The 115,343-nt window shown below is 61.9% G+C and carries 94 protein-coding genes, 2 pseudogenes and 2 riboswitches (2 of these 98 cut by a window edge); of the genes and pseudogenes, 42 read left to right on the top strand and 54 right to left on the bottom strand.

The window, feature by feature from the left end:
• Positions 1-1,997: the 5' portion of a cobaltochelatase subunit CobN gene (cobN, locus tag ACAX43_RS26285; protein ID WP_370711322.1), read on the bottom strand. 1,804 nt of this gene lie to the left of the window's left edge; 1,997 of the gene's 3,801 nt are visible here — the first part of the coding sequence; its start codon is at positions 1,995-1,997; its stop codon lies off the left edge, out of view.
• Between the two features lie 6 nt (positions 1,998-2,003).
• Positions 2,004-3,104 (bottom strand): cobalamin biosynthesis protein CobW, encoded by a 1,101-nt coding sequence (cobW, locus tag ACAX43_RS26280; protein ID WP_370711321.1) that lies wholly within the window; start codon positions 3,102-3,104, stop codon positions 2,004-2,006.
• Between the two features lie 189 nt (positions 3,105-3,293).
• A riboswitch (cobalamin riboswitch) is annotated at positions 3,294-3,574 on the bottom strand.
• A 92-nt stretch (positions 3,575-3,666) separates the two neighbouring features.
• A riboswitch (cobalamin riboswitch) is annotated at positions 3,667-3,894 on the top strand.
• Between the two features lie 224 nt (positions 3,895-4,118).
• Here cobW and cobA point away from each other — a divergent pair.
• From cobA to ACAX43_RS26245, 7 genes are all read left to right on the top strand, one after another.
• Positions 4,119-4,940, top strand: a complete 822-nt coding sequence (cobA, locus tag ACAX43_RS26275; protein ID WP_370711320.1) for a uroporphyrinogen-III C-methyltransferase — start codon at positions 4,119-4,121, stop codon at positions 4,938-4,940.
• Positions 4,937-5,422 (top strand): cobalamin biosynthesis protein, encoded by a 486-nt coding sequence (locus tag ACAX43_RS26270; protein ID WP_370711319.1) that lies wholly within the window; start codon positions 4,937-4,939, stop codon positions 5,420-5,422. Before cobA ends, ACAX43_RS26270 begins: the two co-directional genes overlap by 4 nt.
• Positions 5,419-6,021, top strand: coding sequence for a cob(I)yrinic acid a,c-diamide adenosyltransferase (gene cobO, locus ACAX43_RS26265; RefSeq protein ID WP_370711318.1), 603 nt, complete (start codon positions 5,419-5,421; stop codon positions 6,019-6,021). The genes ACAX43_RS26270 and cobO overlap by 4 nt, the downstream gene beginning before the upstream one ends.
• Positions 6,022-6,024: 3 nt before the next feature.
• Positions 6,025-7,350: a cobyrinate a,c-diamide synthase gene (locus ACAX43_RS26260; protein WP_370711317.1), complete on the top strand. Its 1,326-nt coding sequence runs from the start codon at positions 6,025-6,027 to the stop codon at positions 7,348-7,350.
• Complete coding sequence (bluB, locus tag ACAX43_RS26255) at positions 7,334-7,993, top strand: 5,6-dimethylbenzimidazole synthase (protein WP_370711316.1); 660 nt, start codon at positions 7,334-7,336, stop codon at positions 7,991-7,993. Before ACAX43_RS26260 ends, bluB begins: the two co-directional genes overlap by 17 nt.
• 164 nt (positions 7,994-8,157) lie before the next feature.
• Entirely contained in the window at positions 8,158-8,472 is a 315-nt protein-coding gene (locus tag ACAX43_RS26250) for a type II toxin-antitoxin system HicA family toxin (protein ID WP_370711315.1), read from the top strand.
• The gene (locus tag ACAX43_RS26245; RefSeq protein ID WP_370711314.1) at positions 8,469-8,804 is read left to right on the top strand and encodes a type II toxin-antitoxin system HicB family antitoxin; all 336 of its coding nucleotides are present in this window, start codon (positions 8,469-8,471) and stop codon (positions 8,802-8,804) included. Before ACAX43_RS26250 ends, ACAX43_RS26245 begins: the two co-directional genes overlap by 4 nt.
• Before the next feature lie 47 nt (positions 8,805-8,851).
• Here ACAX43_RS26245 and ACAX43_RS26240 read toward each other — a convergent pair whose 3' ends face one another.
• Positions 8,852-12,313, bottom strand: coding sequence for an SNF2-related protein (locus tag ACAX43_RS26240; protein WP_370711313.1), 3,462 nt, complete (start codon positions 12,311-12,313; stop codon positions 8,852-8,854).
• Positions 12,314-12,583: 270 nt separating this feature from the next.
• Positions 12,584-13,417, bottom strand: coding sequence for a DeoR/GlpR family DNA-binding transcription regulator (locus tag ACAX43_RS26235; RefSeq protein WP_370711312.1), 834 nt, complete (start codon positions 13,415-13,417; stop codon positions 12,584-12,586).
• Positions 13,418-13,699: 282 nt separating this feature from the next.
• Here ACAX43_RS26235 and ACAX43_RS26230 point away from each other — a divergent pair, with 282 nt between their 5' ends.
• Entirely contained in the window at positions 13,700-16,195 is a 2,496-nt protein-coding gene (locus ACAX43_RS26230) for an FAD-dependent oxidoreductase (protein ID WP_370711311.1), read from the top strand.
• A gap of 105 nt (positions 16,196-16,300) precedes the next feature.
• Here ACAX43_RS26230 and ACAX43_RS26225 read toward each other — a convergent pair whose 3' ends face one another.
• From ACAX43_RS26225 to ACAX43_RS26215, 3 genes are all read right to left on the bottom strand, one after another.
• Complete coding sequence (locus ACAX43_RS26225; RefSeq protein ID WP_370711310.1) at positions 16,301-16,570, bottom strand: DUF4148 domain-containing protein; 270 nt, start codon at positions 16,568-16,570, stop codon at positions 16,301-16,303.
• 230 nt (positions 16,571-16,800) lie between these two features.
• Positions 16,801-17,832, bottom strand: a complete 1,032-nt coding sequence (locus tag ACAX43_RS26220; RefSeq protein ID WP_370711309.1) for a lipase secretion chaperone — start codon at positions 17,830-17,832, stop codon at positions 16,801-16,803.
• A gap of 12 nt (positions 17,833-17,844) precedes the next feature.
• Positions 17,845-18,921, bottom strand: a complete 1,077-nt coding sequence (locus ACAX43_RS26215; protein WP_370711308.1) for a triacylglycerol lipase — start codon at positions 18,919-18,921, stop codon at positions 17,845-17,847.
• A gap of 226 nt (positions 18,922-19,147) precedes the next feature.
• On the opposite strand from ACAX43_RS26215, the pseudogene ACAX43_RS26210 reads away from it, so the two are divergent.
• Positions 19,148-19,342, top strand: a pseudogene (locus tag ACAX43_RS26210) (anti-sigma factor); the annotation flags it as partial.
• Positions 19,343-19,370: 28 nt separating this feature from the next.
• On the opposite strand, the pseudogene ACAX43_RS26205 reads toward ACAX43_RS26210, so the two are convergent.
• Both ACAX43_RS26205 and ACAX43_RS26200 read right to left on the bottom strand, forming a co-directional pair.
• Positions 19,371-19,568 (bottom strand): annotated as a pseudogene (locus tag ACAX43_RS26205) (lipase secretion chaperone); the annotation flags it as partial.
• Positions 19,569-19,821: 253 nt separating this feature from the next.
• The gene (locus ACAX43_RS26200) at positions 19,822-20,724 is read right to left on the bottom strand and encodes a helix-turn-helix domain-containing protein (protein WP_370711307.1); all 903 of its coding nucleotides are present in this window, start codon (positions 20,722-20,724) and stop codon (positions 19,822-19,824) included.
• 208 nt (positions 20,725-20,932) lie between these two features.
• Here ACAX43_RS26200 and ACAX43_RS26195 point away from each other — a divergent pair, with 208 nt between their 5' ends.
• Positions 20,933-21,838 carry an NAD(P)H-binding protein gene (locus tag ACAX43_RS26195; RefSeq protein WP_370711306.1) on the top strand — a complete coding sequence of 302 codons (906 nt, stop codon included), beginning with the start codon at positions 20,933-20,935 and terminating at the stop codon, positions 21,836-21,838.
• Between the two features lie 366 nt (positions 21,839-22,204).
• Here ACAX43_RS26195 and ACAX43_RS26190 read toward each other — a convergent pair whose 3' ends face one another.
• Both ACAX43_RS26190 and ACAX43_RS26185 read right to left on the bottom strand, forming a co-directional pair.
• Complete coding sequence (locus ACAX43_RS26190) at positions 22,205-24,349, bottom strand: response regulator (RefSeq protein ID WP_370711305.1); 2,145 nt, start codon at positions 24,347-24,349, stop codon at positions 22,205-22,207.
• Between the two features lie 9 nt (positions 24,350-24,358).
• Complete coding sequence (locus tag ACAX43_RS26185) at positions 24,359-30,415, bottom strand: HAMP domain-containing protein (protein ID WP_370711304.1); 6,057 nt, start codon at positions 30,413-30,415, stop codon at positions 24,359-24,361.
• A 407-nt stretch (positions 30,416-30,822) separates the two neighbouring features.
• On the opposite strand from ACAX43_RS26185, the gene ACAX43_RS26180 reads away from it, so the two are divergent.
• Both ACAX43_RS26180 and ACAX43_RS26175 read left to right on the top strand, forming a co-directional pair.
• The gene (locus ACAX43_RS26180; RefSeq protein WP_370711338.1) at positions 30,823-31,524 is read left to right on the top strand and encodes a glutathione S-transferase family protein; all 702 of its coding nucleotides are present in this window, start codon (positions 30,823-30,825) and stop codon (positions 31,522-31,524) included.
• 44 nt (positions 31,525-31,568) lie between these two features.
• Positions 31,569-32,258 carry a haloacid dehalogenase type II gene (locus tag ACAX43_RS26175; RefSeq protein ID WP_370711303.1) on the top strand — a complete coding sequence of 230 codons (690 nt, stop codon included), beginning with the start codon at positions 31,569-31,571 and terminating at the stop codon, positions 32,256-32,258.
• 226 nt (positions 32,259-32,484) lie between these two features.
• On the opposite strand, the gene ribA is transcribed toward ACAX43_RS26175, so the two are convergent.
• Complete coding sequence (gene ribA / locus ACAX43_RS26170) at positions 32,485-33,135, bottom strand: GTP cyclohydrolase II (RefSeq protein ID WP_370711337.1); 651 nt, start codon at positions 33,133-33,135, stop codon at positions 32,485-32,487.
• A 270-nt stretch (positions 33,136-33,405) separates the two neighbouring features.
• Between ribA and ACAX43_RS26165 the strand changes: the two genes are divergently transcribed.
• Positions 33,406-33,849 (top strand): CBS domain-containing protein, encoded by a 444-nt coding sequence (locus ACAX43_RS26165; protein WP_370711302.1) that lies wholly within the window; start codon positions 33,406-33,408, stop codon positions 33,847-33,849.
• Positions 33,850-34,177: 328 nt separating this feature from the next.
• On the opposite strand, the gene ACAX43_RS26160 is transcribed toward ACAX43_RS26165, so the two are convergent.
• Positions 34,178-34,522, bottom strand: coding sequence for a DUF4148 domain-containing protein (locus tag ACAX43_RS26160; RefSeq protein ID WP_370711301.1), 345 nt, complete (start codon positions 34,520-34,522; stop codon positions 34,178-34,180).
• Between the two features lie 273 nt (positions 34,523-34,795).
• Entirely contained in the window at positions 34,796-35,443 is a 648-nt protein-coding gene (locus ACAX43_RS26155) for a DNA-3-methyladenine glycosylase (RefSeq protein WP_370711300.1), read from the bottom strand.
• 382 nt (positions 35,444-35,825) lie between these two features.
• Between ACAX43_RS26155 and ACAX43_RS26150 the strand changes: the two genes are divergently transcribed.
• A complete protein-coding gene (locus ACAX43_RS26150; RefSeq protein ID WP_370711299.1) occupies positions 35,826-36,188 on the top strand; it encodes a BON domain-containing protein in 363 nt (120 codons plus the stop codon).
• Positions 36,189-36,611: 423 nt separating this feature from the next.
• Positions 36,612-37,694, top strand: a complete 1,083-nt coding sequence (locus ACAX43_RS26145; protein WP_370711298.1) for a calcium:proton antiporter — start codon at positions 36,612-36,614, stop codon at positions 37,692-37,694.
• 16 nt (positions 37,695-37,710) lie between these two features.
• Here ACAX43_RS26145 and ACAX43_RS26140 read toward each other — a convergent pair whose 3' ends face one another.
• Positions 37,711-38,604, bottom strand: a complete 894-nt coding sequence (locus ACAX43_RS26140; RefSeq protein ID WP_370711297.1) for a LysR substrate-binding domain-containing protein — start codon at positions 38,602-38,604, stop codon at positions 37,711-37,713.
• A 549-nt stretch (positions 38,605-39,153) separates the two neighbouring features.
• Between ACAX43_RS26140 and ACAX43_RS26135 the strand changes: the two genes are divergently transcribed.
• The 8 genes from ACAX43_RS26135 (at position 39,154) to ACAX43_RS26100 (ending at position 46,221) form a co-directional block, all read left to right on the top strand.
• Entirely contained in the window at positions 39,154-40,248 is a 1,095-nt protein-coding gene (locus ACAX43_RS26135) for a PotD/PotF family extracellular solute-binding protein (RefSeq protein ID WP_370711296.1), read from the top strand.
• Positions 40,249-40,253: 5 nt separating this feature from the next.
• On the top strand, positions 40,254-41,228 hold the full coding sequence (locus tag ACAX43_RS26130) for an ABC transporter permease (protein ID WP_370711336.1): 975 nt from the start codon (positions 40,254-40,256) through the stop codon (positions 41,226-41,228).
• Complete coding sequence (locus ACAX43_RS26125) at positions 41,225-42,106, top strand: ABC transporter permease (protein ID WP_370711295.1); 882 nt, start codon at positions 41,225-41,227, stop codon at positions 42,104-42,106. Before ACAX43_RS26130 ends, ACAX43_RS26125 begins: the two co-directional genes overlap by 4 nt.
• Positions 42,107-42,143: 37 nt before the next feature.
• Positions 42,144-43,214, top strand: coding sequence for an ABC transporter ATP-binding protein (locus ACAX43_RS26120; protein WP_370711294.1), 1,071 nt, complete (start codon positions 42,144-42,146; stop codon positions 43,212-43,214).
• A 43-nt stretch (positions 43,215-43,257) separates the two neighbouring features.
• Positions 43,258-44,082 carry a transporter substrate-binding domain-containing protein gene (locus tag ACAX43_RS26115; protein WP_370711293.1) on the top strand — a complete coding sequence of 275 codons (825 nt, stop codon included), beginning with the start codon at positions 43,258-43,260 and terminating at the stop codon, positions 44,080-44,082.
• A 95-nt stretch (positions 44,083-44,177) separates the two neighbouring features.
• A complete protein-coding gene (locus tag ACAX43_RS26110) occupies positions 44,178-44,924 on the top strand; it encodes an amino acid ABC transporter permease (protein ID WP_370711292.1) in 747 nt (248 codons plus the stop codon).
• Between the two features lie 2 nt (positions 44,925-44,926).
• Entirely contained in the window at positions 44,927-45,583 is a 657-nt protein-coding gene (locus tag ACAX43_RS26105) for an amino acid ABC transporter permease (protein WP_370711291.1), read from the top strand.
• 236 nt (positions 45,584-45,819) lie between these two features.
• Positions 45,820-46,221 carry a hypothetical protein gene (locus ACAX43_RS26100; protein WP_370711290.1) on the top strand — a complete coding sequence of 134 codons (402 nt, stop codon included), beginning with the start codon at positions 45,820-45,822 and terminating at the stop codon, positions 46,219-46,221.
• A gap of 512 nt (positions 46,222-46,733) precedes the next feature.
• Here ACAX43_RS26100 and ACAX43_RS26095 read toward each other — a convergent pair.
• The 5 genes from ACAX43_RS26095 to ACAX43_RS26075 form a co-directional block, all read right to left on the bottom strand.
• Complete coding sequence (locus ACAX43_RS26095; protein WP_370711289.1) at positions 46,734-47,675, bottom strand: peptidoglycan DD-metalloendopeptidase family protein; 942 nt, start codon at positions 47,673-47,675, stop codon at positions 46,734-46,736.
• Between the two features lie 650 nt (positions 47,676-48,325).
• Entirely contained in the window at positions 48,326-48,742 is a 417-nt protein-coding gene (locus tag ACAX43_RS26090) for a hypothetical protein (protein ID WP_370711288.1), read from the bottom strand.
• Positions 48,743-48,987: 245 nt separating this feature from the next.
• Positions 48,988-50,358 carry a c-type cytochrome gene (locus ACAX43_RS26085; RefSeq protein WP_370711287.1) on the bottom strand — a complete coding sequence of 457 codons (1,371 nt, stop codon included), beginning with the start codon at positions 50,356-50,358 and terminating at the stop codon, positions 48,988-48,990.
• Positions 50,355-51,119: a (2Fe-2S)-binding protein gene (locus tag ACAX43_RS26080; protein WP_370711286.1), complete on the bottom strand. Its 765-nt coding sequence runs from the start codon at positions 51,117-51,119 to the stop codon at positions 50,355-50,357. Before ACAX43_RS26080 ends, ACAX43_RS26085 begins: the two co-directional genes overlap by 4 nt.
• On the bottom strand, positions 51,116-53,944 hold the full coding sequence (locus tag ACAX43_RS26075) for a xanthine dehydrogenase family protein molybdopterin-binding subunit (RefSeq protein WP_370711285.1): 2,829 nt from the start codon (positions 53,942-53,944) through the stop codon (positions 51,116-51,118). The genes ACAX43_RS26080 and ACAX43_RS26075 overlap by 4 nt, the downstream gene beginning before the upstream one ends.
• 733 nt (positions 53,945-54,677) lie before the next feature.
• Between ACAX43_RS26075 and ACAX43_RS26070 the strand changes: the two genes are divergently transcribed.
• Positions 54,678-54,977 (top strand): hypothetical protein, encoded by a 300-nt coding sequence (locus ACAX43_RS26070; RefSeq protein WP_370711284.1) that lies wholly within the window; start codon positions 54,678-54,680, stop codon positions 54,975-54,977.
• 54 nt (positions 54,978-55,031) lie between these two features.
• Here ACAX43_RS26070 and ACAX43_RS26065 read toward each other — a convergent pair whose 3' ends face one another.
• Entirely contained in the window at positions 55,032-56,192 is a 1,161-nt protein-coding gene (locus ACAX43_RS26065) for a porin (RefSeq protein ID WP_370711283.1), read from the bottom strand.
• A 539-nt stretch (positions 56,193-56,731) separates the two neighbouring features.
• Between ACAX43_RS26065 and ACAX43_RS26060 the strand changes: the two genes are divergently transcribed.
• Both ACAX43_RS26060 and ACAX43_RS26055 read left to right on the top strand, forming a co-directional pair.
• Positions 56,732-57,841: an OpgC domain-containing protein gene (locus ACAX43_RS26060; RefSeq protein WP_370711282.1), complete on the top strand. Its 1,110-nt coding sequence runs from the start codon at positions 56,732-56,734 to the stop codon at positions 57,839-57,841.
• A 147-nt stretch (positions 57,842-57,988) separates the two neighbouring features.
• Positions 57,989-58,849: an alpha/beta hydrolase gene (locus tag ACAX43_RS26055; protein WP_370711281.1), complete on the top strand. Its 861-nt coding sequence runs from the start codon at positions 57,989-57,991 to the stop codon at positions 58,847-58,849.
• Between the two features lie 45 nt (positions 58,850-58,894).
• Here ACAX43_RS26055 and ACAX43_RS26050 read toward each other — a convergent pair whose 3' ends face one another.
• Entirely contained in the window at positions 58,895-59,977 is a 1,083-nt protein-coding gene (locus tag ACAX43_RS26050; RefSeq protein WP_370711280.1) for an AI-2E family transporter, read from the bottom strand.
• Between the two features lie 343 nt (positions 59,978-60,320).
• On the opposite strand from ACAX43_RS26050, the gene ACAX43_RS26045 reads away from it, so the two are divergent.
• Entirely contained in the window at positions 60,321-60,611 is a 291-nt protein-coding gene (locus ACAX43_RS26045) for a DUF3331 domain-containing protein (RefSeq protein WP_370711279.1), read from the top strand.
• Between the two features lie 170 nt (positions 60,612-60,781).
• Positions 60,782-63,343 (top strand): adenosylcobalamin-dependent ribonucleoside-diphosphate reductase, encoded by a 2,562-nt coding sequence (locus ACAX43_RS26040; protein WP_370711278.1) that lies wholly within the window; start codon positions 60,782-60,784, stop codon positions 63,341-63,343.
• Positions 63,344-63,461: 118 nt separating this feature from the next.
• Here the strand turns inward: ACAX43_RS26040 and ACAX43_RS26035 are convergent, their stop codons facing one another.
• From ACAX43_RS26035 to ACAX43_RS26010, 6 genes are all read right to left on the bottom strand, one after another.
• On the bottom strand, positions 63,462-64,412 hold the full coding sequence (locus ACAX43_RS26035; protein WP_370711277.1) for a dimethyl sulfoxide reductase anchor subunit family protein: 951 nt from the start codon (positions 64,410-64,412) through the stop codon (positions 63,462-63,464).
• Positions 64,413-64,423: 11 nt separating this feature from the next.
• The gene (locus tag ACAX43_RS26030) at positions 64,424-65,170 is read right to left on the bottom strand and encodes a 4Fe-4S dicluster domain-containing protein (RefSeq protein WP_370711276.1); all 747 of its coding nucleotides are present in this window, start codon (positions 65,168-65,170) and stop codon (positions 64,424-64,426) included.
• A gap of 124 nt (positions 65,171-65,294) precedes the next feature.
• Positions 65,295-68,213 carry a molybdopterin-dependent oxidoreductase gene (locus ACAX43_RS26025; protein ID WP_370711275.1) on the bottom strand — a complete coding sequence of 973 codons (2,919 nt, stop codon included), beginning with the start codon at positions 68,211-68,213 and terminating at the stop codon, positions 65,295-65,297.
• 127 nt (positions 68,214-68,340) lie between these two features.
• Complete coding sequence (locus tag ACAX43_RS26020) at positions 68,341-69,336, bottom strand: Ldh family oxidoreductase (protein ID WP_370711274.1); 996 nt, start codon at positions 69,334-69,336, stop codon at positions 68,341-68,343.
• A gap of 150 nt (positions 69,337-69,486) precedes the next feature.
• Positions 69,487-70,662 (bottom strand): UxaA family hydrolase, encoded by a 1,176-nt coding sequence (locus tag ACAX43_RS26015; RefSeq protein WP_370711273.1) that lies wholly within the window; start codon positions 70,660-70,662, stop codon positions 69,487-69,489.
• Positions 70,663-70,742: 80 nt separating this feature from the next.
• Entirely contained in the window at positions 70,743-71,087 is a 345-nt protein-coding gene (locus ACAX43_RS26010; RefSeq protein ID WP_370711272.1) for a UxaA family hydrolase, read from the bottom strand.
• 577 nt (positions 71,088-71,664) lie between these two features.
• Between ACAX43_RS26010 and ACAX43_RS26005 the strand changes: the two genes are divergently transcribed.
• The 4 genes from ACAX43_RS26005 to ACAX43_RS25990 are packed head-to-tail and all read left to right on the top strand — an operon-like array spanning position 71,665 to position 75,318.
• The gene (locus ACAX43_RS26005; protein WP_370711271.1) at positions 71,665-72,684 is read left to right on the top strand and encodes an ABC transporter substrate-binding protein; all 1,020 of its coding nucleotides are present in this window, start codon (positions 71,665-71,667) and stop codon (positions 72,682-72,684) included.
• A gap of 1 nt (position 72,685) precedes the next feature.
• Positions 72,686-73,483, top strand: a complete 798-nt coding sequence (locus ACAX43_RS26000; protein ID WP_370711270.1) for an ABC transporter ATP-binding protein — start codon at positions 72,686-72,688, stop codon at positions 73,481-73,483.
• Entirely contained in the window at positions 73,476-74,381 is a 906-nt protein-coding gene (locus tag ACAX43_RS25995; protein WP_370711269.1) for an ABC transporter permease, read from the top strand. Before ACAX43_RS26000 ends, ACAX43_RS25995 begins: the two co-directional genes overlap by 8 nt.
• Positions 74,382-74,400: 19 nt before the next feature.
• Positions 74,401-75,318, top strand: a complete 918-nt coding sequence (locus ACAX43_RS25990; protein WP_370711268.1) for a LysR substrate-binding domain-containing protein — start codon at positions 74,401-74,403, stop codon at positions 75,316-75,318.
• Here the strand turns inward: ACAX43_RS25990 and ACAX43_RS25985 are convergent.
• Genes ACAX43_RS25985 through ACAX43_RS25960 form a run of 6 tightly spaced genes read right to left on the bottom strand, consistent with a single transcriptional unit; the run spans position 75,249 to position 80,029 of the window.
• Positions 75,249-76,985 (bottom strand): L-aspartate oxidase, encoded by a 1,737-nt coding sequence (locus tag ACAX43_RS25985; protein WP_370711267.1) that lies wholly within the window; start codon positions 76,983-76,985, stop codon positions 75,249-75,251. The two genes, ACAX43_RS25990 and ACAX43_RS25985, sit on opposite strands and share 70 nt — an antisense overlap.
• Positions 76,986-77,008: 23 nt before the next feature.
• The gene (locus tag ACAX43_RS25980) at positions 77,009-77,644 is read right to left on the bottom strand and encodes a fumarate hydratase C-terminal domain-containing protein (RefSeq protein WP_370711266.1); all 636 of its coding nucleotides are present in this window, start codon (positions 77,642-77,644) and stop codon (positions 77,009-77,011) included.
• The gene (locus tag ACAX43_RS25975) at positions 77,634-78,539 is read right to left on the bottom strand and encodes a fumarate hydratase (RefSeq protein WP_370711265.1); all 906 of its coding nucleotides are present in this window, start codon (positions 78,537-78,539) and stop codon (positions 77,634-77,636) included. Before ACAX43_RS25975 ends, ACAX43_RS25980 begins: the two co-directional genes overlap by 11 nt.
• A 22-nt stretch (positions 78,540-78,561) precedes the next feature.
• Positions 78,562-78,957: a succinate dehydrogenase, cytochrome b556 subunit gene (gene sdhC, locus ACAX43_RS25970; RefSeq protein WP_370711264.1), complete on the bottom strand. Its 396-nt coding sequence runs from the start codon at positions 78,955-78,957 to the stop codon at positions 78,562-78,564.
• A complete protein-coding gene (locus ACAX43_RS25965; protein WP_370711263.1) occupies positions 78,954-79,298 on the bottom strand; it encodes a succinate dehydrogenase in 345 nt (114 codons plus the stop codon). Before ACAX43_RS25965 ends, sdhC begins: the two co-directional genes overlap by 4 nt.
• Positions 79,295-80,029, bottom strand: a complete 735-nt coding sequence (locus tag ACAX43_RS25960; protein WP_370711262.1) for a succinate dehydrogenase/fumarate reductase iron-sulfur subunit — start codon at positions 80,027-80,029, stop codon at positions 79,295-79,297. Before ACAX43_RS25960 ends, ACAX43_RS25965 begins: the two co-directional genes overlap by 4 nt.
• A 288-nt stretch (positions 80,030-80,317) precedes the next feature.
• On the opposite strand from ACAX43_RS25960, the gene ACAX43_RS25955 reads away from it, so the two are divergent.
• Positions 80,318-81,076: a GntR family transcriptional regulator gene (locus ACAX43_RS25955; protein WP_370711335.1), complete on the top strand. Its 759-nt coding sequence runs from the start codon at positions 80,318-80,320 to the stop codon at positions 81,074-81,076.
• 188 nt (positions 81,077-81,264) lie between these two features.
• Positions 81,265-82,770 carry a diguanylate cyclase domain-containing protein gene (locus ACAX43_RS25950; RefSeq protein ID WP_370711261.1) on the top strand — a complete coding sequence of 502 codons (1,506 nt, stop codon included), beginning with the start codon at positions 81,265-81,267 and terminating at the stop codon, positions 82,768-82,770.
• A gap of 88 nt (positions 82,771-82,858) precedes the next feature.
• Here the strand turns inward: ACAX43_RS25950 and ACAX43_RS25945 are convergent, their stop codons facing one another.
• The 5 genes from ACAX43_RS25945 to ACAX43_RS25925 all read right to left on the bottom strand — a co-directional run bounded on the left by ACAX43_RS25945 (position 82,859) and on the right by ACAX43_RS25925 (position 87,690).
• Positions 82,859-83,161, bottom strand: coding sequence for a putative quinol monooxygenase (locus ACAX43_RS25945; RefSeq protein ID WP_370711260.1), 303 nt, complete (start codon positions 83,159-83,161; stop codon positions 82,859-82,861).
• A 173-nt stretch (positions 83,162-83,334) separates the two neighbouring features.
• Positions 83,335-83,658 (bottom strand): hypothetical protein, encoded by a 324-nt coding sequence (locus tag ACAX43_RS25940; RefSeq protein WP_370711259.1) that lies wholly within the window; start codon positions 83,656-83,658, stop codon positions 83,335-83,337.
• Between the two features lie 159 nt (positions 83,659-83,817).
• A complete protein-coding gene (locus ACAX43_RS25935) occupies positions 83,818-85,053 on the bottom strand; it encodes a porin (RefSeq protein WP_370711258.1) in 1,236 nt (411 codons plus the stop codon).
• Positions 85,050-86,297, bottom strand: a complete 1,248-nt coding sequence (locus tag ACAX43_RS25930) for an MFS transporter (RefSeq protein WP_370711257.1) — start codon at positions 86,295-86,297, stop codon at positions 85,050-85,052. Before ACAX43_RS25930 ends, ACAX43_RS25935 begins: the two co-directional genes overlap by 4 nt.
• A 52-nt stretch (positions 86,298-86,349) precedes the next feature.
• On the bottom strand, positions 86,350-87,690 hold the full coding sequence (locus ACAX43_RS25925; RefSeq protein ID WP_370711256.1) for a hypothetical protein: 1,341 nt from the start codon (positions 87,688-87,690) through the stop codon (positions 86,350-86,352).
• 365 nt (positions 87,691-88,055) lie between these two features.
• Between ACAX43_RS25925 and ACAX43_RS25920 the strand changes: the two genes are divergently transcribed.
• Together ACAX43_RS25920 and ACAX43_RS25915 are read left to right on the top strand one after the other, a co-directional pair.
• Positions 88,056-88,778, top strand: coding sequence for an autoinducer binding domain-containing protein (locus ACAX43_RS25920; RefSeq protein WP_370711255.1), 723 nt, complete (start codon positions 88,056-88,058; stop codon positions 88,776-88,778).
• Between the two features lie 14 nt (positions 88,779-88,792).
• The gene (locus tag ACAX43_RS25915) at positions 88,793-89,359 is read left to right on the top strand and encodes an acyl-homoserine-lactone synthase (RefSeq protein WP_370711254.1); all 567 of its coding nucleotides are present in this window, start codon (positions 88,793-88,795) and stop codon (positions 89,357-89,359) included.
• A gap of 73 nt (positions 89,360-89,432) precedes the next feature.
• Here the strand turns inward: ACAX43_RS25915 and ACAX43_RS25910 are convergent, their stop codons facing one another.
• Both ACAX43_RS25910 and ACAX43_RS25905 read right to left on the bottom strand, forming a co-directional pair.
• Positions 89,433-90,833, bottom strand: a complete 1,401-nt coding sequence (locus ACAX43_RS25910; protein ID WP_370711253.1) for a heavy metal sensor histidine kinase — start codon at positions 90,831-90,833, stop codon at positions 89,433-89,435.
• Positions 90,830-91,501: a heavy metal response regulator transcription factor gene (locus tag ACAX43_RS25905; protein WP_370711252.1), complete on the bottom strand. Its 672-nt coding sequence runs from the start codon at positions 91,499-91,501 to the stop codon at positions 90,830-90,832. The genes ACAX43_RS25910 and ACAX43_RS25905 overlap by 4 nt, the downstream gene beginning before the upstream one ends.
• A gap of 185 nt (positions 91,502-91,686) precedes the next feature.
• Here ACAX43_RS25905 and ACAX43_RS25900 point away from each other — a divergent pair, with 185 nt between their 5' ends.
• From ACAX43_RS25900 to ACAX43_RS25890, 3 genes are all read left to right on the top strand, one after another.
• The gene (locus tag ACAX43_RS25900; RefSeq protein WP_370711251.1) at positions 91,687-92,316 is read left to right on the top strand and encodes a hypothetical protein; all 630 of its coding nucleotides are present in this window, start codon (positions 91,687-91,689) and stop codon (positions 92,314-92,316) included.
• A gap of 84 nt (positions 92,317-92,400) precedes the next feature.
• Entirely contained in the window at positions 92,401-93,033 is a 633-nt protein-coding gene (locus tag ACAX43_RS25895) for a cytochrome b/b6 domain-containing protein (protein ID WP_370711250.1), read from the top strand.
• Positions 93,034-93,071: 38 nt separating this feature from the next.
• Positions 93,072-93,812: a molybdopterin-dependent oxidoreductase gene (locus ACAX43_RS25890; RefSeq protein ID WP_370711334.1), complete on the top strand. Its 741-nt coding sequence runs from the start codon at positions 93,072-93,074 to the stop codon at positions 93,810-93,812.
• A 21-nt stretch (positions 93,813-93,833) separates the two neighbouring features.
• Here the strand turns inward: ACAX43_RS25890 and ACAX43_RS25885 are convergent, their stop codons facing one another.
• The gene (locus tag ACAX43_RS25885) at positions 93,834-94,802 is read right to left on the bottom strand and encodes an AraC family transcriptional regulator N-terminal domain-containing protein (RefSeq protein WP_370711249.1); all 969 of its coding nucleotides are present in this window, start codon (positions 94,800-94,802) and stop codon (positions 93,834-93,836) included.
• 315 nt (positions 94,803-95,117) lie between these two features.
• Between ACAX43_RS25885 and ACAX43_RS25880 the strand changes: the two genes are divergently transcribed.
• Entirely contained in the window at positions 95,118-96,170 is a 1,053-nt protein-coding gene (locus ACAX43_RS25880; protein ID WP_370711248.1) for an NAD(P)-dependent alcohol dehydrogenase, read from the top strand.
• Positions 96,171-96,997: 827 nt separating this feature from the next.
• Entirely contained in the window at positions 96,998-97,969 is a 972-nt protein-coding gene (locus ACAX43_RS25875) for a LysR family transcriptional regulator (RefSeq protein WP_370711247.1), read from the top strand.
• Positions 97,970-98,000: 31 nt separating this feature from the next.
• On the opposite strand, the gene narI is transcribed toward ACAX43_RS25875, so the two are convergent.
• The 12 genes from narI to ACAX43_RS25815 form a co-directional block, all read right to left on the bottom strand.
• Positions 98,001-98,726, bottom strand: a complete 726-nt coding sequence (gene narI / locus ACAX43_RS25870) for a respiratory nitrate reductase subunit gamma (RefSeq protein WP_370711246.1) — start codon at positions 98,724-98,726, stop codon at positions 98,001-98,003.
• Positions 98,723-99,442 (bottom strand): nitrate reductase molybdenum cofactor assembly chaperone, encoded by a 720-nt coding sequence (gene narJ, locus ACAX43_RS25865; RefSeq protein ID WP_370711245.1) that lies wholly within the window; start codon positions 99,440-99,442, stop codon positions 98,723-98,725. Before narJ ends, narI begins: the two co-directional genes overlap by 4 nt.
• A gap of 11 nt (positions 99,443-99,453) precedes the next feature.
• Positions 99,454-100,977, bottom strand: coding sequence for a nitrate reductase subunit beta (narH, locus tag ACAX43_RS25860; RefSeq protein ID WP_370711244.1), 1,524 nt, complete (start codon positions 100,975-100,977; stop codon positions 99,454-99,456).
• Entirely contained in the window at positions 100,974-104,756 is a 3,783-nt protein-coding gene (locus tag ACAX43_RS25855) for a nitrate reductase subunit alpha (RefSeq protein ID WP_370711243.1), read from the bottom strand. Before ACAX43_RS25855 ends, narH begins: the two co-directional genes overlap by 4 nt.
• 37 nt (positions 104,757-104,793) lie before the next feature.
• The gene (locus ACAX43_RS25850) at positions 104,794-106,227 is read right to left on the bottom strand and encodes a NarK family nitrate/nitrite MFS transporter (RefSeq protein WP_370711242.1); all 1,434 of its coding nucleotides are present in this window, start codon (positions 106,225-106,227) and stop codon (positions 104,794-104,796) included.
• Positions 106,224-107,564 carry a nitrate/nitrite transporter gene (locus ACAX43_RS25845; protein WP_370711241.1) on the bottom strand — a complete coding sequence of 447 codons (1,341 nt, stop codon included), beginning with the start codon at positions 107,562-107,564 and terminating at the stop codon, positions 106,224-106,226. Before ACAX43_RS25845 ends, ACAX43_RS25850 begins: the two co-directional genes overlap by 4 nt.
• 154 nt (positions 107,565-107,718) lie before the next feature.
• The gene (locus ACAX43_RS25840; protein WP_370711333.1) at positions 107,719-108,444 is read right to left on the bottom strand and encodes a response regulator; all 726 of its coding nucleotides are present in this window, start codon (positions 108,442-108,444) and stop codon (positions 107,719-107,721) included.
• Positions 108,445-108,471: 27 nt separating this feature from the next.
• Positions 108,472-110,388 (bottom strand): type IV pili methyl-accepting chemotaxis transducer N-terminal domain-containing protein, encoded by a 1,917-nt coding sequence (locus ACAX43_RS25835; RefSeq protein WP_370711240.1) that lies wholly within the window; start codon positions 110,386-110,388, stop codon positions 108,472-108,474.
• Between the two features lie 205 nt (positions 110,389-110,593).
• Entirely contained in the window at positions 110,594-112,075 is a 1,482-nt protein-coding gene (zwf, locus tag ACAX43_RS25830) for a glucose-6-phosphate dehydrogenase (RefSeq protein WP_370711239.1), read from the bottom strand.
• 205 nt (positions 112,076-112,280) lie between these two features.
• Positions 112,281-113,216 (bottom strand): bifunctional Delta(1)-pyrroline-2-carboxylate/Delta(1)-piperideine-2-carboxylate reductase, encoded by a 936-nt coding sequence (lhpI, locus tag ACAX43_RS25825; protein WP_370711238.1) that lies wholly within the window; start codon positions 113,214-113,216, stop codon positions 112,281-112,283.
• 40 nt (positions 113,217-113,256) lie between these two features.
• A complete protein-coding gene (gene lhpH / locus ACAX43_RS25820; protein ID WP_370711237.1) occupies positions 113,257-114,264 on the bottom strand; it encodes a trans-3-hydroxy-L-proline dehydratase in 1,008 nt (335 codons plus the stop codon).
• 344 nt (positions 114,265-114,608) lie between these two features.
• The gene (locus ACAX43_RS25815; RefSeq protein WP_370711236.1) at positions 114,609-114,860 is read right to left on the bottom strand and encodes a hypothetical protein; all 252 of its coding nucleotides are present in this window, start codon (positions 114,858-114,860) and stop codon (positions 114,609-114,611) included.
• 345 nt (positions 114,861-115,205) lie between these two features.
• Between ACAX43_RS25815 and ACAX43_RS25810 the strand changes: the two genes are divergently transcribed.
• A protein-coding gene (locus tag ACAX43_RS25810) for a helix-turn-helix domain-containing protein (RefSeq protein ID WP_370711235.1) crosses the window boundary here: on the top strand, positions 115,206-115,343 show its 5' portion. Its footprint extends 117 nt past the window's final position; only the first 138 of its 255 coding nucleotides appear in the window; its start codon is at positions 115,206-115,208; the stop codon falls past the right edge of the window.

The raw sequence follows: 115,343 nt of genomic DNA, 5'->3' as shown, positions 1-115,343 counted from the left end.
TCAAGACTCAGCTCTTCATGCAGCTTATGTTCGACGATGGTCGCGAGAATCGTGCGCCTCAACAGCTTCGAGCGGCGCGGATCGACCATTAGCGCTTCATAGTATTCGTCGACCTGGCGCTCGAGATCCTGCAACGGTCCGTAACTCTCGGCGCGCGTGAGCGGCGGCATCAGGTGGTCGATGATGACGGCCTGCGCGCGACGCTTCGCCTGACTGCCTTCGCCTGGATCATTGACGATGAACGGATACAGATGCGGCATCGGCCCAAGAATCAGATCGGGCCAGCAGGCGTCGCTCAACGCGACGCTCTTGCCCGGCAGCCATTCAAGATTGCCATGCTTGCCGACATGCACGACCGCGTCGATGCCGAACGGGTGACGCAGCCAGAAATAGAAAGCCAGATACGCATGCGGCGGCACGAGATCGGCGTCGTGATAGCTCGCGTAGTCGCCCTGCTCGCGCGAACGTGACGGCTGAATCCCGACGAACGCATGCCCGCAGCGCCAGCCTGCGATCATGAACCGGCCACGCCGCAACGTCGGATCCTGTTCGGGCGCCCCCCAGCGTGCGTTCAGCGCATTGCGCGCTTCAGCGGGCAACGCGTTGAAGTACAAAAGATAATCGTCGAGCGCGAGGCTTTGCAGCGCGGGCCGCAAATCACGCACGACCGGATCGTTCGTCACGCCCTCAGTCAGCTTCTTTAACAGCGCATCGCCGTCGACGGGCAACTCGCCTAACCGATACCCTTCGTCGCCCAGCATCGACAGAATGCCGACCACCGAGGCCGGCGTATCGAGCCCCACTCCATTGCCGATGCGCCCTTCGCTCATCGGATAGTTGGCGAGAATCAGCGCAACTTTCTTGTCCGCGTTATCGAGCGTGCGCAGACGGCACCAGCGGCGGCTCAGTTCGGCAAGAAAGCCGACACGTTCGAGGTCCGGCTGATAACGGACCACATCGACTTCGGTGTGGGGACAACGATAGGCGAGCCCTTTGAAACTGATGGCCCGCGTGATGATGCGGCCGTCCACTTCCGGCAGCGCGATATGCATGGCGATATCGCGCGAGTTGAGGCCTTGATTGTCCTTGAGCCAGTCCTCGCGATTGCCGCCGCTCAGGATCACCTGCATCACCGGCGCGTCGCCGGCGAGCGCAATCGGCTCGGGGTCGTCGATGGCTGACGCGGCGAATGCGGTCGTGTTCAGCACCAGCGCGACATCATGTTGCGCGCACAACTGCTGCACGACTTCGCGGCTCATCGCATCTTTCAGCGAGGTAATCGCGATCGGCAGCGGATTCAGGCCTTGCGTGCCGAGCGCATCGATAAGGGCGTCGAACACGGCGGTATTGGCCGCTTGCAGATGCGCCTTGTAAAACAGAATCGCGGCGACTGGCGCGTCCGTGCGCCAACGCGCCTGCCAGTCGGCAATCGTCGGCGTATCGCGTTCGGGATGGTAGAGCGTAGCGGCAGGCAACGCGCGCGGCGGCGCCGGCTCGCGCCCCCAGCCGAGCTCGCGGTGGGCGATGCAGCGCAGGAACGCCTCGGCATTCTGCGGACCGCCCTCGCGTAGATAGCGCCATAACTGATGACACAGATCCGCGTCGGCGGTGCTACGTGCAAGCAGGTTCGGATCTTCCTGCAGATCGCCGGAGAACATCGCGAGCGTCTGCTGCTTGCGCTCGGCGAGCGCAACCACCTGTTCGATCCCGTAAGGCCAATACGCCTCGCCACCAAGATGATCGACCACCACGACACGCGCATGCTGCAACACGTCTTCGACATAAAAATCGACCGAAGCCGGCTGCCGCAAATACGTGACGTTCGCGAGCCGCACGCTCGGAAAGCCTTCCCCCAGCCGAGGAAACACGCTGGCGAGCAGCGACAGCGTGGTATCGGCCGAGCTGAGCACCACGATATCGGCGGGCTGCTGATCGATACGGATCACGCCTTGCGTATCGTCGACAAAGCCGCCCGGCGTAGTGCGCAGCAGATGCATGACCGGTTACGCCTGTTGCGGCTGGGCGCGCGGAACTGCGGCCAATGCGGCTTCGAAGGCGTGCTGCAGAACGGCTTGATCCAGGTCTTCACCGATCAGCACGAAACGGCTTTGCTGTCCCTCACCGGCTTCACCGGCTTGCCAACGGCGATCGAAGTAACTATCGAAACGACGGCCCACGCCCTGGATCACCAGACGCATTGCCGCGCCCGGCAACGCCGCGAAACCTTTGACACGGTAAATCGTGTTCGTCTCGACCAGCCCTTGCAACGCGGCGATCGCCGCTTCGCGCGACGAAACATTCGCGTGGACGACCACCGAATCGAATTCGTCATGGTGATGATCGGCGTCGTCAGCCGAACCATGGTGATCGTGGCGCAGGTGAATCGTTTCTTCAGAAGCTGCTTCGAGGCCCAGCAAGGTATGCAGATCGAGCTGACCCCTCTGCGCGCGCACGATCTTCACTTGCGGCGGAATTTCCTCGCGGATGGTGGCCTCGACTGAAGCTTGATGCGATTCGTCGAGCAAATCGGTTTTGTTCAGAATCACCAGATCAGCCGCAGACAATTGATCTTCGAACAGTTCGTGCAACGGCGATTCGTGATCGAGATTCGGATCGGCTTTGCGTTGCGCATCCACGGCAAGTGGATTGTCGGCGAACTGGCCACTCGCCACGGCGGGACCGTCCACCACGGTGACTACCGCGTCGACGGTAAAGCTATTCTTGATCTGCGGCCAGTTGAACGCCTGCACCAGCGGCTTCGGCAACGCGAGACCCGAGGTTTCGATCAGCACGTGATCGATCTGCTCGCGGCGCTCCACCAGTTTTTCCATCACCGGGAAAAATTCTTCCTGCACGGTACAGCAGAGGCAGCCGTTCGCGAGTTCATACAGTTGGCCTTCAGTCTCGACGCCGTTTTCATCGCAGCCGATCCCGCAACCCTTGAGGATTTCCCCGTCGATGCCGAGTTCACCGAACTCGTTGACGATCACCGCGATGCGCTTGCCGCCCGCATGCTGAAGAATGTGCCGCAACAGTGTGGTCTTGCCGCTGCCGAGAAAGCCCGTGACGATGGTGACGGGGATCTTGCGCATTTGAGTTTGCATCGTGAGGTCCATCCGTAGGAGTTGCACGTGCACGCCGGCGCGTTTGTCTGTATCGGTCAAGCCAACGGGGCTGATGCCCTGAAAGCACGGACGATAACAAAACACGGGGATGAACAACGGCGTTACCCAGGCAACAGAAAAACAGAAAACGCGAATGAGATCATGAACGCAGCGCCGCATCCCCGCGGCGTTCGTTCTTCGTATTCTGGCCGGTATCCGGGCTGGCGAAAGCGCCGCTTCCCCTTCCCGAGCGAGTGGTTTCTCGCCCAGTGGGTATATGCCTACGCGGCCTTGCGCGTGGACATCGAAGCCGGCTCCGCGGCGCCAGGCAATCAACCTGGAACCGCTTTTCGCTTACCGTTGCGGGGGCAGCACAGGTTGACCCTATCCATGGCAGGCGGGCACCCTGTTTCCCGTTTAACTGCATGCGCACGAGCGCGCACACGAGCACCAAAGTGCGTGCGAGTGTAGGCCCGCGGCCCCGCGCCGTCAAGAAAACGCGGGCCTCGGCAGCGGGCCTCGGCAGGGCCTTTCCGCAGTGCCGGCGCCGCCTGTGGTGTGCTATCGTATGCGCGCGTTTGGTGCCCGCACATGCGTTCGCATGTGCAGTTAAACGGGAAACAGGCCGCGCTCGCTGCGCTCAACCTGTGCTGTCCCCGCAACGGTAAGCGACCTGCGGTGCTTTCGCATCGCGCATGCGTTTTTGATGCCACTGTCTGAGGAATCCGACGGGAAGGCAAAACGCATGAGGCCGCCAGCCCGGATACCGGCCAGACGCGGAGGCGGCGAACGTCACGCTGCCGGCCGCCGGAATCCGCGAGGGACGGATGTGAAGGCGCTGAAGCACGACGTGGCGCCGCTGTTTGCGTTTCCCTATGGGAAACGCGCGAGTGGCGTTTATCGTCGTGCGTAATTCTCGTAGCACCGCATGACCTCGATTTCCGCCATCTGGAGCGCATTGCCGCTCCGCCTTTTCCCGCTTGTCACGACATGGCGCACGCCATGCATGCCGCAATGAGCCGCGCCTGGCTGATCGGCGCCGGCCCCGGCGACGTCGAACTGATGACCCTCAAGGCGATTCGCGCCTTGGCGCAAGCCGACGTGGTGCTGGTCGACGATCTGGTGAACCCCGACGTACTGCAGTTCGCGCGCGCCGACGCGCTGGTCGTGTACGTCGGCAAACGGGGTGGGCATCCGTCGACGCCGCAGGCCGGCATCGTCGCGCAGATGCTCGAACACGTGCAGGCCGGGCGCAGCGTCGCGCGTTTGAAAGGCGGCGATCCGTTCGTGTTTGGCCGCGGCGGCGAAGAACAGCAGGCGCTGCATGCAGCGGGCATCGAGGTGGACGTGATCAACGGCATCACGGCGGGGATCGGGGCGCCCGCGGCGATCGGCATTCCGGTCACGCATCGCGATCACACGCAAGGCGTGGTGTTCGTCACGGGCCACGGCGCCGGCAGCGGCGAGCCGGACTGGGCCGCACTCGTCGCCACGCGCATGACGCTGGTGATTTATATGGGCATGCGGCGGCTGAACGATATCGCCGGCGCGTTGCTCGCGGCCGGCATGAGCGCCGACACGCCGTGTGCCGCGATTGAATCCGCGACTCGTCCTGAGCAACGGCACGTGCTCGCGCGACTCGGCGCGTTCGCGGAAGCGGTCTCACGCGCCCGACTCGGCTCCCCGGCGATCGTGGTGATCGGCGGAGTGGCGTCGCTGGCACTCGCGCGGGCCGCTGCGAATACTGGTGAGGCTGGCGCGGTGGGAGGGGCGCAAGCGGCTAACTCGGCGGCGGCGGACGCTTCTGATGCTTCGGACGCTTCGGACGAGCCATGAAAACGCTGACCGTGGGCATCGGCTGTCGCTTGCACAGTTCTGTCGAGCAGATCGAAGCCGCTGTGCGCGCCGCGCTCGGCGCGTATGCATTCAACGCAATCAGCACGATTGCCTCGGTCGACACCAAAGCTCACGAAGCAGGTTTGCTCGAATTCTGCGCACGTCACGCGTTGCCGCTGAAACTGTTCAGCCGCGAGCGGATTGCGGCGACGCCCGTGGACGACCCGTCCGCGGCCGCTCGTGAATATCTCGGCGTAGACGGCGTCTGCGAGCCGTGCGCCTTACTCGCCGCGGCGACCGAATCCGACGCAGCCGACGCACCCGGTGCGGCCCATGCGTCAGTCGCGTTCGAAACGCCCAATGCACGGCTACTCGTGCGCAAAACCGTACACAACGGCGTCACAGTCGCGATCGCATCGACGACTGCTTCACCCGCCCACGAACATACAAACAACGATACCCAAAAACAGGACCTTCCATGAAGACCGACCCCGAATCGCATCAACGCATGACCGAGCGCCGGCGCGAAGGTCACGAGAAAAAGCAGGCCGGCGCCACCGTTGAAAAAGGACTTCTGATCGTCAACACCGGCACCGGCAAAGGCAAGACCACCGCAGCCTTCGGCATGGCTGTGCGCGTGCTTGGGCACGGTATGCGCCTCGGCGTCGTGCAATTCATCAAAGGCGCGCTGCATACCTCGGAGCGCGACTTCCTCGGTGCGATCGCCAATTGCGACTTCGTCACGATGGGTGACGGCTACACCTGGAACACGCAGAATCGCGACGCCGACATCGCCACCGCGCGCAAAGGCTGGACCGAAGCACGCCGGATGATCGAAAGCGGCGACTATCAGATGGTGATCCTCGACGAACTGAACACGGTGCTGAAGTACGAATACCTGCCGCTCGACGAAGTGCTGTCGGTGCTGAACGCGCGGGCTGAAATGCTGCACGTGGTGGTGACCGGCCGCCACGCGCCGGACGCGTTGATCGAAGCCGCCGACCTCGTCACCGAAATGCGCATCGTCAAGCATCCGTATCGCGAGCAGGGCGTGAAAGCACAGCGCGGCGTGGAGTTCTGAACCATGTCCGCGTCCCCAAAGGGGATTTCCTTCGCGGCGTGCCCCGCCCTGTTCATTAGCGCGCCGGCTTCGGGTCAAGGCAAGACCACGATCACAGCCGGCCTCGCGCGCTATCACCGGCGGCTGGGGCGGCGTGTGCGCGTGTTCAAGACCGGCCCAGACTTCCTCGACCCGATGATTCTGGCACGCGCCAGTGGCGCGCCGGTGTTGTCGCTCGATTTGTGGATGGTGGGCGAAGCGGCCTGCCGCAATCTGCTGGCGCAAGCGGCGGCCGAAGCGGATCTGATCCTGATCGAAGGCGTGATGGGCCTGTTCGACGGCACGCCGAGCAGCGCCGATCTGGCAACCACGTTCGGGGTGTCGGTACTCGCTGTGATTTCAGCGAAAGCGATGGCGCAGACCTTCGGCGCGATCGCCTTCGGCCTTGCGCAATTCAGGCCGCAAGTGCCGTTTTACGGTGTGCTCGCCAATCGCGTCGGCTCTGCGAGGCACGCGCAAATGCTCGAAGAGGCGCTGCCGCCGGATCTGCGCTGGTGCGGATACATCACAGGCAACGACGAAATCGAATTGCCCGATCGCCACCTCGGCCTGCATCAAGCAGCAGAGATCGAAGACCTGGAAATGCGCCTGGATCGCGCCGCCGATGCACTCGCACAAACCGCGCTGACTGAATTGCCGCCGCGGGTGGAATTCGGCGAGCCTGAGCCACAAACGCTCCCGCACCTTCTCGAAGGCAAGACAATCGCGATCGCGCGCGACGCCGCGTTCTCGTTCATCTACCCGGCCAACGTCACGCTTCTAGAAGCACTCGGCGCGCACATCGAATACTTCTCGCCGCTCGCTGACGATGCACTTCCGGCGCACACGCACGCCCTGTACCTTCCGGGCGGCTATCCCGAACTGCACGCTGCAACGCTCGCAAGCAACACGCGCAGTGCCGCGACGATCCGAGCGCACGCGGCTGCGGGCAAACCGATTGTCGCCGAATGCGGCGGCATGCTTTACCTGCTCGACCAACTCACCGACACGAGCGGCACCAGCACACCCATGCTCGGGCTGCTGCCCGGCCATGCGACGATGCAAACGCGCTTCACCGCGCTCGGCATGCAACAGATCGACAGCCCGCACGGTCCAATGACCGGTCACACCTTTCACTATTCGAAACTGACGACGCCGCTCACGCCGCTGCGTTCCGCCACCCGGCCACACGGCGGCGCTCCTGGCGAAAACGTGTTCCGCAGCGGCTCGATCGTGGCCACTTATATGCACGCTTATTGGCCCTCCAACCCGGCCTTCACGGCCGCCCTGCTCCATGGCGAAGCCTTTTAACGACTCCGAGCGCGAGGCCGTCTACCGCGCGATTTACGAACGACGCGACATGCGCCACTTCGTGCGCGAGGCGGTCGACCCCGCCGTGTTGCAGCGCCTGCTCGACGCGGCGCATCACGCGCCTAGCGTCGGCTTCATGCAGCCGTGGCGCATCGCGCGCATCACCGACCCCGTTTTGCGCACGGCCTTGCACGCGACAGTCGAAAGCGAACGCCTCGCCACCGCCGATGCCCTCGGCAAGCGGCGCGAAGAGTTCATGAAGCTGAAAGTGGAAGGCATGCTGGAATGCGGCGAACTGCTGGTGATGGCGCTGATGGACGGCCGCGAGCGGCACATCTTCGGGCGCCGCACTTTGCCGGAGATGGACCTTGCGTCCGTGGCGTGCGCGATCCAGAACATGTGGCTGGCCGCACGAGCGGAAGGTTTGGGAATGGGCTGGGTGTCGCTATTCGACGTCGACGCGGTCCGTAAGCTACTGCATATGCCCGAGGGCGCGCGACCGGTGGCGATTCTGTGTCTCGGCCACGTCGATCAGTTTTACAGCGAGCCGATGCTGGAGACCGAGCGCTGGGCGAGCCGCATGCCGCTCGCCGATTGCGTGTTCGAAAACCGCTGGCCGGAAGGCGACAACACGCCGGAATAGCGCGAGCGCTTTAAGGCTAAGCATTATTAGATCGTTTGGGTTGATATTAAAGATTGGCGGATTGGCGGGGAACTCTGCGCTTTCGGGGACGCGTCAGAGAGGGACCGACGACGAGCAAAGTGATCGGCAACGAGTATCGCGGCGAGGGTTAAACAGCCTGCGCGATGCCTCGATCACTGACAGCGCGCGCCCTTCCAATGCTATCAATTTATGCTATCATTCCAATGAAATCAAAACACCTCAGCACGCTCCACGCCGTATTCAAGAGGCCCACTCAGGGCGGCATCGTATTCGCTGACATTGAAGCGTTGATCCTGGCCCTTGGCGCAGACGTGCGAGAGGGCGCCGGGTCTCGGGTGGCTTTCGAGTTACACGGCAGCCGCAGATATCTGCATCAACCGCATCCTGGCAAAGAGGCGCGGAAATATCAGGTGGAAGAATTGCGTGCGTGGTTTACCGAACTTGGAGTCGAACCGTGATGAATTCGATGACGTACAAAGGCTATTTCGCGCGAGTTGAATTCGATCCGCGCGAGAACATTTTTGTCGGGCGTGTGCTCGGCGTTTCGGATCGGATCAGTTTCCACGGGGAAACCGTGACCGAATTGACCGATGACTTTCATCAGGCGGTCGATCACTACCTGGAAGACTGCGCGAAAACCGGACGCGATCCGCAAAAGCCCGCGTCCGGCAAACTGATGCTGCGCATTCGCCCCGAAGTGCACGCCGCGGTCGGTATCGCAGCGGCCGCTGCTGGCAAGAGTATCAATCAGTGGGTTGACGAAGTGCTGGCGCACGCAGCGCACGCCTGAAACGGCGTCGCCAACACACCCCATACGCTCCGAAGAAGGCGCCCCCTTCATCGGCCGCCTTCAATCTCCGGCATCGGTGCGAATAGCGCATCGAGGTCGTCGTCCGAGAACTTGGCGGCGCCGGCGGCGTCTTCGGAGAGAATGCTGTCGGCGAGGCCCGCCTTCTGCTCCTGCAACGCCACGATCTTCTCTTCGATGCTGCCCGCGGCAATCAGCTTGTAGACGAATACCGGCTTGTCCTGCCCCAACCGGTGCGCCCGGTCGGTCGCCTGATTCTCGGCGGCGGGGTTCCACCACGGGTCGTAGTGAATCACCGTGTCGGCGGCGGTCAGGTTCAGGCCCACGCCGCCTGCTTTCAGGCTGATCAGGAACAGCGGCACCTCGCCTTGCTGGAAACGCTCGACCGGCGTGATGCGGTCCGCCGTGTCGCCGGTCAGGATTACGTAGGGAATCGCCGCTTCCTGGAGCGCCTCGGCGATCAGCGACAACATGCCGGTGAACTGCGAGAACAGCAGCACGCGCCGTCCTTCCTCGATCAATTCAGGCAGCATCGACAACAGCAAATCGAGCTTGGCCGAGCGCGTGGCGCGCGCGCCCTTCTCGGCTTTTTCAGTTTTGTCGCGCTTCTCGCTCGGTTCGCCCACTTCCATGGCGGCCTTGACTTTGCGCACGAGACGCGGATCGCAGCAGACCTGGCGCAGCTTCAGCAAGGCATCCAGCACGATGATGTGGCTGCGCGCGAGACCTTGCGCGCTGACCGCCGCGCGCACTTTCTCCTGCATCGACGTACGCACCGTTTCGTATAGATCGCGCTGTGCGCCTTCAAGATCGACCGAGCACACGATGGTGGTCTTGGCCGGCAACTCCTTCGCAACCTCGTCCTTACGGCGGCGCAGCATGAACGGCCGGATGCGGCGCGCCAGCAACGCGCGCCGCACGCCGTCGCCGTTCTTCTCGATCGGATTGCGCCAGCGTTTGGTGAAGTCTTTCTGGCTGCCGAGAAAGCCCGGCAGCAGAAAATCGAATTGCGACCACAGCTCGCCAAGGTGATTCTCCAGCGGCGTTCCCGTCAAACACAGCCGGTGCCGCGCGTGCAACCCGCGGATCGCCTGCGCGGCTTTGGTGCTGGCGTTCTTGACGTACTGCGCCTCATCGAGAATCAGCAAGTGATAGTCATGCTCGGCGAGCACCTTCTGATCGCGCCACAGCAGCGCGTAAGTCGTCAGAATCAGTTCGTGCTCGCCGATCTGCTCGAAACGCTCCTTGCGCTGCGGGCCGTTTAGCACCAGCACTTTCAGTTCGGGCGCGAAGCGGCGCGCTTCCTCGCGCCAGTTGTGCACGAGCGTGGTCGGCACGACGATCAGCGCGGGACGGTCGAGCCGCCCAGCTTCTTTCTCTGCGAGGATATGCGCAAGGGTCTGCACGGTTTTGCCGAGACCCATGTCGTCGGCGAGCACGCCGGCCAGATCGTGTTCGCGCAGAAACTGCATCCAGTTCAGGCCCTGCTGCTGATACACGCGCAGTTCGGCCCGCAGACCACGCGGCACCGGCACCTCGTGCAAGCCCGGGCCGGCTTGCAGACGCTGCGCCAGTTGGCGGATCGAGTCTTCACCCTTGAATTGCCAGCGGCCCGTGCTGTTCAGCGCTTCCAGACGGCCAGCATCGACCGAAGGCACACGCAGCGGCGCGCCCTCGGCTAACGAGCCGCCCAGCGCGTCGAACAGGTCGACCAGTACGCGCACCACCGGCTTCAGGCGGTCGGCGCGCAATCGCAGACGCTTGTTTTCTTCTGTCTTCAGCTCGATCCGCTCGTCGTCGGCGATGGCTTCCAGCGCGCCGCTCAACCAGCGCTTGTCACGCCGGAACAGATCGGCGAGCAGCGGCTCGAGCCGCACGTTGCGCTCGCCGATCCGGATGCCCATCTCCAGATCGAACCAGCCGTCGCCGGCCTGATGCGCGGTGCCGTCGATCGCGTCGATCTCGATGACGTTGTAGCGGAACTCCGGCGCCATTGTCACGCGCCAGCCTTTGCTCACGAGATCCGGCACGGCGTCGCTCACGAAGGCGGACCACGCGTCCGCATCGGGCAGGCCGAGCATCGTGTCGGGCAGCAGCCGTGACGCGTAGACGCGGCTGGTCGGCACTTTCTGCAGCCCGGTCTTGCGCAGTTCGAGAAGGCGTTTTTTCTCGGCATCATAGCGACGGCGGATATGGATCACGTCACCGCCCGGCATCGGCACGAGTGTGACGCTGCTATCGACATTGATGCTGACGCCGTCGTAATCGAAACTGACGCCGGCCAGCTCGACCGCCTCGGACTTGCGCAGCCCCGCCTTGGCCGTAGACGGCAGCGCATGGCTGTTGAGCGTGAGCACCGGCACGGGTTCGACGTCGATGACGCGAATCGCGGAGGCGTCGTGCGTGGGCGGCAGCGGCAGGTCCGGCGCGATCTCGCGCAGCACCGACGCAACCAGCGGCGCTTCGGCGAGCGAAATCGGCGGCATGGCGAGGTAGTCGGGCAACTGCTGAAACGGCAACGACGACTCGACGATGCCCGCTTCGTTCGCGACGCCGTCCACATACCAGATCGGCTCGGTGGGCAGCACCATGGTGGCGTGCGGCTCGGTGCACAGCACGGGCCGCAAGCGCTCGTCAGCCAGCGGCTCCCATTCGATCCGCCCGGGCCGGTCGGCGCCGCGCGACAGCGGGGTCGGCCCCGCCCGACCGCGCGCCGGTTTGAACTCAAAGAACAGGCGCCCCGTGGCGATCAGCTTTTGCAGCATCTCCGCGCCGCTTGTGCCGCGCAGAATGAACTGGCCGAAATCCTCGCGGGAGCGGCCGAGCCACAGGCCGCGCAGGATCGACAGATCTTCGTCGGAGACGAACTTTGGTTGCTTGAGCAGGGCCGCTTCCACATTGCCCCAAGGCTCGTCGACATCGAAAATCGTGCCGTCCGGATGGCACCGCGCCCGGTACAACACGACCTCGTGGCGCATGTGGAAGTGGGACCAGTTCAGCAGATAGGCTAGCGTCTGAGTGCGTGCCGAGGCCGCCTTCTGGGCGACCGCATCGGCGGCCTCGGCGCGCGCGCGAAAACGCTCGAGCCAACTGACCAGTTCGGGGCGCACGCCGGCGGACGGCTGCGCCGTTGTTCCCGACGCCGTGCGCGGATAGCCGGTGGACGCGTGCCCATCCACGTCGATGTCGACGTTGGTGATGTGGTCCATCTCGTCGTGATACTCGAGCTCGGCGAGCAGCAGCGCGGCGACATGCTTGCAGTTGCGGCCGACCGGGCAACTGCAGTCCCCCTGCGCCCAAGGGGCACCGCCATCGGTGCGAAATCGCACCCGGGTGTGGTATGGAAGGACTTGCGTGCCTTGCACATAGCCGCTGAGCGTATCGCCGTGCCATTTCACGTTCGTGACGGCGCCGACCGAACGCGCCTTCGCGACGGTGTGGTCACCGAGCCATTCCGCAATCCGTTCCCGATCAAAGAAAACTGACGACATCAGGGTTCATCCATATTCGAAGCCGGCGGCGCCAACCGCGCGGAATCGACGCGGCAGGCGGCGTAGCGCGCCTGCCGGCGCAGTTTCTGTCCAGCGTAGAGTGCCGGTGCTAACCGGCCATTTTACGCGTTGGACGCAATGGGCTGTGGCGGTGCCATTAAAGGCGGCGCAACGGACGGGATGCTTGACCGGGTTTGACTGGACTGGGCGTGCGCAGCCGATCGGCGGCCGGCATGGGCGCACACGGCGCTGATCTGCGGTGCGGCTTTCTTAGAGCGCAGAGCCGATCGTCAAGCCGGCTGCGCTATCGTTTTCGGCATCCGGCTCGGCGCCGCCGCGCGCAGGCGCGCCGACACTGACTTCCAGGCCGGCTGCCGCGAACACTTGAGCGAGCGCGGGTGCGGGCGCTTCGTCGGTGACCAGCAGATCGATGGCGTTCGGGCCGAAAGCGTGTACCAGCGCGCTATGGCCGAATTTCGCATGATCCGCCGCGACCACGCGCTGCTCAGCCTGCGCGAAGGCCGCGAGCGAAAACGCGACGTCGGCGGGCAACGCGTCCATGAAACGGCCTTGCATATCGATTGCGGTGACCGAGGCGATCGCATAGCGCACGTGGAACTGTCGCAGAAAGGCGAGCACGCTGTCGCCGAAAGCGGCAGCGTCGTCGGCGCGCAGCTCGCCGCCGGCGATGAACACGCGGTTCCCGTTACGCGGCGCCAACAGTCGAGCCACTTCGATGGAATTGGTCACCACCGTGAGCCGCGAGCGCGCCGCGAGCGCCTGCGCGATATGCAGACAGGTCGTACCGCCCTCGAGGATCAGCGAATCGCCGTCCCGGACCAATTCGCTGACGCGCGCGCCGATCGCCTGCTTGCCCTCACGGCTCGCCACCATGCGCCGCTGGAACGGCGGCTCGTCGAGACGCGCCGGCAGCATGATGCCCCCGTGCACCTTGATGAGCAGGCCGTCGGCGATCAACGGCTTGATGTTGCGGCGGATGGTCTCGTCGGAAACGTCGAAGCGGCCGGCGAGATCGGTGATCGTGCAGGTGCGCTGCTCGCGGACGAGCCGCAGAATTTCGGCTTGGCGTTGGGTGGAGAACATAAGGCGTTGAGCGATGGCGGACAGACACAGTCTAGCAAAAGGCACATTCATGCGAGGAAAATACCCACACATTACCAACCGAAACCACATCGCATCGGCAACCAGTGAGCCATTCAAGAAAACTTGCTGCAATGCAATCCGAGCAGACGCCCGGAAGACGTAAATAGCGTTTCAGTGTGACCCACGAATGACACAAGCGCCATCGCAACAGAACCAATCGCTCGTTGCGTTCTGTGTTTTTTTGCGGCAAGCTACGGACAATCAATCAACATATTTCCACATATGTCCACATCGATTCCCAGCCACGCCCGCGTCGTTATCATTGGTGGCGGCATCATTGGCTGCTCGGTTGCCTATCACCTTACTAAACTGGGTTGGACCGATGTGGTTCTGCTCGAACAGGGCCAGCTGTCGTGCGGCACGACCTGGCACGCGGCCGGCCTCGTCGGCCAATTGCGCGCTCAGGAAAGCATGACCCGGCTGATCCGCTATTCGACCGCGCTCTACGCCGAACTTGAAGCCGACACCGGTCTTGCGACCGGCTGGAAGCAATGCGGCTCGCTCTCGGTGGCCCGCACGGCCGAGCGGATGACACAACTCAAACGCACCGCCGCCGTCGCGCGCGCCTACGGCGTGGCGTGCGACGTGATCACTCCACAGGAAGCCGGCGATCTATGGCCGGTGATGCGCACCGACGATTTGCTCGGCGCCGTCTGGCTGCCCGGCGACGGCCGGGCGAACCCCACCGACCTGACTCAGGCCCTCGCCCGCGGCGCCCGCAGGCGCGGCGCCCGCATCGTCGAAAACACCCGCGTGACAGCGATCCACACGCGCATCGCGCAAGACGGCAAGGCGAACGGCGCACGCGAAGTCCGCGGCCTCGCGTGGCGCAACAAGGACGGCGAAGAAGGCACGATCGGCGCGGACGTCGTCGTGAATTGCGCGGGCCAGTGGGCCAAGGCCGTAGGCCGCCTGTGCGGCGTGACCGTGCCGCTGCATTCGGCCGAGCACTACTACATCGTCACCGAGCGGATCGCCGGCGTACATCCGGACCTGCCGGTGATGCGCGATCCGGATGGCTTCATCTACTTCAAGGAAGAAGTGGGCGGCCTCGTAATGGGCGGCTTCGAGCCGAACGCGAAGCCGTGGGGCATGAACGGCATCCCCGAGAATTTCGAATTCCAGCTGCTGCCCGACGACTGGGATCAGTTCGAAATCCTGATGGAAAATGCGCTGCAACGCGTGCCCGCACTTGAAACCGCCCAGGTGCGGCAGTTCTACAACGGCCCGGAGTCGTTCACGCCGGACAACAACTTCATGCTCGGCGAGGCGCCGGAATTGCGGCGCTTTTTCGTCGGCGCGGGGTTCAATTCGATGGGGATCGCGTCGGCGGGCGGCGCCGGCATGGCGCTCGCCGAATGGATCGTCGCGGGTGAACCCACAATGGACCTGTGGCCGGTGGACATCCGCCGCTTTGCGCGCTTTAACGGCAACGACACGTGGCTGCATGATCGCGTGAAAGAAACGCTCGGCCTGCATTACGCGATGCCGTGGCCGAATCGCGAACTCGACAGCGCGCGGCCGTTTCGCCGCTCTCCGCTGTATTCGCTGCTGCGCGACGACGGCGCCTGTTTCGGCAGCAAGATGGGCTGGGAACGCGCGAATTTTTTCGCACCGGCTCCCGAACAAGCCCAGATCGACTACGCGTTCGGCCAGCAGAACTGGCTGCCGTGGAGTGGCGCCGAACATCGCGCGTGCCGCGAAGGCGTCGCGCTGTTCGACATGACTTCGTTCTCCAAATTTCTCATCAAAGGACGTGACGCGGAAAGCGTGCTGCAAGGCATCGTCGCCAACGATGTGGCCGTACCGCCGGGCACCACGGTCTACACCGGCATGCTTAACGAGCGCGGCACTTACGAATCGGACTTCACGCTGACCCGCCTCGCCGACGACCAATACCTGCTCGTCACCGGCACCGCGCAAACCACGCGCGATTTCGATACGATCGAAAAAGCCATTCCGCACGACAAGCACTGCACCCTGGTCGACGTCACCGGCCAATACGCCGTGCTCGCCGTGATGGGCCCGCGCTCGCGCGAGCTGCTGCAAAGCGTGTCGAAAACGGACTGGAGCAATGAGGCGTTCGCGTTCGGCCAGAGCCGCGAGGTCGACGTCGGCTACGCGACGCTGCGCGCCACCCGGCTTACCTACGTGGGCGAACTCGGCTGGGAGCTTTACGTGCCGGTCGAATTCGCGCTCAGCGTGTACGAAACGCTGCACGAAGTGGGCAAGGTGTTGGGTCTCGTCAATGCAGGCTATTACGCGATCGATTCGCTGCGTATCGAAAAGGGCTATCGTGCGTGGGGCCGCGAACTCACACCGGACACGAATCCGTTCGAAGCGGGCCTCTCATTCGCGTGCAAGCTCGATAAGGACATCCCCTTCCGCGGCCGCGATGCGTTGCTGAAGTTGCGCGCCGAACCGCTGCGCCGCCGCATGGTGGTGCTCACCGCCGACGGCGCCGCCGATTGCATGCTCTGGGGCGGCGAAGCCATTCTGCGCGACGGCAAGCCGGTCGGCTTCGTCAGTTCGGCGGCATTCGGACACACACTCGGTTGTCCGGTGGCAATGGGTTATGTGAACAATCCAGACGGCGTGGCGGATGCTGCATATCTGAACAACGGACAATACACAATCGATGTCGCCGGCGTTCTGCTGCCGGCTACGGTGCATCTGAAGGCCCCTTATGATCCGCGTTCGGAACGGGTGAAACGTTAACGCTCGCCTCGCGGTGCACTCATCGTCCAATACGCGACACGTCGATCCATTCCCCTCAATATCCGGCGTGGCTCCGTTCTGCGTGCACGCCGGATATCGATACTTTCAATTGGCGCTGCCGGCCGGCGTGCTGCCGCTCACGACGCGGCTCGCGGCGGCCGCTTGTGCTGCGAGTGCTTCCTTGTGGCGCTCGACCTGCTGGGCGAACACGGGATTCACATCGGGATACGAAGCATCGGTGACGTAGTTAAGGCCGTTCTGTTGTGCTTCGATCAATTCCTGGTATACCTGAGCACGTGTCTTTCCTTCTGCGAAAGCGTTCGACGAAGCGGCAAGAACGACGAGGGACAATGCGGAAAAAGTGATCTTCTTCATGATGAACTCCGGTGAGTTTTGTGCGGGTTTGCATGAGGAAGAACCACGGCTTCGCGGCTTTTATTCCTGTGTTTTTGCTTCAGAAAAAACATCTTGCAAACGCGGAATAAGGCGGCGTGCGAACCGGCTTGCTCATCGTTCAATGGGATTGTGGTGACGTTGCACAGTTTTCTGCTAAATCGCCGACGCGAACCGACGAGTCCGTGCCAAACCGCACCACGATCGATGTTTCAGTTGGCTGAACCGCTGTCGCGATCGAGCGACGCGGCGCGCATGGCGTCGCTCGTGTTCGTGAAGAACTGCTGGCGCAGTTGTGCGATCTGGGCTTCGCGCTGCTGTGGCGGCAAATCCTGTTGGTCGATTTGTGCGCGCTCGTTCGAGTAGTCCGTATATCGGGCCTGCCAGGCGTTGTCGGCTTGCTGCATTTGCACGACGCGTTCCGCAGCCTCGGGGCCAAGTGTCTGCGTGATCTGTGCACGCATCGTATCGAGCGAACCGCCCTGCTTTTGGGCCTGATCGATCGATTCGAGCGCCATCTGTTGCTGGCGTACGCGCTCGTGAGTCGCGCGTGTTTCCGGTGGAAGTGCCGCGTCGAGTGCAGCAAGACGGGTCGCTTTTTGTTCGCTGTTCAGCGAGCTATCCGACACGATACGCAAGCGCTCCAAATCGGCGCGTTGCTGCTGCGACTCCGTGCCGAAAAACGGCTCCTGCCATTCGCCCAACAGACTCACAGCCAGCGCATCGCGCTGATCGACGTAGCGTTGCAGCGCGTCGAGATCAGCTTTTTCACCCGCGGCGGCTACGGTTTGTGGCAATCGGTCGAGCACTGCTCGATATTCTGTGTAACGTTGCCAGGCGGACAGCGCTTCGCCAGCGGCTGCGGTGCCATCGAGTTGCGCGGCGATCTGACGCCGCACTAATGCGTCGAGCGTCGCAGCGGAGACTTCGTTTTGTGTCGTCAGGAAATAATCGAAGAAGTCGCGCACGGATGCTGTATGGGCCAAATGGCCGCGTCCATCGATTGGCAGTCGTGGCGCAGATGTGCCAGCGAGCGACGCGGGTAACACGGTGACCAGCCGCTCGCGTGCATCGATGCGGTCGCTTACGGCAACTGACGATTGCGGGTTACCCGCAACCGTCAATTTGGACGATTGTTCAGTCGACGGAGTCAAGGTGACCCAAAGCACACCTCCGACCGATACCGTGCCGATCAAGGCAACTGTGAGCCGCTTGCCGCCCGTGTCAGCGCGTCGCCCGTTCATAAGCGGCATCGCTTAGACACCTGCGGTCTTGAGCCGATTCGCGTGCATGCGCATGACCGCCACCGGATCCTCGGCCCTGGCTCCCCGAATGCCGAGCAATTGATTGATCTCATCGAAGTGGTTCCATTTGTAGCTGGCGCTAAGCACGGTGCCGAACTTCGCGCTGCAGACTGATACCATTCCGTCGTTCTGCCCGGACCCACGACTCAACATGATTGAACCGGTGCTGTGCAACACGGACGTGGATGCGTCGAGCGTTTTCGCCACGTCGATCAGGGCGACACTTGTGTCGGCGGAGCCCGCGGTGCCGAGCACGGTCGCCGGCTGAATGGCGCTACCGGTCCACGAATACAGCAGTTGAGTATTACCGTTGACAGTTTGGGTCGCCGCGCCCCCTTGGCATGAGCCCGATGCGCCGAGTCCTGGACTCGGATAACGGGTGTTGAAGTCCGCGCTGTACGATTTCGTCAAAGCCCGCAGCCCGGCAACCGCATCTTGCTGCGAGCTCATATTTGCGAGCGTACCCATCGCATTCGCCAATGACGCAATGATCGGTACTGACAGGCCCGTCGGATCTTTTTTCAGCAATTCATCGACAAAATCAGCAACCTCGGAACCCCGATGCGGTGCGCCGATGGTCGTCACCGAAGCAACCAACCCAGGCGCCACCGCCGCCACGTAGCGCACGGTCAAGCCGCCTTGGCTATAACCGATCAAATTGACCTTCTGCGCACCAGTCGCAGCTTGCACTTGCTTCACATAGGCCAACAATTGTTCGCCCCGGCCGTTCGCGCCGTCGTCGCCATGAAAGCCTGACACGTTCGCCGAATAAACTGTCGCGCCATGCCGCCGGAGGTCAGCCGGCATGCGATAAAAGTAATCAAGACCGTTAAGCTTGTCGCTGCCGCCAAACCCATGCACGAGGATAATCGGGAAGCGGGTCGCCGCATAATCGTCGATTTTTGCCGCAAATGAAGCGGCAACGGAGGGCGGAACGCTGGACGGCATAGCCACCGTCAAGAAAACGGCAAGTGTTGTGTTTGCGAACGCTGCTGAAACCATGCCGCGAGACCTCTTCGATGTCTGCATGTCACACCTTCGTCAGTAAAATTACAAATAAATTACGATACGAGAGATCGTCGAGCAATACCTTTTAGCGTGAAAAACGTGCGCCGCGTTGACGCACGCGAGCCAGAGCGACAGTGCGTCTGACGGCGACGTACGATCAAACACCTGCAAATTTCAATCGATTCGTCTGGTTGGGTCGCACCTTCGAACCGCAAACGAAGCCGCGTTTCGCTCGGCTCCAGCGACACATGGCGCAATGATGACGCTGTGCATTTCGCATCGTCAGGTGAACCCGAATATCACCGCGTTCAAGCTTATGAGGACGGCCCGGTAAACGTGTTCTCTTGGGTGGTATGCGGTGTCATGCAGGATCGATCGCAAGGTGCCGTTGCCACTGTCGCGTGATGTGTATTCGCAGTTGACGGGCGCGGCGCCGGATTGAGATGTCGCGCCCCGTCGCGATAGCGGGTTCAGTTTGTTGGACCGTTGCCGCGATCGAGCGACGCGGCGCGTTGCTGCGCCCGCAAATCCTGTTTGTCGATCTGCGCGCGCTAGCTTGAGTAGTCCGCATAGCAGGCTTGCCGGGCGTCGTCGGCCTGTTGCATCTGCACGACGCGTTGCGCCGCTTCAGGCCCGAGCGTCTGCGTCATCTGCGCACGCATCGTATCGAGCTACTCAACCCTTCCTGACGATTAGCTAAGATCATGACCATCGAACTGAATCCCTCGAAACAGTGCGACGACGATGCCATGTCATTTGTCGTGCAGGCAATGTAGAGCGCCGACGAAGATGGGCTGAAGGCATTGCACAGCGCGCTGATAAGATCCCGACTTCCAGCGGATGACGGACTATGTCAGTGAATGCCTGGACGAGGCCCCACAAGCCAGCGAGATGCGACGTCTGTTGCTCGCTACATGATGGCTAGTCGCGCGCGGCGCCAATGGAAATCACTTGTCCGCCTGCTTTCGCAATGTCCCGCGGCGTAACCCCCAGCAACCGCCCCACCCAATGCGCCATATGACTCTGATGCGCAAAGCCCGTCTCCAGCGCAATCTGACTCGCGCTCAGCCTGCCTTGAAGCAATAACCCCCTCGCCCGCTCCACTCGCCGCTGCACTACATACTGATGCACGGGCATACCAAGCGTTTCGCGAAACAGCGCCTTGAAATGCGGCACGCTCAACCCGGCATGCGCAGCGAGTTCGCCAAGCGTAAGGCGCTGATCCAGATGTGCTTCGATAAAATCGATCACCCGCGTGGCGGTCTTCGGTGCAAGCGTGCGGCGCTTCTGGTCGATGTCGAGCATTGGCGCGCCGCCGATCAGCCGCACCACCATCGCCGTACACAGGCTCTCGGCGTAAAGGGGATCGGACGCATCGTCGGCTTCGAGTTCGGCACGTAACGCCCAGGCCAGATGCTGAAAGCGCGGATCGCGCATCTGGAACTGCGGGCGCAGCCGCGCTTCGCTCGACTTCAACGCCAACTGTTCGACAGTCCTCTGCGCGAAGTCCTCGCCGATCCACACGCTGAAAATCGTACAGGCGGATTCATCGGTCCACTGTCCATCGACTCCCGCGGGAATCACATCGGCATCGCCATGCGCCTGAATCCGCGAGTAGCGACGCTCGTTGCACATGCAACGCGCCTTGACCGGCGCGCCCACATGCACACCCACGCGATGATGCTTGAGCGCCGCAATCCGGTGCAGTCCGGCCGACACATTGACCAGCTCCGCGCCGAAGCCCTGCCAGCCAAGTGCCTTACTGGAGCGCAATGCAATGCGGGAACCACTGTGCGGCTGCGGTATCGGTGTCACGGCGTTCATGGCATCCCCTCGTAGATGGCGGCCAACGTGTCCTGCATTGTGCGATGTTTTTCACTGCTTCGCTTGGCGCTCGCAGCCTCCACTCGCATGCGAGCGTCGCCACCAGGAAAACAATCATCCGAATCTGCGCACGACGATCCGTGCCTGTGCGTTTCCTGCTCCGCGCGTCCCTATGATGGCGAGACACTCATCCGAAAAGGAGCCCACCGTGTTTGTGATTTTTGGAGCAGCAGGCAATGTAGGCAGAGTGAGCGCCGCGGCATTGCGCCGGGCGGGCCGGGAAGTGCGCGCGGTTGTCCGCAACGACCGGCAAGGCCAAGTGTTAGCCGAGATCGGCTGTGACATCGCCATCGCCGATCTACTCGACCCGGCTGCGGTCGCGCGGGCTATCGACGGCGGGTACGCGGTGCAGGTGCTTTGTCCGGTGCCGTATGGCGACGCCGATCCCGCCGCCACGATGCGGCGCATGATCGACGTAAGCGCCGACGCCTTACGCGCCAACCCGCCGCAACGCGTGCTCGCGCTCTCCGACTACGGCGCGGAACACGCGAACGGCACGGGCATCACGACGCTATTCCACTACCTCGAAATGCAACTCGCGCCCGTTGCCTCGCAGTTGACGTTTCTACGCGCCGCGGAACACATGCACAACTGGGTTCGCGTGCTGCCGATCGCGCTCGCCACGGGCGTGCTGCCGAGCCTGCATCATCCGGTAAGCAAGCTGTTTCCGACGGTCGCCGCACAGGACGTCGGGCTGCTGGCCGCCGAACTGCTGCTCGACGACAAACCGGCGAAGGTATCGCCCCGTGTGGTGAGTATTGAAGGTGAAGCGCGCGTCAGTGCGTTAGACGTCGCACGCACGCTCGGCGAATTGGCGCACCGTCAGATCACGGCGCACGAAGTGCCGCGTGGCGAATGGGCTGCCATGCTCCAGAGCGCGGGACTCGGCGAGAACCACGCGCGCCTCATCACAGACCTGTATGACGCACACAATGCAGGCGGCATCGACGTCGAAACGGAGATCAGCGAGCGGCGTTTCGGCGCAACTGCGCTAGCGGACGTGTTTGCGTCGATCCTGCCGCGCGTCACGGCAGCTGCCGCGACGGCACGCTAAACGACGCTTGCCATAGGGGAACCAACATGCATCCCTGCCCTTTGCTGCGCGCATCGAGGTGCGCGACGACACGATTTACATTCACGTCGACACCGATACGCGCCGTGATCTACGAACGCTTCTTCAGAAGCGACTATTGCGTCCTCGCCGGTAAATCGCCGTGGTTTTCATGCTGTCGATCCGCGGCCGGACGATCTCGCGATCAAAACGTTGTCCATCGACGAGAATGTCCAGGCTAATACACCTCGCTTCGCCCAGCGGCGACGGGCACGAAGCGAATGATCACCTTCATCGCTCGCCTCCGCAGGAAGGGAACGCTTCAATGTGGCACTGGACCCGGCTACCCCAAGGTTTTTGACGCTCCCGCTATCTTGTCGCTATCCCATCGGAGCCGTGCCGACGTTCCGTTGCGGCGATCGCGTCGAGCAGCGCGGAAGTGTCTGCCGGCTTAACAAGATATTGATCGACGCCAGCTTCGAACGCGCGCCGAATTTGATCTTCCTGTCCATAGCCGCTGAGCGCGATGATCAAACATTCGCTGCACCCTGAGTCCTGCCTTAAGCAGCGGGCGACCTCGTAGCCACTCATACCCGGCAAGCCGATATCGAGCACGACGACATCCGGTCGCATCTCAGCTGCCATGCGCAAGGCTGACTCACCATCCGCGGCGCATCTGACAATGTATCCGTAGATGTTCAGCAGCGCTTCCAGACTTTCCGAGGAAGCCGCGAGGTCGTCCACGATCAGCACCCGAATCGCCTGCTTTCTGTTCAGGTGCACGACCGGGGCGAGCGCAGTGGTGTGGCGCTCGGCCATGGCGCCCGGCAAACGAATTGCAAACGCCGCTCCTTTGCCGAGCCCGTCGCTCCGGCACTCGACCCGTCCACCGTGAAGCTCGGTGAGATGGCGCACGAGGGTCAAACCGATACCAAGCCCCCCCTGAGGCCGATGCAACGAGGTGTCGGCCTGCGCGAACAGCTCAAATATATGCGGCATGAAAGCCGGATCGATGCCTTGCCCGTCGTCGGCGACAGTGATCGACGCGATGCCGTCTGAAAACCGGGTGGAAAGCGAAATATGACCGCCTTGCGGCGTGAACTTGGAAGCGTTGTTCAGCAGATTGGACACAATCTGTGCGAGCCGCACTACGTCACCGTTGACCGCCGTGTCTACCGCTCCCTCGTCACAGGTGAGGTGTTGCGCACGCCGGATCAGGTGCGGCCGGCTGGTTTCCACCGCGCGGCCGATCACTACGGACAATGGCACGAGCTCCTTTCGCAACGTGACCGCTCCCCTCGCGATCCGCGAGACGTCCAGCAGGTCTTCGACGATCCGCACCATATGCTCGACCTGGGTTGCGACGATCTCGCCCGCCCAGCGAAGCACCTCGGCATCTCCTGGCGTGGCACTACGCAATACCGCAGCGGCATTGGCAATCGGCGCAAGCGGATTGCGCAACTCGTGAGCGAGCATCGCGAGGAATTCGTTCTTGCGGCGATCGCCGTCGCGGATCGCCGAGAACAGCATCGCATTCTCGATCGCAATCGCTGCGCGGCTCACAAATTCCCTGCTGAGCATAATCTGCTCGTCCGACATGCCCTGCCCGTACGAGCAAAGTAAAATTACCCCCTTCTGGTTGGCAGTCAGCAATGGGAATGCGCTGACGCGCTGGATGCCTCCGTTCGCCGTGCCCGCGACGGTCTCCGTCAGGAAGTCGTCTACTGGCTTGCTGTCATTCTCCGCACGCTCGCGCAGTAGCTGGTCGACAAAGCGACTCACCAGAGGAAACGCCACCGAGAGGGTCCGCGACTCGAAACCAGCGAGATCGGGGGCGTTGGTTCGATCTCGCCTGGCCGATCGGGATGTGATGTCCGTCGGTACATCGCCGGTTCCCATCACGGCAACGAAGGCGATGTCCGCCAGTTCGGTCGAAGCGAGCTCGACGATATGCTGCAAGGTGGTGCCGACTTCAAGCGAACGGGTCAGCACGTGGCTTGCATTGGCGAGGAAGTCGGCACGTTGCCGCGCGCGCTCGGCTACCACCCTGTTGGCTTCGGCCAGCAGGAACGCTTCGCGCTCCGCCGCCCGCGCGAGCAGCTCGACGTTCATACGGTACATTTCGACGAAGACCCGGACCTTCGAGCGCAGGATCTCGGGGACCACGGGCGACGAAATGTAGTCCACCGCGCCGAGCGAATAGCCGCGCTTCATCTCCGCCTCGTCCACATAGGCGGTCACGAAGATAATGGGCGTCCTGGCCGTACGACGATATGAACGCAACAAGGAGGCGGTTTCGAACCCGTCCATGCCGGGCATGTTCACGTCGAGCAGGATCACCGCGAAACTTTGTTCGAGCACCGCTTTCAGTGCTTCGCGCCCGGACGCGACCGTGATCACATTTTCCTGAAGTTCCTCGAGCACTGTTCGCATGACCAGGTGCTGCTCCCGCATGTCGTCAACCACCAGAATATTGACGGGCTGCCGCGGGGTCGGGACGGAGATGTCCATCATCGGAGCCTCTTATCCATGCAGCCACGCGTGAAGCACCGCAAGCAGGTCTTCCCGGTTGACCGGCTTCGAAAGGTAGTCCCACGCTCCAGCTTCGATGCAGCGCTCGCGGTCGCCTTTCATCGCTTTCGCCGTTACCGCGATGATCGGAAGAGTGCGCCCGACCGGCCGCTTGCGGATTTCCTTCGTGGTTGTGAGTCCGTCCATCTCCGGCATCATGATGTCCATCAACACGATATCGATCTCGGGGTCGCTCTCGACCAGTCTTATCGCATCGTGGCCGTTGTCCGCCCACACATAGTGCATGCCATGATCTTCCAGGACGGTAGCTAGCGCGAAGATATTGCGCATGTCGTCATCGACGATCAATGCCTTGCGGCCCGCGAGGTCCGCGTCCGACCGGTGCAGACCGTCGATGAGTTCGCGCGCTTCGTTCCGCAGCAGCGTGGGGTCGAGGTGCAGCAACGCTACGGTCGAGTCGAGCAGACGGCTGAGATTCGAGGCCGTGAAGCTCACGAACCGGTCGCCGCAGCGAGCGAACGGTGCAGGCGAATCCGTCTGAGGCGCGTATACGATCAGTGGTAGCGGTGAAAACTCGTTGCGGTGCGCGAGCGCCGCTTCAATCTCGCGGGAATGCTCCTCCAGCATCGCGGATGAAAGGACGACCCCACACGGGTGGCGCTCGGCGAGTGCGCTAATCAGCGCTTCATGCGTGGGAGCCATCTCCAACGCGACGCGATCGCTCGACAACAATTGGGACAACTGCTCGCGCTCGGGACCTTCGGGCAGCGCAACCAGAATTCTGCGCGGCATAGCCTCGACGTACGCTGCGATCGACCGCAACGCCTCGTCGAGCACCTCGCGCGACCGGATCGGCTTGGGCAGAAAAGCGAAGGCGCCGGCTCGCAGGGCGCGATCGCGCGATTCGTCGGTCGAGATGACGCAAATCGGCAGATGTCTCGTCGCCATATCGTGCTTCAGGCGCGCGAGTACCCGCCAGCCGTCCATGTCAGGCAGGAACAGATCGAGCGTGATGATGTCGGGCTTGAACTGGTTGGCCAGCGTCGATGCCGGCGCGCCGAGTGGCGTGACGAGTCCCTTGAAGCCCTGTTCGCGCGCCGCATCGAGCAGAAAGTGCGCGAAGGCCAGATCGTTTTCAACGATCAACAGAACTTTGTCGCCGGGCTTGATGCTCAGGCGATCGTCTTTAGGCGTCGCAATCAGTTCACCTGTCCCGCCGATCAGCGAACTGACGAACTCATCGGCTGCCAGCGTGTCGGCTTCATGCGCGGCGGTTCGGGTCGCCGACGGTTCGGCAGCGATTGCCTCCGCGTCGCTATCCTCGCCTGTCACAGCGAACGTACGACGCGCTGCCCGACCCGCTTCTCCCGACAGTGGGAGATACAGCGTGAAAGTGCTCCCTTTATTGGGTGAACTGACGAGACGAATTTCTCCGCCCAGCAACTTGGACAACTCCCGACTGATGGCAAGACCGAGGCCTGTCCCGCCATATTTTCGACTCGTGCTGCCATCGGCCTGCTGAAATGCCTCGAAGATGATCTGCTGCTTGTCAGTCGAAATGCCGATGCCCGTATCCGACACCGAGAACGCGATGACGTCCTGGGCCCGATTGAGCGCCTCGTTATCGTAGCTCCAGCCACCGGACGCCTCCTCGATCGACAGCGTCACGAGCCCGTGATGCGTGAATTTGAAAGCATTCGACAGCAGGTTCTTCAGGATCTGCTGCAGCCGCTTGAGGTCTGTGCGGATCGACGCCGGCAGGCGTGCCTCGGCATGCACGACAAATTCGACACCGCGTGCTTCCGCAACGTGTCTGAAAGTGCGCTCCACGTAGGGTGTGAGGTCCGCAAGCTGATGTTCGGCGAAATCCATCACGACGGTGCCCGATTCAATTTTCGACAGGTCGAGGATGTCGTTGATCAGCATGAGCAGGTCATTGCCGGACGAGTGAATCGTTTTGGAGAACTCTATCTGCTTGCCCGACAGGTTGCCTTCGGGGTTTCGGCAGAGCTGGTCGGAAAGAATCAGCAGACTGTTGAGCGGCGTGCGCAGCTCGTGCGACATGTTCGCAAGAAATTCCGACTTGTACTTCGAGGTGAGCGCGAGTTGCTTGGCTTTTTCTTCAAGCGCCTGTCTTGCCTGCTCAACCTCCGTATTCTTGCGCTCCACTTCCTGATTCTGGTGCGCGAGCAGCCGCGCTTTTTCCTGCAACTCCTGATTGGTCTGCTGCAACTCTTCCTGACGGCTTTGCAGTTCGTGCGCCAGTGATTGCGACTGCTTGAGCAGGTCCTCCGTTCGCGTGTTGGCCTCGATCGTATTGATGACAATGCCGATGCTTTCGGTCAGCTGATCCAGGAAGGCCTGATGCGTGGGGTTGAACCGTTCGACCGACGCGAGCTCGATGACACCCTTGACCTGTCCTTCGAATACGATCGGCAAAACAAGTACGTTGTGCGGGACGACGCTGATCAGCCCTGACGTGATGCGAAAATTGTCGGACCCCGAGGGCTCGAGCAAAATCTTGCGGCGCTCGACCGCGCATTGCCCGAGCAGCCCTTCACCGAGCTGCACGCGCTTACCGTGAGACGGGCGCCCGGTCGATGCGTAGCTCGCCATCAGGCGCAGCGACGACGAATCGGATGTTGCGTCCAGCACGAAAAATTCTGCCTGCTGCACCCCGACCACGGGCGCGAGCTCGGAAAGAATGAGCTGGCCTACCGCCACGAGATCTTTCTGCCCCTGGAGCATGCGGCTGAATTTGGCGAGATTCGTCTTGAGCCAGTCCTGCTCGGTGTTGACCTGCGTCGTATCCTTCAGGTTACGGATCATCTCGTTGATCGTATCCTTCAGAGCCGCGACTTCGCCCAGCGCCTCGACCGTGATCGATCGCGTCAGGTCGCCCTGGGTCACGGCTGTTGCTACCTCTGCAATGGCCCGTACCTGCGTCGTCAGATTGGCCGCAAGCTGGTTGACGTTCTCGGTCAGCCCTTTCCACGTACCGGAAGCGCCCGGCACCTTCGCCTGTCCGCCGAGCTTGCCCTCCACGCCGACCTCCCGCGCCACGGTCGTAACCTGGTCAGCGAACGTCGCCAGCGTGTCGGTCATGCTGTTGATCGTGTCCGCGAGCGCTGCGATCTCTCCTTTCGCCTCAACCGTCAGCTTGCGCGCGAGATCGCCGTTCGCGACGGCCGTCACCACCTTCGCGATGCCGCGCACCTGGCTTGTCAGGTTGCCGGCCATGAAGTTGACGTTGTCGGTCAGGTCCTTCCACGTGCCCGCTACGCCCTGCACGTCCGCCTGGCCGCCAAGCTTGCCTTCCGTGCCGACCTCGCGGGCCACACGCGTGACCTCGGACGCGAACGATCGCAACTGATCGACCATCGTGTTGATGGTGTTTTTCAGTTCGAGAATCTCGCCCTTCACGTCGACCGTGATTTTCTTCGACAGGTCGCCCGCGGCGACCGCCTTCGTCACGTCGGCGATGTTGCGCACCTGGCTGGTCAGGTTGCCCGCCATGAAATTGACGTTGTCGGTCAGGTCTTTCCACGTGCCGGCCACGCCCTGCACATCGGCCTGCCCGCCCAGCTTGCCCAGCGTCCCGACCTCGCGCGCGACGCGGGTCACCTCCGACGCAAACGAACTTAACTGATCGACCATCGTGTTGATGGTGTTCTTCAGCTCAAGGATCTCGCCCTTGACGTCGACCGTAATTTTCTTCGAAAGGTCGCCGGCCGCGACGGCCTTCGTCACGTCAGCGATGTTGCGGACCTGGCTCGTCAGATTGCCCGCCATGAAATTAACGTTGTCGGTCAAATCTTTCCACGTACCGGCCACCCCTTGCACATCGGCCTGACCACCGAGTTTTCCTTCGGTGCCCACCTCGCGGGCCACTCGCGTCACCTCGGAAGCGAACGAGCGAAGCTGGTCGACCATCGTGTTGATCGTGTTCTTCAGTTCGAGAATTTCACCCTTTACATCCACCGTGATCTTTTTGGAAAGGTCGCCCGCAGCTACCGCGGTCGTGACGTCGGCGATATTGCGCACCTGTGCAGTCAGGTTACTGCCCATCGAATTGACGGAGTCGGTCAGATCCTTCCAGGTGCCGGCCACGCCCTGCACGTCCGCCTGGCCGCCGAGTTTGCCTTCCGTACCCACTTCGCGCGCCACCCGCGTCACTTCCGATGCGAACGAACTCAGCTGGTCCACCATGGTATTGATTGTGTTCTTGAGTTCGAGAATTTCACCCTTCACGTCGACGGTGATCTTCTTCGACAGATCGCCGGCGGCCACTGCGGTCGTCACGGCGGCAATGTTACGTACCTGAGCCGTGAGGTTGCTGCCCATCGAATTGACGGAGTCGGTCAGATCCTTCCAGGTGCCGGCCACGCCCTGAACGTCAGCCTGCCCGCCGAGCTTGCCCTCCGTACCCACTTCGCGCGCCACCCGCGTCACTTCAGACGCGAACGAGCGCAACTGGTCCACCATCGTGTTGATGGTGTTCTTCAACTCAAGGATTTCGCCCTTGACGTCGACGGTGATCTTTTTGGACAGATCGCCCGCCGCAACGGCGGTCGTGACGTCCGCGATGTTGCGCACCTGCGCCGTAAGGTTGCTGCCCATCGAGTTGACCGAGTCGGTGAGGTCCTTCCAGGTGCCGGCCACGCCCTGCACCTCCGCCTGGCCGCCGAGTTTGCCTTCCGTGCCCACTTCCCGCGCCACCCGCGTCACTTCGGACGCAAAGGAGCGCAACTGGTCCACCATCGTATTGATCGTGGCCTTGAGTTCGAGAATTTCGCCCTTAACGTCGACAGTGATCTTTTTGGACAGGTCGCCCGCTGCAACGGCCTTGGTGACTTCGGCAATATTGCGCACCTGGCTCGTGAGATTACCCGCCATGAAGTTCACGTTGTCGGTCAGGTCTTTCCAGGTGCCGGCGACCCCCTGGACATCCGCCTGGCCGCCAAGCTTCCCTTCCGTGCCCACTTCGCGCGCCACCCGCGTCACTTCGGATGCAAAGGAGCGCAACTGGTCCACCATCGTGTTGATGGTGTTCTTGAGTTCGAGAATTTCGCCTTTGACGTCCACCGTGATTTTCTTGGACAGGTCACCGGCCGCCACCGCCTTCGTCACCTCCGCGATGTTGCGAACCTGGCTCGTGAGATTGCCTGCCATCGAATTGACCGAATCGGTCAGATCCTTCCAGGTGCCGGCCACGCCTTGCACGTCTGCCTGCCCGCCGAGCTTGCCTTCCGTGCCTACCTCACGAGCGACCCGCGTGACCTCCGCGGCAAAGGTGCCGAGCTGCTCGACCATCGTGTTGATCGTCTTCGCCGTGCGCAGGAACTCGCCTTGGAGCGCCCGGCCTTCGGCCTCGAGCGCCATGCTCTTGGACAGGTCCCCTTGCGCTACCGCGCCGATTACGCGCGCGACTTCGCTGGTCGGGTGGACAAGGTCTGCAATCAGGGAATTGACCGCCTCAATCGACTCACCCCAGAACCCACGCGCATACGGCAATGCCGCACGCTCCTTCAGACGCCCCTCCTTGCCGACAACCCTGCTCAACCGGCCCAGTTCTTCAGACATCCTGACGTTCTGCTCGACCACTTCGTTGAACACATGGGCAAGCTGACCGCGCATTCCTGTCCAGTCCGGCGGCAGCGATGCAATCTCGCCCTTTTGCAAGGCGGTCAACGCCGTAAGGATTGCCTTCGTGCAGGCGTGGGCTGCTTTCGTACTCTCGAACACGCCGTTGATATGCGAAGCGTTGTCGAGCCACACGCCGGCAAGCGTCTCCGTATTGACCGCAGCCTGTGAGCCATCACCGGGCTGCCCGGAAAGCTGCTGCGCCACGCGACCCACGTCGTGCGAAATGCGCCCGGTTTGGGCGGCCAGCGCGTTGAATTCCGCGGCGACGTTTGCCAGATCGCCGGACCAGCTATCCGGGAGCCGAAACGAGGTGTCACCACGGCGCAGAGCGCTCAGAGCGCTGACAACAAGGGCGTATTGTTCGCCGGATTGATGTGATGATTCGGTCGCTACACTGTCCATGCATTCCTCAACCGTCGTTAATTAGGCAACTTTTATTTAGGCATGCGTTCGAGTGATTGCCACGGCGGCTATCTTATCGCTTTCCGCCCCCTTGGGCGCCGTGAAATTCGGCCAAGAAGCTGGAAACGCCTGGAGGACGGGCAGGCCGCCAAGGTCGGGAATATTCGTTGCCGAAGTAGCGGTCCATCCTTATGTGCATGCAGTCGTAGGCGGGCGCTGGCACTCAATCCACCGGGAGTTTCGAATGAGAGTGCTACGCTCGCATGGCAAACACGACATTTTTCGCTGCGATACGGTCCCGACCCGATCATCGAAGATGGACGCGACGCGATCGTCAAGGTCTGTGTAAATGGGTTAAATTAGCACCCTTCGTTCACGCCTCACTTTCACCACAGAGGAAAGTTCCCGTGCTCCAATTTTTCTATCACCCGTCTCCCAATCCTGCGAAAGTCGCCCTGTTTCTGGAGGAGACAGAACTTCCCTACCAGATGGTACCCATTGATACCCGCAAGGGCGAGCAGCATACGGACGCGTTCAAGGCGATCAACCCAAACGCCAAGACGCCCGCGCTGGTAGACGGCGATGCAGTGATCTTCGACAGCAACGCGATCCTGATGTATCTCGCCGAAAAGACTGGTCGGTTTCTTCCCGACGACACACCGGTCGCACGCGGGGAAATGTATTCGTGGCTGATGTTCGTGGCGACCGGGATCGGCCCATACTCGGGACAGGCGGTGCATTTCAAGCATTTCGCGCCGGAGCCCAAGGCCTACGCGGTTAATCGATACAACTTCGAGGCCTGGCGTCATTGGGGCATCGTCGATGAGCGCCTCGCCAAGCGCCGTTACATGCTTGGCGACCGGTATACGCTCGTAGACATGGCGATCTGGGGCTGGGCTCGCGTCGCGCCGTTCGTGCTGGGCGAAACCGCGTGGGAGAAATTGCCCAACGTCAAGCGTCTGTTCGACGAGATCAACGCGCGTCCGGCCGCTCAGCGGGCCGAGGCACTCAAGACGCAGCACGTATTCAAGAGCGAGATGGATGACGCGGCCCGCAAAGTGATGTTCCCGCAAAATGCCCAACTCGGCATTGGCACTTCGGGAAACTGACATGCTCGGCCTCCAGCCCAGCACCACAACTCAAGGAGCCGATCATGGAGGCAGTTGCCAAGCGTGGACGCACGCTCGTTTTTGACGTCAATGAAACGTTGCTCGACATAGAAGTTCTCAATCCCTTCTTCGAACGCGTGTTTGGGGATGGGCAAATCATGCGGCAATGGTTTGCCGAATTGATTGTCTATTCAGAGGCTCTAACGCTGAGCGGGGATTACACGCAGTTCGGCACGCTCGCTACGGCCGTTTTGCAGATGGTCGCAAGGGTGAGGCAGGTTGAATTGAAGGAGAGTGACATCGCGGAGTTCAAGTCGACGATGGGAAAAATGCCGCCACACCGTGAGGTGCCCGAAGCGCTGGAGAAGTTGGCGAGTGCCGGGTTCCGCATGGTGACGCTGACAAACTCCTCAGGCGAAGCCGGCAAGGAGTCACTCGTTCAGGCTGGACTGTACGGCTTTTTCGAGCACACGTTCTCCGTCGACGAAGTCGGGAAGTTCAAACCTGCGAGAGAGGTCTACGCTCACGTCGCGCGGACGTTGAATGCCGAGCCGTCCGGACTACGTCTGATTGCCGCACACACTTGGGACACGCTCGGCGCGCTCGCAGCTGGCTATAGCGCAGCCTTGGTCGCAAGGCCCGGCAATGCCCAGCTCGCCGTTGGCCCCCAGCCCGATATCGTGGAGCCCGACTTGCTGCAGACCGCAAGACGCATAGTCGACGTCGACCGCTGATTTGAGCGCATCTGGCGTATTTTCGGGCATTTTTGGTACGCTGGTCCAAAATTGTTGTTGAGGAGTGTACGGCAGGCTCGACGGCGTTCGGCCGTGACGAAGCGGTGAATCGTGCTATCGGTTCATTCTGCGGTAGCGGTTCGACCACGACCGTTCATGACGGCCTGTTGATATCGCGCGGTTGAACGCCTCAGCCTGCAACGCAAGCACAGGTCCGAGGTTTGCGCTACTCGTTCTCGTCGAAGTAATGCCCGAACTTCAACTGCTTGGTGCGGATATAGCGCTCGTTTTCCTCGCGCATCGGAATCGCCAGCGCAACCCGCTCGCAAACCGGAATGCCGTGCTTCGACAGCGTATCGAATTTCTCCGGATTGTTGCTCATCAGACGCACCGAGGTGACCTTCAGCGTGCGCAGAATGCCCGCCGCCGAATCGTATTCGCGCGAATCGTCGGGCAAGCCGAGATCGAGATTGGCCTCGACGGTGTCGCGGCCCTGCTCCTGCAGTGCATACGCGCGGATCTTGTTCGACAGGCCGATGCCGCGCCCTTCGTGGCCGCGCAGGTACAGCAACACGCCGCAGCCTTCGGCCGCGATATAGCGCAGCGCCAGATCGAGCTGCTCGCCGCAATCGCAGCGATACGAGCCGAGCACGTCGCCCGTCAGGCACTCGGAGTGCAGGCGCGTCAATACGGACGACTTGTTTGCGACATCGCCCATCACGAGCGCGAGATGTTCGGCGCCGCTTTCGGCCACGCGAAACACGTAGGAGGTGAACGTGCCGTAGCGCGTGGGGAGCGTGGCGGTGGCGTCGAGGACGACGCACTCGCCGCTGATTGCGCCGTCTGCTGCTTGCGACGGATCGTGAGACGTGAGCATAGCGTTGGACAAGGGTGCTGACATGAACCCGATCAAACCGGGGATAAGGTACGGACTCGGAGTTTACCGCTAATCGGCACGACGCACCCGGATGTCCATGCGCCGCGCAAGGAAGCCCTGCGTCGGCGCACCGGTTTCCAAGCTCAACGTGCCGCGCGCCAAAGGTATTTCCGATGTACTGACGCTGCGCGTCACGCCTATACTGGAATGGCCTGTCCCTCACGACAGCGCGCCGCCTCGGCGTGCTGCACTGCGAAACGGAGCCGCTCCATGACAAGCGTTGCACAACTTCTTAAAACGAAACCGAACAACACCACCGTCTACACGGTCGGGGCCGACGATTCCGTCTACGAGGCGATCAAGCTGATGGCCGAAAAAGGCATCGGCGCACTGGTCGTGACGGACGGCGACAGCATCGCCGGGATCATTACGGAGCGCGACTATGCGCGCAAAGTCGTATTGATGGACCGCTCTTCGAAAGCGACGCCGGTGCGCGACATCATGAGCAAAGCCGTGCGCTTCGTCCGTCCAGACCAGACTACCGAAGATTGCATGGCCCTGATGACCGAGCGGCGCATGCGTCACTTGCCGGTGATCGAGAACGACAGACTGGTGGGAATGGTGTCGATCGGCGACCTGGTGAAGAACATCATCGCTGAACAGCAGTTCACCATTCAGCAACTCGAGTTCTATATCCACGGCGAACGGCCCTGACGCTCGCCACCCCGCTCGCCACCGAAACTGGACGCAAAAAAAGCCCAATCCTTTAAAAAAATGGGTTGGGCGAAGCTACCTTGCGGCAGCGGAGGTTCCGTGAATTCTGGGCCGCGCTTTGCACGGCGCTGCGGATTCATTCGTCACGCGGCGCATTCCGCGGTGACGGTAAAACACAATGTTCTTCAATGCGCGCCGCATAGGGCGCGCACTTCCTTAGCCACATCAAACTGCTGACTGCTCGCCGATTGCAGAACGTGCGCTCAGATGATCACGCACGCCCCGCTTCGGATCGACTGCCGGCCAGACCCGCCGGCTATCGTCGATATTAGTTGCCGAAATAAACCGACTTCGCGCCGGACATCGGCTGTACAAGGCCGCCCGACTGCGACGAACCGCTCACCGCGCCACCGTAGCCACTGGTATCCGCGACCGGTTCCTGCGTCTGCGCAATAGCCGGGTTTTGCGCCTGCACGCGGCTTTCGGCGGCCTGGATGTCAGACGGATAGGTCGGGTCGTTGGTAACGGACGGGTTGTAACCTGCTTGTTCCACCTGAATCAATTGGTTGCGGACTTCTGCGCGGGTCAAGGGCTGCTGGTTCGATTGAGCGAACGATGCGACCGGTGCGGCGAGAATGGCTGCAATGGCGACTGCCTTGATGATCGATTTCATGATGACTACCTCCAGACCTGGTTTTTTTGCTTCGCTTGCCACCCCATGTGAGAAGCGATTGGTTTCAGTCTAGTCACCAGATTGCCAAGGGAAAACCCTTAATTACGAGATACATAATTGTTCAAATCGCAATAGTGTGTCGAAATTTCTGTTTGTATATATCGATACGGTAGCTTTGACGTAATAATTGTAGGGATCGTAACCCTTTGTGTCTGACGTTTCGAAATACGTCCGCCTTGAGTCAATTTTTGCCGCACCGCCCGCCGCCGGTGGTCAAATTTGCGTGTTTGTCGACATGCCGGAATACGGCGCCAGCAGCAATTTTCGGGGTCCGCTGACGAACGCGCTGCCGGGTTCGAAAAACCGCAGCGGTCGATGCATCTCACGCGACAAACCGATGCGCGTCGTCACGCCAATCGGCACGTCCCCCTTCTCGATCACGCCGATCCACAGGTCGCGCCCCGCGCAAAGATCGCGGCCGTCGAACGACTGACCGATACCTAAGGCCGCGGTGAGCCGGCCGGGACCGCGCGCGAGGTCGCGCAGCGGCACACCGGGCCGCCGCGCCTCCATCAAAGGCAGCCCTTCCAGCGGCTCGATCGCGCGCAACAGAATTCCGGCGCCGACCTCCTGCGCTTCGGCAGACATGTTGAGCATGTATGAAAGCCCGTAGGTCAGCCGCACATAAGCGTGGCCGCGGGCGAGAAACATCGAGCCGTTATAGGGGCGGCGCCCAGGAAACGCGTGGCTGGTTGAATCACCGACCGGATACGCCTCGGTTTCGACAATCCGGCCACTGATGCGGCCTTCGGGTAGATCGCGCACGAGATATTTGCCGACCATGAAGCGCGCCAGTTCGACCGTGTCGAGCGGTAAATTGTCGCGAAGCAATGGGAGAATAGGCAGCGGCTGATTCGGCATGCGGTTCCGACTTGCGTTGACGCGCGAGGCGCGGGGTTCCTGGGATGCACAGCAAACACTGCACCAGCCGTGTCGCCCGCGCCGCGCCAGGCGATGGAGCGCCATCGGACTGTTTCATCGGCCCATTCGTTGTACCAACACCTCATTTCCGGGCGGCGGCGCATTCACCATGGCACTAATTGGAGTATCGTGTGTTTCCGGCCTGCAGCACAGCCTTTGCTGGCATGCGTGTGCTTAAGCGCGCCCGATCAGCCTACAGATAGCAAGAAGTTGCACGACCCGCAGCAACGTTCCATTCAGATTTGATCCCGAAGTACCCGCTGGTGCAGTACACCGGCCCCATCCGGGGGTCGTCGTATTCATGACAACAGGAGAGAGTTGAATGAAAGCATTCCAGACAATCAAGATGGTCGGCGGCGCGCTGATCGTTCTGGCGTCCCTCAATGCCTATGCGCAAAGCAGCGATGCGGCAGCAGCGCCCGCAGCGGCCGCATCGTCGGCACCTGGCACCAAGCAGGCCAAGGCAGCCAACCGCGCGTTGGGCCACAAGGTTCGTAGCGCGCTGTCGAAGACCAAGGGCCTGAGCGTGGCCAATATCACCGTACGCGCGCGTGGCGGCGCCGTGACGCTGGCGGGCACGGTGCCCGAGCAGTCGCAAGTCGATTTGGCAACTCAAGCCGCGCAAGGCGTGCCCGGCGTGACGTCAGTGAAGAACGCGCTGACGGTTCGTTCGATCGGACAGTAATCGGTCGTCAAACAGTTGTAGCGTCGCACCCGGGCGCAACGCTTCGTCACGAGGCGGCGCGTCCGGATCGAACCATCCGGTTCCTGTTGGCGCAGCTAATACCTCGGACCTCGGCGGTTCCAGGTTCTCCACACGATGGCGTTCCACCATCGAAATTACTCCGTATTTTTCGCGCAATCGTGTGCGACGCCATCCTTCAGATGTAGAACAGGGGTCGGTTGTCTTACCGTCTTCGCAGTTGCGTCGCGCAATGTGTCCAACCGACTGACAAACCGGGTCCGTTGCGAACTATCCTTTATAATTTAAAGCGTTAGAGCATGTTGTTGACACGATGCATGAGCATGCTCGCTCGCTCCAAGCCTCGCCGACGCTTCGCAGCGCCTGTCGCGTCGGTCAAATACCAGCAACAAAAGGAAGCCCTGTATGACCACGCCCGCGACCATTTTGCCCCGCTGGACCATTGCCGCGCCCTTCGTCGCCTGGATCGTGCTGGGCGTGGCGTATGCCATGCCTGGCAACGGGCTGTTGCTCGCCCTGGTGGGCGTAGCGCTGTGCGCAGCAGTCTTCACGGCGGTACATCATGCGGAAGTGGTCGCGCATCGCGTCGGCGAGCCGTTCGGTACGCTGGTGCTGGCCGTGGCCGTCACGGTCATCGAGGTCGCGCTGATCGTGTCGGTGATGCTGACGTCCGGTCCCGAGAAGGCGGGCCTTGCGCGGGACACCGTATTCGCCGCGGTGATGATCGTCTGCAATGGGATCGTGGGGATTTGCCTGCTGGTGGGCGGCATCCGGCACCGCGAGCAGGACTTTCAGAGTCGTGGCGCAGCGGCGTCGCTGGCGGTGCTCGCGTCGTTGTCCGTGTTGACGCTGGTCATGCCGAACTACACAACAACCAGCGCCGGCCCGATTTTGTCGTCGTCGCAACTGGCGTTCGCGGGGATTTCGTCGCTGGTGCTGTATGGAGTGTTCGTGTTCGTCCAGACCGTGCGGCATCGCGATTACTTTCTTGCCGGCGTCCCCGACGAAGACGTCCATGCCGCCCCGCCGAGTGTCGGCGCCGCGCTGGCGAGCGGCGGCTTGCTGGTGGTGTGCCTGGTCGCGGTCGTGTTGCTGGCGAAGGTGCTCTCGCCGGTGGTCGAAACCGCGGTGAAGAATGCGGGCGCGCCGCCGGCGGTGGTCGGCATCGTCATTGCCGCGCTGGTCCTGCTGCCCGAAGGACTCGCCGCCGTGCGCGCGGCGCGCGCCGACCGCCTGCAAAACAGCCTGAATCTCGCGCTCGGCTCGGCGCTTGCCAGTATCGGCCTGACTATTCCCACCGTCGCGGCCGTGTTTTTGTGGACCGCTCAGCCGCTCGTGCTTGGTATCGACGGCAAGGAAACCGTGCTGCTGGTTCTCACGCTGCTGGTCGGCACCCTGACTCTCAGCTCCGGACGCACGACGATTCTGCAAGGCGCCGTGCACTTGTCGCTGTTCGCGGCGTACCTGTTTCTGTCGTTCGCGCCTTAAGGCCCTCGCTCACGGCCTACTCTTCCCAGTGCTCCGCGATCCAGTCGCGAAACAGATTCAGCTTCTGCTGATGCGCGACTGAATCCGGATAGACGAAGTAATAGCGCCAGCCGGTTTTGAGCACCGTATCGAACGGTCGCACGAGGCGCTTGGCTGCGACGTCTTCGTCGATCAGCGCAAGGTCGCTAATCGCGACGCCGAAACCCTGCAATGCGGCGTTGGTCGCCATGTCGAGTGTGTCGAAGCTCGGGCCGTGCTCGGCATCGATAGCCTGTGCATTCGCGGCATCCCCCTCGATCACTTTCGCGAGCCACATCTTCCAGTCGCGATGATCGCGGGTTGGATGCAGCAGCGTGTGGCGCGCCAGATCCGCAACCTCGTCCAGCGGCTTGTCTTTCAGCAGATCGGGCGCGCACACCGGCGTCAGCCGCTCCTCGAACAACGGCACCGCCTGCACGTCAACCCCCGGCGACGAGCCGTAGATGATCGCCGCGTCGAACGGCTCGATCTGGAAGTCGACGTCGTGTTGCCAGGTCGTGGTGATCTGCACATGCAGATCGGGATACTCGGCCTGGAAGCGCATGATCTTCGGCAGCATCCAGCGCATCACGCAGGTCGGCACCTTCAGCGCGAGATCGGTACGTTGGCGCGTGAGTCGCAGCGAAATCTCTTCGATGCGTGCAAAGCTCTCCTTCACGGCCGGCAGCAGCAATTCCCCTTCGGCAGTCAGCGTCAAACCCTTCGCATGGCGCTTGAAGAGCGGAAATTTGTAGTAGTCCTCGAGCGCGATGATTTGCCGGCTGACCGCGCCTTGTGTCAGGCACAGATGGTCAGCGGCGCGCGTGAAGCTGCGATGCCGCGCGACGGTTTCGAAAATCTGCAGCGCATTGAGCGGCGGGAGACGTCGCATCGGGTAGTCCGGTCGGGAATCAGGAAATGTCATTGCGAGGGCGTGCGGTGTTGTATGCCATTACGCCCCCGGACCCCACAGGATACGCGATCAGCATTTTTGGCACGAGGTGGCGGCACGCCAACGCGCATGCATTCTTCTCATGGCGCAGCCACGAATTGCATGCTGAATCTTATGGCGTGCACCGACGCTGGGCACACCTTGTCCGAAACCGCACCAGAACCGAGCTTTCCTCATACCTCGCCGCCAAGGCCGGTCGACGGAAAATCATGGACGTTAACCCGCATGCGCCACTGCCCCGGCGCTCCCGCTGAACTGAGCGATACCCGCACGGCTAATTGCGCCGAGTCATCCGCATGAGATTACCTCATGCCCTCCATGCGCATATTTCGTTTGTTGGAGGATTTTGACAAACCTAGAGTGCATCGACACGCAATGCATCTGGCAATGCGTGGCGGGTAGCGCAAACGAGCAGCGCGAATGGGCGATGCAACGGCAGCGGTCACAGCGATATCACCAGGCAACAGGCGTTCAACACAGGAGACCGCCATGCAAGAGATCAAACGGGGTAGAAGGCAGGCCATCAAGACGATCGGCGCGGCGCTCGCGGCGTCCACGTTGCCGATGCCGTTCATCAATCTGAGAGCGCAGGAACACAACTTCTCCGGCAAGACGCTGCGCTTGCTGACCTGGTCGGACGACACCGGCGCGGCCGCCTTGCGCAATATCGCCGCCACCTTCATGGCGAAGACCGGCGCGAAAGTGATCGCCGATCGCGCCGACGGCACCTCCGGCATGGTCGCCAAGGTCAAGGCCGCAGGCGATCGTCCTACTTACGACGTCATCACGCTGGCGGGTGTCGGCGCGGCGGGTCTCGGCGACGCGGGTCTGCTGATGAAACCCGATCTCGACAAGCTGCCGAACCTGAAGGACGTCGCGGCGCAATATCGTACCGGTGCGAACGGCTTCGGCGTCGGTTATCTGCTGTGGTCGGATGGCTTGATCTACAACACGTCGACGGTCAAGACGGCGCCCACCACGTACGAAGCACTGTGGGACCCGAAGTACGCTGGGCGCCTCTTTCTGCCGCCGCCGGAATGGGCTGAAGCGGTGGACCTCGCGATCATCGCCGCGAAGATGAACGGCGGCTCGCAACAGAACATCGAACCCGGTTTCAAGAAGCTCATGCAGTTGAAAGACCACGTGATGACGCTGGGCGAAAACCCGAACCAGGTTGCCGACCTGTTCCGCACCGGTTCGCTCGATATCGGCGGCATTTATTCGCCGGCCTTTTTCCCGGACCAGATCCGCAAGCCCGAATACAAAATGGGCGTGACGTATGGCATGAAGGAAGGCTTCGCCACGCAGCTGATGTTCACGGTGATCCCGAAGTCGCATCCGGCCGACAGCGATCTGATCCACGCCTTCATCAACCATTCGCTCGACGCCGGCGTGCAAGGCCGCATGGCTGCCGACGTGCTGAACGGCCCGGTCAATTCGAAAGCGGTGATTCCCGCCGGGAGCCGCGCGTTCGTGCCGAGCCCGCAGCAGATCGCCGAGAAAGCGATCCTGCATGACGACAAGGCGCTGGCCGTCGTGCAGCCGGCGTGGATCAAGCGCTACACCGAAATTTTCTCGGCATGACCACGATGCTCGCGCGCTTTTCGCGGCGTGCCGCCTCTGCGTCAGATGCGGCGTCGGATAATGCGCCGGGCGCCGCTTCCGGCTCGCCCGGCGCGGCTTCCGGCGCACCGGACGGACAGGCGGAGACAGCGCTCGCGAAAGCGCGTCCCTGGCTTCTGCTCGCACCGATCCTGCTATTCCTCGCGATACTCGGCGCGGCAGCGCTTGTCGTGCTGCGCATGAGCTTCGGCACGCAAGGCAATGAATGGCGCGGCTTCACGCTGCAAAACTACGCAGACCTTCTCGACGGTTATTTTCTGAAGTCGTTGTGGCTCACGTTGAAGCTCGCGTTCCAAAGCATGATCTGCGCGGTGCTGCTGGCCATTCCTGTTGCACTGGCGATGGCGCGCACCAAATCGCGGCTCGCGCGGCGACTGTTGCTGGCGGGCGTGCTGCTGCCGTTGCTTGTCAACCTGTTGCTGCAAGGCTATGGCTGGCTGATCATTCTCGGGCCGGCCGGTTTGCTCAACCACGCGCTGCTCGGAAGCGGCCTCGTCGACCGCCCGGTGATGTGGCTGTATCGCGAACATGGCGTGTTGCTCGGGTTGATTCAGACAGCGTTTCCGCTCGCCGTCCTGCCGTTGTCGAGTGCAATGCGCGCGGTGTCGAGTTCGTATGAAGAGGCCGCGGCCACGCTCGGCGCGACGCGTTGGCAAACGCTGCGTCAGGTGTTGCTGCCGCTGGCGATGCCGGGCCTGGTGTCCGGCGCACTGCTGGTGTTCGCCTACAACGCCAGCGCATTCGCGGTGCCCTTGTTGCTCGGCGGACGCCGTGTGCCGATGCTTGCCGTCCTGGTCCACGACCAGGTCGCGCCTTTGCTCAACTGGCCGGCGGCATCCGCATCGGGCGTCGTGTTGATGATCGCCACGCTCACCGTGATGGCGCTTTCGCAGCGCCTCGTGCGCCGTACGCAACATCTCGCCGAGGAGCCTCACGCATGAGCACGCCGATTCAACCTTCACGCCTGACGCGCCTGCCGCGTTTGCCCGGCCTGCCGATCAGCATGCCCGGCCAGCTCGGCAAGTCCACCGCCCTGCTTGCCGCCATCGTGCTGTTTCTCGCCGCGCTGCCGATCCTGACGATGATCACCATGTCGTTCAGCGCGGCGGACACGCTCGAATTTCCGCCGCACGCCTACGGCCTGCATTGGTACCGCGCGGCATGGCACAGCTTCGTCTCGCCGGACGCGAGCGACTCGCTCTCAATGGGCGCCGCGCTCAGCACGAGCCTGATCGTCGCGCTGTCGACGATGGTGATCGCCACCCTCGTCTCCGTGCCCGCCGCTTACGCACTGAGTCGCTATCGTTTTCGCGGCAAGCCCGCGGTCGAACAACTGGTGACGTTGCCGCTCGTCTATCCGCTGGTGATGCTTGGCTTATCGCTGCTGCTGGTGTTCAACCTGCTGCCGATCGAACTCGGCGTATTCCGCCTGATCATCGCGCATGTGATTCTGGCGCTGCCGTTCACGGTGAAAAATTGCGCGGCGTCGGTGGCGTCGATCGGCCCCGAGTTCGAGGAAGCGGCCTGCGTGATGGGCGCGAGCCCGAGCCGCGCGCTGATCGACGTGATCCTGCCGCTCATGCGCCCAGGTATTCTCGCCGGCATGCTGTTCGCGTTCATCGTCTCGTTCAACGAATTCACAGTGACGTTCTTCCTGTACGGCATCGACACGATGACGCTGCCGGTGTGGCTCTATAGCCGCACGGTGTCGTCGCTCGACCCGACCGTGTTCTGTTTTGCCGTATTCATCGTCGCGATCGACTTCGCGCTGATCTGGCTGCTTGAAAAGCTGATCGGCGATGAAGGCGTGGCCCTTTGATTCGCGCTGCAATGAAGCCTTTTTGCTGGAGCATTCGATGACCCATCTGACCTTGCAGGCCGTGACCAAGCGCTTCAACGCGGCCCATGCCGTCGACAGCGTCGATCTGAGCGTGCCCGACGGCAAGCTGGTGTGCTTTCTCGGGCCGTCCGGCTGCGGCAAGACCACGCTGCTGCGGATGATCGCCGGACTGGAAACGCCGAGCGCGGGCAGTATCCATTTCGCCGGGCGCGACATCACGCGTCTGCCCGCCAACCAGCGCGACTTCGGCATGGTGTTTCAGTCGCTCGCGCTGTTTCCGCATATGACGGTCGCGCAAAACGTCGCGTATCCGCTGAAACTGCGCAAGACCGCGAAAGATGCGCAAGCGCGCCGCGTCGCCGAATTGCTGGAGTTGATCCAGTTGCCGCATATGGCGAACCGGCCCGTTACGCAACTCTCCGGTGGCCAGCGGCAGCGCGTGGCGATTGCCCGCGCGATCGCGTCGCAACCGAAACTGCTTTTGCTCGACGAACCGCTCTCCGCGCTCGACGCCAAGCTGCGCGAAGCGATGCAGGTCGAAATCCGTCTGCTGCAACAGCGCCTCGGCATCACCACGATCATGGTCACGCACGACCAGCGTGAAGCGATGACGATGGCCGACGAGATCGTCGTCATGGAGAGAGGCCGGATTGCGCAAGTCGGCAAACCACTCGATATTTATCGCGATCCGGTCAGCGAATTCGTCGCCGACTTCATCGGGCTCGGCAATATCCTGCCGGTCACTTACGACGGCGCCGGTGGCGTGAACCTGCCGGGCGGCCGGCGCATTGCCGTTGCGCAACCGCCGCGCGTGCCGGAGTCCAACAGCGATATCCGTCTGCTGATCCGGCCGGAGGATGTGTGCGTCAAATCGGCGTCCGATGCAGGGCCGAACCGGCTCGCAGGCACGGTCACTTTTATCCGCGACGTGGGGGCGTCGCTCGAAGCAACCATCGATTGCGCCGGCTTCACGCTGACCGCCGCGACCACGCCTCGGGAAACGCCGGGACTCACACTCGGCATGCCGGTGCTCGCGGAGTTGCCCCCGCACGCGTGCAAACTGATCGCCGCCCGCGCGGCGCATTGAAAGAACCCATTCCAATACCGAGTTTTCGACAGAGGAAAAGACCATGAATCAGCCCCAAGTTGCTCAATCGAACGCGCGCCGCGTCTTCGCCATCCTTGCCGCTACGCTGGCTTTTACCGGCCTCGGCGCGCTGTGTGCGTTTTCGCCTACGGCGCATGCCGATGCGCTCGACAACATCGCCAAATCCGGCACGGTACGCATCGGCGTATTCGAGGACTATCCGCCGTTCGGTTCGATCGGCCCGGACATGAAGCCGATGGGCTACGACATCGACGTCGCCAATCTGATCGGCAAGTCGCTCAACGCGAAGGTCGAACTCGTGCAGGTAACAGGCGACAACCGCATGGCCTACCTCGCCGACCACAAGGCTGACATGCTGCTTTCAGTCGGCCAGACGCCGGAACGCGAAAAGGTAATCGACTTCTCGCAGCCTTACGCGCCCTACTACCTCGCGGTGTTCGGGCCGAAAACGCTGCCCGTGAAGAACGCCGCCGACCTCGCCGGCAAGTCGATCTCGGTTGCACGCGGCACACTGGAAGACCTGAGCGTCAGCAAGATCGCGCCGCCCAGCGCGACCATCAAACGTTTCGACGATCCTAACGGCGCTATTTCAGCGTTTCTTTCTGGTCAGGCACAGTTGATGGTAGTGGGCAACGACGTCGGCGCAACCATTCTCGCGCGTCATCCGGCGAACGATCCGGAGCAAAAGTTTTCGCTGTTCAGCTCGCCGGATCACGTCGGCTTGAACAAGAACGAAGCGCGTCTGAAGCAGAAAGTCGACGACACGATCGCCAAGGCCCGCAAGGACGGCACGATGAATGCGATTTCGCAGAAATGGCTGCGTGCGCCGCTGCCGGCCAACCTCTGAACCTTTATTGCGCGGACTGACAGGCCAGTCCCCATGGGGACTTCCTTCGGGGCGTCCGGGCCGGAGTTCGACCTCACGATGAGCGCCACCACGCCATGACCTATGCGTTCGATTTCAGCGGCTTCGGCCTTTATGCGGGGCTGCTCGCGCGCGGCGTCGCCGTCACGCTGGGGCTCACCGCCGTGTCCACTGTGCTTGGCGGTCTCGTCGGGATTGGCGGCGCGAGCATCGCGGTGGCCGGGCCGAAGTGGGCGCGCGGGGTGGTCGCGACCTATGTCGAACTGATCCGCAACACGCCGTTCATCGTGCAGCTGTTCTTTATCTTCTTCGGCTTGCCGAGTCTCGGCATTCATATCGACGAAGTGCAAGCAGCGATTCTGGCGATGACCGTCAATCTCGGCGCCTACGCGATCGAGATCGTGCGCGCCGGCATCGATTCGATTCCGCGCGGCCAGGTGCAAGCCGCGCAAGCGCTCGGCCTGCATGGGCGGCAAGTGTTTCGCTATGTCGTATTACCTCAGGCGATCGCCAATGTATTTCCCGCACTGCTGAGCCAGGTGCTGATCGTGATGCTTGGTTCGGCGGTGGTCTCACAGATCTCGGTGCCCGATCTGACCTATGCGGCCAACTTCATCCAGTCGCGCAACTTCCGCTCGTTCGAGAGCTATCTGATCATCACCGCCACGTATCTGGTGTTGTCGATTCTGTTGCGCCAATTGTTGAACCGGTTTGGCCGCGGACTGTTCGCCGGCCGCGCAGCGCGAGGCGCCGGCAACGCACCGCGTCGCTGGCGCACTCGCCTGATGTGGCGCGGCGTCCGCACGCTGCCGACGGAGCGCTGATCATGATCGAATTCACGCTGTGGGACATCGCCCGCAATCTGTTGCTCGCCGCCCGTTGGACGGTGCTGTTGTCGTTGATCGCTTTTGTGGGCGGGGGGATCGTCGGGCTGATCCTGCTCGCGATGCGCGTGTCGCCTTTGCCGTGGCTACGGCGGATCGTCGTCGTGTACGTGGAAGTGTTTCAGGGCACGCCTTTGCTGATGCAACTATTTTTGGCGTTCTTCGGGCTGCCGTTGCTAGGCGTCGATGTGTCGCCCTGGGCCGCGGCAGCCGTCACGCTGACGCTCTATACCAGCGCGTATCTGGTCGATATCTGGCGCGGCTGCGTGGAAGCCGTGCCGCGCGGTCAATGGGCCGCGGGGGCGAGTCTCGGCATGACGTTCAGCCAGCAACTCCGTTATATCGTGTGGCCGCAGGCGCTGAAAATCGCCGTTGCGCCGACGGTCGGTTTTCTCGTGCAGGTGGTGAAAAGCACCGCGCTGGCGTCGATCATCGGCTTCACGGAGTTGACCAAGACCGGCACGATGATCACCAACGCTGCCTTCCGGCCGTTCCCAATCTACGGCATGGTCGCGATGATTTACTTCGCGATGTGCTTCCCGTTGACGTGGTATGCGCGGGTGCTCGAGAAACGGCAGAAGGTCGGGCAGCACCGTTGACCCGGGCTAGCCGCACAACCGCAAAGGCCCTGCCGCCGCGTATCCCGCAACTGAAACGAGATTAAAATCAATGCGCTACCATCGGCCCATGGCCTGCGCCGGCGTGCTTCGCGTGATCACATCATTCTTATCGATGCATAGTCGAGCGATTTTGTTAGCATGGATCTGACGTGAACCCGATCGGTTGACCCGATCGCCCGGCTTGATCCGGCATGACTATCCGAAGGAGCGGCAAAATGAACGACCAGCAATGCACTCAATTCCTCTCGGAGATTCGCAGACCGCTCCTCGCGCTGCATAAGTCGATTCTCGATCACGAGCGCGCATCGTACGAAAAGGAATTCGGCCCAGTGACGCCGGCAGCCTTCCTGCAGGTGCTCATCAATGGTTCGGGGTTCCGCTGGCTCACACCGCTCTCCACCGTCATTGCGAACGTCGACGAGATTCTCGACGATAAGGAAGCCGAGGCCGAAGACCGGCTCGCCGCAGCCGAAGCGGTCACGGGTCTCTTTTCTCCCGATCAACCGAACAACGCATTCCTGCCGCGCTACTTGCCGCTGCTGCAAGCCGATCCTGCGATCCTGCACCACCACGGTCAGGTCTCGCAACTGCTGCGCGGCGCTGAAGCGCAGAAGTAGCCGGTGGGTTGCGTGGCCTGCTCACCGGTGTGGGTTGAACGTCGTCTTTATAGTCGAACGCGGCGGGACGTCATGCCCGCAGTAGCCTTCGGCTCCCGAATTCGCTCACCATTGCACAGCACGCGTTCCGGTCGATCACCTATCGTCAGGTTGAATACCGGAACGACGCGTCCTCGACGATTACCAGGCATTTCGAATACAGCCGATTGAACGGCACCTTATTTCAAGGTGATTTACGCTCGATTCGTAATAGTGCGCGGTGCCTGCGCCGCTCGTCTTTCATACGAACGATGCCGTGAGTGAGATTCTTTTGAATTTGCCTGGTTTTGCTGAATAAATCAAAGGTGAGCTTCTGCGGGAGGCTCGACAAGGACGCTGCGAAAAGCCGGCGAACACGCTTTGCGCAGCCCTGCCAAGGTAAGCAGACTTTTCTGTGCAAAGCAGCGGCCCCAGCGAAATACTTGCCGGGGTCGCTGCTTCTGAAGAGGTTGCGAGAATCGTCGGCTCAATGCCTAGCCGCGACCTTGAGGCAAATACGGCATGGGATCGATCGGCTTGCCGTCGCGACGCAACTCGAAGCCCACCGAGACACGCGAGTTATTTTCGTCGCCCATTTCAGCGATCTGCTGCCCTTGCCGCACGATGTCGCCGATTTTGACCAGCAGCTTACGGTTATGCGAGTAGGCGGTCAGAAAGTCTTTGTTGTGCTGGACGATGATCAGACTGCCGTACCCGTTCAATCCCGTGCCGGCGTACATCACTTTGCCGTCGGCCGCGGCCCGCACTGGATCGCCCGCCTTGCCGCCGATCTCGATACCGCGCGTTTCGCCCGGCTGGAAAGCTTCGACTACGCTGCCGCCCGCAGGCCATGCCAGCGAAACGCCATTTGCATGCCGCCTGGTTTGCTGCGCGACTTCGCGCGCCTCTGCAGCGCCGGGCGTGGATGACTGCGCAGTGGCCTGTGTCGTTGCCTGCCTGGCTGCTGCCGCATTCACCGACGAAGGCTGCGTCGCGAGCGGAACAGCAGGCGCGGACGCCGCCGCAGCTTTGGCCGCGTTGACCGCCCGCACCGTTTCCGGCGAGGCGACATGCAACACCTGTCCCAACTTCAACCGCGAAGAGGCCTTGAGACCATTCCACGCTTGCAACTGCCTGACACTGCAATGATGATGTTGCGCGATGCGCACCAATGTGTCGCCACGCTTGACTCGATACACCAACGGGGGCGCCTTTTCGAGCGGCGTGCCGTCGTCGGCGCCGGGCTCGAGCGACGCGCCTGCTACTGCGCCTGCTACTGCGCCAGCGGCTGCCGCCGTCGGCACACCGGACGCAGCGGATGCCGTGCCGGTCTGCATGCCCTGCTGCCCCACATTCGCACAACCGCTGACCGCGAGGGCGACCCACACGCCCGCCAGACTGGCCATCATTGTTTTGTCGAAACGCTTTCCCGACATGTTCGACTCCTGCCTTCTTATTGGCGGACCAGGTGCCACCCTGTCGCAGGAGATGCCCGCGCTGGTACGACGCGCTGCCTTTCCTCGCGACACGGCGAAGCCACCGCGTGCGGCTCACCCGTGCCTTGCCGTCTAACCCAAGCCCTTCGCCTTCATCACCGGCGGGACAACCCCAAGCGGGCTGCCCGGCAGTTCGCACGCCGCCGGTCTTCCGCGAAAAGGGCCGGATTGCCGATTAAAATTCCAGCGGAATTGTAAAGTGCGTTGTGCAGAAAACGCCCCGTCTCACACATTCTGATACAAACCTTACCCGCGGTATTGCCGATGCCGCCGCCATGTCATGTGGACAGCAGCGAAGGCATCTTGATTGTCCGCGGGCCGTTGTAAGTCCGGTCATCGCAGGAGCGGCCGACCACGAGTGCCCTACTGCTGGTTACGCGCATGCGCAGGCGTCCGTCAGACGCTTCCACACACAACGTCGCAAAACGCGGAAACAGCTGCGCCGCTACGACTGGACGACAACGTTTGCTTTATCGGCAGAACGCCGCGAAAACTTGAATCGTCGGTCGCCGCAAAAGTAGGTGTGGAGGAAGAATGCGTCGGTGAGCGGACAGGCGGCCGCCCATCCGGCCCGAAGCAACCGGCTTGCGCTAGCTGTAGTACTGACCTTGATACAGCACGTAACCGACGGGATGATGCGTAAAGTGCAGCACCGGAAGAACGGGGTTGTCGTTGTCGGCTGTTGGATAGGCACTGGCTTCGGGAATGTATTCGCCTTGGGCCTCAATCGGCTGTCCGACCTGCAGCCCAGGGATTTCCTGCGTCAGCCCTTCACTATCGCCAAAGCGTACAGCGACGAATACGTCGGTACCGACCAGGTTCTGTGTGCCGCCTTCGAACTTCACGACCTTGTCGATCTTGATGACGAATTGCTGATGATTGGCGCCATGGTGATTGTCCGGACTGGCGAACACCTTGCTGATCGTGCCTTGCACACAGGCCAGCGGCGCGCCCAACGAATGGGCGAAACGGTGATGAAACAGGATCTGTGTCGCGCGATTGCTCATGAAGTCTCCGTGAAGGGAATCCGTTTGGTCTACGGCGAAAACGTAGGGCGCGCCGCCAGGCGGCAACGACGCGATACCATTTGAGCAGGCCATTGCGCGCGAGTTCATTGCGCGCCGATTCCCGGAGACACCATGAAAAAAACCGGCGCCTTGAATGAACGGGCACCGGTTTCTTCTCACCTCACGCTTAACGTTGACGCTTAGCGCCTGACATTCAGTGTTAGGCGTTCAATGCATGGCAGCGGTCAACGCAACGCTTTCACCGCGTCGGCCGTCACGTCGGCCGACTGGCCACCCCACGTTGCACGCAGATAATTCGCGAGCTGCGCGAGTTCCGTGTCGCTGAGTTGCGTGGCGAAGCCAGGCATGTCCTGCATCCGTTCGAGGCCCGGAAAATCCTGCGCGCCGATGCCGTCGAGCATCGCCACGATCAGGTTGTGCGCATCGCTTTGACGCAGCGTCGAGTTGGCATGCATCGGCACCGCGACGTGCGGCTTGCCCTCACCGCCGCGCCCGTGACAGCCGGCACACACAGCGAGATACACATTGCGCCCCGCCTCGAGTTGCGCGGCATCGGCGGAGACCGATTGCAACGGTTGCGGCGGCGGTGGCTGGTCGCCGAGCAGATACGTCGACATCGCGCGCAGATCGTCATGCGTCATGTACTGGCTGCTCAGATGCACCACTGGATACATCTCGCCGAAGGCCGAGCCTTGCGGCGCGATACCCGTGGCGAAGAACGCCTGCAGGTCCACAGCCGTCCAGCCACGCGCCGCCAAACCCTGCGGCGTGATGTCGGGTGCGGCGATCCGGCCGAGCGCCGCGCCTGTCAGCGGTTTCGCACTGTCGAGTTGGCCGAACTTGCCGCGCGGCGTGTGGCATTCGGCGCAGTGGCCGAGCGCGCTCGCCAGATAGCGCCCGCGATTCCACTCCGCCGACGCCCCGAAGGAAGTCCCCTTGGGGGACGCCCCGAAGGAAGTCCCCTTGGGGGACGCCCCGAAGGAAGTCCCCTTGGGGGACGCCCCGAAGGAAGTCCCCTTGGGGGATAGTCCCTTCGACGCATCTGGCAATGTGTCGCTCAGGAACATCCAGTTCCAGAAGCGCACGCCGAAACGCATGTTGAACGGGAACGACAGCTCGGGCCCGTGGTTCGCCACCGCAGCGGGCTTCTGCGCCATCAGATACGCGTAGATCGCGTCGCTGTCCGCACGCGACATCTGGCGGTACGACGTGTACGGCATTGCCGGATACAGTTGCCCCTTAGGCGTGACGCCGTCGTGCAGCGCCTTGTACAGATCATCCGCGGTCCAGTTGCCGATACCGTGGTTCTTGTCAGGCGTAATGTTGGTGCCGTAGAAGGTGCCGAACGGCGAAGCCAGTTTCACGCCGCCGGCGAACGGTGCACCATCTGCCGTTGTGTGGCAGGCGGCGCAGTCGGCGGCTTTGACGAGGTAACGGCCGCGCGCAAGCGGATCGGCGGCGGTGGACTGCGGCCCCATTGCGGCAGCGGCGGAAAGCGCGGCGGCGGAGTCGTCATGCTTGCCGCAAGCGCTCAGCACAACCGCCGTGCCGACCAGCAAGAGCGCGCGGCGCAGAATCATCGAGCGGCTCATCATGCGCCGTCCTTTACGAGGCCGGGCGTGGTCATCACGACTTCCTTGACGGCTTCGTAGTAGCGCACGTAGCCCGTGCACCGGCAAATGTGATCGTTCAGCGCTTCAGTGATGGTTTGCTCGACCTGGTCTTTGGCAATCGGCTGACGCTTCAGACGCTCGATCAGCACGGTCGCCGCATTGACGAAACCCGGCGTGCAGTAGCCACACTGAAAACTGAAATGCTCGAGAAACTTCTGCTGGATCGGCGACAGTTCGACGACCTCGCCCGCTTCGTTGCGCTTCGCGTGGCCTTCGACGGTGCGGATGGTTTTGCCGTGGAAGAAATTCGCACCGGTGATACAGGTCCGCACTTCTTCGCTGGTGCCGTCCGGCTTGTCGACGATCACCACGCACGCATGGCAGAGGCCCTGCCCGCAGCCAAGGCGCGAGCCGGTCAGGTGCAGGTACTCGTGCAGAAAGTCGATCATCATCAGTCCGGCGGGCACCTCGGTCGGGCCGACGATCTCGCCGTTCACCTTGATCGACACCGGCAACGTACGGAAATGCGTCAACGGACGCTCGACCACAGCCGCGGCCGGCGCGCTGGCGGAAGCGCCGGAAGCGCCGGAAGCGCCGGAAGCGCCGGAAGCAGTATTAGCGGCAGCAGTGCCGGAGACACTGGACGAACCGGAAACAGCGGAGACCGCGCCTGAAGCAGCAACAGCGCTGGCGACGCCAGCGCTACTCGCGGCGCTAGCGGGAGTTTGAGTGGGGGCCGTCATGCGAGCACCTCCTGAATACGTTGCGGGGTGACCGGCAGGTCGGTAAAGCGATGTCCGATCGCGTGCGCGATACCGTTCACGATGGCGCCGACCACCGGAATCATCACCACCTCGGCGATGCCCTTCGGCGGATCGGTTTCGGTGAACGGCGGCAGCACTTCGCCGGTCTGGGTCCAGACGGCGACGTCAGTCGCGCGCGGCAAGTGGTAACGGTTGAAGTTCCACGTGCCGTTGCCGGGACCGTCTTCGTAAAGCGGCAAATACTCGTGCAATGCGTGGCCGATGCCCATTGCGAGACCGCCTTGCAACTGACCCGACACGAGTTGCGGCGAGAGCTGATTGCCGCATTCCATGATCGAGTGATGCGCGAGCAGGTCCACCTTGCCGCTTGCTTCGTGCACCGACAGCTCGACCAGGGTGCCGACTGCGCTGTAGTACGTCACAGCCGCGTTGTTGCGTTGAACCGGCGGAATGAACACGCGCTGCCGGTCCAGTACGCGGTAATGATTCGGCGTGGTTTGCAGTTTCTTTTTATCGGCCGAAGCGTTGTCGCCATATCGAAGCGCGAGCCCATCGAGCGGCAAGCGCTCGACGTTGCCGTCGATCTGGAAGTCCGCTTCGGTCCATTGCCAGCGATTGAATACGTGCACGGTCGCACCGGTTACCAATCCCAACTCGTGCGCCTTCTTCGCGAGCTGTTCGAACGGCAGTGCTTCAAGTCCAGCAGCAGACAGCTTGCCGTCGACCCAGCGCGCGTCCTCGATCCGCACCGCCAGCGGCGCGGCTTGACCACCGCCGCCACCCTGGCTCCAGATCGCCATCGCCGCCGGCCACAAGCCGTGCGCGAAGACGACGCGTGCCGCTTCGCGCGTGCTGTGCGTGAAGTAGAAGGCGGAGTTCGTCGCGCTCGACGGTGACGCATAGCCTGGCGACCAGCGCGGGTTCGCCGCGAGCTTGTCCTGGTCCGCTTGCGACATCATGTACGGATCGCCGCTCGTGACAACCGGCAGATCCGGCCAATCGGTAATCGCGACATGCACGTCGGTGGCCGGCTTGCCGAGCCACTTTGCGACCGCGATCGCCTGCGAGGTCGAGACGCCCGTGCCGATTTCGGCAGCCGTGTGTTGCAGGCTGATCTTGCCGTCGGCGCTGAACTCGACCTTCGCGAATGAGGTTTCCGCGCCGGTGCCGAAGTCTTTCTGCACACAGGCAAAGCCGACGCCATAGCGCTTGCCCGGATGAGCGGCTTCGAATTCGGCTTTACGCTTCGCGCGATTCACCCACAGCGGATGAACCTTCGCCTTCTGCAACACATCGTCGGCGCGAATCGCACCCGCCGGCACCGCGCCCTGCGTGTTCTTCATACCCGAACGCAGCGCGTTTTTCAGGCGGAAGTCGATCGGATCGACATTGAGCTGCGCGGCGATTTCGTCGACCATCATTTCGGTCGCGGCCATGCTCTGCAGCGTGCCATAGCCGCGTGCCGAGCCCGCGTCGATCGCGCGCGAAGCAACGGCAACCGCCGAGAGATCGTTCTTCGGAAAGTAGTAGATCGATTGCGCAGCCGTCGCGCCGACCATCGCCACCGACGGCGAAAAGTTGCAACGCCCGCCACCGTTCGCTTCCATCTCGGCCTTGAACGATTGCAACAGACCCGTATTCCTATCGACCGCGATCCGGTAGTTCATCTTGAACGCATGGCGCTTCAACGACGTCTGGAACTGCTCGTAGCGATCGTTCGCGAGACGCACCGGGCGGCCGTCCGCATACATCGCGCAGACGAGACCGTAGAACGGCACGTTGAAGTGGTCCTTCGAACCGTAGCCGACCGTGTAGCACGGGTGCATAAACAGGTTCTTCACCGGGAACGCGCACTTCGCGACCATGCCGACCGCGCTCTCGACAACCTCGGACGGCGCCTGGGTCGGCACGACCATGTGCAGCGATTGCGTCGCCGCGTCGTACCAGCAGTTCGCGTTGTCGGGTTCGAGCGCGGCCGTGTCGATCGACTGCGTGTTGTACTCGCGGTCCATCACGAGCCAGTCCGCCGGCGGATGATCCAGTTCCTGCTGGATCTGGCCGGCATGGAACATGCCCTGCTCGTCGAGCTTGCCGTGTTCGACGCCGTCCGGCCACACCGGCCGGTGCTTCCTCATCATGCTCGGGAACACGGGCGCATCTTTCAGACTGGAGAACGTGTCGTCGTCGTAAGGCGTCTTGCCGCCGACGCGCACGAAGCGGAACGTGCCCCACGGATCGCGTTCGAGCGGCCCGGCTTGCGCGCCGTAGCGGATGATCTGATCCTGGAACTTCAGTTTGTCTTTCGCGAAGCGAAAGCGCGCGAAGTCGTGATAGATCAGGATTGCGACGGCCTGGCCGAGATACGCGGGCGTCTTGCCCGGCGGCAGCAGCATGTCGTCGCCGTAGAAGGCCGGGAAGATCAGGCCGTCGCGCGTCAGATCGGCGGCGGTGACCACGCGGTCCGGCTTCAGTTCATCGCCGAGCAGCGTCAGGTCGAAGCCCTCATAGGTGCGGTCGGCTTGCGTCGTGCGCAGGATGAAGGCGTGCGCCTGCTGTTGCGGCCAGTGCGGCATGTCGGCGGCGCGGATGTCGCGCGCGAACACTTTCGAGCCGGTCACTTTGGCAATACCGTCAATGCGGAATTTCGCCTGGCCGTTCGCCGCATCCCACTGAACCGGCGTCAGAATTTTTTCTTCGAACAACGCAGCGAATGCGCGGCTGCCCATCGGCGCGATATACACCGACACACCCGCCAGCACGCTGGCCTTCAGAAAACTACGACGCGAAAGGTCGAGTTTCCCCATGGACTTCTCCTTTAGTGAACACAGCGGCAACCTCGCGGCAGGACGAACGCGGAACACAGCCCGCCTCGACGCGGCCGCATGCTGGCTTGCACACGGCGAATCGACGCGGCACGGCTGTCACCACGAGGGAGGTGTTCGAACCGCGGGCGCTTGCTTGCGCCCGGGCGTACCGGCGACGTGCAGCGGCCATCACTTCGGCTGCCGCAGTCGATCTGATTTACCTTGAACTACCGTAAGTTGCCCTTTTCTTGCCCTACGGAGGGCAAGGGCCGGGATTATCGCGCTGATTCGCCGCAGGGTGCGTCATTTTTTGTCAGCTATCTCGTAAATAACGGATTGAGTATGAAAACGTGTTGCGATAGTTTTTTGTCAGCGCTTCTGTGATCGTGATGCCCCATGCTTCGAACGGCGCGGCCTGTGGCGAGCGTAGGTGATTTCGCGAAATGTGGCCGCCGCCCTGCCGCTGCTACGGCAGTTCTTTCAACGGCGTCGCCGTGAGCCACGCATTTGGGACTGATCCCACCCGAGCTTGGGAAAGGGACGATATGTTGAAGAACGTCAAAAAAATATCCTTACGGGTCCCGTCAAAGTCTGCCTGCTTCGCAGTTAAAGCGTCGCGAATCTTTAAACGGGAAAACCATTTCCGTCAGTATATTTTTTAATTCGTCAGCTTGATAAAGCCGGCGAATGATTTGAGGTTTAAGTGGATTCTCTTAATTCAGCGAACAGATTCATGGGTGGATTATTTTTCGGCGCCCTGATCGCTGCAGTTGTCATGGTGCTGCTGTGCAATGCCGGTGAATTTTCGCCGTTTCTGGCGAAGTTGCACGCTTTGGAACAGATCGTCGTCACGGCACTTGTTTCCCTCGTCATCGTCGATGCGAAGCCATTGGCCTATAAAACCGTCTGGCGCGAGCGCCGCTGCAGTTTTGTACTCGATGAAGATCTGAGCGCCACCATTCGCGGCCGAACCTTTGGGATTCCGGCAGGCGTGTTAATTGGGATTCTGATTCAGAATTACGTAATGAATTGAGATTCAAAAAAACATCTCGATATTTCCCATCCGCTCGCAAAGCGGCCAGGCGGCCTAGAACTTATGCCGTATCGCCGCGCGCACCACGACCTGCTTCGACGTCGATGACGGCGCCTGGGTGCCAGGCGTGAAGGCATCGTCCAGAATCGAATAGGTGGCGTCGCCGGTCACCTGCTGATATTCGCCCTGTATGTAGACGTCGGTGCGCTTGGACAGGTTGTAGTCCGCCATCAAGCCGAACGAGTGAATTCTCGGCTTCACGCCGCCGCTCGAGGCGTCGTAAGTTTCCATTGTGTACACGTACTGCGCGCCGACGAACAGCATCGGCGAAATCTGATATTTGCCGTTCACCTCGAAGTTCTGATACTTCAGCGAGTTCAACAACACACCGGGCGGCACGAGCGGCGTCACGCCAAGGTAGCCGTTGCCGGTCGGGTCCAGATAGTTCGAGTTGGTGTACACGAAGCCGGCAGTAGCCGGGCCGAAGGTATAGGTGATGCCGCCGCCGAACACGCGCATGCGGGCAGCGATAAAGCTGGCGTCGTTCGCGGTGATCGCGCCATTTGCGCCGTTACCGGGGTTGTCGGCCTGCAGATATGCTGCGGCCACCAGCAAACCGCCATACGTGTACTGGCCGCCAAAGCTGTACGCGCGATTGTTCGCGAAGCCGGTGTCGTTGCTGAAGCTGTAGACGCCGCCGAACTGGAAGCCTGAAATCGACGGGCTGGTGTACTTGACGCTGTTGTCGAGGCGGAATGAGTTGTCGGTGTTGTCGTTATCGTACGGGTGCGAGAACAGGTAACCGGCCCAGTTGCCGTTGGCCGTTGTCTGCGCCAGATAGTCGACCACCGAGTCGTACTGGCGGCCGAACGTCACTGCGCCGTACTGCTCCGCACTCAAGCCGACAAAAGCCTGGCGGCCGAACATCCGGCCGCCTTGGTTGAGCCGCCCGGAATTCACGTCGAAGCCGTTTTCCACCTGGAAGATCGCTTTCAGGCCCCCGCCCAGTCCCTCGGCGCCCTTCAAGCCCCAACGGCTGCCTTGTGCATAGCCGCTTGCCAGTTCATAAACATGGCCGCGGCCGACATTGTTGGTGTAGTTGATGCCTTCATCGAGGACACCGTACAGCGTCACACTGGTCTGGGCGAAAGCAGGCGCGGCAAATGTGGCGGACACGGCGGTGGACACAGCCAGCGCGAACACTTGCTTGTTCATAAAGATCTCCCAGAACTCAAGTAATGGGACAGCTCGATCCGACCGCATTCTTGTGACGCTTCTAGAGGCGTTTATCGACTCCCCCGCGCGTTCAGAAATCCTCACACGCCGTTGCGCTGCCGTCCATCGGGTGTCGCGCCCATATCTCAAAACGTTGCGAAATCTCCACTGGGTGCGAAAGCCCTCTTCTTTCGCGACGCATATTCAGGTACGCAGTCCATGCGCTGGGCGGCTTGAGTCCGGCCGGCGGATGGACCGCGGGAGCCGCCCGTTCTGTAGCGGCTTTTCTTTGCCATGGCAAGAAATATAATCGAAAGCTTTTGCGGCGCCGCAGCGGAACTCCCCGCCGTCAAACGAGTCACTTTTAACTGCCCGCTGCAATCATGCCTCGTATGGCCGGTTGAAAGCGGCGACGCGGGTTGCGCATCCGCGGGGCGGTCAGCCGCAGCAGCATCGAATCCCATTTCAAAAAGCCTTGTGAGACGCCTGCCGCGCTGGACTAGCGCGCCGTCGCACGGGGCTGCTTTTGGCGTCACACAATGCAAAAGTCGCAATCCCGTTTGATCGAGCTTGATTTTTTCCGCGGGCTGGTTCTCCTGATCATCGTCGTCGACCATATCGGCGGCAGCATTCTGTCGCGCGTCACGCTGCATGCCTATGCGCTGTGCGATGCCGCCGAAGTCTTCGTGTTCCTCGGCGGCTTCGCCACCGCTACGGCCTACGCAGCGCTTACGGAACGACGTAACGAGGCGACCGCGCGCGGCCGCTTCCTGCGGCGCTCACTCGAGATTTATCGCGCGTTCCTCATCACCGCCGGTCTGATGCTGCTGGTCAGCGCGATACTGACCGCGTTCGGCATCGACGGGCCGAATCTCGCCACCACCGATCTCGACGATCTGATGGACGCTCCCATGGCCGCCCTGCGCGACATTCTGCTGTTCCGCCGTCAGCCGTATCTCGCCTCGGTGTTGCCGATGTACGCGTTCTTCGCGCTGCTGGTGCCGATGATCCTGCCACTCGCGCGCAGCAAGCCATGGCTGCTGCTGGCCGGCAGCATCGCGCTGTGGGCAGGCGCACCCGCTATCAGCACCTACCTGCCCGCCGCGCCGGACACGCACTGGGATTTCAACCCATTCGCCTGGCAACTGCTGTTCGTACTCGGCGTGCTGGTACGGTGCCAGCCGGTCTATCAACGGGTCAGCGCACACCGTCTCGGCAGGCTGGTCAGCCTGCTGGCGTTCGCCGTGGTGGCTGCGGCGGCCTACTACAAGCTTTTTATCGAACGCGAGCCGCTCGATGGCAGCCTCAAGCAAAACCTCTCCTACCTGCGCGCCGTCAATTTCCTCGCGGTCGCATGGCTCGTCGCGAAGCTGATTCAGCTGGGCTGGGCGAGGAAGCTCGCTCAATGGATGCCGTGGATCGGCCTGATCGGCCGCAAAGGGTTGCTGTGCTTTATCGCCGGCACGGTGATTTCACTAATCGTCGACTCGGTGCTGTATGCGGCGACCGACGGCTATCTGAACTATCCGCTCGGGCTGCTGGCGGATTCATTCGCGGTGAGTGCACTGTTCGCCGTCGCGAAAGCGACGGCGCCCCTCAAGCGGCTGGTGACCCGCGTCAGCAGCTTGCGCCTCGGAACCTCGCCCTGATGCATGCGCGTGCGCGCGTTCGCCACGTTGCCGCTTGCAGGTGGTTGCTTGCCATGTGCCAATCGCCGCTTCCTGCGCGTCAATTTCCACCGCCGATCCTGATAGCATGACGGTCGCGCGCGCTGCGCGGCAGCCTCTGACTCTGACATGCGTCTATTCCTACATTCCGCACTTCTAGCGCTATGCGCCGCCGTCGGCGCGCCGACGCTCGCCAGCACCGTCATCAGCCGAAGCTTCCATTCCGAAGCGCTCGGCCGCGACTGGACCTACACGATCTATCTGCCCACCGGCTATCGCCACGACGCTGCACGCATTCCGGTGCTCTATCTCCTGCACGGCAACAACGGCGACGCCAATGACTGGCTCACGCAGGGCCATCTGCAAACCACCGCCGACGCGCTGATCGAGCGCCAGGAGATGCCGCCGGTTGCGATCGTGATGCCGCAGGGCGGCACGGATTGGTACGTCGATCGCAAGGAGAAGATTGAGACAGCCTTCTTCGACGATCTGCTGCCTGAGATCGAGACGCGCTACGCGGTCGCGACGCAGCGCGGCGGGCGGATGATCGGCGGCGTGTCGATGGGCGGTTTCGGCGCGTTGCGCTATGCCATGACGCAGCCCGAGCTGTTTTGTGGCGCGTTGCTGCTAAGCCCCGCGATCTATGCGAATGAGCCGCCGCTCGCTTCGGCTGCGCGCCGTGTCGGCGTGTTCGGCGACCGGCAGTTCGATCTGCACGTCTGGCATGCGCTCAACTATCCGGCGCAATGGGAGCGGTACATGAGCCGGCCATATCGCCTGCCGATGTTCATCGCCGCCGGCGACGACGACCTCGCGATCCAGGCCGATGCCTCGACGCTTTACACGTATCTTCGGTTGGCGGGAAATCCGGCGGCGCTGCGTATCATCGACGGCGGCCATACGTGGGATGTCTGGAGTGCGCTGCTGCCCGCCGCGCTGAAGTACACGGTGGGCTGCGTCAAACAGCCGGCGCGCGATCAGGAAAAATAAGCCGGCGAATCAGCAGTCCTGATTGCGCTTGCAATTTGCGTGCAACTATTGCACGAGATCGGTCCACAGCACCATCAGCACGGTCATGAGCGCGGGGCCGATAAAGAGTCCAAGCAGACCGAACGTCTCCGCACCGCCCAGAATGCCGAACAGCACCAGCAGGAACGGCAAGCGCGTCGAGTTGCCGATCAACACCGGCCGCACGAAATGTTCGGCGACGAACACGACGACCGAACCGAACACGGCAAGCCCGACGGCCCCGGCAACCGAGCCTTGCGAGAACAGCCACAAGGCCGCGAGGCCGAACGTGATCGGCGCGCAGAACGGCAGCATCGCAGCGATCGCCGTGACGAACGCGAGCAGCGCGATGTGCGGCAAGCCCGTCACGAAATAGGCGACGCCCATCAACACGCCCTCGCCTAACCCGACTACCACGAGCCCCGACACCGTGCCGCGTACGGCCGCGGCCATGCGCTCGAGAAGCTGCGCGCCGTCTTCGCCGAAGCCGCGCCGCACGCCTTTGATCAACGAACTGGACAGCCGCGGCCCCGCCTGAAAGATCACGAACAGCGTGACCAGCATGAACGCGAACACCATCACGGCGTGCGCCGCCCGCGCGCCGAAGTGGCGGCCGAGCGTCATCACCGTGGTGCTGTGCAACCCTTTCATCGCTGCCGAGTCGCGCAGCGGCTGAGCCAGATTGGCCTGCCACCAGGCTGAAATCTGTTGCACGCCGAACGGCAAACGCTCGACCATGCTCGGCATCGGAATGCCGTTTTCCTGCACAGTCTTGAACCACTCGTTCAGGTCGTGCGCCTCGCGCAGTGCCTGTTCGATGCCGATACCGACCGGCAGCACCACCAGCAACGCAATCGCGAGCGTCAGCACGGCGGCGATCAGCGTCGTGCGGCCAGTGAGCCAACGGCTGCCCTCCACTTTTTGCAACAGCGGCCACAGAGCGATCGCAATGACGCTGGCCCAGGCCACCACCGCAATGAAATCGTGCACGACCCACAACGCCAGCAGCACCAGTAAGGTGTACAGCACGAGTGACGCCGCCTTCTGCTTTTTGAGGCGATCAGGGGGTGTCGGCGGTTCAGGCGAAGCTACGGGGGGAAGTGAACTCATGTCTGCGCTTATGGTTTTGTGGAGGTGTGCGCGAGCCGGCCGGGAAAATGCAAACCCTCTACACTTTCATTACACGGTCGCTCATCGATAACCACATCTTAAAGGAAGCGCCGTCGCCCTTTTGCAGACGGCCTTCTCGTCGCACTCCGAACAACAGTGCGTTGCAAAAATCCGCGCTATCGTCGATTCATCTTGCATGGGGTCCGCAAAGCCCCGTCGTTTCGGGTAAGCGTGAATGTCAAGTTTCATTGTTGCTGTTTCGAGAACAGTGTTTCAACTGCGACACAATGGCTATACGGCGCGCGGGGGACTACATTCGGCAGACCATAATACGGAGCCGACGATGACGACCTTACAGTCCATCCCCCTTGACGGAACCAATGGCGTACGCATCGAAATTCTCGAACGCTCCGACACGACGCTGGTGATCCGCTGGGTCGAACCCGGGCGCTGCCACTATGGCGAGCAGAGATGGCGGCGGAGGTCGGCGCATACGTCGGGGACCTGCGCGGTGTCGCGGCGCAAGATTCGCCGCGGCGATGCGGTGTTCAAGCCCGCTGAGCGGCCGGCGCCTTCCAATGCGTCCGCGATGATCTGTGCCGAGGTGCTGGGCGCGCTTGCTACCGAAGCATAATCCCGCCATCACAGGTAAAAAAACTCTCCCAATTGCGGCCCTTCGCCACGTGCGCTAAGGTGGTCCTCATTGCGTTAAGTCACCCTGCCCGCCCAGCGCGCGGCGGGTATAGTGACCCGCAATCCCACCCACTGCGCCGCGCCTCTTGCGACGCCGTTAGAGGCCATACCATGGCAGAAGACACACCGGACGCTCGCGCCGCAGCGACGTCCCCCGTCCAATTAGTTGCACCGCAACAATTCTCGCTCGACGTCCTGCTCGAGAAATACGCGAAAGGCGACGAGCAATCAGCCGACGACGTGTTCAAACGCGTCGCCCATGGCATCGCCCAAGCCGAGCCGGAAGCGCTGCGAGAAAAAGTAGAAGCGCTGTTTGTCGACAATCTGCGGCACGGCGCGCTTGGCGCCGGCCGCATCATGAGCGCGGCAGGCACAGGCATCGCCGCCACGCTCATCAATTGTTTCGTGCAACCGGTCGGCGACGCGATTCAAGGTGTGGACGAGCAAGGCCTCCCCGGCATCTACGTGGCGCTGCTGCAAGCGGCCGAAACAATGCGTCGCGGCGGGGGTGTCGGCTACAACTTCTCCGCGATCCGGCCTAAAGGCGCGCGCGTTCACACCACCAGTTCATCGGCGTCCGGACCGTGCAGTTATATGGACGTATTCGATGCGTCGTGCCGAACCGTCGAAAGCGCGGGCTCGCGGCGCGGCGCGCAGATGGCGGTGCTCGACTGCGATCACCCCGACCTGCTCGAGTTCATCGAGGCCAAACATTCGAAAGGCCGCTGGAACAACTTCAATGTGTCGGTCGGCGTCACCGACGCGTTCATGCGCGCCGTCGAGGAAGATCAACCCTGGCAGCTCGTCCATCGCGCCGACCCCTCGCCGGCGTTGCGCGCCGCCGGCGACGTGCGGCAGCGCGAAGACGGCCTGTGGGTCTACAGCGAACGGCCCGCACGCGAGATCTGGGAGCGCATCATGCGCTCCACTTACGATGTCGCCGAACCGGGCATCGTGTTCATTTCGCGCATGAACGAGGACAACAATCTGCGTGCGGTCGAAACCATCCGCGCCACCAATCCGTGCGGCGAACAACCGTTGCCGGCCTATGGCTGCTGCAATCTTGGGCCCTTGAACCTCACGCGTTTCGTGCTCGATCTGTTCGCGCAAACGAAAGGCCGCAAATCTTCGTTCGATTGGGAGGGCCTCGCGAGGCGCACCCGCACTCAGGTGCGCTTTCTCGACGACGTGCTCGACGTCACCCTATGGCCGCTGCAACAGCAGTACGACGAATCGCGCGCCAAGCGGCGCATCGGCGTCGGCTTTACCGGGCTCGGCGATACGCTGGTGATGCTCGGCTTGCGCTATAACGCGCAGGAAGGCCGCGACTTCGCGGTGCGGATCGCCCGGCTGATGCGCGACGAAGCCTATCGGGCGTCGGTGGAACTGGCGCGCGAACGCGGCGCGTTCGAGTTGTTCGACGCCGGGCGCTATCTGGAACCGGGCACCTTCGCGTCGCGCCTGCCCGACGACATCAAGGAAGCGATTCGCCGCGACGGCATCCGCAACAGCCATTTGCTGTCGATCGCGCCGACCGGCACGGTCAGCCTCGCTTTCGCCGACAACGCGTCGAACGGTATCGAACCGGCCTTCTCGTGGACCTACACGCGCATGAAGGTGATGGCCGACGGCGGCCGCGAATCGTTCGATGTCGAAGACTACGCGTATCGCCTCTACCGCGAACTCGGCGGCGATGTCAAAAACCTGCCGGACTATTTCGTCAGCGCGCTGGAGATGTCCGCGCGCGACCATCTCGACATGATGGCTGCCGTGCAGCCCTATGTGGATACGTCTATCTCGAAGACGGTCAACGTACCGGCGGACTATCCGTTCGAGGCGTTCGAAAGCCTCTACTTCGACGCGTGGAAAGGCGGCCTGAAGGGTCTCGCCACGTACCGCCCGAATGAAACCCTCGGCGCCGTGCTGAGCGTGAGCCCGCCACCAGCGGACGACACGCTGGCCGAGACCGATCAGGATCCGTTGCGCATCGCAATCGACCATCGGCCGAGGGGCGAGTTGCCGGCGATCATCGAAAAAGTCGAGTACCTCACGCAAGCCGGCAAGAAGTCCTTGTACGTGGCGGTGTCGTTCATCGAAGTGACGGGACGGCTCGGCGGCGAAGACGTCACCATCGAGCGCCCCATCGAGTTCTTCATTCCCACCGGTCAGCGCGACGAATCGCAGCAATGGATCACGGCGACGATGCGTTCGCTCTCGCTTGCGGCACGCGGCGGTTTTGTCGCGCGCAACTTGCAGGATATGCGCAAGGTGTCGTGGGATCGCGGGCAGGTGCGGCTCGGCGAGGTGCAACGTCTCGACGGACATCGCACGCCGCGCTGGCACGATTCAGAAGTGGCGGCGCTCGCCTTTGCGATCCAGCAGATTTTGCATCGGCGCGGTTTTCTCGACGCCGAAGGCAATCAGGTGCCGTCACGCATGCTGGCACGTTTGCCGCGTGGGCAGATGAAGGCCGAGACGGCTTTGCCGGCGGATTTCGGCATTCGTCCGCATCCTGGCGAAGCTGATGAGACAGCCCTGATGCAACCCGGCGGCGTGCAAGGCCTGCATACCATGCTCGGACGCAAATGCGGCTCGTGCGGTGCGAATGCGGTGATCCGTAAGGACGGCTGCGACTTCTGTACTGCATGTGGTGAAGTCGGAGCGTGCGGGTAAGTTGCAACAGAGCATCAAAGAGCAACTGTGCGCGATCTGGTGCGCGGGTGAGCGCTTAAGCTCACCCGCGCACCAGCATCGCCTTATTCGAACTGGCCGCCGGTGCAAAACCCGTCCATCAGGCCACTCGCGCGTAATACAGATTCTGCGGATGCTTCGCTTCGGCAAAAAAGAACCACCGCTCCGCAACCAGACCCGCGTACTGCACGAGACAGGCAGCCGCCAGTAAAGTGAGCGAGACGCCGATTGAATGCAGGCTTGCGCCCAGCACCATCAACACGACAGGCGCCACAAACGCGGCCGCGAGGAATCCCCATTTGATCCCGCGCAGGGTCCCCGCCGATTTGCCGTGAAAGAACTCACGCAGATTGAACGCGCCGGCGGTAAAGCCACGCGAGACCTGCACGAGCTTGGGGTTTCTGATGCCGGTTGCGCTCTGCACGGTGGACTTCGGCCGCAATCTTGCATTGCGCACGAGCGATGCCGAACGGCTCGCACAGCCCGCGAGCGTCAACACGCATGCGCAGATCGCGAGACCCGCCGTCAGCGCGGGCGCGAACCACGCGGTCATGGCCGTCGTCAGCGTGAACCCGGAGGCGCAGCCGAGCAGCACGAAGTTGACCAGCGTAAGCGGTGTGGCCCATTCCTGTAGAAAACGCAGGCATGCGTAGATCATCGCCGAGCAAACGAACAACGCGGCGCTCGCCAGCACACCAAGCATGCCTATGCCGAGCGACCACGGCGAACCGAACCAGTGCGCGACACCGTAGAAAAACGCGCAAGCAAGAAACGCCGGCAGACATAGACATTCGCGCGACAGCCACGAGGTTCGCCACATCGCGACAGCGCGCCATGCGCGTTCCGGATGCCCGAGATGGAAGAACGAGGCGATCAGTCCGAGGCCGCCCAATAACACCGACACGCCCGCGCCGGTGACATAGAGCGCATCCGCAGGGGCCACGACGAGTCCCAGATGCGCAGCCGTCTCCACGCCGACGAGCGCGATCAGCAGGCCCTGCGCCGCGCCGCTCAGCGTAGTGAGAAAAACCACCGAAAAAGCCGGATTCATCGCGAGGTCCTTTAGATACGCGTCGCCATCGACGCAAGATGCAGTTCACCGCGCTCGAGTTGCGCGTCGCGCGATTCGGGCGACGCCAGGGCTGTACCCGTGTCTTTACACGAGCAGGCGCCGCTGCCGCAACCGGATGCCGGCGTGGTGACGCGCGGCAAGTAGTGGTTCGCCGGCTTGGTGTTCCACTCGGGCATCAACTGATAGCCGCCGCGTTCCTCGATCGCTTTCGACACCACCGACTCCGGATCGTGAATATCGCCGAACAGCCGCGCGGAGGTCGGGCACGCGAGCACGCACGCCGGTTGCCTGTCGCGCTCGGAGAGGTTTTCATCATTGATACGATCGACGCATAACGTGCACTTGGTCATCTCCTTGCGCGCTTCGTCGAGTTCGCGCGCACCGTACGGACAGGCCCATGCACAATATTTGCAACCGATGCACTTGTCGAAATCGACCAGCACCAGGCCGTCTTCCTTGCGCTTGTAGCTCGCGCCGGTCGGACAGACCGGCACGCACGGCGGATCCTCGCAGTGCAAACACGACTTCGGAAAGTGGATCGTCTCCGCGTTGGGATAGCTGCCTGCTTCGAAGCTCTGCACGCGATTGAAGAACGTGCCGGACGGATCGGCGTCGTACGGATTCAGATCCGCGAGACTGCCCGACTCACCCGACGTATTCCACTCCTTGCAACTCGTGACGCAAGCCTGGCATCCCACGCATACGTTCAGGTCGATCACCAACGCCATCTGAGTCATCAATCGCTCCTTGCTGCTTTCCTTGCGTGACTTGTGCGCTAGCTATCTGCTACTGGTGCGCTACTTGTCCGCTACCTGCGCGCCGCGCGTGCTGCTTGTTCACTGCTCGCGCGCGACACGTCTCCTACTTGCGCCCGGCCCCTCGCAGCCGCGCCGCGAATTCGCCGCGCCCCGCGAAATAGGTCTGCACGATTCGCGATATCACGCCGTTCGAGCCCGGCAACGCAGGCATGGCGTCGAACTGCGGCAGCGTGTGACGCGCGTCCGCTTCGGCCGGATAGATGCGCACGCGCACGTCGTACCACCCGGCCTGGCCTGTCACCGGATCCGAGTTCGAGAAGCGCGCGGCCGTTTCGTCGCGACCGGGCAACTCGTCGGTAATGAGGTGATTGAGCAGGAAGCCGCGCTGCGATTCGTTTGCGTTCGCACCGAGGTTCCACGCGCCCGACGCCTTGCCGATCGCGTTCCACGTCCAGACCGTCCCCGGTTCCACCGTTTCGCTGAAGCGCGCCATACAGCGCACGCGGCCCCATGGGGACTCCGCATAGATCCAGCTGCCGTCGGCGATACCGTTCTCGGCAGCCATCAGCGGATTCATGTAGAGATAGTTCTCGCCATGAATCTGCCGCAGCCACGCGTTTTGCGAGTCCCACGAGTGATACATCGCCATGGGCCGCTGCGTCACGGCAGCGAGCGGAAAACGCGCGAGATCGGTGGAATCGCTTTCGAGCGGTGCATACCAGAACGGCAGCGGATCGAAATACTTTTCAACCCGCGCCCGCAGATGCTCGGGCGGCTGCCTGCCGCTCGTGCGGCCCTGCGCGGCGAGCCTGAACTTCTGCATGACGTCCGAGTAAAGCTGAATCAGAATCGGCTCTTTGAATTTACGGAAGCCTTTTTCCACCGCCCAGTCGAGATACGGCCCGTTGCAGTTGCGCATGTACTGGAACGTCTCGGGCAACCGGTAATGGAACACGCAATTGTTCTTTGCATACTGTTCCCACTGCTGCGGATTCGGCTCGCCCACCAGCGCCTTGTCGCCGTCCTTGCCGCGCCAGCCGATCAGGAAGCCGACGCCGGAATCGGGCGCCGTGGTGTGATTGATAATGAAGTCGGGATAGTCGCGAAAGCGCCGGGTGCCTTCGGCTGTCGTGAAGGCCGGAAACTTCAGCCGCGAGGCGAGTTCGATCAGGACGTCCTGGAACGGCTTGCACTCGCCCGTCGGCGGCACGACCGGTACCCGCACCGAATCGATCGGACCATCGAATTCGGAGATCGGCCGGTCGAGCATCGACATCACGTCGTGCCGTTCGAGATAGGTCGTGTCCGGCAGGATGAGATCGGCGAACGCCGTCATCTCCGACTGGAACGCATCGCACACCACGAGAAACGGGATCTTGTACTCACCGTTGGCGTGCTTGTCGACGAGCATCTCGCGCACCTTCATCGTATTCATCGACGAATTCCACGCCATGTTGGCCATGAAAATCATCAATGTGTCGATGGGATACGGATCGCCACGCCACGCATTGGTGATCACGCTGTGCATCAGGCCGTGCACGGCGAGCGGATATTCCCAGGAGAAGGCCTTATCGATTCGAACCGGGCCGCCGTTTTCGTCGATGAACAGATCTTCGGGCGCAGCGGGCCAGCCGAGCGGTCCGGTTGCAAGCGGCGTGTTCGGCTTGACGGCGTCAGGGCTGTTCGGCGGTTTCGCCGACGGCGGCACGGCGCGCGGAAACGGCGACTTATGACGAAAGCCGCCCGGACGGTCGATCGTGCCGAGCATCGACATCAACACCGCAAGGGCGCGAATCGACTGGAAGCCATTGGAATGGGCGGCCAGCCCGCGCATCGCATGAAACGCGACCGGGTTGCCGGTGACGGTCTCGTGCGTCTCGCCCCACGCGTCGGTCCAGCGGATCGGCAGCGTGATCCGGTGGTCGCGGCTGGTCTGGATCATTTCACCGGCGAGGCGACGGATCGTGTCAGCCGCGATGCCTGTAATGGCAGCGGCCCACTCGGGCGTGCAATCGGCCACCCGTTCGCGGAGCAAGGCGAACGACGGCGTGACCGGCGTGCCGTCGTCGAGCGTATAACGTCCGTCGAGCGCGGGCGTCACGCCGGGCGCGTGATGCGGCACCGCGCGCGCGGCTTCCGCGTCCCACCAGAGATGATTCTGCGGAAACAGCGGATTGCCGGCCGGCCGGTCCGGGTCACGCACGAACAGGCCGAAGTTTTCGCTGGCTTCGTCGAGATCGACAAGCTCCGCCGCGTTCGTATAGCGGCGCACGAACTCGTGATCCCAGGCGTCAGCCGCGATCAGTTCGTGCAGAAACGCCATGAACAACGCACCGTCGGTCCCGGGCTTGATGGGCACCCATTCGTCGGCAATCGCTGCATAGCCGGTGCGGATCGGATTGATCGCGATGAAGCGTCCGCCCGCGCGCTTGAACTTCGAAATGGCGATCTTGAGCGGATTCGAATGATGATCTTCCGCCGTGCCGATCATGAAGAACAGCTTGGCACTGTCGAGATCCGGGCCACCGAACTCCCAGAACGAGCCGCCGATCGTATAGATCATGCCGGCTGCCATATTGGCCGAGCAAAAGCCGCCATGCGCCGCATAATTAGGCGTGCCGAACTGTTTGGCGAAGAGACCGGTGAGCGCCTGCATCTGGTCGCGGCCGGTAAACAGCGCGAATTTTTTCGGATCGGTGGCGCGAAGGTGGGCGAGGCGCTTTTCGAGCAGATCGAATACAACGTCCCACGACACCGGTTCGAACTGCGCACTGCCCCGCTCCGCACCTGCCTTGCGCATCAACGGCTGGGTCAGGCGCGCGGGCGAGTACTGCTTCATGATGCCCGAGGCACCCTTTGCGCAGATCACGCCCTGGTTGAGCGGATGCTCCGGGTTGCCGTCTATGTAACGCACCTCCCCTTCGCGCAAATGCACGCGAATGCCACAGCGGCAGGCACACATGTAGCACGTGGTCGTCTTGACCTCGAGCCGTTCGTCCTGCGTCCGGGCCTGGTGTTCCATGCGGGATCTCCGTCGCTGCTCCGGCTGTGTCGAAGCGGTGTTGATTCGATATCGACCATCCTATTCGCCGCGGGCCCACAAGGGAAATCACGATTTGTGAGAGAAACTATCCGCTGCGCTGATGGTTTCAGTTTCCCTTCAATTGCGCGATCAGCGCGTCCGGAATCTCGACGCCTTCATCTTGTGCCGCGTCCGCGAGACGTTCTCGCCGGTAGCCGGGAAGCCGCACGTCGTCATCCATCAGCATCATCTCGATCAACGCTTCCACGCGCGACAGATAGGTCTCGTCGCCGGTCAACGCGCCGGGGTCGATCGCCCAGAAAAGATGGCCGATGCGCGAGCGCTCGCCCTCTTCCGTCAGAAACGACCCCGCTTCGTAGCCGAAATTCGCCCCCGTCAACGCGGCCGCCAGCAACTCGACGATCAACGCGAGCATCGCCCCCTTGGCCCCGCCGAACGGCAGCATCATGCCGTCGAGCGCCGCGCGGGCGTCGGTGGTCGGCTGGCCGTCGCGAGTGGTCGCCCAGCCTTCGGGAATGGGTTTGCCGTCACGCGCGGCGAGCGCGATCTTGCCGCGGGCGATCTCCGAGAGCGCGAGGTCGATCACGAGCGGCACGCCGTTGCGCCGCGGGAACACGGCGGCGATCGGGTTGGTGCCGAACAGCGCGCGGCGGCCGCCCCATGCGGGCATGGCCGCGGGCGAGTTGCTGAAGGCGAGCGCGACCAGACCCCTCGCGCCGAGCGCGGCCAGATGGGCCGCACCCACGCCGAAGTGGTGGCTGCGCTGCACGCCCGCCACCGCGCTGCCGTATTGCCGCGCGCGTTCGGTCAAGGTCGACATTGCGAGATCGCAGGCCGGATAGGCAAGACCGTCCGCGCCGTCGATCAGCACGGCGGCGCCGCGGTCCGCGACAATCACGGGCTGCGCCGCGGGATCGACGCGGCCATTGCGCAACTGCGCGCAATACATCGGTAGACGCGACACGCCATGGGACGACAGGCCGCGCAGATCGGCATAGATGAGCGCGCGCGCGGTCGATTCGGCGATGGACTGCAACGCGCCGGCATTGCGCAGCGCATTGATTGCAAGCGTGGTGAGCGCCTCCGGTAACAGACGGGCCATCGAGTATTCCTTGTTGTGGGGTTTCAGTCTGCGAGCGCGGCCGCGACTCGTCGCGCGACGAGCGAACTTACCCTCTCGTGCCAGCATGGCGCATCTGTTAAGGTCCGCTCCGATCCTTACCGGGGTCCCGGAGCGGCCCGGCCGCCGGAATCAGGCGCTTTCGAACAGACGGGTCAACACGAACTCACGATGCCCAAGCGCTTCCGCCGCCGTAAAACGGCCATTTACTGTGGCGAGCATGCATTGGAGCAGCTTGTCGCCGCTCTGGTCGAGGTTCTGCTCGCGCTGCAGAATGCCGGTGACGTCCACGTCGATATGTTCGCCCATCGTGCGGACCGTACGCGGGTTTGCACAGATCTTGATGACCGGCACAATCGGATTGCCGATCACGTTGCCTTGGCCCGTCGGGAAAAAGTGAACCGCGAAGCCGGAGGCTGCGCACAGCGTCACCATTTCGGCCGCCGCCGACGACGAATCCATGAACCACAAGCCCGCATGCGTCGGCTCCTCGGCTTTGTCGAGCACGCCATCCACCATGCACTTCTTGCCGATCTTCTGAATATTGCCGAGCGCCTTTTCCTCGATGGTCGTCAGACCGCCCGCAATATTGCCCTTGGTCGGCTGCGACTCGGAAAGGTCGTCCGTTTTCCAGCGATTGATCATCTCCTGATAGCGGTCGAACATGAACTGGAACCGCTCGCGCACGCCGTCGTTAGCGCAGCGCGCGGCCACGATCTGCTCGCCGCCGGTGATCTCGGACGTCTCGCCGAATACCAGCGTGGTGCCGAGGCCGTACAGCTTGTCGAAAGCATTGCCGACCGTCGGGTTCGAACCGCAGCCCGAGGTGGTGTCCGACTCGCCGCATTTGGTGGAGACCCACAGATCGGAAATCGGGCATTCCTCGCGATCGAGCGACGTGGCGTACTGCACCATTTCTTTCGCCGCCTTCGAGGCGCGCATGATGGTGTCGTGGTCGCCATGCAGTTCGATGCCGAAGCCCATCACCGGCTTGCCGGTCTTCGCGATGCCGTCGACCACACGTTTGGTCCAGCCTTCCTCGATGCCGATCACGATCACCGCCGCGACGTTCGGATTGCTGCCCGCGCCGATCAACGTGCGGAAATGCAGGTCGAGGTCGGCGCCGAATTGCAGCCGCCCATACGGGTGCGGCAACGCCATCGTGCCCTTGATGTTGTTTTCGACGGCCAGGGCCGCGGCGTTCGACAAATCGTCGACCGGCAGGATGATCACATGGTTGCGCACGCCAACGCGGCCATTGTCGCGACGAAAGCCGCGGAAAGTCGTATCCAGATCAATCACGCTCATGGTGTGTCTCTCGTTCGGTTTCGGTTCGGCTCGATTCAATTCGGAAAAAGTAGCAACGCTCGGTACGGACGAAGCGCCGCTTACCAGCGCTTCGTCTTGATGTTGTGCACGTGGGCGTGCTCGCCTGCGCTGATCGGCGCCACCACCTTGCCGATATCCACGCCGTACTTGAACACCGTGTCGCCGACAGCCATATCTTTGAGCGCCACCTTGTGACCGATAGGAATGTCCTGTTTGGCCAGGAACGTCACGATCTCGTCGTCGTCCATGATCCACGCATTGAGTTGCGTACCCGCCTTGATGCCCTCGATGACTGCCACGCCGACTGTGTCTTTCGCCTCGTGCAGCACGATGTGAATCGTCTTGCGTTCAGGCGTCGCGCCCGCAGCCGCGGTGCCGTTGATGTCTGCCGTGGGATTGCTCATTAGCGTCTCCGTTCGTGTGTTGAATGCGGTGTGCGTCCCGCGGGGCAGCGAGTCAAACGCGCTGCTGTGAAGCGATATTAGGCGGCAGGTCCGCGTATGTCAACTAGGTCATCTATATGTCTTAGATGAGTGTTTTCCAGTAGACGCCCGCCGTTAGCGGCTGACGAAGGCATGCCGCGTTTTCACCAGTTTGCTTTCACGCGAATCATGGCCTAGACTCACCACTCATACAGATGACCTAAATAACAAGGTCACTAGAAGCAGCGCAACCACGCTTTCTCATGTACCGGGAAAAGCGCTGAACGCATACCGGCATACAGTGCGCGCACGACGCACGGCCGGCCAAAGGAGACACGCATGATGCTTGCCCCTCTCGTCACGCCGTGGGCCTTGTTTGAGCCCACGCGGTATCCGCCGTCCCGCGCCCAAGCGCTTGTGCATCCGTTCCCGCATCCATATCCGGCACGCGCCCGGCCGCCCGCCCGTTCGCGGTAAAGGCCTGCTCGTCCGTTTCGATTTCGCTTTTTTCTCCCACGTGCGCCTCCCCGGCGCTCCACAACCATAGGGTGTGCCAGCAATGAACGTGAAGAGTGTGTTTCGAATGATCGGTGTGAGCTGCCTGCTGTCCGGCATGCTCGCCGCAGGACCCGCCCAGGCGGAACTCAGCGAAGTAAAGATCGCGCGGCAATATGGGGTGAGCTATCTGCCGCTCATGATCATGCAGGACCAGAAGCTCCTCCAGAAACACGCGGCGCAGATGGGCATCAAGGACCTGAAGGTATCGTGGGTAGAGTTCGCCGGCGGCAATGTGATGAACGACGCGCTACTGTCCGACTCGCTGCAGATCGCCTCGGGCGGCGTCGCGCCGCTCGTCCTGCTGTGGTCGCGCACCAAGGGAACATCGGTCGAAGTCAAGGCGCTGTCCGCGATCAACTCAATGCCGCTGCTGCTCAATACGACTGACGCGAAAGTGAAGACGTTGAAAGACTTCACTAGTCATGACAAGATCGCGTTGCCCGCGGCCAAAGTGTCGATCCAGGCGATCACCTTGCAGATGGCCGCGGAGAAGGTGTTCGGCGCGGGCAACCAGGGCCAGCTGGATAAATACACCGTGTCGCTCTCCCATCCCGACGCGCAGCAGGCCATGATGTCCGGGGGCAGCGAGGTCACCGCCCATTTCGGCTCGCCGCCGTTCCAGGAACAGGAACTGCAAAAACCGAATGTGCATACCGTGCTCAATTCGTATGACGTGCTCGGCGGCAAATCGAGTTTCAATCTGGTCTGGTGCACGGGGCGCTTTTATCAGGAGAACCCGAAACTGACGAAGGCCTTCATGGACGCGTTAAACGAAGCGGAAGCCTGGATCAACCATGACAAGCACGCGGCCGCTGTCGCCTATCTGCGGATATCTAAGGAAAAGAGTACCGTCGACGAAGTGGAGAAAATGATCACCTCGCCCGACGTGTCGTTCACCACCGTGCCGCAGAACACCATGAAGTACGCGGACTTCATGGCTCGCACCGGGCTCATCAAGGCCAGGCCGCAATCGTGGAAGGACCTGTTCTTCCCCACCGCTCAATCCTCGCAAGGAAGCTGACATGCGCGCCGCGACCCATGCCACGCCTTACCCCGACACCTCGCCGCTGCTTGCCGTGCGCGGTGTGACGCTGCAGTACAAGACGCCGAAAACCCTCGTGATGGCGACGTACCGGGTGGATTTCGAAGTATTCAGGGGCGATCGTTTTGTCTTGCTGGGGCCGTCGGGCTGCGGCAAGTCGACCCTGCTCAAGAGCGTCGGCGGCTACCTCGCGCCGACCGAAGGCACGATCTCGCTCAAGGGCAAAACGGTCACCCGGCCGGGTCCTGACCGGATGATGGTGTTTCAGGAGTTCGACCAGTTGCTGCCATGGAAAACGGTCCGGCAGAACGTCATGTTCGCGCTGCAAGCATCGCGCCGGCTGCATGGCAAGGAGATCGAAGAGCGCGCGATGCATTACATCGACAAGGTCAATCTGTCGTCGTTCGCCGACAGCTATCCGCATACGCTCTCGGGCGGCATGAAGCAGCGCGTCGCGATTGCGCGCGGCATGGCGATGGAGCCCGACATCCTGCTGATGGACGAACCGTTTGCCGCGCTCGACGCCCTGACGCGGCGCAAGATGCAGGACGAACTCCTCGCGCTGTGGGACGAAACGCGCTTCACGGTGCTGTTCGTCACACACTCGATTCCCGAGGCGATCAAGATCGGCAGCCGCATCTTGCTCCTATCGCCCCATCCCGGCCAGGTCAAGGCCGAACTTGAAACGGCGACCACGCCGGAAGCCGCTATTGCGCTGGAAAAGCGCATCCAGCGCATGTTGTTCGAAGACGAGATCGAGAGGGCGGAAAATGTCTGACATGCTTACCCACGGCGGCTCCGGCCAACGCACTGCCCCACCCGTCGCGCCACGCTCCGAGGTGGTCCGCGAGCCTGCTGAAACGCGCGAGTTCAGCGTCGTCGAAAAACCCCTGTCGACGTTCGAGCGGCTCTATAACCAGACATGGATTCGCAAGCTGATCATTCTGGTGCTGCTCGCGGGCGCCTGGGAGATCTATGGCCGGATTCTGAATAACCCCCTGCTGTTTCCGACCTTTGGCGCAACCATTGAAGCTTTCTTCAGAAGCATCGCCAGCGGCGAGTTGCCGGGCAAGGCATGGGCGTCGATCCATGTCCTGCTGATCGGCTACGCCTGCGGAATCGTACTGGCGGCGTTGCTCACGGCAGCGGCGATCACCTCGCGCATCGGCACCGACTTTCTGGAGACGATGACCTCGATGCTCAATCCGCTGCCCGCGATCGCGCTGCTGCCGCTCGCGTTGATCTGGTTCGGTCTCGGCAACGGCAGCCTGATCTTCGTGCTGGTTCATTCGGTGACGTGGTCGGTGGCGCTGAATACGCACTCGGGATTTCTCTCGGTGAGCAACACGCTCAAGATGGTCGGCCGCAACTATGGTCTGCGCGGTGGACGTTACGTGTGGCAGATTCTCGTGCCCGCGGCATTTCCGAGTATCCTGACCGGCCTGAAAATCGGCTGGGCCTTCGCATGGCGCACCCTGATCGCAGCCGAACTGGTATTCGGCGTCAGTTCCGGTTCCGGCGGCCTCGGCTGGTTCATCTACGAGAACAAGAATCTGCTCGATATCGCCAATGTATTTGCCGGGTTGTTCACGGTGATCCTGATCGGGCTCGCCGTCGAGAACCTGATTTTCCGCGTGCTGGAGCGTCATACCGTGAAGCGCTGGGGCATGCAGTAAGACTGAGACGGAAGACGCCGTGAGCGCGATTCGCTATTTCGTAACCTTTCTATCGGTGGCGCGGCACGGTTCATTCGCCGCTGCCGCTGAAGAAGTGTGTCTCACGCAGGCCGCCGTGGGCTTGCAGATGCGCTCGCTGGAGCGCGATCTCGACCTTGTGCTGTTCGATCGGGCCGCGCGTTCGGTGTCGCTCAGCGCGCAAGGCCGCGCGGTGCTGCCGCTTGCGGAAACACTGGTGGCCAATTACCGGCAGATCCTCGCAACCGGCGACGCCGGGGAGCTATCCGGCACAGTACGCGTCGGCGCCCTCGTTTCCTCGCTGATGGGCGCGTTCGCCGATGCAATGCTCAAGCTCAAGCAGCGCTATCCACGCCTCGATCTGAAGCTGTTCACCGGTTTGTCGAGCGACTTCGCGGCACGCGTGGAAAGCGGCGAACTGGATGCGGCGATCGTCACGCAATCGCCTGCCGCGCTGCCTGCCGCGCTCCAGTGGACCGTGCTGTATAGCGAACCGATGGTGTTTATCTCGCCCGCCGGCGTCCCGCATGCGTCAATCGAGGCCTTGCTCGAAGAGCCCTTCATTCGCTTCGATCGCAACACATGGACGGGCGTGCTGGTGGACAATGCGCTGCGGCAACTGGGCTTCGCCAGCGACGAAATCATGGAGCTGAATTCGATCGAAGCCATTTCGGAGATGGTGCGGCGGGGCTTCGGCGTGTCGATCGTGCCGCTCCTCGCCAACGCGAACTGGACCCGCGACTCGGGATTGCAAGTCACGCCCTTGCCCGAGCGCATCACGCCGCGCCGGGTCGGTCTGCTCGAACGCCGCGATCATTCGCGGCAAGCGTTCACGGATGCCGTGAAGCGTCATTTCATCGACACGGCCGAGTTCTCTTCATCGAGCAACGATTCACCTGGACGAACCCGCGTGAACTGAACGCGCTGGCGGCTCGTGTCGAACGTGTCGCCCTCGAGCCGCAAGCACATGTATTCGGAAGACGCCAGATCGCCCGCTTCCGGAAAATCCTCGCGATAATGCGCACCTCGTGAATTCTCCCGTAGCAGCGCGGACTCCGTGATCGACCGGCTCACGAGAATCAGATTGCGCAGGTTCATCCAGTCATGCCAGGACAGATTGAAACGCAAGTCGCGGCCGTCGATGCCAGTCTGATCGAGCTGCGTTTCCAGTTCCCCGAGTTGGCGCCTCGCACGCTCGAGCCCCTCGGCATCGCGCAGGATGCCGACGTCGTTCCACATGACTTCGGCGAGCGCCTCGCGGATCGCTTCGAGATTGCCTCGTGGCTGGTGCAGTGGACGATTGCACTGGGCCATCGCCGCGTTGATCGCATCCGTATCGGCGTCGGCGAAACGGCCATGCCGCGGCACCCAGGCCGCGAGCGTATCGCCCGCGATCCCGCCGAACACCGTCGAATTCGCGACGCCGTTTCCCCCGAGGCGATTGGCGCCGTGCACTCCGCCTGCATCCTCGCCCGCCACAAAAAGCCCGGGCAGCGTGGTCGCGCAGTTTTCGTCGAAGACAACGCCGCCCATCATGTAGTGCGCGGTCGGCACGACTTCGACGAGACCGCCCGCCAGATCGAAACCGCAATCGGCGCAGCGCTCGACCATGCCCTTGAAACGCTGACGCACGCTGTCCGCGCCGAGGTGATGCATCTGCAGATAGACGCCGCCATTGGGCGTCGCGTGCCCTGCGCGCAGTTCGCGGAAGATGCTGCGCGAGACCACGTCGCGTGTCGCGCGTTCAGCACGCGAGTCGTAATTCTGCATGAAGCGCTGGCCCGCGCCGGTCAGCAAATAGCCGCCCGCGCCGCGCAAGCCTTCTTCGAGCACGGTGCCCGTCATGCGCGTGTCGGCGCCGGCCAGCAGACCGGTGGGATGAAACTGCACCATTTCCATGTCGCGCAGCGTGAGCCCCGCGCGCAACGCCATCGCCATGCCGTCGCAACTCTTGTCGCCGCTCGGCGTGTGATAGCGATACATGGTCGGGCCGCCGCCGGTTGCCAGCAGCACGGCCTGCGTGCGGACAAACACGAACTCGCCGCTGCGCATGTCGATCATCAGTACGCCGGCGAGCGATGCACCGTCAACGCTGCGAATGAACTCCACCGCGCGATATTCTTCCAACCTGTCGATGCCGCGCGCCCACACCTGTTCCGCCAGCCGGTTGATGATCTCGATGCCGGTCTGATCGCCCTTGTGCACGGTGCGGTCGAAAGTCTGCCCGGCGAACGCCTTCTGCCGCACGGAGCCGTCCGGATTGCGGTCGAAGAAGCAGCCCAGCTCGTTTTCGAGTTCGCGAATCCGTTCGACGGCGCCCGTCACCAGCATCCACGCCAGGTCCTGATTCGAGAGCCACTTGCCGCCTTCGATCGTATCCATGAAGTGCCGCTCGATCGAATCGCCCGGCGCGAGCGCGACGTTGTAGCCGCCTTGCACCATACGCGTACAACCGCATTTGCCCAGCAGCCCTTTCACCGCCACGGTGATGCGCAATTGCGGCGCGGCGGCCTGTGCGTGCAGCGCGGCGAACAGACCAGCGCCGCCGCTGCCCAGAATCAGAATGTCGGTTTCGAACTGTTTCATGGAATCGTGTTCCCGAATGCGTCTCAGACGCGAATGCCGAGCGACGCGAGCACCGCATCGCGCTGGGTACGCGTGTTCTGTTGGACTGCGTTGTAGAGGCTGCCGCCATGACTGTCCATCGCGACCAGCAGCGGCCCGAAGCCGCGAATCCGGAAACGCCAGAGGGACTCCGGATTGAGGTCGTCGAGATCCACGTCCTCGATCTGCTCGATCCACGTGGTTTCGAGCGCCGCCGTGCCGCCTACGATCGCAAGGTAGACACCGCCGAATTCCACGAACGCGGCACTCGATGCAGCGCCGAGGCCGCCCTTACCGATCACCACGCGCACACCGCAGGTCTGCATCAAGGGCGCCGTGAAGCGCTCCATGCGCGCTGACGTCGTCGTGCCGATGCACACCGGTTCGTAGCCTGCCGGATGTTGCGGCGACACCTCGACGCGCCGCACGTTCGGCGCCGTATGGATCACCGCGTGGCCGCGCAGGTCGAAGCGGGTCGTGCGGCCGTGATCGAACATGTGAATCTGGGTCGCGTCGCGGATACCGAACAGCGTGCGGTTGAGCGTGACCGTGTCGCCGATACGCAAGGCACGAATCTGCGCTTCGCTCGCCGGCATATCGAGCGTGTGATGCGTGCCGGTGGCGGGCGTTTCAGTAGCCATACTCGACTCCGTTCGCGGTTACCGTAGCGCGCGCGCGCCGCGCCGAATGACACTGCATGTTCACGGCGACAGGGTTCATCGTGATGTGAGTGGCAGCCAGTTCGACATGCACCGCGAACGCCGTCGCATCGCCGCCCAGTCCTTGCGGTCCGACACCCAGTTGATTGACCGCCGCCGACATCTGCTGCTCGAGCGCCGCGCCATGTTCATCGCGGCAATGCGTGCCGAGCGGCCGCGTGGCCGCGCGCTTGGCGAGCGCCACGCACAGATCCGAGGTGCCGCCGACGCCCACACCCACGATTGTCGGCGGACAGGTCTTGCCGCCCGCATCGACCACGCAATCGATCACGAATTGACGGATCGCATCGACACCTTCAGCCGGAATCGCCATGCGCAGAAAAGAGTTGTTCTCCGAACCGCTGCCTTTCGGAATCATTTCGATGGAGAGCGATCCCGGGGTATCGTCGAAATCGACGTGAATCACGGGCACCTCCGCGCCGCACGAATTCTGCTCGTTATGGCGCGTGAGCGGATGAACCACGGAAGAACGCAGCGGATGCTCACGCGTGGCGCGTGCGCAGCCGCTGCGAAGCGCAGCCTTCAGGCGCATGCCGTCGAACTGCACGCCCTGCCCGATCGTGATGTTGTAGATCGGCAGCCCCGTGTCCTGGCAGAGCAGATTGTCGGCTTGCTCGGCCACCACGATGTTCTGCCGCATCGTCCCGAGCACGCGCCGCGCGGTGTCGTTCCGCTCGCCCGCCTCAAGCTTCGCGATGCCTTCCTTGATGTCCGGTGGAAGCTGCTTGAGCGAGCGGATATACAGGGTCTTCGCAATCTCTTCGATCAGCGAGTAGTCCACGATGAAATCCGTTTTGAGTCTTGTCGTCGTTTCCATTCAGGCCTCTTCAAACACGCATTCACAGCGTCAGCGAGAGCGCAAACGCCATGCCGATGACGAACGCGCCACCCGCCGTCAGCGCAATGAGATCCTTGCGCAAGCCGCTCCACGGTCGGAACTCGATCAGCAACAACCGCACGCCGCCGATCAGATGGGCCCCGAGCAGCGTCACCAGTCCCCATTCCGCGACGACGAACGCCGGCGAGCGCGTTACGACGAGGAACGATTCGAAACGCGCGGCGCCATTGAGTGCGGTGCCGAGCGCCCAGAAATGCAGGGGCAGGAAGAACGCCAGCGCGAGACCGGATAGACGATGAACCAGAAAAGCCCACCACGCCGGATGATTCCGTGCCCGGAAATCGAGCTTGCGGCCGGGCGTCACCGCTCGCGAACGGGTGCTGGCGCTCGTATTCATGCGGTGGCTCCTGCAATCAGCGCGTAAACCGCGCGCAAGCCCGCGAGAGCCAGTACGACGCCGATCGCCATGCTGACGCGCACGGCCCACGCGCCGCGCCAGTTCAGCCATTCATCCGCGATACGGCGCAAGCCCACCGGCACATGTGTCGCCGCCGCGATCACGAACAGCGCGTAGAACGCGCCCCACACGAGATTGCCGTGCAAACGCGCGATCACATCCGCCGCGCGCAACCCGCCGTGCACGACCCAGATCATGGTCACCAGATGGACTGTGACACACACCGTCAGCACCATCGCGGAAAAGCGTTGCAGCCACCAGCCGTCAAGGCTCCGATTCATCGCGGGCCGCCTTTGGGCTGAGCCCGTCCCGCGCGTTTGAGACCGGCGATGCTGGCAGTCGGCGAAAGCGCCTTCGGGCAACGTTCCGTGCACGATCCCAGGGTATGACAGGAATGGCAGCCCGCATCGGTCGCCACGGCGTCGTGGCGAGCGCCCTGCTGAACGTCGCGCACATCGTTGACAAGCGTCCATGCGCGGTTCAGCGCGGCCGGTCCAAGATAATCCGGCTTCCAGCCGACCACATCGCAACTGGCGTAGCAGACGCCGCAGCCGATGCATTCGATGCCCGCGTCCACAGCCTGCCGTTGGGGCGAAGCCGGATCGATCACTTCGAGGGGCGCACTGCGGTCGCGGCTGCCAGCGAAGTAGCCCTTCGCATCGCGCCATTTGTCGAAGAAATCAGTCATGTCGACCGCCAGATCCTTGACGATCGGCAAGTGATTCAGCGGCGCGATTTCGAGCACGTCGCCCGGATGCCGCAGCACCTTCGTCACATGCGTGCGGCAGGTCCAACGCGCGCGGCCGTTCACGGTCATGGCGCAGGAACCGCACATGCCGACGCGGCACGCGAACCGGTAAGACAGCGTGGCGTCGATATGGCGCTGAATGTGCGTGACGACGTCCAGCACGGTCTGGCTGGCGCGGCGCGGCACCTCGAACGGTTCGAACGCGCCGTCTTCGGCTCCGCGCCAAACGCGCACGCTCAACAGGTCGCTGACGGTTGCTTGCATAGGGGGATTGAAATGCCCAATTGTTTGGCTGAAAGATACTGGCTGAACGTCAGGTTAAAGCGGTGCGCGCGCGGTTGAAAGCCAGTAATTCTTGGTTCAAGGACAAGGGTTCCTTTCACATGCGCAGAGCGCAGCGGTGCCGCGCATCACGGGGAGCCCGCCGATGGTGCGACAGCTTACAAAAAACTAGCTCATCTAGATGTACTAGATGAGTTTGTCAGCTAAAATTGGAGAAGGTTTAAATCTTTGCGAGCGGCGTCGCGCGCCTCGCGTCCTTCAGGGGTCTTCATGAGTACGCTCGCCATCAATCCGTCCGCACTGGGCGGCACGCGATACAAGGAGGTCAAGAGCGCGATCCTGGCTGCGCTTTCGGCTGGCGAATGGAAAGGCGGCGAATGCATTCCTTCGGAAAAACGGCTCGCCGAGCGCTTCGGCGTATCCATCGGCACACTGCGCAAGGCAATCGACGAACTGTGTGCCGAGAACATTCTGATCCGACATCAGGGCTTGGGCACCTTTGTGTCCATGCACCAGCGCGACCGGCATTTTTTCCGTTTCTTTCGCATCGTCCGGCGCGACGGCGACAAGGCCTACCCCACCGTCAAGCTGATCGATTTTAAAAAAGCGCGGGCCTCCCGCGAGGTGGCGTCGGCGCTCGGCATAGAAACCGGCGCGCGCATATTTCAGTTCGTCAACGGCCTGGCGCTGCACGGCAAGACGGTTGTGATCGAGCACATCACCATTCCGGAAGCCCATTTTCCAGGTCTCACCGAGGCGAAACTGCGCAACCGGCCCAATACGCTCTACAACTTTTACCAGGATGTTTTCGGCATCAACGTGGTCGAGACCGACGAACGCGTGAGCGTGGCGTTGGCGAACCCCCTGGAAAGCACGCAGCTCGACGTGAGCGTCGGCGCGCCGCTGCTGGAGGTACGGCGTATCGCCTACTCGTATCATCGCAGCGCCGTCGAACTGCGGGTTTCACGGCTGAATACCGAAGAGTACGAATACATCGGCGCCCGTCCGGGGCGTGAAGAAGAGCGGTAGGCTGGGCCAGAAAGCGACAGGCGTGCGGCTGTAGATCGCCAGATCGGCGTCAATACCGCCTCGCCCGCAACCTGGCGCCGGGCGTTGGCCAGATTGCCGGCCGAGGCCGTGCTCGTCTCCGGCGAGCGTCCGCCCACATGCGGCGTCAACACTATTAGAATAGCGCGAACTCCGACCACGGGAATCTCATGCTGGATATCCTCCCGCGCGGCTCAGCGCCCGCCAACGACGCCCCGCAGCAAGTCCCCTTGAGGGACGATTCCGAAATGTTCGAACTCGCGCCCGTCTCGCTCTGGCTCGAAGACTTCAGCGGCGTGCGCGCGCTATTCGACGCATGGCGGGCACAAGGCGTGACGGATCTGCGCGCCCATTTCGCCGAAGATCCAGGCCGCGTCGCCGAATGCGCGCACAGCATCCGCGTCATCAAGGTCAACCAGAAGACGCTGGCGCAATTCGAGGCCGCCGATTTCGCAGCGCTCACCGGCAGTCTCGCCTCAGTGTTTCGCGACGACATGCTCAAGACCCACCTCGAAGAGCTATGCCAATTGTGGGCCGGCCACGCGCAGTTCACGAGCCAGACGGTCAACTACACGCTCGGCGGACGTCGGCTCGACGTACTGCTCAAGGGCGCCGTGCTCCCGGGCCACGAAGAACGCTGGGACCGCGTGCTCGTATCGGTCGAAGATATTACCGAACTGGAAGGCGCGCGGCATCGCGTGACGCTTGCCGAACAGTATGTGCGCGGCCTGTTCGAACATTCGCCGGTGTCGCTGTGGGTGGAAGATTTCAGCGCGGTCAAGCGTCTGCTCGACGAGGCGCGCTCGGCCGGCATCAGCGATTTTCGCGTGTTCACCGACGTGCATCCCGAGTTTGTCGAGCGCTGCATGCAGGAAATCCACGTGCTGGACGTCAACCAGCACACGCTCGACATGTTCGCGGCGAAAGACAAAAAAACGCTGCTGGCGCGTCTGTCCGACATATTCCGCGACGACATGCGGCCGCATTTCCGTGAGCAACTGATCGATCTGTGGGACGGCAAGCTGTTCCAGCAGCGTGAAGTGCTCAACTATTCGCTCGACGGCAGCGACGTGCACGTGCACCTGCAGTTTTCCGTATTGCCGGGGCATGAGGACAAGTGGGACCTGGTGCTGGTCGCCCTCACCGACATCACCGCGCGCAAGAAGGCCGAAGCCTACCTCGAGTTCCTCGGCAAGCATGACGTGCTGACCAAGCTGCGCAACCGCTCGTTCTACGTTGACGAATTGAACCGGCTCGAGCGCAAGGGCCCGTGGCCGGTGACGATCATCATGGCCGATCTCAACGGCCTCAAACGCGTGAACGACCAGCTCGGTCATGCGGCCGGCGACGCACTGCTAAGGCGGGCCGGCGAAGTCCTTGCCAAGGCGACGGACGCGCCATTTCACGCGGCGCGCATCGGCGGAGACGAGTTTGCGATTCTGATGCCGGACACCGACGAACGCGGCGGCGCAGCAATGGTCGATGCAATCTGCCAACTGGTCGATGTGAACAACCAGTTTTATCCGGGCTCGCTGCTGAGTTTTTCGTTGGGTGTGGCGACGTGCCAGCGCGGCGACCGGCTCGAAGCGGGCGTGCAACGCGCCGATCTGCTGATGTATGAGGAAAAGCGCGCGCACTACGCGAACCGGCCGGCTGCGGGCGCGTCGGCCGACTGACGCGCGGGCGCGGTGAACGTCGGCGCGGCGTTGTCAAAGGCGATAGTGGGTAAAAAGGCCGCGCCGTGTCAGCAGATTGGAAGCTGAGTCAGCCTGGCAATTTGGCTGCCAGCACATCGACTTTCTGAATGGTGGGTGGCGTGGCGAACAGCTCGCCGGCCTTCGCCATCAATGCGGCAGCCACCTTGCCGTTCAGATGCGCTTCGCGGCCCGCTTCGTCCGGGAAGGCGTCGAAAATGCCGTATGTGGACGGCCCCAATTTCAAACCGAACCACGCGGTGGTGGCAGGCTCCTCCTGAACGAGCGGCAAGCCGCTCAGCAGAAAGGCCTCGACATCCTTCTCCTTGCCGGGCTTGGCCTCAAGACGAACGTACAGAGCAAGTTTGACCATGACGCGACTCCTTAAGTGAAGTTAGGACAAGGGATCCGCGTTACCGGCTTCGCAACACGCGATCAAAGGTACGGTTCATCAAACGCTCAGGAAGTATAGGCCGGCATTGGCGTGGCCGCGCCAATGCCGGGCACAACGGGCTCTTTCATGCCGCCGGCCGGCCAGGTAGCGCTTCAGCCTCGATCGGTACGCACCGCATTACCGTAGGTACTGACGATCCGCCGATCCTGCTCCTCCACCGAAAACAACTCCCATTCGAGCCCGTTCACGTCCTTGCTGCTCGAGTACTCGTCTACCGAATCGTCCTCGAAGCCGACATGCCGAAGCTGCCCACCCCTTTCCGGCATCTCGTTGATCGAGAAGTTCAGCAGGTCGGTCCGCCACATTGCGTAACGGCCCGGCACTATTGCTGTGGGCGGCTGACCAAGACGGGCGCTGTAATCGTCGATGGAAGCCTCGAGGCTGGCGACAGCCAAAGCAATGTGGAAGCGTTTCATAGCGGTTTTCCTGACGGTTAGGATGAAGTGTTTCATCGTATCCGTCGCGCGGCGCCGCAACCAGTTGCCCGATCATCCCGGTATCGGTATTACCGGTTTACGCCGTGACGGTCAGCAGCTTGCCAAACGCGTCACGGTGGCGAGGCGCCGAGAGCCACGCTAGAAACGATGGCGCAAACCGATACGCACCACCGCCTGACTCCCGGCACCGTTCCCCGAATTACCGATCAGGCGCGCTCTGGCGCCGATTTCCGCCTGTACCGGTATCTCCATGCCCGCCACCGTGTTGCGGCCCGAGGCCATTTGCCGGATCGCCAGAACGTACACATCAGTGCGCTTCGACACAGCGTAGTCGAGCGCCAGGTTGATCTGATCCCACCTGCCGCTGGAACCGCCTGTCAGCGTCGAACGGGTATAGCCTAGTGCGGCGCCGACGATCGGCGTCAGCGCGTAACGCACGCCGGCTTCGAAGTTATCCAGTTCCGAGGAGGCACCCGCCGTCGGCGTCAATGTCGTGCGCGTGACATTGCCCCAGACGCGCACCACGTCGACGGTATAGCGGCCGCCCACAGCGAAGCTGCTCAAACTGCGAAGCACGCCCACCTTCACATTCGCCACCGTCGCGCTAACCGGCGCCGTCGCACCCATCGGAAAGCCGATCCGGGTATACGCCGCTCCCATGCCGAACGGCTCCCCCGTGTAATTAAAGCCAACGCTATAGGCATTCGATGCCACGCGCGGGTCCACGCCTCTGATGTCGTCGCCGGCCGGTGAGCCGGTCGATCGGTCCGTCCAGTTGGAAAAGGCAACCATGCCGCCAAACTCGAAGCCCGCAAACTTCGCGCTGCTGAACGTGAGCGCATGGCTGAGACGGCCGGCTGCCAACTGATCGAGATCATTGATGTGGTAAGCGTAAGTGCCCGCCGCCGACTGGCTCCCCATCGCGTAGTGGCTGCCCACATAAACGGCCGACAACGCATTTTGACGACCGTACGTCAACGCGCCGATCGCGCGCTTCGACAGTCCGACATACGCCTTGCGCGCGAACAGCGCGGCCTGCGGCAACGACATGCCGCCGCTGGTGCTGAACGCGCTTTCCAGCACGAAGATCGCGTCGAGACCGTTGCCGAGATTCTCGCTCCCACGCAAGCCCCAACGATTGCCTTGGGCAACACCATCGGCGTAGCGCAACGACGGAGCATGGGCGCTCTCCGTCGCCATCTTCGTCACATAGCTCAGCCCTGCATCGATCGATCCGTAGAGGGTGACGCCGCGTTTAGCGGCGGCCTCCGTCGCGACACAATTCAGCACAGACGCAATCAACGGCGCCGACAGCGCGAAGCGTTTGCGAGCCGACCCGAGGATGAAGCGGTCGAGCCCGCGGGCACCTGTCATCGGGCCGGCGGCTCCCGGTGACGAGCACGAAGCTTAGTGGCGCAGTACGCCGCCATGCACACCAAGGCGCCCACGCCCAACGCCACGCGCAGCCCCCAAAGCGGTGCACACACGCCGAGCCACAACGCGCTGAGCGCCGGTCCGCCACGATAGATCACGCCGTATAGCGCAAGCACACGTCCGCGCATTGTCGGCGGAACCGATAGGTGAATCAGCGTCTGCGCGCCGATGCCAGTCACGACCACGGAGAAACCCAGCGCAAAGAACAGGACGAGCGCCACCAGGAAATGCTGCGTGAACGCTAATCCGAGCCCGCACAACGAAGCGGCCAACACGTGCCGCTCGATCAATCTTGCTAGCGGCGGCGTCGCGTCGCGGCCGCTGAACCAGACGCCGCCCGCAAGCGCACCGGCCCCCGCTACGGCGACGAGCGACGCGAAACCTTGTGCGCCCCGCTGCGACATAGCGTCCGCAATGGCCGGCGCCATGTCAGGAATGCCGCGAAGGCACACGGCACACGCGATCAGAATCAGAAAAGTTGCCCGCAACGGGGCGTCCGACGCGAGGTAGCGAAATCCTTCCGTGGCGTCGCGCCGCCAATGCGAGGGCGGCCTATCTTCACGCAAACGCGGGCCCGCCGGAATGCGAACAATGGCGGCGATGAAGACGGCATAGCCCAGCGCACTGAGGAAGAACAATGCCGAAGGATCGAGCTTCAGCAAGAGCGCGCCCGCCACCGCCGGCCCCACAAAGCGCGCCAGGCTGAAGCACAGTGAGGTGAGCGCAACCGCCGAGCCAAGCTGCTGTTGCGGCACCAGCGTCGAAATCCACGAAAGGCGTGTGGGCTGACACAGTGCGCCGGCGATACCCGTTACCAGCGTCACCAGGAGCAGCCATTCCATTGAACTGGCGTCACCGAGGATCAGACAGGCCTGCAAAACGGCCATCGCCATCGCGACACACTGACAATAGAGCATGACGCGGCGCGGGTCGCAACGATCCGCCATCAGGCCGGCAATCGGCGCGAGGAACACCGTCGGGAAAAGATCGGCGAGGGCGAGCAAGCCGAGCCATACGCTCGAATGACTGATCTCCCACACAAGCCAGCCGGCACCGACCCGCTGCACCCACATGCCGATCAACGACAGGCTGTTACCGAAGGCGAACCGCCTGAAATCCCGGCACGCGAGTGCGCCGAAGCCCTTGCTCCTGAATACGATCCACCGCTGAAGGAAGCCCGCCATCGGCATTCCCCTCAGGGGCGCGAGAACGGCGCGACACGCATCGCACCGGAGCTCATGCGTGTCCCGCCGGCAGCGAACTCAGCACGGCCATTTTTCGGCCGTCCTGCGCGATGTTGACCTTGCGCGCCCGGCTCACTCGCGATCCATATCCGACAATCGCGCCACTCGCAATCATCACCACCAGATCCCTGAAGCACGACTCGCCGTCGACCTCGAAGTCCGAGTCGACATACTGCTGAACCACATGACCGATAGACGACGTTTTGCTGATCAGCTCCGCCCACTCCATCTGGCCATAGTCGCGGCCGACAAAGACGGACACACCACGCGTTCCGTACGGATGCTTGACGACAAAATCGTCCTTGCAGTTAATGACTTCCCGTTGACTGATACCGTCGCCCAGTTTGCGACTCATCGGAATGAGCCTGTGAATCGCCGCCCGCTCCTTGTCGTCGAACAGATAGGAGAAGCGAGGATCCGACATGACCGCGACACACAGCTTGTTGTCGCCGATCCAACGCCCCGCCAGCGACGACTGAATCACAAGCCGGCCTTCAACGACGCTACGGCAAAACGACTCCCATTGCCCCATGTCCTGAATCGCGCGCTGCACGCCGTACTTCAAATAGGCGAGCTGAAATGCGTGATCGTCGCTCCGGTTGACCTGCTCGGGCGTGAGCATGACCGAACGAAGACCACACGCCTCGAGCCGCTGCTGGAGATGCGGCAATTCGAGAATGTTGCCGCCCGCCGGATGCAGCAGCCCGATCCCTTCGATATCGGCCATGCCACGCTGATGCGCCAGCTTCGACAGCCACTGCGCCACCCAGTCCTGCTGTTCGAAGGTGGACGATGCACCGCCCCACGACTCGAGCATCTCGGAGGCGAACGGCGCCTCGCGCCAGTACCGGTTGAGCAAGCCCGCGTAAACGATGCCGCCCGGCGCGTTGCAGTTGAACTCGATGATTCTGAGCTCGGACAGCGTGCGCCCCATCAGATCGAAGCGGCACAAATCGACCTTGTTGTTGGACGGTGCCGTATCCTCCTTGATCCATTGCTTCAACCGCTGCGGAATATCCAGAAACTCCTGAAGATTGGCGTCCGCGCGATAGGCCGCCACGATCTTCTGCAACGCGCCGAATACTGCCGTGACACGATTCGCCAGAATGAGTTCGGCTCCGGCGTGGAGCGCACACACGCCTGACATGACAGGATACGGGCGCGACTGGTTGCCTTCGAAGCTCATGGACAGATTGTCTTCAGCAGCGCGGCCTCGCACATAGGAAAAGGCCCGGTTAAAGCCGGCCTCGGCATGATCTCCAGATAGCGTGATCCAATCTCTTTCCGGATCAAAAACGGGAAGGTCGAAAGTGTTCGGGCAGGAATCGATCATCTGAGCCTCCAATTTGGCGGTCATAGAGAAATGGATAAAAAATAAATACGTCCGATTCACGAATTTATTCTCATACGCATATCAATCGGATGACCCAGACAATTACATGATCGACAGCACGCAATAACCCCCGAGATTGGTAGTCGATCAGAAACCGCCAATACTGCGTCGTTACGCCACAACCCCAAAACTGGTAGGGAACTCACTGTCTTCGCCAAAGATATTCCATACTCACTTACGATAGCCATCCCCTAAACATTCCGCATGAAAACAATGATCTGATCGCTGCCAGGACATACCCGTAACATAAGCACCAATTCAATTGGAAGTAGTCTGTACCCACAACTGGACAGCGGAGCCCTGCGATGTCACAAGTCCTCTCCGAATGGTGGAACAATCTGTTTTTCGAGCTGCAAAGTTGCGAGCAGATTGAGAGTGCCTTTTCCACGCTGTCGCGCGCCTCGCAGGATCTCGGATTTGAGTATTGCGCATTCGGCTATACCAGCCGCACGCCGTTTTGCGCGAGAAATATTTTCATCAAAAGCTCTTATCCCGAACCTTGGGTATCGCGATATCGGGATAAAAAATATCTTGAAGTCGATCCGGTCGCCAAACTCGATTCGGGCGAATTGACTCCGGCTATATGGAGCGACGAGTTCTTTGCCGACGCGAAACACGTCTGGGACGAAGCGAAATCGGCGGGATTGGCAATCGGCATTTCACAACCCTGCTGGGACGCCCGCGGTCAGTTCGGCGTGCTTTCCCTGGCGAGAAGCGACCTCGCATTGAGTCCTCGCGAAGTCAAGGCGCTACGGCCCTATCTCGCAGCACTCGGTCATCTGTCGATATCGTGCATCAGCACGATCTGCAAAAGGCAGAAACACGCCACCATCGATATCAGCCTCACCCGGCGCGAAATCGAAATCCTACGCTGGACCGCGGACGGAAAATCCGCCAAAGGCATCTCAAATGCACTGGAGATTTCCGTCGATACGGTGAATTTCCACCTTAAAAATTGCATGAGGAAACTCAATGCTTCGTCGAAGACCAGCGCGACCGCCTATGCGATCGCCTACGGCCTACTGTAGCTACGGAGAGGGTGATGGAAGAGATCGTGGTCAGCACCATGGAAAATCTGAGTCCCGCTGCAAGGCAGCAACTCGGCCTGTACCGGCATGCGGTGTTCGTCGAGCAGATGAATTGGGACTTGCCCGCAGTCAATATCGACACCCGGGAGGAATGGGACGAATTCGACCGGAACGACACCGTCAGCGTGATCGCCTACTCGGCGGACCGGAGCATTTGCGGCTATGCGCGCTTGCTGCGCACCACCCAGCCTTATCTGCTCAGCGAAGTGTTCATCGACTTGTGTTCCATGCCATTGATTAGCGATTCCTTTACGTGGGAACTGTCCCGCTTCACGACCTGCCATGCGGGCGCTGAAATCAATGCGCAACGCATGCGCAAACTGCTTCGCCTGATCTTTCTCCAGGCCGAACACTTAGGAATCCGTCAATTGATCGGCGTCGCGCCGTGCAGTATGGAACGGCTCTACCGTCGGCTCGGACTCGTGCTGCGGCCCCTCGGTCCGGTGCGCACAGCCAGTGACGGCCTCGCGGCGTTTTCTCTGGATATCAATGCGGCGGGCTTGAAAGCCTTGAGCGATTGATAGCGATTGATAGCGATTGATAGCGCCTGGCGACGGCCTGGCGCGCGCCGGCGATACTCGCCGGCTCTGAATCTCAGGCGCCCGGAAAGCGCAATTCGAAGCGCATCACGCCCGGCACCGGACACACCACCCGCGCCGTGCCGCCATGCAGATGCATGATCGCCTTGACGATTGCGAGCCCCAGCCCGCTTGATTCAGTGAATTCACTGCGAGCCGCATCCGCGCGGTAGAAGCGATCGAACAGGCGGTCCAACTGCTCGTCAGGAATCGGTGCGCCATCGTTTTCCACCACCACCGTCGCGCCCCTTTCGTCCTGCCTGCCGCTCAAACGCACGACCGTATCGCTCGCGCCATATCGCACCGCATTGACAACGAGATTGTTGATCGCCCGCCGGCACAGCATCGGATTGACCGAGGCCACGCCCTGAGCGTCGACGGTGAAGCGCATACCGCGTTCGTCGGCAGGGCCTTCGAAATAGTCTGCGATCCTGACGAGTTCGCCGCGCAGATCGACCGGCTCGCGGTCGATTGAAAGCGCCGCATGATCCGCGTGCGCGAGAAATAGAATGTTCTCCGCGATGTGGCTCAAGCGGCTCAGTTCTTCGAGATTCGATTCGAGCAATTGCTGATACTCGTCGGCTTCGCGCGGTTTGGCGAGCGTCACCTGGGTCTGGCCGATCAACGCGCCGACGGGCGTGCGAATTTCATGCGCCAGATCGGCGGAAAACTGCGAGAGGCGCTGATAACCGTCGGCGAGACGGTCGAGCATGGCGTTGAATGCGTCCGTGAGTTGACGCAATTCGACCGGCGCCGCCTCGCTGTCGAGCCGCACCGACAAACTTGCCGGGCTGATCTGTGCCGCCCGCGTGGCGATCTCGCGCACCGGGCGCAGCCCGCGGCGCAGCACATAGTAGGCCAGCAGGGTCGCCGCCAGCATGCCGATCAGCGTGGCCAGCACAATGCGATTGCGGTACGCGGCGAGCATCCGCACTTCCTGAGTCATCGGATGCGCGGCGATCACTTCGATTTCACTGCCGTCCTCGCGCGCCTTGACGGTGGCGCTCGCCCAATGGACGGGGACGCCGTCCGGCAAGCGGGTCTGGCGGATGTCCGAGAGAGTCGGCAAGCGGTCGCCTGTGCCTGCCTGCAGCGCCGGCACCGCAACGTTGGCCGGGTTCACGTCGATAAACGGCGCTTCGCCCGGGCGGCGAAACTGCAGCACGTCCTCCTCCGCGCCGAGCATGGTCTCGAACAGCAAAGGCCGGCTCTTCAATTCGCTCATCGAGTAAAGATCGCGGACGATGCGGCTGAAATGCTCGACGCGGCCGGTGAGCACCACATCCGCGCGGCGCTGCAACGACAGCTCGGCGGAATGATAGAAATACGCGCCCAGCGTGCCGATCACCACACACGCGATCGACGCGAACAGCACCGTAGTGCGGGCGGTCAGCGAACGCTCGGTCCACAGTTTCATGAGCCGTCGCCGAAGGTGTAGCCGATGCTGCGCACGGTATGGATCAGCTTCTTTTCAAACGGATGATCGACCTTGGCGCGCAACCTTTTGATCGCCACGTCGACCACATTGGTGTCGCTGTCGAAGTTCATATCCCACACTTCCGAGGCGATCTGCATACGCGATAGCGCTTCGCCCTGCCGCCGCACCAGCAGATGCAGCAGCATGAATTCCTTGTTGGTCAGCGGAATCTCGACGCCTTCGCGCGTCACCTTGCGGCGCAAGACGTCGAGCTTGAGGTCGGCAATCTCGAACACGTCACGCTCGCGGATCACGCCGCGGCGCAGCAGCGTACGGATGCGCAACACCAGCTCGGTGAACGAGAACGGCTTGACGAGGTAATCGTCGGCGCCGAGTTCGAGGCCGCGGATGCGGTCGCTGACGTGATCGCGCGCGGTCAGGAAAATCACCGGCAGGTCGCGGCGCGCCCGCAACGTACGCATGATTTCCCAACCGTCGATGCCCGGCAGCATCACGTCCAGCACCACCAGGTCGTACGCATGCTCCAACGCCATGTGCAGGCCGTCCGTGCCGGTGCGCGCGAGATCGACCGCGTAGCCGCTTTCGCGCAGCCCCTTCTTAAGGTAGTCGCCGGTTTTCGGGTCGTCTTCGATGACGAGAATGCTCATGGTGCCTGTTGTTCCAACCCGAGGCGCCCCCTCGGGCGTTGGGCATGGATGTGGACGTGGATATGGCGGACATTCTACGTGGCCGCGGCGCGCCGTTCATGACGTTTTTGTCATTCGTCTGTCACTCGCCGGAGCCGGTCGCGCGCCTAACCTGACCCTATCCTTCACCCACCAAGAGCAGACTCATGAAGATTTCCGCCAATGCGATGCGCACCCTCGTCGCCCCCGCGCTCGTTGCTGCCTCATTGTTCGCCGCAGGACCCGCGGCGCAGGCCCAGACCGCCGCGCCCACCGGCGTACGCGGCACGGTTACCTCACTCTCGGGCGACCTGCTCAAGGTCCACACCCGCGATGGCAGAGACGTTGACGTAAAGCTTGCCAAGGACACGCCGATTCGCGGCGTGGCGATCGCCAACGTGAACGACATCAAGCCAGACAGCTATGTCGGCACCGCTGCGATCCCGCAGCCGGACGGCACGCTGAAGGCGCTCGAAGTGCACGTCTTCCCGGCCAGCATGCGCGGCTCCGGCGAAGGCAACCGCCCGTGGGATCTGGGCTCGAACAGCTCGATGACCAACGGCACGGTGGGCTCTCTCGTGGTCAGCAACGGCCGCACGATCACGGTCAAGTACAAGGAAGGTGAAAAGAAAATCGTGATTCCGCAAGACGTGCCTATCGTCAGCCTTCAACCGGGTGACCGCTCGTTGCTAGTGCCGGGTGCGAAGGTTGTGCTGTTCGCCCACAAGGAAGCCGACGGCTCCATGGCGGCGAACTTCATCTCGGCAGGCGAGCATGGTGTAACGCCGCCGATGTAATACGGCGTTTCTTCTGTCTTCCAAACAGCCGCGTGCCTCAATGACGCGGCTTTCAACTTCTTCCTCGTTTCATCACGCCCCGCCATGCCCGAACCGCAAGCGCGTTTTGTCGTCCACCCGTTCGTCATACGAATTACGCACTGGATCAATGCATTTGCGATGGTCTGCATGGTGATGAGCGGCTGGGCGATCTATAACGCGTCGCCCTTCTTTGCGTTCAGATTTCCGCTGTGGGCCACCCTCGGCGGCTGGCTCGGCGGCTCGATTGCATGGCATTTCGCAGCGATGTGGCTGCTGTGTGCAAACGGCCTGCTATATCTGGCGTATGGCATCGGCCGCGGGCATTTCCGTCGCAAGCTCTTGCCGGTCCATCCACGCGATGTCGTACGCGATGCCGCGTTAGCGATGCAGTTCAAGCTGCCGCACGATACCGGCAAATATAACGCAGTGCAGCGAGCGCTCTATCTCTTCGTATTGTTCCTTGGCGTGGTGCTGGTTGCATCAGGGCTCTCGATCTGGAAGCCGGTGCAATTCTCGTGGCTCACCGCGCTATTCGGCGGCTTCGATTTTGCACGCCGCGTGCATTTTGTCGCGATGTCGGGCGTGGTGGGTTTTGTCGCCGTGCATTTAGCATTGGTGCTGCTGGTGCCGCGTACATTGCCGCCGATGCTGACCGGCCGCGCAAGACACACCGCGCATGAAAGGAGCGAGGCATGAGCGAATTCAAACCCAAAGACGCCAGAGGGTCGCAAGATATGCATATCGTTCTTTCGGACCACCAACCGCAAATCGAACGCCTGCAGCGGCGCCTGTTCCTGCGCTCGTCGCTTTCGGTCGGCGCGCTGGCGATGCTCTCGGGCTGCAACCTGCAGGACGGCGATTCGGTCGACAAGGTGTTGTGGGCCATGTCGCGCTGGAACGATCGCGTGCAGGGGTGGCTGTTCGATCGCAACAAGCTTGCGCCGACCTATTCGGCGAGCGAGATCACCAACCCGTTCCCGTTCAATGCGTTCTATCCGGAGTTCGACGCACCGGATATCGACGGTTCGACCTATCGCCTGGAGGTGTCCGGTTTAGTATCGGACAAGCGCACGTGGAATCTCGATCAACTGCGCGCGTTGCCGCAGACTTCACAGATTACGCGGCACATCTGCATTGAAGGATGGAGCGCAATCGGGCAATGGCGAGGCGTGCCGTTTCGCACTTTCCTCGAACGCATCGGCGCCGATCTTAGCGCCCGCTATGTCGGCTTCAAATGTGCGGACCGTTATTACTCGAGCCTCGACATGGCGACGGCTTTGCATCCGCAAACCCAGCTGACGCTCGATTTCGGCACCGCGCCGCTGCCGGCCAAATACGGTTATCCGTTGAAGCTGCGCGTGCCGACCAAACTCGGCTTCAAGAATCCGAAACACATTGCGGCGATCTTCGTCACCAATACAAACCCGGGCGGCTACTGGGAAGACCAAGGCTACAACTGGTTCAGCGGCTTATAGCGCTTTCCGGCGAACGCTCGCTTACACAGCGGTCACATAGCGCGCGGCCGGCTTGACCACGCGCGGCGGCGGCGCATCGTACACGGTGCGCATGCGCTTGACCTCATCGACCGGGCTCAGGCCGAACAGACGCTTGAACTCGCGGCTGAATTGCGACGCGCTTTCGTAACCCACGCGCGCCGCCGCCGCGCCCGCGTTCAAACCATCCTGCACCATCAGCAAACGCGCGTGATGCAACCGCGTGGTCTTCACGTATTGCATCGGCGAGGTCGCCGTCACGGCCTTGAACTGCGCATGAAACACGGCAAGGCTCATACCTGCCTCAGCGGCGAGCGTATCGACATCGAGTTGCCCGTGATAGTCGGCGTGGATGCGTCTTAGCGCCTTGGCAATGCGGCCGAAATGATTCTGATGTGTGAGCGCCGCGCGAATCGCATCACCCTGCTCGCCGGTCAGCACCCGATAGCAGATTTCGCGGACCACGCCAGGCGCGAGAATACGCGCATCGAGCGGCGAAGCCAGCGCTTCCATCAGACGCTGCACCGCATTGCACAAGGCCGGGTCGAGTGGGGTCGAATAGATGCCGAGGGGTTCGTTCTGGGTGGCGCCCTGTGTTTCGTTCAGCGCCATCAGCAGCTCCGCCACCATGGTCAGGTCGACGCGCACCGAGATCGCGAGAAACGGCTTCTCCGGGCTCGCCTCGGTTTCGCATTCGAACGGCAGCGGCACCGACAGCACGAGGTATTGCTGCGCGTCGTACTGGAATACCTGATCGCCGAGAAAGCCGCGCTTGCGGCCTTGGCAGACGATCACAATGCTCGGTTCGTACATCACCGGCATGCGCGGCATCGGAGTATTTGCACGCATCAAGCTGACGCCTTCCAGGCTCGAGCGCGTAAAGCCCGGATTGGGCGCGAGCGCGTCGAACAATTCGACGACACGCAGGTGGTCGCGACCGACCGATACGGCTTCAGGGGAACGGGTTGACATGACGATATAGTGACGTGCAAGAGAATAATGCTTGAAATTTAGCACCAAACGACCTATCGCGCTCAACGCCAGGAGTTTTAGGCAAACCTTCAAGATATTCAGGTATTCCCTGACTGGGTCCCGGCTCCTACTATGGGAACCCTGCCGGATCATCTTTTCCCGCGCTGCGCTGGGCTTGGTTGACAATTCACTGCCTGGGTGAATTCGTCAGCCACTGCCGGCGCCGTGATCCCGGTCCATGGCAAGGTTCGGCCGCAGCAATACCCGTTGCCATGGTCGGCACCTTGTGACATCACCCTCTTGCTGGAGCTACCCATGAGCACGACTTATGCCTATGCAGCGACCGACGCCACCGCGCCGCTCGCCCCGTTCGAAATCCAGCGGCGTGAACTGCGCCCCCATGACGTGCAGATGGAGGTTCTGTTTTGCGGCGTGTGCCATTCCGATTTGCATCAGGCACGCAACGAATGGAAGAACACGGTTTTTCCGGTGGTGCCGGGTCATGAAATTGTCGGCCGCGTGACCGCGGTTGGCCCGGATGTCACGAAGTACAAGGCAGGCGATCTGGTGGGCGTGGGTTGCCTGGTCGATTCGTGCCGCACGTGTGCGAGTTGCGAGGAAGGTCTCGAGCAATACTGCGAAAACGGTTTTGTCGGCACGTACAACGGTGTGGACCGGGTTGACGGACAGAACACTTACGGCGGGTATTCGACGCAACTGGTGGTGGACGAGGAATTCACGCTGCGGGTGCCGGAGAATCTCGACCCGGCGGGTGTAGCGCCTTTGCTGTGCGCGGGCATCACGACGTATTCGCCGCTGCGCACGTGGGGTGCCGGTCCTGGCAAGAAGGTTGGGATTGTCGGCCTCGGCGGCCTGGGTCACATGGGTGTGAAACTGGCCCGTGCGATGGGCGCGCATGTCGTGTTGTTTACGACTTCGCCGTCGAAGATTGACGATGCCAAGCGGCTCGGTGCGCACGAGGTGGTCATTTCGAAGAATCAGGAAGAGATGGATGCCCATCTCAACAGCTTCGATTTCATTCTGAATACCGTTGCTGCGCAGCATGATCTGAATCCGTTTTTGAGTCTGCTTCGGCGGGATGGGACCATGACGCTGGTTGGTGCTCCGGAGCATGATCATCCGTCGCCGCAGGTGTTCAATCTGATCTTCAAGCGTCGCCGCCTGGCTGGGTCGTTGATTGGCGGGATTGCCGAGACGCAGGAGATGCTGGATTTTTGTGGCGAGCACGGGATTACTTCGGAGATTGAAGTTATTCCTATGCAGGGGATTAATGAGGCTTATGAACGGATGCTGAAGAGTGATGTTAAGTATCGGTTTGTGATTGATATGGATTCCTTGCGGAAGTGAGGGTTTTTTTTGCCCTGCGAGGCGCTGGGTGGGTGGCTCGCGGGGGGGGTTTTTTTGTTTGTTTGTGGTCTATTAGTGTTGCCCCTGTGCGGGGCGGCACTTACTTCTCTTTGCCGGCTGCAAAGAGAAGTAAGCAAGAGAAAGCAGCTCAAACCGCTAATGCTAAGCGGCTCCCCTGGCTTGGAGGAGCCAGTGGCCCCGTGGAATCCGGGCCCTCGTACTTTCAACGCGAAGTGACAAAGGTGTCATCAGCTCCCACTCCGCACTGCGTGCGTCGCGGACGGGTCTGCATGGGAAACCAGGGGCTTCGTTTAAAGACGGTGGAAGCCTTCGGCTTTGCCTCGGCGTGGCGCTTCCGCACTCAAGGGTCACCCCCCACCCGGAATGAAATGTGGGTGTGTCGCACCGCAGTGACAGTGGCGATATAACGGCGAGTCACGGTGTCGGAAAAACGCGAACGCAAAACGCAGCAGAAGGTTTTATGAAGGACGCTTCGGCGCGCGCAGCGCCGCCGGAAGTATGACGCCCTTGTCACTCACGCCGAATGTGCGAGAACACGGATTCCACGGAGCCACTACCATTCGCTGACTGCGGGAGCCGCTTAGCATTAGCGGTTTGAGCTGCTTTCTCTTGCTTACTTCTCTTTGCAGCCGGCAAAGAGAAGTAAGTGCCGCCCCGCACAGGGGCAACGCCAATAGACCACTAACAAAACAAGTAAAGCTCACACCCCAAGCAGACAGACAAAAAAAAGCGCCGAGCAGGCCAAAGAACAACACCACCGCCAAAGGCAAAAAAAACCACCCCATCACCGCCCAGGAGCATGAATCGTGATTGACAGAATAACTGCAATGCGGACATTCATCCGAATCGTGGACACAAACAGCTTCACCCGCGCAGCGGAGTCACTCAACATCCCTCGCGCGACCGCGACAACGATCGTCCAGAACCTGGAAGCACTACTAGGCACTGCCCTCTTAGCCCGCACGACGCGGCGCCTGAGCGTCACCCCGGAAGGCGCAGCCTACTACGAGCGCTGCGCGCAAATACTCGCCGACATTGACGAAATGGAAGCCAGCCTCCGTCACGCAACGGACAACCTGACCGGCCGCCTACGCATTGAAATGCCCGGCGCGGTAGCAAGCGCCATCGTCCTGCCGGCACTGGACAATTTCCACTCCCGCTACCCTAACCTCGATCTGGCCATCGGCATCAGCAATCGCACAGTGGACCTGATTTCGGAAGCAATCGACTGCAGTATCCAGCTAGGCGAATTGCCAGATTCGAACCTGATCGCGCGGCAGCTAGGCACCCTCGAGCACGTGACATGCGCAAGTCCGGCCTATCTGGCCCGCCAGGGCACGCCCAACGCCCTCGATGATCTGCGCGGACACGTCGCCGTCAACTGCATGTCGCCGCACAACGGCCGTGAAGTCGACTTCGACTTCGAAGTCGACGGCGAGGCGCAAAACATCAAGGTAAAAGGCTTTGTTAAAGTCAGCGACGAGCAGGCCTATCTGACCTGTGGATTGCAAGGCCTTGGCCTGATTCAACCGGCTCGGATCGCCGCGCAACCGTACCTCGATTCAGGACTGTTGCGCGAAGTACTGCCGCAATGGAAACCCGTGCCGATGCCGGTCTCGGTCGCGTACGTAAAGAATCGCCGCGTGTCGCCACGCGTGCGGGCTTTCGTCGACTGGCTCGCGGAGTTGTTCGAGCGGACCGAACACGTCGATCAGGACCTGTCGCGAGTCCGTCAGTTGTTGCGCGGCCTGCATCCCACCAGCGGCGAACGGGTTTAACCCGTCGGCCTGCCGTGGTTGGCGCCGATGCTCAGGAACGCCGCGCCGGCATATTCCGCCCAGCAGGCACATTCAAACGCCGATCTCGCACGATCTGCCACGGCCGCAGCAGATACACGAGCGAGGCAAAACCGCTCCAGATATGCACGAGGCGCGTGAACGGAAACACCAGAAACAGCGTCATGCCGAGGAACATGTGGGCCTTGAACACCCAGCTCGCTTCAGCGATCAACGCGGCGGCGCCCCCCTGGAATGTGACGATGCACTGTGCCCAGCCGGCGAGTTTCATCATCATGCTGCCGTCCAGATGTTGCGCCGACATTGGAATCGTGCCGAGACCCAACACCAGTTGCACCCACAACAAAACCAGCAGCACGATATCGCTGGTCTTCGAATGCGCGCGGATGCGCGGGTCGCCGAGCCGACGGATCAGCAGCATGGTCACGCCGATAAACGCAAGCGTGCCCGCCACTCCACCCGACACCATCGCCACCACCTGCTTCGCGCCGGCGCTGATGAACGATTCATAGACCACGTGCGGCGTCAGCATGCCGAAGAAGTGGCCGAACATCAGGAACAGCACGCCGACGTGGAACAGATTGCTGCCCCAACGCAGCGTGCCGGTGCGCAGCATCTGCGACGAATCGCTTTTCCACGTGTACTGATCGCGGTCGTAACGCAGCAAACTGCCGACCAGAAATACCACAAGACAAATGTACGGATAAATGCCGAATAAGAGCGTATCGAGGTAATTCATACAATGGCTTCCTTGGAACGGCATGGCGACGCGGCGTCACGCCGAACGAACTGGATGGGCTGCACGCGAGGCGCGGCATTCTGGCCGGCCGCGGAACAGCCGTCGAAGACAACCGGCTCGGCCCAGTACTCGTCGAGCGGGGCCTCGGCGGGTGCTTCCGGCACGGTCTCAGGCAGTTGCACCGGCTCCCCAGCGAGATCGAGCGCGGCGGCCACCACCGCCGCATAGAGGCTCTGCTGCCGCGCCAGCGCGGCGTGGATCGATTGCAACAGATGCGCCATTTCCGCGAGGAATTCACGCGCGACCTCGTAGGGCTGTGTCGACGCGAACTCCAGCACCACCGGCAGGTAGTCCGGCAACTCGCCGGGCGCGAGCAGCAGTCCTTCCTGTGCGTAGGTTTGCCGAAGATCGATCATTGCCGGGCCGCGGTCACGCGAGTCGCCATGCACGTGCTCGAACAGATGCAGCGACGTGCGGCGGCCACGGTCGAACGTGTCGACGTAGCGCGCTTCCGCGTCGAGCGGGTCGCCTTGCTGCAAGTCCGCGGTGAGCGCGAAGACAGCATCGCGATGCTCAGCCGACAGCATCGTGTCGCGTAACAAGGCAATTGCCAGCTCCGGGAGTGCCATCCGCAACGATGCATCCGGATAGCTCAACAACGCAGCAAGTACACGCGCTGTGGCGCAGTGGGGTTCATAAATTGGCTCGTTGATCATCACTGCACCTCTCACACCTTTGCCTTGATCGGAATCGTGCGTCTCTTCTTACCGCCGAACAGACTTGTTTCGCTCGCGCCATCCGAGCAACCATTGCCGAACGAAAAACCGCAACCGCCCTTCAGGTCGTACAGGTTCTCCGCGTATTCGCGGTGCGTGCTCGGCACCACGAAGCGATCTTCGTAACTGGCTAGCGCCATGACGCGGTACATGTCTTCCACTTCCCCCTGACTCAGGCCCACTTGCGCGAGTACCGACGCGTTTTCACGACCCTCCACGCGTTTCTCGCGCTGATAGGTGCGCATCGCCAGCATCCGTTCGAGTGCGCCGATTACTGGCGCTTCGTCGCCGGCCGTCAGCAGATTCGCCAGATATTTGACGGGGATACGCAACTGCGTGACATCCGGAATCTCGCCGTTCAGGCTCATATGCCCTTCGCTCGCCGCCGTGGTGATCGGCGAAAGCGGCGGCACGTACCAGACCATCGGCAGCGTGCGGTACTCCGGGTGCAACGGCAGCGCGACGCGCCATTCCATCGCCATCTTGTAGACGGGACTCTGTTTTGCAGCGTCAAGCCACGCTTGCGGCACGCCGTCGACACGCGCCTGCTCGATTACCTTCGGATCGTTCGGATCGAGGAATACGTCGAGCTGCGCCTGATAGAGATCGGTTTCACGTTCGACCGATGCCGCTTCCTCGATACGATCGGCGTCGTACAGCAGCACGCCGAGATAGCGAATCCGGCCCACGCAGGTTTCCGAACACACCGTCGGCTGTCCGCTCTCGATACGCGGATAGCAGAAGATGCACTTCTCCGCCTTGCCGGACTGCCAGTTGTAGTAAATCTTCTTGTACGGGCAGCCGGACACGCACATGCGCCAGCCACGGCACTTGTCCTGATCGATCAGCACGATGCCATCTTCCTCGCGCTTATAGATCGAACCCGACGGGCAGCTTGCGACACACGCCGGATTCAGGCAGTGCTCGCACAGCCGCGGCAAATACATCATGAACGTGTTTTCGAACTGGCCGTAGATGTCTTTCTGCACGTCGTCGAAATTCTTGTCTTTGCTGCGCTTTTCGAACTCGCCGCCAAGAATCTCTTCCCAGTTCGGGCCCCACTCGATCTTCTCCATCCGTTTGCCGGTCAACAGGCTGCGCGGCCGTGCGACTGGCGGCGCCTTGCTTTCGGGCGCGGCTTGCAGATGATCGTAGTCGAACGTGAACGGCTCGTAGTAGTCGTCGATCTGCGGCAGATTCGGGTTCGCGAAGATACGCGAAAGTACCTTCATCCTGCTGCCCTGGCGCGGTTCGATCGAGCCATCCGCGTTGCGCTTCCAGCCGCCGTTCCATTTTTCCTGGTTCTCCCATTGCTTCGGATAACCGATGCCGGGTTTCGTCTCGACGTTGTTGAACCACGCGTATTCGACGCCTTCGCGATTGGTCCAGACATTCTTGCACGTCACCGAACACGTATGACAGCCGATGCACTTGTCGAGATTGAGCACCATGCCGATTTGCGCGCGAATTTTCATTGCCGACCTCCGTTTGCCGCGCCGACCGGTTCGTCGTCGAGCCAGTCCACTTTCGCCATCTTGCGCACGAGGACGAATTCGTCGCGGTTGGTGCCGATGGTTCCGTAGTAGTTAAAACCGTAGCTAAGCTGCGCGTAGCCGCCGATCATATGCGTGGGTTTGAGCACGATGCGCGTCACCGAGTTATGGATGCCGCCGCGCGTGCCGGTGATTTCCGAGCCCGGCACGTTCACGATCTTTTCCTGTGCGTGATACATCATCACCATGCCTGGATTGACCCGCTGGCTAACCACCGCACGTGCCGCAATCGCACCGTTGATGTTGAAGAGTTCGACCCAGTCGTTGTCTTCAATACCCGCTTCTTTCGCATCGTCTTCGCTCAGCCAGATCACCGGACCGCCGCGATTGAGCGTGAGCATGATCAGGTTGTCGGTGTACGTGCTGTGAATGCCCCACTTCTGGTGCGGCGTAATAAAGTTCAGCGCAATTTCCTTGTGGCCGTTCGGCTTGCGATCATGCATGGGCGAAGCCGCCTTCAGATCGACCGGCGGACGATAGCTGACGAAGCCTTCACCGAAATCGCGCATCCAGGGATGGTCTTGATAAAACTGCTGGCGGCCCGTCAGCGTGCGCCATGGAATCAGTTCATGCACGTTGGTATAGCCTGCGTTGTACGACACTTTTTCGCTTTCCAGACCGCTCCACGTAGGCGACGAAATGATCTTGCGCGGCTGCGCCTGGACATCGCGATAACGGATCTTCTCGTCCTCGCGATGCATCGCCAGATGGGTGTGCTCGCGGCCGGTGATTTTCGACAAAGCGTCCCACGCCTTCACCGCGACATGGCCGTTTGTTTCAGGCGCGAGCATCAGCAGTACTTCGCACGCGTCGATATCGCTTTCAATCTTCACCATGCCTTGCGTCGCGCCAGCGTCGCGCACCGTGCCGTTCAGTTCGGCCAGTTGCCCGACTTCGGTTTGCGTGTTCCAGGCGATGCCCTTGCCGCCGTTGCCAACCTTATCCATCAGCGGTCCCAATGCGGTAAAGCGCCGGTACACGTTCGGATAGTCGCGCTCGACCACGTTGACTTGGGGTGCGGTCTTGCCGGGAATCAGCTCGCATTCGCCGCGCTTCCAGTCGCGCACGTCGTAGGGTTGCGCCAGTTCGGCGGCCGTGTCGTGCATCATCGGCGTCAGCACGACTTCTTTCTCGACACCAAGATGGCCGACACAGACCTCGCTGAATTTTTGCGCGAACCCCTTGTAGATGTCCCAATCGCTGCGCGCCTGCCATGCCGGATCGACCGCGCTCGAGAGCGGGTGGATGAACGGATGCATGTCGCTCGTGTTCAGGTCGTTTTTCTCGTACCAGGTCGCCGTCGGCAAGACGATGTCGGAGTACAGACACGTGGTGCTCATGCGGAAGTCAAGCGTCACCAGCAGATCGAGCTTGCCCTCGGGCGCCTTGTCATGCCACATGACTTCCTGCGGCTTGGCGTCGTCGTCGCCGAGGTCGCGGCCTTGTACGCCGTGGCTGGTGCCGAGCAAATGCTTGAGGAAGTACTCATGGCCTTTGCCCGATGAGCCGAGCAGGTTCGAGCGCCACACAAACATATTGCGCGGCCAGTTGTCGGGATGATCGGGATCCTCGCAACTCATCTTCAGCGAACCGTCTTTCAGCGTGCGCGCGACGTATTCCTTCGCGTCGAGGCCGGCAGTGTGGGCGTCAGCTGCGACCTTTAACGGGTTGGTCTGCAATTGCGGCGCGGACGGCAACCAGCCCATTCGTTCGGCACGCACGTTGTAATCGATCAGCGAACCGCCGTATTGCCGTTTATCCGCGAGCGGCGACAGAATTTCATCGACACCGAGCTTTTCGTAGCGCCACTGATCGGTGTGCGCATAGAAGAAACTGGTGGAATTCATCTGCCGCGGTGGACGAATCCAGTCGAGTGCAAATGCAAGCGCAGTCCAGCCGGTCTGCGGCCGCAGCTTTTCCTGACCCACGTAGTGCGCCCAGCCTCCGCCGCTTTGACCGATACAACCGCATAGCATCAGCATATTGATCACACCGCGGTAGTTCATGTCGGCGTGATACCAATGGTTCATCGCCGCACCGATGATCACCATTGACTTGCCGTGCGTCTTGTCGGCGTTCTCCGCGAACTCACGCGCGACGGTGATCACCTGGTCGCTCGAGACGCCCGTGATCTTCTCCTGCCAGGCGGGCGTGTACGGCACGTCGTCGTGATAGTCCACGGCGCCGCCGAAGCCGCGATCCACGCCGTAGTTCGCGGCCAGCAGATCGAACACGGTCGCAACGAGTGCCTCGCGTTCTTCGCCTTCCTTCCCCAACAAGATGCGTACAGCGGGCACTGAGCGTGCCAGAACGTCCCCCTGCTTGCTGGCGGTGAAATGCGGCGTGTCGATGCCGCCGAAATACGGGAAGCCGACCGTCACGATTTCATGCTGCTGCGCACCGTCTTCCAGCACCGAGAGCTTGAGCTTCACAGCGTCGCCGTGACGTGCTTCTTTCGCTTCGAGATTCCAGCGGCCTTCGTCGGCGCGGCCGTCCGGCCCCCAGCGAAAGCCGATCGAACCTTGCGGCAAAACGACTTTGCCTTGCTCGTCAAAGGCCACCGTTTTCCAGTCGGGGTTGTTATCCTGACCGAGTTTGCCGTTGAAGTCGTCGGCACGGATATAGCGGTCCGGCACCAGCACCTCGCGGCCATCCGGCAGCGTGTGCGGCTTTAGTTGCACGAGCAACGGCAGATCGGTGTAACGGCGTGCGTAGTCGTCGAAATAGGCGCTGCGCTTATTGACGTAGAACTCGCGCAGAATCACGTGACCCATCGCCATCGCGAGCGCCGCATCGGTGCCCTGACGCGGATGCATCCACAAATCGGCGAGTTTCGCGACTTCCGAATAGTCCGGCGTGACCGCAACGGTCTTGGTGCCGCGATAGCGCACCTCGGTGAAGAAGTGCGCGTCGGGCGTGCGCGTTTGCGGCACATTCGAGCCCCACGCGATGATGTAGCTCGAGTTGTACCAGTCCGCCGATTCCGGCACGTCGGTTTGCTCGCCCCACACTTGCGGGCTTGACGGCGGCAAGTCGCAGTACCAGTCATAAAAGCTCATACAGACGCCGCCTATCAGGCTCAGATAGCGGCTGCCCGCTGCGTAGCTGACCATCGACATCGCCGGAATCGGCGAGAAGCCGACAATGCGGTCCGGCCCATGTTTCCTGATCGTATAGACGTTGGCCGCCGCGACAATTTCGTTGACCTCGTTCCAGTCAGCCCGCACGAAGCCGCCCAAGCCGCGCTGGCTTTGATAGTCACGGCGCTGCGCGTCGTTCTCGACGATGCTGGCCCACGCACCGACCGGGCTCGCCGCGACCGCGCGTGCGGCCCGCCAATGCTTGAGCAGGCGCGCACGCACCAACGGATACTTGACGCGATTCGCGCTGTACAGATACCAGCTATAGCTCGCACCGCGCGCGCAACCGCGCGGTTCATGATTCGGCAGATCGGCGCGCGTGCGCGGGTAGTCGGTTTGCTGCGTTTCCCATGTGACGATGCCGCCCTTCACATGGATCTTCCACGAACACGAGCCCGTGCAGTTCACGCCGTGCGTCGACCGTACGATCTTGTCGTGCTGCCAGCGCGCGCGGTATGCGTCTTCCCACGTGCGATCTTCGCCCGTGGTCACGCCGTGACCTTTTGCAAAGCGCTCTCTCGGCTGTGCGAAGTATTTGAGTCGGTCCAGAAAGTGGCTCATGATTTAAATCCTTATCTATTGCTTTGCAACGCCGCACTCAACACGGCATCTCGGCGTGGCGCCGCGCGTAAAACCACCACGTCAGTCCGACACACAGCACGTAAAACACGATGAAGCCGTACAGCGCCAGCTCCGGACCGCCGCTGGCGAGAATCGAACTGCCGTAACTCTTCGGAATGAAAAACCCGCCGTATGCGCCGATCGCACCGGCAAAGCCGATCGCGGCCGCGCCTTCCGTGTTGCCTTCGCGGTTTGCATGGGCGAGCGCCTCCTGGTCGTTGGGCGACACGCCGCCGAGGCGCAGATTGAGGAAAATCACAGGAATCATGCGAAAGGTGGAGCCGTTGCCTACGCCTGTGGTCAGAAACAGCAGCATGAACATCGCGAAGAAGCCGCCGAACGCGCCTGCATGCGGTCCCCACGGGAAGGCCGCGCTGCCGGTCTTCGGCAGAAAGTACAGAACGCCCACCACGGCCAGCGCCATCACGGCGAAATTCCAGAACGTGACGCGCGCACCGCCGAGCTTGTCGGCGAGCCAGCCGCCCACCGGACGGATCGCTGCGCCAACCAACGGTCCTACCCATGCGTAAGTCAACGGGTTGACGTCCGGGAACTGGCTCTTGATGAGCAGCGGGAAGCCGGCTGAGTAACCGATGAATGAACCGAACGTGCCGAGATACAACGTGCACATCAGCCAGTTGTGGCGATTGCGGAAGATAGTCGCTTGCGCGGCAAAAGAAGCCTTCGCGTCGGCCAGATCGTTCATGCCGAACCATGCGGCGAGCGCGGAAATCGCGATCCAGGGCACCCAGATGAACGCCGCATTCTGCATCCACACCTGAGAGACATGACCGGCTTTCGTCATGAGTTGCGGCTCGCCGCCAAAAATGCCGAACACGCCGGCCGTAATCACCAACGGCGACAAAAACTGCACTGCGGATACACCCAGATTGCCAAGGCCGCCGTTCACGCCGAGCGCGGAGCCCTTGCGCTCCTTCGGAAAGAAGAAGCTGATGTTGGCCATGCTGGAGCTGAAATTGCCGCCACCGAAGCCGCACAGCAGCGCGAGAAGCAGCATGGTCGGATAGCTGGTGGTGTTGTCCTGTACCGCGAAGCCGATGCCGACCGCCGGGATCAGCAAGGAGGCCGTGGAGAGCGCTGTCCAGCGACGCCCGCCGAAAATTGGAACCATGAACGAGTAAAAGATGCGCAGCGTGGCGCCCGAAAGTGCAGGCGCCGCAGCCAGCCAGAACAGTTGATTGGTCGAATAGCGAAAGCCGAGTGTCGGCAAGGTAACCGCCACGACGCTCCACACCTGCCAGATCGCGAAGGCGAGAAACAGCGCCGGCACCGAGATCCATAAATTCAGTTTAGCGACGGATTCGCCTTCCTGCTGCCAGAAAGCCTTGTCCTCCGGCGTCCAGAAAGTGAGCGTGCGACCAGCCCGCGCGCGTGCTAACGAGATATTCATGATTGGGTTCCTGCTTGAGAAGAGGCCTGATTTGAAACCGTGGCTAAAGACCGATTGCGTGCGACGCCGGTGGTAGTGGCGCCTGCCGTCATCACGTCGGTGCGGCGAACTTCGGTGAGATACATCCAGATCAGCGAGACCCACACGACGCCGTAAAGCAGCATGAACGCACTCGAACGAATGCCTGTCAGATCGACCAGCAGTCCGAACAGAATCGGCAACGCAAAACCACCTAGGCCGCCCGCGAGTCCGACGATGCCGGAGATCGCACCGATGTTTTGCGGGAATTCGTCGCCGATGTACTTGAAGGTGCTGGCCTTGCCGAACGCGAAGGCGATACCGAGCACGAACATCAGTACCGTGAACCACACCACGTTGAGGCCCAGACGAAGGACCTTGGGACCGTCGACGGTCGCGATGGTGAAAACGGTTTGCGGATAGCTGAGGATGAACAGGCAGACCCAGCTCACCCACATCACCCACCACGTCACGCGATGCGCGCCATAGCGGTCCGAGAGCCAGCCGCCCACGGCACGCAACACGCCGCCAGGCAGCGAGAAGCATGCGGCGAGCAAAGCTGCCACCCGGATGTCGAGGCCGTATTCGCCGACGTAGTACTGCACCATCCACAACGAGAGTCCCACATAGCCGCCGAACACGATGCTGTAGTACTGGCAATACTTGAGTACGCGAGGATCCTTGAGCGCCTTGAGTTGATCGACGAAACGCAGCGTGTTCGGCACGCGATGAGAGGGGTCGCTAGCCGTGAAGAGCCAGAACAGCGCAACGGCGGCGAGCATGGCGATGGCGTATGTTTTAGCGACCATGCCCCAGCCGAAGGCGACGAGAATGGCCGGCGCGACGAACTTGTTGACCGCCGCGCCTGAGTTGCCTGCACCGAAGATGCCCATCGCGAAGCCGCGGCGCTCTTGCGCAAACCAGCGGGCCACGTATGGCGTGCCGACTGAGAACGCTCCGCCCGCAAGGCCGACGAACAGGCCGATGACGAGGAATTGCCAATAGGCGGTGGCGTAACTCATGAGCCAGATTGCCGGCACGGTGGCGAGCATCAGGCAGGCCATGACGATGCGGCCACCGTAGCGATCGGTCCAGATGCCGAGCGGCACGCGGACTAGTGAGCCGGTGAGAACCGGCAACGCGGCCAGCATGCCGAACTCAGTTTCGTTCAGGTGGAGTGATTGACGGATCGGGATGCCGATCACGCCGAACATCATCCACACCATGAAGCACACGGTGAAAGCGAAGGTACTCGCGATCAGGACCGACCATGCCTTGGGTTGGGTTGCGGCGCTGCTGTGGGCCGCGGTCTTTGTCATGGGCGTTGCTCCTTTTTCCATGACTCTGACTTTGCCGCGTTCGGCGGAGGGTGGGTATCCTTCTAATGGGGGTGGGGGTTTCGTGCGGAAGGAGTAGGTGCTTTCTGAGGACGTAGTTCTTTGGAACTATTGCTTTTTCGCGTGCAACTAGAAGCTAGTCTATTGCGATCGAATTAACCGTGGCATAAACAGCAGCTTGCACCCTCGACCCCAACTTAAGTTTGCGCAAAATATGCTGCACATGAATCTTGACCGTGGTCTCCGCGATGGCCAGCGCGCGAGCGATCTCCTTGTTACTCGCGCCGCGAGCGATATGCGCGAGAATTTCCTGCTCCCGGGCGGACAGCGCGACATCCGGCGCAAGCTGCGCCTGAGCAGCATCGACAGCGACCGGCGGGATCGGCCTTACTTCAGGCGCAGTTCTCGCTTCCATCGAAGAGTCGTTCCCCGCCGCCACGGCCCGATACGCCGACACCAGCTTCCCGGTCATCTCGGGACTCACAACAGACTCGTCGCGCATTGTCCGAATAATCGAGTCAGCCAGCGTGTCCGCATCGACAGTCTTCAGCAGATACCCTTGTGCGCCACAGCGCAAGGCAGCACCCAGGTCGCGCTCGTCCTCGCTCACGGTTAGCATCAGCACCCGAGCCTGCGGCGCGGCCTCGCGCAAATCCTTGAGCGCGTCGATCCCGTTCACGCCAGGCAAATGGTTGTCCAGCAGGATCAGATCCGGCTGCAATTCACCGGCGCGCCGTTGCGCCTCGCCGGCGTCGGCCGCCTCACCGATCACCCGGAATCGGGCATCCTCACGCAGCAACGCAATCAGGCCGCGGCGGAACAACGTATGGTCATCGACCACCAGCAAACGAATTGGAATCATCATCCACTACCGGTTTTGAACCGATGCCTAAGCAGCCTCGATCCGATGTTCATGAACGGTTTCCGGCGTGCCGCGCTGAGACGGCGCCAACGTTAATGTGACGCACGTTCCCGCGCCGGGCACGGAGTCGACTACCACCTCGGCGCCGATACGCGCCGCGCGCTCCCGCATGATGCGCAGGCCGACGTGCGTCTCACCGCGTGTGTGCTGTTGTGCGTCGAATCCCAGGCCGTCGTCGCGAACTTCGAAACTCCATACCGGGCTTTGCTGAACCTCCAGCCAGACCTCGCGCGCCTGCGCATGTTTGCGCACGTTCGACAACGCTTCCTGCAACACATGCAACACTTGCACCTGTACGTCGGCGTCGAGCGGCAGACCGTGGCCTTCGATCGACAGATTCGTGCGCAGGCCAGTTTGATGTTCGAACTTGCGCAGCGTGGTGCGCAACGCGGGTTCGATATCCTCCGTGTTGCCGCGCGTGCGGAAATGCATCAGCAATTCGCGCACGTCGCCGGTGCTTTCGCGCACGCCGGCGTCCAGCTCATCGACGATACGTGCGACCGGTGAATCGGCGGCAACCGGCAAGACGTCGCGCAGCAACTGCACCTGTATCTTCAAGAACGCCAGCGACTGCGCAATCGAATCGTGCAGTTCGCTCGCGAGCAATGCACGCTCGTCGGACACCGCCGTTTCCCGCTCCAGCGCGCTCACGCGCAGATTCTCCATGGCGCCCGCCAAATGGCTCGCGAGCGTGTCGAACAGGTCGCGGTCCTGCGCGGACAACACAATGGCTTCCTGAAAGAACAGATCGATCTCGCCAAGCGTGCGCTGATGCAAAACCAGCGGCACCGACACCAGCGTCGCGTAGCCGGCGCGCGCGCAATGACCGAGCGTCGCCGCACCGGGACCCGCGGACCAAACCGGGATCACCCGCGCGCCAGGCACGCTCTGCGGATGCCCGCACAGGCAGCTGCGCGACGTAAGACATTGTTCGTCCTCAATCATGAAGCGCGGCAGACCGTCGCCGGCCAGCAGCAGATAACGTTCGTTGGTCTCGCCCGACCAGCGGATCGCCACGGCATTCGCCCCGGCAATGCGGCGAATGCGCTGCGCGAAACCCTGCGCCAGCGCATCCAGCGCATTGGCATCGGCGAGAAACGCGCTCACTTCATACAGCGCCGCAAGACGCGCGCGCTCCGTCTCGAGGCTGGCGGTTTTTTCGCTGACCTTCTGTTCGAGACCCGCATAGAGCTGTTGCAGGTTCTGCGCCATCCGGTTGAAACCCGTGGACAGTTGACCGAATTCATCCTGCGCCGCCACCTCGACACGCGTGTCGAAGTCTCCGCGTTCGATACGCGCCAAGCCGCCGGTAAGCCTGAGCACGGGCGCCAATACGCTCAAATGGCCGACATACAGCAACGCCAGCGCGCTGCCGATCGCCAGCACGAGCAGCGCGAGTTGCAATGCATTGAGAATCGATGTCCAGCGCGCGAGTTGTGCTTCGATCGAACTGTCGAATGAATCGATCAGTAAAACAAATTGATTGGCTTCACGATCGACCTGCGCGGCGTTGGGCGGATTGGCACGGGTCCAGACCGGCCGCAACGCTTGCCATTGCGATTGCACTCGGGCAAAGCGCTTGCGCGCCTCGTCGTTCCACGGAACGAACAGCGGGCGTACCGGATCGCCCTTCTCGAGCAACTGGAGACTTTCATCGAACTGGCGAGCGAGCGTGTCAACCTCGGACGGCGTGTCGCGCAGCATCAGCGCGACACGGTAGGTTTGCATCCGCATGCGCCCAGCCTCGTTGATTGCGGCTGCGCCACCGTCGAGTTGCCAGGTAATCCAGAGTGTCAGGCCAATCGACGCCAACGCCAACGCAAGCAAGGTAGCGACAAGCGCAGCGAGTTTGGTGGCAAGGGGCCAGGAGGAGATGGAACGCATTCAAAGATTCTATGCGCTGCATCTAGATGCGGCACGTCGCCGGATTGACCCAAATCAACCCAACCTACGCAAAGTGCCAACAGAGGATCGGGCAAGCGGCCCGGCATCCGGGTAAAAGGAGAGCATGCAAACAAAAAGGCGGTCCGCTTATGCGGACCGCCTTTGCATTACGACACGCTTTTTAAAGCGTCAAAGTGTCGCTTGCTTATTGCGATTCCTCCGCCCATACCGCGTTTTCGCGCGCCATCAGCGCCGTGGATGCCGCCGGTCCAAACGTGCCCGCCGTATAGCCACGCGGCTTGTCGCCCGACTTGCTCCAGCCTTCAAGAATCGGTTCGGCCCACGCCCACGCGGCTTCGAGTTCGTCGCGGCGCATGAAGTGCGTCAGGCGTCCGCGAATCACGTCGATCAGCAAACGCTCGTACGCTTCCGCGCGACGCTCGGTGAAGGCCTGCTGCAAATCCAGGTTCAAATTCACCGGCAGCATGTGCATGCCGCTGCCCGGCTCCTTCGCGAGCATCTGCAACTGGATCGATTCTTCCGGCTGCAACTGGATGACGAGACGATTGCCATAGTTGCGACCGCCGCTTGGAATGATCGAGAACGGCAGCTCGGAAAACTCGATGACGATCTCCGACACCTTCTTCTGCATACGCTTGCCGGTGCGCAGGAAGAACGGCACGTTGGCCCAGCGCCAGTTGTTGATATGCGCGCGCAACGCGACGAAAGTCTCGGCGCGGCTGCCCGGCGGCACGTTGTCTTCCTCGAGGTAGCCCTTCACCGGTTCGCCGCTCACGGCGCCCGCCGTGTACTGGCCGCGCACGGTGTCGCGTACGATATCCTCGGGTGTCATGGGCCGCAGCGAGCGCAGTACCTTGAGTTTTTCGTCGCGCACCGCATCGGGATCGAGCGACACCGGCGGTTCCATCGCGACGATGCACAGCAGTTGCAGCAAGTGGTTCTGCACCATGTCGCGCAGTGCGCCAGTCTTATCGTAGAAGCCCGCACGGCTGCCCACGCCGACAGTTTCCGCCACCGTGATCTGCACGCGCTTGATATACGGCGCCTGCCACAACGGGCCGAAAATTGCATTGCCGAAGCGCAGCACCATCAGGTTCTGCACGGTTTCCTTGCCGAGGTAGTGGTCGATCCGGTAGATCTGCGCTTCGCTGAAATGCTTGCCGACCGCTGTGTTGATTTCCTGTGCCGAGGCCAGATCGTGGCCCAGCGGCTTTTCCAGCACGACGCGGGAGTTCCCGTCGACGAGCCCCGCAGCCGAAAGGTTGTCGCAAATATTCGTGAACAGATCCGGCGAAGTCGCGAGATAGAACACCCGCCGCACACCGGAGCGTGACGCTTCGCTCAGACGCTGGTAGTCCTCGACCGAGTCGACGTCCATGCGCACGTACTCGAACAACGAGAGGAATTTGTCCCAGGCGGCGGCATCGAACGCCTTCTTTTCGATGAAGGGCTTCGCCTTCGATTCCATGAATTCGCTGATGTACTCCTCACGCGACCAGGGCTTGCGGCCAATCGTGAGAATGCGGGTCTCCGGCGGCAGATTGCAGTGCAGATGTGCCATGTAGAGCGCCGGCAGCAGCTTGCGGAACGACAGATCGCCGGTGCCGCCGAAAATGATCATGTCAAGCGGCAGGTCGGGGGTGGCAGAAGCGTGTTGGGTCGTCATAGCGCGGTCGCAGCGTCGTGATGAATAGGCGTGGGCCAAGGGGCAGAAAGAGGCACAAGCGCCGGCTGAGCGGCACTTTTTTCTGGCAAACGTCTATGGTGCAACTTTTTGAGATTTTTTGCACGGCAACATGTGCCGCAGGTTGGCGCAATACGCCAACCTGCGCCGGCAAAGCGCTCGTCGCCGAACCATGGAACGGTCCTGATCAGCCGCCCGACAAGGCCTCGCGCGCCACGCGGCAGGCGGCGAGATCCCATGCCGCGCAGCCGACGCTTTTAAAAACAATCGGCTGTTCCGGCAACAAAGTCGTGACATTTTGCACCGCTGCGGCAATTCCGCCGACCTTCGTCCAATCGACTCCGGCCTGGATAAAATCACCGGCTTCATGTTTTGCACCCGCTTCGTCGTCGACGAACAGCGCGCTGCCTGCGATCGTGCGCGCGCCGATCTCGACCATTGCGGGGGTGAACGCGCCAACGCCGATCACGAGCCGATCCGCGCGTGCCGTTTCGTCGTAGACAGGCTGCTTGCTGGTGGTCAGCGCAATCACTACGTCGATCGCAGCGGGGAGGTTTGCGTCAGCGCTTGCCAGCGCATGCAGTTCGCGCGCCTTGCCGCGATACGCCGCGCAAAACGCTTCGGCGCGCGCGGGCGCGCTGCCCTTCACCCACACGCGTGCGTCGGGGAACAGTTCGCCGACCGCTTCCAGATGATTCACGGCCTGCGTGCCGGTGCCGATCAGCAGGAATTCGCGCGGCCTGGCCCGCGCGAAAGTGTGTACGCCGAGCATCGACATCGCCGCCGTGCGGCGCCCCGTCACCGTCGGGCCGTCGAGGATGAAGAGCGTCTCACCGGTGTCCGCATCGAAGGCCATCACCTGGCCGTGGATCGTCGGTATGCCGCGCGGCTTATTACTCGCGCAAACATTGACCAGCTTGTGGATGGCGAGGTCGGGCGCGGTGGCCGGCATCGACAGCATGATGCCGCCTTCGTTGAGCGGCACGACGAGCCGCTCGGGACTCGCGATGCGTTGCTGCACATAGTCGATGCTCGCGCGCTTCAATGCGTCGACGAGCGTCGCGTACGGGATCAGCCGCGCGGTGGCGGCGGCGTCGAAAATCTGCGTGGTCGTCCGAGTCATAGGCTTGTCTTTCCAGTCCTTGCGATGGGTTGCGTTCGATTCAGCGCACCAGAAAACCGTAAGTCAACGGATCGCGTTCGTCGACGATCCAGTTTGCAAAACCATACACATGCGCGTCGCCTTCGATCTCCGGAATCACGGCGTCGAACCCATCGAGCTTCGTCTCCGACAAGACGCGGCCGCGAAAAATCGTACCGATCACCGATTCGTTGACCAAGGTTTCGTCGCGGCCCAACTCGCCGCGCAGATAGAGTTGCGCGACGCGGCCCGCAGTGCCGGAGCCGGTCGGTGAGCGGTCCACTTCACGATCGGCGAAGACGCAGCAATTGGCCTGAGTCGAGCCGGCATGACGCGGCGCGTTGTCGATGATGGTGCCGTAAATATGGTTGATTTCGGGAATCCGTGGATGCTGGACCTTGAAGGCCTCGTTCGCCGCGCGTTTGACTTCGGCGCCGAACTGGATCAGCCGGTCGATCCCGGCTTCGCGCACGTTCAGGTCGAAAGGCTTGCCCGACGTGTAGAAATAGAACGCGCCGCCGAACGCGATATCGCCGCGCACTTCCCCGAAGCCAGGCGTGTGGACCGTCACGTCGCGCTGCCAGATAAACGACGGCACATTGACGAAGCGCACGTGGCCCGCCTGCTCGCCGTCCCATTGCACGAACGCCTCGATGAAGCCGCAGGGTGCGTCGATGCCGACACGCGTTTCCGGTTCGACACGCTCGACCCAGCCGAGCGCGACGGCCGCGGTGGCAAGGGCGATCACGCCGTGGCCGCAATGATCGCTATAGCCCTCGTTGTGCACGAAGATCACGCCGAAGTCGGCGCCTTCGCTGACCGGCTCCGTCAAATAGCCGCCATACATATCGGCGTGGCCGCGCGGCTCGAACATCAGCGCGCGGCGCAAATGATCGGCATGCTCCTTGAGCCATGCGCGGCGTTCGACGATGGTCTTACCGGGAAACTTCGGCAAACCGCTGGTGACGATGCGAAACGGTTCGCCGGCTGTATGCACTTCGACCGTGCTTATCATGCGGTTCAGTTTCATGCGTGCAGCCTTCTTGCGTATGAAAAGTGGAAAACGTCGGCGGACGAAGCCTGTCGGGCGCGTTGCAGTGTGCGCTAGCCCGCGGGCGCTTCGCTGGGTGGTCGCGACGAGGGGATCACCATCAGCCGGTCACACGCTGCGGCGACGCCGCGGGTCGCGTGTGAATGGTGTGCGGGCGCGCGGCGACGGCCAGGACGTGCGGGCGCGGCGCGCGGCAGGCGTAAGTGTTGCGGGCGTGGCTCCGGGTGTGGCTGATCTGGCACGTGGCGGCTCCGGGAGTCGAGAACAAGCAATTCTACGACGCCCGGCGTGGCGTGGGGCCGGATCGCGGCCCCACGCCACGTTCATTGCGAAGCGGCTTTGGCTTCGCCTTTCTTGCCGCCCTTGAACATCGCGCGGCACGCCGGGCTGAGTTCGTCGATGTGCTGCTTCATGCAGACGGTGATTTTTTCTTTGTTTGGAATATCGGCGGAGCAGAAATGCATCGCGTCGCCGCGACAGGCCTTGGCCTGTTCGTCCTGGGTGGCCGCATTCGCCGCGGTGACTGCGCTCAGTGCGAGAAGGCTCACGGCAAGCAGGGTGTAGGTTCGATTCATGGCGGGTTCCGCAATCCAAAGGTCGGTGAAAAGCGTCGGTGAAAAGCTCCCGAGCAGAAAACGGGCCCGATCGCGGTGCTCGCCGGATAGCTCGCGTGGCGTAGCGCCGGCATCAGGGGTTGCGCAAAGCATGCCGCGCGCAGCCCCTGATGCCAGGCGGTGGCGAGCGGGCCCCCGTCCCCTTCCGTTTCCGACACGTGCGCAGATAGACAGAATTTATGCGTCACAGAGATATTTGCTTTTTATGCGTCACACAGATATTTGCCAAATATGTGCCACGCGAATATTTGACAAATATCTGTGTGACGCATAAAATGCGTTTATTCGTCTCGCGGATAATTTGCCATGCTCCACCTCGTCACTACACCGGACCAGATGGCCCAGCTGCTTGCTGCCGGCCGGCGGCAAGCCGGCCTCACCCAGGCCGAAGCCGCCGCGCGCATCGGCGTCAGCCAGAGCCGCATCTCAGTGCTGGAAACCGAA

Source organism: Paraburkholderia sp. IW21 (genome assembly GCF_041321145.1).
Classification (GTDB): domain Bacteria; phylum Pseudomonadota; class Gammaproteobacteria; order Burkholderiales; family Burkholderiaceae; genus Paraburkholderia.
Note: the sequence above shows the minus strand (reverse complement) of the source record. Positions and strands in the feature narration are given on the sequence as shown.

Bases quoted from the DNA above. Each gene is read 5' to 3' on its own strand.
- cobW (WP_370711321.1), bottom strand. From the start codon at position 3,104: ATGCAAACTCAAATGCGCAAGATCCCCGTCACCATCGTCACGGGCTTT.
- cobA (WP_370711320.1), top strand. From the start codon at position 4,119: ATGAGCCGCGCCTGGCTGATCGGCGCCGGCCCCGGCGACGTCGAACTG.
- ACAX43_RS26270 (WP_370711319.1), top strand. From the start codon at position 4,937: ATGAAAACGCTGACCGTGGGCATCGGCTGTCGCTTGCACAGTTCTGTC.
- cobO (WP_370711318.1), top strand. From the start codon at position 5,419: ATGAAGACCGACCCCGAATCGCATCAACGCATGACCGAGCGCCGGCGC.
- ACAX43_RS26260 (WP_370711317.1), top strand. From the start codon at position 6,025: ATGTCCGCGTCCCCAAAGGGGATTTCCTTCGCGGCGTGCCCCGCCCTG.
- bluB (WP_370711316.1), top strand. From the start codon at position 7,334: ATGGCGAAGCCTTTTAACGACTCCGAGCGCGAGGCCGTCTACCGCGCG.
- ACAX43_RS26250 (WP_370711315.1), top strand. From the start codon at position 8,158: ATGCCTCGATCACTGACAGCGCGCGCCCTTCCAATGCTATCAATTTAT.
- ACAX43_RS26240 (WP_370711313.1), bottom strand. From the start codon at position 12,313: ATGTCGTCAGTTTTCTTTGATCGGGAACGGATTGCGGAATGGCTCGGT.
- ACAX43_RS26235 (WP_370711312.1), bottom strand. From the start codon at position 13,417: ATGTTCTCCACCCAACGCCAAGCCGAAATTCTGCGGCTCGTCCGCGAG.
- ACAX43_RS26230 (WP_370711311.1), top strand. From the start codon at position 13,700: ATGTCCACATCGATTCCCAGCCACGCCCGCGTCGTTATCATTGGTGGC.
- ACAX43_RS26225 (WP_370711310.1), bottom strand. From the start codon at position 16,570: ATGAAGAAGATCACTTTTTCCGCATTGTCCCTCGTCGTTCTTGCCGCT.
- ACAX43_RS26220 (WP_370711309.1), bottom strand. From the start codon at position 17,832: ATGAACGGGCGACGCGCTGACACGGGCGGCAAGCGGCTCACAGTTGCC.
- ACAX43_RS26215 (WP_370711308.1), bottom strand. From the start codon at position 18,921: ATGCAGACATCGAAGAGGTCTCGCGGCATGGTTTCAGCAGCGTTCGCA.
- ACAX43_RS26200 (WP_370711307.1), bottom strand. From the start codon at position 20,724: ATGAACGCCGTGACACCGATACCGCAGCCGCACAGTGGTTCCCGCATT.
- ACAX43_RS26190 (WP_370711305.1), bottom strand. From the start codon at position 24,349: ATGATGGACATCTCCGTCCCGACCCCGCGGCAGCCCGTCAATATTCTG.
- ACAX43_RS26185 (WP_370711304.1), bottom strand. From the start codon at position 30,415: ATGGACAGTGTAGCGACCGAATCATCACATCAATCCGGCGAACAATAC.
- ACAX43_RS26175 (WP_370711303.1), top strand. From the start codon at position 31,569: ATGGAGGCAGTTGCCAAGCGTGGACGCACGCTCGTTTTTGACGTCAAT.
- ribA (WP_370711337.1), bottom strand. From the start codon at position 33,135: ATGCTCACGTCTCACGATCCGTCGCAAGCAGCAGACGGCGCAATCAGC.
- ACAX43_RS26165 (WP_370711302.1), top strand. From the start codon at position 33,406: ATGACAAGCGTTGCACAACTTCTTAAAACGAAACCGAACAACACCACC.
- ACAX43_RS26160 (WP_370711301.1), bottom strand. From the start codon at position 34,522: ATGAAATCGATCATCAAGGCAGTCGCCATTGCAGCCATTCTCGCCGCA.
- ACAX43_RS26155 (WP_370711300.1), bottom strand. From the start codon at position 35,443: ATGCCGAATCAGCCGCTGCCTATTCTCCCATTGCTTCGCGACAATTTA.
- ACAX43_RS26150 (WP_370711299.1), top strand. From the start codon at position 35,826: ATGAAAGCATTCCAGACAATCAAGATGGTCGGCGGCGCGCTGATCGTT.
- ACAX43_RS26145 (WP_370711298.1), top strand. From the start codon at position 36,612: ATGACCACGCCCGCGACCATTTTGCCCCGCTGGACCATTGCCGCGCCC.
- ACAX43_RS26140 (WP_370711297.1), bottom strand. From the start codon at position 38,604: ATGCGACGTCTCCCGCCGCTCAATGCGCTGCAGATTTTCGAAACCGTC.
- ACAX43_RS26135 (WP_370711296.1), top strand. From the start codon at position 39,154: ATGCAAGAGATCAAACGGGGTAGAAGGCAGGCCATCAAGACGATCGGC.
- ACAX43_RS26130 (WP_370711336.1), top strand. From the start codon at position 40,254: ATGCTCGCGCGCTTTTCGCGGCGTGCCGCCTCTGCGTCAGATGCGGCG.
- ACAX43_RS26125 (WP_370711295.1), top strand. From the start codon at position 41,225: ATGAGCACGCCGATTCAACCTTCACGCCTGACGCGCCTGCCGCGTTTG.
- ACAX43_RS26120 (WP_370711294.1), top strand. From the start codon at position 42,144: ATGACCCATCTGACCTTGCAGGCCGTGACCAAGCGCTTCAACGCGGCC.
- ACAX43_RS26115 (WP_370711293.1), top strand. From the start codon at position 43,258: ATGAATCAGCCCCAAGTTGCTCAATCGAACGCGCGCCGCGTCTTCGCC.
- ACAX43_RS26110 (WP_370711292.1), top strand. From the start codon at position 44,178: ATGACCTATGCGTTCGATTTCAGCGGCTTCGGCCTTTATGCGGGGCTG.
- ACAX43_RS26105 (WP_370711291.1), top strand. From the start codon at position 44,927: ATGATCGAATTCACGCTGTGGGACATCGCCCGCAATCTGTTGCTCGCC.
- ACAX43_RS26100 (WP_370711290.1), top strand. From the start codon at position 45,820: ATGAACGACCAGCAATGCACTCAATTCCTCTCGGAGATTCGCAGACCG.
- ACAX43_RS26095 (WP_370711289.1), bottom strand. From the start codon at position 47,675: ATGTCGGGAAAGCGTTTCGACAAAACAATGATGGCCAGTCTGGCGGGC.
- ACAX43_RS26090 (WP_370711288.1), bottom strand. From the start codon at position 48,742: ATGAGCAATCGCGCGACACAGATCCTGTTTCATCACCGTTTCGCCCAT.
- ACAX43_RS26085 (WP_370711287.1), bottom strand. From the start codon at position 50,358: ATGATGAGCCGCTCGATGATTCTGCGCCGCGCGCTCTTGCTGGTCGGC.
- ACAX43_RS26080 (WP_370711286.1), bottom strand. From the start codon at position 51,119: ATGACGGCCCCCACTCAAACTCCCGCTAGCGCCGCGAGTAGCGCTGGC.
- ACAX43_RS26075 (WP_370711285.1), bottom strand. From the start codon at position 53,944: ATGGGGAAACTCGACCTTTCGCGTCGTAGTTTTCTGAAGGCCAGCGTG.
- ACAX43_RS26070 (WP_370711284.1), top strand. From the start codon at position 54,678: ATGGGTGGATTATTTTTCGGCGCCCTGATCGCTGCAGTTGTCATGGTG.
- ACAX43_RS26065 (WP_370711283.1), bottom strand. From the start codon at position 56,192: ATGAACAAGCAAGTGTTCGCGCTGGCTGTGTCCACCGCCGTGTCCGCC.
- ACAX43_RS26060 (WP_370711282.1), top strand. From the start codon at position 56,732: ATGCAAAAGTCGCAATCCCGTTTGATCGAGCTTGATTTTTTCCGCGGG.
- ACAX43_RS26055 (WP_370711281.1), top strand. From the start codon at position 57,989: ATGCGTCTATTCCTACATTCCGCACTTCTAGCGCTATGCGCCGCCGTC.
- ACAX43_RS26050 (WP_370711280.1), bottom strand. From the start codon at position 59,977: ATGAGTTCACTTCCCCCCGTAGCTTCGCCTGAACCGCCGACACCCCCT.
- ACAX43_RS26045 (WP_370711279.1), top strand. From the start codon at position 60,321: ATGACGACCTTACAGTCCATCCCCCTTGACGGAACCAATGGCGTACGC.
- ACAX43_RS26040 (WP_370711278.1), top strand. From the start codon at position 60,782: ATGGCAGAAGACACACCGGACGCTCGCGCCGCAGCGACGTCCCCCGTC.
- ACAX43_RS26035 (WP_370711277.1), bottom strand. From the start codon at position 64,412: ATGAATCCGGCTTTTTCGGTGGTTTTTCTCACTACGCTGAGCGGCGCG.
- ACAX43_RS26030 (WP_370711276.1), bottom strand. From the start codon at position 65,170: ATGACTCAGATGGCGTTGGTGATCGACCTGAACGTATGCGTGGGATGC.
- ACAX43_RS26025 (WP_370711275.1), bottom strand. From the start codon at position 68,213: ATGGAACACCAGGCCCGGACGCAGGACGAACGGCTCGAGGTCAAGACG.
- ACAX43_RS26020 (WP_370711274.1), bottom strand. From the start codon at position 69,336: ATGGCCCGTCTGTTACCGGAGGCGCTCACCACGCTTGCAATCAATGCG.
- ACAX43_RS26015 (WP_370711273.1), bottom strand. From the start codon at position 70,662: ATGAGCGTGATTGATCTGGATACGACTTTCCGCGGCTTTCGTCGCGAC.
- ACAX43_RS26010 (WP_370711272.1), bottom strand. From the start codon at position 71,087: ATGAGCAATCCCACGGCAGACATCAACGGCACCGCGGCTGCGGGCGCG.
- ACAX43_RS26005 (WP_370711271.1), top strand. From the start codon at position 71,665: ATGAACGTGAAGAGTGTGTTTCGAATGATCGGTGTGAGCTGCCTGCTG.
- ACAX43_RS26000 (WP_370711270.1), top strand. From the start codon at position 72,686: ATGCGCGCCGCGACCCATGCCACGCCTTACCCCGACACCTCGCCGCTG.
- ACAX43_RS25995 (WP_370711269.1), top strand. From the start codon at position 73,476: ATGTCTGACATGCTTACCCACGGCGGCTCCGGCCAACGCACTGCCCCA.
- ACAX43_RS25985 (WP_370711267.1), bottom strand. From the start codon at position 76,985: ATGAAACAGTTCGAAACCGACATTCTGATTCTGGGCAGCGGCGGCGCT.
- ACAX43_RS25980 (WP_370711266.1), bottom strand. From the start codon at position 77,644: ATGGCTACTGAAACGCCCGCCACCGGCACGCATCACACGCTCGATATG.
- ACAX43_RS25975 (WP_370711265.1), bottom strand. From the start codon at position 78,539: ATGGAAACGACGACAAGACTCAAAACGGATTTCATCGTGGACTACTCG.
- sdhC (WP_370711264.1), bottom strand. From the start codon at position 78,957: ATGAATACGAGCGCCAGCACCCGTTCGCGAGCGGTGACGCCCGGCCGC.
- ACAX43_RS25965 (WP_370711263.1), bottom strand. From the start codon at position 79,298: ATGAATCGGAGCCTTGACGGCTGGTGGCTGCAACGCTTTTCCGCGATG.
- ACAX43_RS25960 (WP_370711262.1), bottom strand. From the start codon at position 80,029: ATGCAAGCAACCGTCAGCGACCTGTTGAGCGTGCGCGTTTGGCGCGGA.
- ACAX43_RS25955 (WP_370711335.1), top strand. From the start codon at position 80,318: ATGAGTACGCTCGCCATCAATCCGTCCGCACTGGGCGGCACGCGATAC.
- ACAX43_RS25950 (WP_370711261.1), top strand. From the start codon at position 81,265: ATGCTGGATATCCTCCCGCGCGGCTCAGCGCCCGCCAACGACGCCCCG.
- ACAX43_RS25945 (WP_370711260.1), bottom strand. From the start codon at position 83,161: ATGGTCAAACTTGCTCTGTACGTTCGTCTTGAGGCCAAGCCCGGCAAG.
- ACAX43_RS25940 (WP_370711259.1), bottom strand. From the start codon at position 83,658: ATGAAACGCTTCCACATTGCTTTGGCTGTCGCCAGCCTCGAGGCTTCC.
- ACAX43_RS25935 (WP_370711258.1), bottom strand. From the start codon at position 85,053: ATGACAGGTGCCCGCGGGCTCGACCGCTTCATCCTCGGGTCGGCTCGC.
- ACAX43_RS25930 (WP_370711257.1), bottom strand. From the start codon at position 86,297: ATGGCGGGCTTCCTTCAGCGGTGGATCGTATTCAGGAGCAAGGGCTTC.
- ACAX43_RS25925 (WP_370711256.1), bottom strand. From the start codon at position 87,690: ATGATCGATTCCTGCCCGAACACTTTCGACCTTCCCGTTTTTGATCCG.
- ACAX43_RS25920 (WP_370711255.1), top strand. From the start codon at position 88,056: ATGTCACAAGTCCTCTCCGAATGGTGGAACAATCTGTTTTTCGAGCTG.
- ACAX43_RS25915 (WP_370711254.1), top strand. From the start codon at position 88,793: ATGGAAGAGATCGTGGTCAGCACCATGGAAAATCTGAGTCCCGCTGCA.
- ACAX43_RS25910 (WP_370711253.1), bottom strand. From the start codon at position 90,833: ATGAAACTGTGGACCGAGCGTTCGCTGACCGCCCGCACTACGGTGCTG.
- ACAX43_RS25905 (WP_370711252.1), bottom strand. From the start codon at position 91,501: ATGAGCATTCTCGTCATCGAAGACGACCCGAAAACCGGCGACTACCTT.
- ACAX43_RS25900 (WP_370711251.1), top strand. From the start codon at position 91,687: ATGAAGATTTCCGCCAATGCGATGCGCACCCTCGTCGCCCCCGCGCTC.
- ACAX43_RS25895 (WP_370711250.1), top strand. From the start codon at position 92,401: ATGCCCGAACCGCAAGCGCGTTTTGTCGTCCACCCGTTCGTCATACGA.
- ACAX43_RS25890 (WP_370711334.1), top strand. From the start codon at position 93,072: ATGCATATCGTTCTTTCGGACCACCAACCGCAAATCGAACGCCTGCAG.
- ACAX43_RS25885 (WP_370711249.1), bottom strand. From the start codon at position 94,802: ATGTCAACCCGTTCCCCTGAAGCCGTATCGGTCGGTCGCGACCACCTG.
- ACAX43_RS25880 (WP_370711248.1), top strand. From the start codon at position 95,118: ATGAGCACGACTTATGCCTATGCAGCGACCGACGCCACCGCGCCGCTC.
- narI (WP_370711246.1), bottom strand. From the start codon at position 98,726: ATGAATTACCTCGATACGCTCTTATTCGGCATTTATCCGTACATTTGT.
- narJ (WP_370711245.1), bottom strand. From the start codon at position 99,442: ATGATCAACGAGCCAATTTATGAACCCCACTGCGCCACAGCGCGTGTA.
- narH (WP_370711244.1), bottom strand. From the start codon at position 100,977: ATGAAAATTCGCGCGCAAATCGGCATGGTGCTCAATCTCGACAAGTGC.
- ACAX43_RS25855 (WP_370711243.1), bottom strand. From the start codon at position 104,756: ATGAGCCACTTTCTGGACCGACTCAAATACTTCGCACAGCCGAGAGAG.
- ACAX43_RS25850 (WP_370711242.1), bottom strand. From the start codon at position 106,227: ATGAATATCTCGTTAGCACGCGCGCGGGCTGGTCGCACGCTCACTTTC.
- ACAX43_RS25845 (WP_370711241.1), bottom strand. From the start codon at position 107,564: ATGACAAAGACCGCGGCCCACAGCAGCGCCGCAACCCAACCCAAGGCA.
- ACAX43_RS25840 (WP_370711333.1), bottom strand. From the start codon at position 108,444: ATGATTCCAATTCGTTTGCTGGTGGTCGATGACCATACGTTGTTCCGC.
- ACAX43_RS25835 (WP_370711240.1), bottom strand. From the start codon at position 110,388: ATGCGTTCCATCTCCTCCTGGCCCCTTGCCACCAAACTCGCTGCGCTT.
- zwf (WP_370711239.1), bottom strand. From the start codon at position 112,075: ATGACGACCCAACACGCTTCTGCCACCCCCGACCTGCCGCTTGACATG.
- lhpI (WP_370711238.1), bottom strand. From the start codon at position 113,216: ATGACTCGGACGACCACGCAGATTTTCGACGCCGCCGCCACCGCGCGG.
- lhpH (WP_370711237.1), bottom strand. From the start codon at position 114,264: ATGAAACTGAACCGCATGATAAGCACGGTCGAAGTGCATACAGCCGGC.
- ACAX43_RS25815 (WP_370711236.1), bottom strand. From the start codon at position 114,860: ATGAATCGAACCTACACCCTGCTTGCCGTGAGCCTTCTCGCACTGAGC.